This window comes from Campylobacter concisus (genome assembly GCF_002165815.1).
Lineage (GTDB): Bacteria > Campylobacterota > Campylobacteria > Campylobacterales > Campylobacteraceae > Campylobacter_A > Campylobacter_A concisus_BH.
Window position 1 is genome coordinate 456,949 of the sequence record NZ_NDYN01000001.1, and the last position, 108,687, is coordinate 565,635.

Sequence of the window (108,687 nt, forward strand, 5' to 3'; positions counted from 1 at the left end):
GTCGTCTAAAATTTTAATTTGCTCTTCAACGCTTTTGTTTGCCGTGCCGCCTTTTGAAGTGCGAGCCTCTTTTGAAGCGTGCAGATCTAGAAATTTAATGGCATTTTCATCTAAATTTTCATCGACACTTTTTAGCTGTTCTTTGTTTAGCTCGCTTAGATCAAGCCCCAAGCTTTCAGCCTTTGCTACAGCTTTTCCAGTGATAAAGTGCGCCGTTCTAAATGGGATATTTTTCTCACGCACTAGATAGTCCGCTAGATCAGTGGCACTTAGATGCCCGGTTTTTGTCGCTTTTAGCATATTTTTTTCATTAAATTTAGCCGTTTTTATCATCTCATTTAGGATAGTAGCCGAGCTTAAAATGGTCGCAACGCTATCAAAAACGCCCTCTTTATCTTCTTGCATATCTTTATTGTAAGCAAGTGGCAAGCCCTTCATCGTAGTTAGCAGCGCTACTAAATTTCCATTTACACGCCCAGTTTTACCGCGTATGAGTTCAGCGACGTCTGGATTTTTCTTTTGAGGCATGATGGAGCTGCCCGTGCTATAAGCATCACTAATGCTTACAAAGCCAAATTCTTGCGAGCTCCAAAGTATGAGCTCCTCGCAGAGCCTAGAAGCGTGCGTCATAAAAACGCTAATGTTAAATAAAATCTCCAGCGCATAGTCGCGGTCACTCACGCTATCCATCGCATTTTGCGTGCAGCCTGCAAAGCCAAGCTCGCTTGCAACGATAGTTCTATCTATCTTGTGTGGCGTGCCTGCAAGGGCTGCTGAGCCAAGTGGACTTAGGTTGTTTCGCTCATATGAGCTAACAAATCGCTCAAAATCCCTTTTAAACATAAAAGCGTAGGCTAGCAAATGGTAGCTAAGGCTTACTGGCTGGGCATGCTGAAGGTGCGTGTAGCCTGGCATTAGCGTATCTTTGTGGTTTTTGGCTAAATTTGTAAGCGTGGCGATGAGCACTTTGATGAGAGATGAAATTTCTAAATTTTTCTTCAAAACGTAAAATTTAAAATCAAGCGCAACTTGATCGTTTCTACTTCTAGCTGTGTGAAGTCTGCCACCAAGCTCAGCTCCGATGATCTCGCTAAGACGCTTTTCAACCGCCATGTGGATATCCTCATCTTCTATCTTAAAAGCAAATTTACCAGCTCTTATCTCAGCCAAAACCTCATCAAGCCCTTTTATGATCGCCTCTGACTCATCTTTTTTTAAAATTCCGCAAATCCCAAGCATCTTTGCGTGCGCCTTACTGCCAGCGATGTCCTCTTCAAAAAGATTTTTATCAAAATTTATAGAAGCGTTAAATTCCTCGAGCAACTTCGAGCTAGCCTCGCTAAATCTACCCTCCCACATCTTTTTATGTGCGTTTTCATCTTTTTTCATAGCTTTGCCTTTGATTAGTTTTGCGTGATTTTAACAAAATGGTGCTTAACTAGGCTTTTACGAGCATTTTAAAAATAATTTTTTGGCCAAAAAAGTGAAATGTAATATAAAAATTATGCTAGAGTAGTAAAAAAGTTATATATATAATTTACATTTAAGGTTATTAAAATATAATTCGCCCAGCAACTTTTTAAAAACTATTTCAAGTTTTTTGATTTATTGCCGATATAGTTATAAATGAAGAAATAAACTAAAAAGGAAGGACGATATGCAAATAGATGCAAATATGAACTCAAATGTTTTCTATCATAATGGCTACACATCTATATCATCAAGTAGCGCTAAAACCAGCATATTAGTATCTTCTGGCTATGGTACAAAAGATATCGTTAGAAGTAATGATGTGCATGTCGAACAAAGAGAAGAAGTTAGACAAAAACCTACAATTATTAGAAAAGAAGATGTCACAGAGTTACAAAAAAATTTAGAAAAATTACAAGATCAAAGAAGCGATATAGCTGATCAAATTTCAAGCATCCAGCACCTGAAAGATCGTGATTCTATGCAGATGCTTCATCATCTAAATTTAGAACAATCAAGCATTCAAAATAACATTTTAAGTATTAAAACTCAAATGACTGAAATGGTACAGGCTTAAGACTAAGCCTTACCGATAATAGTTTTTAAAACCAAACAAAAATCCTCTAAAAAATATCCCATCGACTTATAAAAACTGCTAGCTGCGTTTTGCTCGAGCTCTTTTGCAAGTTGCTCGGCATATGGCAAGAAAAAAGAGAGGCTAAAAGCAGCAAGAAGTTGCATAGACTCTTTAGTCGCCTCTTTTTTTAAGATATTTGCTATCAAAATGAGCTGATTTGAGATACTATCCACCTCGCCCATTTTTGGCTCAAAATTTATAGCTTTATAAAATTGCGCCAAATCATCTTTTGCACTTGAAAAATAGTAGTTTGCTTCAAATTTTGCCTTTAAAATGACAAAATCATCACACAGAGCCGCACTACTCTCATCTTTGATAAATTTAGCGTAAAGCTCATTTCCTTTTACGTTCGCATCGCTCTTTGTCTGCGTTATCCACGCACTTGTCTTTTTGATACGCATAAAAGATGAGACGCCCAAGATGCCATTAAAATTTGTAGCAAGTGCAGCTGCTACAACGCTGTAAAGCTCTCCAAGTCTCAAATTTAATCCTTAAGCTTCAAATATCTAAGTCTAAGCGCATTTAGCACGACAGTGACCGAGCTTAAGCACATCGCCATAGAGCCATAAACTGGGCTTAGAAGCAGTCCAAATACCGGATATAGCACGCCAGCAGCCACTGGTATGCAAATGGCGTTATACATAAATGCCCAAAACAAATTCTCTTTTATGTTAGCAATAGTCGCATTTGCAAGCTTTACAAGCCCGCTCACGCCACGCAGATCGTTTTTTACAAGCACGATATCGCCAGCGCCTTTAGCGATGTCTGAGCCTGAGTTCATAGCGATGCCAACACTAGCTTCTTTAAGCGATGGTGAGTCGTTTATGCCGTCCCCTACAAAGATCACGCCACCTCGGCTCATGAGCTCTTTTACCTTGTTAAATTTGTCCTCAGGCAGCATATTTGCATAATATTCGCTCACATTTAGCTTGCTAGCGATATTTGCCACTACTTTTTTATCATCACCTGAGAGGATCACGCTTTGTAAATTTAGCCTTGCAAGCTCGTTTATAACGCTATTTGCTTCATTTTTTAGCTCATCACTTAGTGTTAAAAAGCCACTAAATTTTTGATTTAGCGCGCAAAGTATGACGCCGCTTCCGTCACTTGTAGCCTCTTTTATCGCTTCACTATCTGCTTCATTTAGCAAGATATCGTTTGCTGCGAGCAGCTTTTCGTTACCTATTATTATCTTGTTGCTCTCATCTTCATAGACGATGCCTTGACCAACTACGTTTTGAAATTTGCCATTTAGCTTTTGTAAATTTATGTAATTTTGTTTTGCGTATCTTACGATCGCTTTTGAGATCGGATGCTCGCTTAAATTTTCAGCAGATGCCACTAGCTCTAGCTCTTTTTCGCTCAAATTTGAACTTTTGACGCTAATTAGCCCCTTACTTAGCGTGCCAGTTTTGTCAAATGCTACAAATTTAGCATCTTTTATAAGCTCCAAAACCTCTGGGTTTTTAACTAAAATTCCAGCTTTTGCGCCACGCGCGAGGGAGCTTACTATTGCTATTGGCGTAGCAAGTCCAAGCGCGCATGGGCATGAGATGATAAGCACGCAGATAGCGCTAGAGATCGCATAGGCGAAATTTCCACTAAAAATTATCCATATTAAAAATGTAAGAACTGATATCGCCACTACGCTTGGCACAAAGATGTTTGCTATCTTGTCAGCCAGCCGTCCGATAGGCATCTTTTTAGAGCTAGCGTCGCTTAGTAGGCTTAAAATTTGAGATAGCAAGCTTTCAAAAGAGCTCTTCGTCACTTTTACGCTTATGTAGCCATTTGTGTTTAGAGTGCCGGCAAATACGCTATCTCCCACCTCTTTATAAACTGGCAAGCTCTCTCCTGTAAGCATAGAAGCATCTATCTCAGCGCCACCTTGAACTATCACGCCATCACTTGGGATGTTGTAGCCATTTTTTACGATGACGACGTCGCCTACTTTTAGCTCATTTACATTTACCTCTTTGCTCTGTCCGTCTGGCATGACCAAAAAGGCGGTCTTTGGCGAAATTTTAAGTAGCGTCTTTAGGTAGTCACCTGCCTTTGCCTTTGAGCGCTCTTCAAGATACTTGCCAAGCAGCACAAAGGATATTATCATCGCTGCGCCCGAGATATAGACGTTTTTTAGATCATCTGGGATGAAATTTGAAAAGATCACAACAAAGAGCGAGTATAAAAATGCACTGCCGCTTCCAAGAGCTACAAGCACGTTCATATCGTAGTTTTTGTTTTTAACAGCCTCTATGGCGTGAGTAAAGAAGTCTTTGCCACTAAAAGCTAGCACCAAAAATGCTAAAACTAGCATGAGTAAATTTACTAGCAAGTTATGAGGCGCGAACATCTCAAGTGCCATTATCACGATGCTTGTGATAAATGCAAATATAAATTTATTTCTTATCGAGATTATATGCTCGTCTCTTTTGGCTTCAAATTCATCAATATTTGTCGCCACAAAGTAGCCAAGCTTTTTTATCTTTTGCTCTAAAACTTCACGCACGCTGGCGTCTTTTAGGACAAACTCACCGCTTGCATTTGCAAAATTTACATTTGCTTCAAGCACCCCATCTATCTTTTTAGAAACTTTCTCGATAGCGTTTGAGCAATTTACGCAGCTCATTCCCGCTATATTTAGCTTGACTTTTAAAGGCATATCAAAGCTCCTTTATAACGTCAAATCCCAGATCAGCCATTTCTGATTTAAATTTCTCTACATCGCCATCTTTTATATCAAGGCTTACTTGCCTTGGCTCTTTGCTAAGATCGACTTTTATCTCACCAAAGTCATCTTCAAGTGCGTTTTTTATAGTATTTGCACAGTTTTGGCAATGCACGTTATTTACCTCAAATGTTTTCATATTATCTCCTTTATCATGTGGTTGTATTCGTGTAAATTTATGATCTTTTTGGTGTTAAATTTAAAGCCAAGGCTCTCGTAAAATTTACGAACTTTTGGCTTATTTACATCAACTATCAGCGAGACCTTTTTATGTCCTAGCTCTTTTGCTTTGGCAAATGAGTGCAAGATAAGCTCTTTTGCAAGCCCTTGGCCTCTAAATTTCTCATCCACAGCGATGCTATCTATATAAAACTCATCGTCAAAGCACTCTTTTTCTACCTTAGCATCTTTGCCAAGCGCCTTTAGATGCTGAGAAATTTCTCTATCAAACTGCCACGCGTCGCCACCAAAATAAGCGCACATCGCAGCGATGATCACGTCGTCACGCCTATAGACATAAACATTTTTATAGCTAAGTCTGTTTGTCTCGCTTTGAAAAAATTTCTCTAAAATTTCGTCGCTTTTTGCAGGATCGTCGTAGCCACTTAGCTTGTAGGCGATATCCTCCATCGCTAAATTTAGTAGTTTTATGCAGATTTTTGCATCTTGTTTTTGAGCATTTTTTATCATGAGTGTGATTATATGCCTTTAACTTAAATTTTTACCAAATATTATTTTCAAATTTACAAAATAAGCGCTTTAGCAGGCAAACTAAAAATGTTTTAAAAAAGTATAAAATTTTTTTAGTTATAATCCGTAAAAAATTTATTTAAGGATATTTATGGGACGAGCATTTGAGTACCGAAGAGCAGCAAAAGAAGCTAGATGGGATAAGATGAGCAAGGTATTTCCAAAACTTGCAAAGGCTATAACAGTAGCGGCAAAAGATGGCGGATGTGATCCAGATATGAACCCAAAACTTCGTGCAGCTATCGCAGCAGCAAAAGCTGAAAATATGCCAAAAGATAACATCGATGCGGCTATAAAAAGAGCAAATGGCAAAGATAGCGCTGATATCAAGACTATCTTTTATGACGGTAAAGCAGCTCACGGCGTGCAAATCATCGTTGAGTGCGCTACTGATAACCCAACAAGAACAGTTGCAAATGTAAAAGCGATATTTAGCAAAAATGGCGGAGAAATTTTGCCAAGTGGTAGCCTTAGCTTTATGTTTACAAGAAAGAGCGTTTTTGAGCTTGAAAAACCAGGTGCTGACATCGAAGAGATCGAGCTTGAGCTGATTGATTATGGTCTAAGTGACATCGAAGAAGACGAAAACGCACTATTTGTTTATGGTGATTACGCAAATTTTGGCACACTTCATGAAGGCATAGAGAAGCTAAATTTAGTAGTTAAAAAAGCTTCACTTCAGTACTTACCAAATCAAACCGTGAGCCTAAATGAAGAGCAAATGCTTGAGGTTGAGAGGCTTCTTGACAAGCTAGAAGACGACGATGACGTCCAAGCAGTTTATACAAATATCGAGTAAAAAGGAGCAACATGCGTTTTGATGAGTTAAAAGTTTATGATATAAATTTAGACGAGCTAAAAAAAGATAAATTTGCAGTTTTAAAGACAGAAAAAGGCGATATCAAACTTGAGCTTTTTGCCGAGGATGCACCACAAGCTGTTGCAAATTTTGTCCATTTGATAAAAACAGGCTTTTATAATGGCCTAAATTTTCACAGAGTTATACCAAATTTCGTCATCCAAGGCGGCTGCCCAAATGGCACAGGCACAGGCGGTCCTGGCTGGAGGATAAAATGCGAATGCGACAACCAAAAGGTAAAACACGAGCGTGGTAGCCTTAGCATGGCTCACGCAGGCCGTGACACTGGCGGATCGCAGTTTTTCATCTGCCACAGCAAGCAACCTCATCTTGACGGCGTGCATACAGTCTTTGGAAAGTGCGTTGATGACGAGAGTTTAAAGGTACTTGATGCTATCAGACAAGGCGATAAGATCCTCTCAGCAGAGATCAAAGAGAGCCTATAAAAGGGGAATTTATGGAGAGTGCAAAAACGCAAAAAAGTCTCTTTGTGAGACTATTTACCAATCTCGCCATTTGGGTTGTGATAGGTATAGTTGGCGGTGTTATAGTCGGCATGGTCGCACCTGAGCTTGGCATAGCGAGTAAGCCAGGCATTGATTATTTTATAAAAGCCCTTAAAATTTTAATCGGCCCTATCATCTTTTTAACGATCGTCTCAGGCATCGTCGGACTCGAGAGCTTAAAAGATCTTGGCACCATCGGACTTAAGGCATTTATCTACTTTGAGATAGTTAGCACGCTTGCTCTTGCTGTTGGTATCATCTTTGGCGAGACGCTTCGTCCAGGACATGGCATGAACCTTGACTACACTCAGCTTGACGCCTCAAGCGTGGCTAAATTTACATCTCAAGCTGGCAACATGGACGCAAATAGCGGCTTTTTAGCGCACACACTTCATCTTTTAAGAGGCGCTGTGCCAGTAGATGACATCTTCCCTTACGTGCATATACTTGATCCATTTATAAAGTCAAACACACTTCAAGTGCTTTTCATGGCAATAGTCGTTGCTATCGTGCTTTCACTACTTGCACATGATAAAAAGCAAGCTTGTCTAAAACCGCTTGAATTTATCCAGCACTATGTCTTAAAGCTACTTACTTGGCTTATGCTATTTAGCCCAGTGGCTGCCTTTTCGGCGATGGCTTATTTGATCGGTAAATTTGGCATCGGAACGCTTCTTGGTATGATGGAGCTTCTTGTCGTTATGGCGCTTGCAAGCTGCTTTTTCATCTTTGTCGTGCTTGGCGTCATTTGCTACTTTGCCAAGGTCAATGTCTTTAAATTTATGCGCTTTATCTCAAAAGAGGTCTTGGTCGTTTTTGCGACAAGCTCGAGCGAGACAGCCCTTGCACCACTTATGCAAAAGCTAGAAGCAGCTGGTATAAATAGAGGTGCGGTTGGCCTTATCATCCCAACTGGCTACTCATTTAACCTTGACTGCACCAACATCTATCTAAGCTTAAGCGTCATCTTCTTAGCGCAAGCCTTTAATATCCCGCTAAGCTTTGAGCACCTAATAAGCATTTTAATCGTGCTAATGATCACAAGTAAAGGCGCAGTTGGCGTTACAGGATCTGGCTTTGTCGTCCTTGCTGGCACACTAAGCGCACTCCCAAGCACTGGCATACCAGTTGTCACCGTGGCTGTGCTACTTGGCGTTGATAAATTTATGTCAGAGATGCGTGCTGTTGGTAACCTTTGCGGTAATGCCGTTGGCTGCATGATCGTATCTATCTGGGATAAAAAGGTCGATATGGAGAAATTTAGATACGCACTAGATCATCCAGACGAATTTCACTTCCACTCATAATAGAATTTTTTAAGGGGCAAATCGCCCCTTTTTATCTTAAAATTTACTTCAAAACTTAAAGTGATTACTCCCTATTTTTACAATACCCAATGAAAATTTAGAAATTTTATTTTTAAATATAGAAACTAATATTATAATTATTGAAAATTTTAATTTGGAGGAGCTATGAAGACATTAGGCATCATAGGCGGCATGGGACCACTTGCCACAGCTGATTTATACAAAAAGATCATCGATATAACCCCAGCAACTTGCGATCAAGAGCACCTACACATCGTTATCGACTCATACGCGCAGATAGAAGATAGGACAAAATTTATCATGGGCGAGGGAGAAAGTCCGCTTCCAAAGCTGATTCAAAGTGCTAAACTTTTAAAAAATGCAGGATGCGATGCGATGCTAATGGCTTGTAACACAGCTCACTACTTTGCTCCAAGTATCGAGGAAGAGGCTGGAGTGAAAATTTTGCACATTGCAAAAGTTACCATAGATGCCTTGCAAAAAAAATATCCACACGCTAAAAATATCGCTGTCATCGCAACAAGTGGCACAAAAAAGGCAGGTGTTTATGATCAAATTTTAAAAGAGCGTGGGCTAAAGAGCGTGGATTTTAGCAAAGAGACGCAAGATGTCATCATGGAGTGCATCTACAAAGGCGTCAAAGCTGGCAAGCTAGAAGAGTATGTGCCGGTATTTTATGAAGTGCTTTCAAACATTGAAGCTGACGTTTATATCGCAGGCTGCACCGAGATACCGATGTTTTTACCATTTATCAGCAGCGAGTATAAATTTATAGATGCGACATTTGAGCTAGCAAAAGCTGGCGTAGAATTTGGCTTAGAAAAGAGAGTGTTTTGATTAAATTTAGCCAGATATCTGGCTAAATTTTTGTTTTAACTACAAAAACCCTACAACTTATACTGAACACAACAGCGACTTTTATAGTAGAAATTTGAGATCAAATTTAGCTGGAGTGTTCTGGCTAAATTTTAAATTTTTAACTCCAAAGACCACACTACTTACAATAAATTTAACAATAATTTTTTATATTAGAAATTTTGAAATTTAAAGAGATTACAAAATATTTTAAATTTAACTGGGGCATTCGGGCTGAAATTTGATTTTTAACTAAAAGGATCGCTTATATTAAGATTTCTGATATTAGACAATTAAATTTTTCGAGCATTTTACCAAGGAAATTTTATAGTGAAATTTAGAAAGTATCTTTAAATTCTGATTGAGGTATTTTGTAAAAATTTTCAAATTTCATATTAGAAATTTAAAAGTGAGCTATGTTTTTACTATTTGATAGTTTAAATTTAAAAAGCCTTGTAGGCAAAATACCCACAAGGCTATAAATTTATGCTGTTGGACCAGCTTTGGCGTACTCAACGCCCTCTTTTACATCTTCGTAGCGTTTGAAATTTTCAACAAACATTTTAGCGAGCTTGTCGCGTGAAATATTGTACTCAGCTGGGTGTGTCCATGTATTTATTGGATTTAGCAGTTTTGTCTCGACACCATCAAGCTCTTTTGGGATAGCGAAGTTAAATTTATCAAAATTTTCAAATTCGCATTTTGTGATGCTGCCATCAAGGATCGCATTTATGCAAGCACGAGTTGCTTTTATGCTCATACGCTTGCCAACACCGTAAGCACCGCCGCTCCAGCCTGTATTTACAAGATAGACATTAACGCCGTGCTTATCGATCTTCTCACCAAGCAATTTTGCATATACAGTTGGGTGAAGTGGCATAAATGGCTCGCCAAAGCAAGCGCTAAAAGTAGCGACTGGCTCGGTGATACCGCGCTCTGTGCCAGCAACTTTTGCTGTGTAGCCGCTTAAGAAATAATACATCGCCTGCTCTTTTGTCAGCTTTGCAACTGGAGGAAGCACGCCAAAAGCGTCAGCGCTTAAAAAGATGATATTTTTTGGATGGCCAGCACTTGAGCTTGGCTCGTAGTTGTCGATGTGATAGATCGGATAGCTCACGCGTGTGTTTTCAGTCTTTGAGCCATCTTTGTAATCAACCACTCCGTTTTCATCAGCCACGACGTTTTCAAGTAGCGCGTCACGCCTGATCGCTGCATAAATTTCTGGCTCGCTGCTTGGATCAAGGTTGATACATTTTGCGTAGCAGCCACCCTCAAAGTTAAATACCCCATCATCGTCCCAGCCGTGCTCGTCATCGCCTATTAATTTGCGTTTTGGGTCGGTTGAAAGTGTCGTTTTACCAGTGCCAGATAGTCCAAAAAATAACGCCGTATCACCCTTCTCGCCTACGTTTGCAGAGCAGTGCATACTTAGCTTGCCCTCAAGTGGCAACCAGTAGTTCATCATAGAAAAAATGCCCTTTTTCATCTCGCCACCATACCATGTGCCACCGATCACCGCGACATTTTCCTCGACGTTAAAGATGACAAAGACTTCTGAGTGCAGACCATCAGCCTTGTAATCCTCATTTTTTGTCTTGCAAGCGTTATATACTACAAAATCAGGCTCAAATTTAGCCAGTTCTGCTTCACTTGGACGGATAAACATATTTTTTACAAAGTGCGCTTGCCACGCTACTTCGGTGACAAAACGGACTGATTTTTGGCTCTTTTTACTAGCTCCACAAAATGCGTCTTGGATAAAAATTTCTTTACCACTTAGCTGATCTTTTGCTTTTTTAAGAAGCTTATCAAAAAGCTCTTTTGTGATAGGCTGATTTATCTTGCCCCAAGCGATGTATTTTTGGCTTGGATCTTGCTTGACGAAATACTTATCTTTTGGGCTTCTGCCAGTAAAAATTCCAGTATCAACCATAAATGTGCCGTTACTAGAGACTCTGCCCTCGTTGTTCGCCTTTTCAAGCTCAAAAAGCTCGTCGTAGCTTAGATTATGATTTATCTTTTTGATCTCTTTTAGACCTAGCTCGTCTAGCTTATTTATCATGTTGTTTCCTTTTAAATTTTCGTTTCTTTATAAATTCTGACCTAAAAGTCATCAAAATGTTAATCAAATTTCGCTTAACACTATCTTTTTAAAATGGGCAAATTTATTTAAATTTAGCCACCACTTGATTGTTTGCGACACTTTGACCTTTGCTAACCTCGATAGAGCCTATGATGCCATCTTTTGGAGCTTTGACCTCTATCTCCATCTTCATCGCTTCAAGCACGACTATGGCCTGACCTTTTTTGACATGATCTCCTGCGCTTACTAAAATTTTATGCACAGCGCCTGGCAAGCTTGCAACGATGTCATTTTCTGTTGCACCTGCTGCTGCACTTTTAGCATTTTTTACGCTCTTGCCTTCAACTTCGGTGATCGATTTTACTTGGATGCTGTCGTTAAAGCCTTCGCTTACTTCGACATTGTAGCGACTACCATTTACGACGACGCTATATCTGCCGCTTTGAGTTTGTCTGCCCTCGTTTGCTTTAGCATTTGGATCGATTTTTCTTACATTTACTTTGGCTTCGCCTTTTAAGAACACGATGCCCTTTTCTTTACAAGCTGCTGCTATAAAGACGTTTTCTTCGGTAACTTTGATCTTGTTTTGTTTTAAAATTTCTTTTACATGCGCAAGCGACTTGCTCTCATCTTTATCAGCTATATCAACTGCGTGTTTTGTGGTTGGCTTTAGCCCTAGCTGCTCGCTAGCAAGCTTAATGATCTCTTTATCAGGTGTAACTGGGGTCTTGCCAAAGTAGCCAAGCACCATTTTGCCGTATCCCTCAGCGATCTTTTTCCACTTGCCAAACATCACGTTGTTAAATGCTTGTTGGAAGTAAAACTGGCTAACAGGGGTTACTGAAGTGCCGTATCCGCCCTTTTGCACCACTTCGCGCATAGCAAGGATGACCTCTGGGAATTTATCTAAGATGTTGTTATCTCTCATCATCTGGGTATTTGCAGTGAGCGCGCCACCAGGCATCGGTGAAAATGGTATGAGTGGGCTTACTTGCACAGCTTCAGGCGGTAAGAAATACTCTTTTAAACAATCATTCAAAACACTTTCATATTTTAAAATTTTCTCCACGTCAAGGCCGCCAAGATCGTAGTTTTTGCCTTTTACTGCATGAAGCATGGTTAGGATATCTGGCTGACTTGTACCGCCACTTACTGGGCTTGCGGCTAGATCTATGCCATCAACGCCAGCTTCAAGCGCTGCAAGGTAGCAAGCGACACTCACACCTGCTGTTTCATGTGTGTGAAGTCTGATGTGAGTTTTTTCTGGCAACAATTTTCTAGCCATTTTTATGGTTTCATAGACCTTTTGTGGGCTACTTGTGCCGCTTGCGTCTTTAAAGCAAACGCTGTGATAAGGGATATTTGCATCTAAAATTTCTCTTAAAATTTTCTCATAAAATTTAACATCATGAGCTCCCACACAGCCACTTGGCAAGTCCATCATAGTAACAACAACTTCGTGTTTTAGCCCGTGATGAGCGATCCTCTCGCCTGAATATTTTAAATTTTCAACATCATTTAATGCGTCAAAATTTCTAATAGTAGTAGTTCCATGTTTTTTGAAAAGTTTTGCGTGAAGGTCGATTAGCTCGCGGCTACCGGTGTCAAGTGTGACGGTATTTACGCCCCTGCTTAGGGTTTGAAGGTTTGCTTTTGGTCCTACGATGCTTCTAAATTTATCCATCATCGCAAAAGCGTCTTCATTTAGGTAAAAATAAAGGCTTTGAAATCTCGCTCCGCCGCCAAATTCAAAATGCTCTATGCCAGCCTCTTTGGCTGCTTCAAGCGCGGGCAAAAAGTCGTTCATAAGCACTCTAGCACCATAAACTGACTGAAAGCCATCTCTAAAGGTCGTATCCATAACATCGATAAATTTCTTTGCCATATTTCACCTCATTAAATTTATAAATTTACTAAAAAGCGGTCATAAAAAATGGCTAAATTTGACAGAAACTCAAATTAGCCATTTCGCTTGCTTTTGGTATTTTACAACCAAAAACTTTTATATCATTTAAAAAGTGAGAGTAAGAAGTTAAATAATCCACCGTGGCTCGCATCAAGTATCGGCTTTATCTCCATCAAAAAGACGCAGAAAAAGACCAAAACTGCTACTTGGATGATGATGTAAGGCACCACGCCTTTATAAATAGCAGCTGTTTTTATCTCAGCAGGTGCGACTGATCTTAAGAAAAATAGACTAAAACCAAATGGCGGCGTCAAGAATGAAGTTTGTAAATTCATGGCAACCAAGATCGCTAGATAGACTGGATTTATGCCTAGTTTTGCAGCGATTGGCACCAAGATAGGAAGCACGATATATGAAATTTCAACAAAATCGATAAAAAAACCAAGCACAAAGATAACAGCCATACTAAAGATGATAAAGCCCCACTTCTCGCCTGGCAAATTTGTCATGAAATTTTCAACTATCTCATCGCCTCCAGTGTAGCTAAAGACCATAGAAAAGGCAGTCGCACCAACAAGTATGGCAAAGACTAGAGCTGTAGTTTTTACGCTCTCAGCCAAAGCCTCTTTTATCATAGAAAATGAAAATGTCCTATAAAACATAGCGAGAATGATAGCACCCACGCAGCCAAATGCCGAACTTTCAGTCGGAGTAGCGATACCTGCAAAGATAGAACCAAGCACACAAATAACTAGCAAAAGCGGCGGGAAGATCGCAATTAGCGCTCTAACAATCTGCTTAAATTTACTAACGCCACTCTCATCTTTTACGATAGGAGCGACCTCTGGTTTAAGATAAGCAACTATCAAAATATAAACTATATAAACTCCAACTAGCGTAAGTCCTGGCACAATAGCTTGGTGAAAAAGCTCGCCAACTGGCACTGAAAAGATATCGCCCAAGATGATAAGCACGATAGAAGGCGGGATGATCTGACCAAGTGTGCCAGCAGCGCATATCGTGCCACAACCAAGGGATTGGTCGTATTTATACTTTAGCATTACAGGCAAGCTTATAACACCCATAGCAACGACGCTAGCGCCCACGACGCCAGTTGATGCTGCAAGAAGCGCGCCAACCAAGATAGTGCTAATAGCGATACCGCCTCTGATTTCTCCAAAGAGCATACCCATACTCTCAAGTAGTCTCTCAGCTAGCTTTGACTTTTGAAGCACGACGCCCATAAAGACAAAGAGTGGAACTGCTATAAAAATTCTACTCTCCATGATAGAGAAAATCCTATAAGGCATGAAGTTAAACATATCTTTAAACACTTCTATACTGCCAAGCAGTCCATCGCCATCGCTAAGGCTCTCTACAACGCTTCCAACCATGCCAAATATCATCGCAACCGCACCAAAGGTAAATGCCACTGGAAAGCCAATGCCAAGCATCAATAGTGCGGCTATAAACATTATTAATCCCGCCATATTTTCTCCTTACTAGCTTTCTTATAGCGATTTAAATTTCTTATAAAAAAGCCGATCGCAAAAAATACAAGTATGTAAAATGAAACAGGGATCATCGCTTTTATGATCCATCTGTGAGTAAGACCGCCTGGATCCGCGCTGGCTTCTGCTGAGCTATAAGCATCACCTACAAATCCAAATGATAAATTTGAAACCAAAAGTGCAAATGGTATGACAAAAAAGACAGTGCCAAGCATATTTACAAGGGCTTTTTGTCTTTCTGAAAATTTAGCATAAAAGATATCAACCCTAACATGCGCGTCCTCTTTTAGAGCATAGCTCATGCCAAGTAGAAATATCACAGCAAAAAAGTGCCACTCAAGCTCCTGAAAAGCAACGTTGCCGTAAGAGAAAAAGTATCTTGCCACAACGTTAAAAAATACGTCTATTATCATCAAAGCCATGATAAACATACAAATATAGCCGACTATATCGCCAGCTTTGTCAAAAAATCTCTCAATCTTATCCATTAAAAACCTTTAATAGTTCATTTATCATGATAATGAGCACACAAACTGGTGCTACATATCTTAGTAAAAAATACCATGCATTAAATACAAAATCGCTCATATATGGGCTAAATAGCACATATAAAGCATTTTTTTTCATAAAATATCCTACAAATATCGCCCCGCCGATGCCGCTGATTGGTAGCAAGATATTTGAAGCGGTAAAATCAAGAAAATCAAAGAAATTTTTACCAAAGAGCATAAATTTATCGCCAACATTTTCTATATTTGATAAAAGGCATAAAAATCCCACTATGAAAATCCCAGCTCCAACTATGCTAAGAGCCTTTCTTCTACTCATGCCATACTCTCTGATCAAGAAAAATGCAAATGGCTCAACGATAGAGATCGCTGATGTGATACCAGCAAAGATAAGTGCAGCAAAAAATGCCACAGCCAAAATTTGACCTATCACGCCAAGCTTAGCAAAAAGCGTTGGCAGTGAGATAAAGACAAGTCCTGGTCCTTGAGACGGAGTAGCGCCAAATTCAAATATAAAGGTAAAAATAACAAGACCTATCATAATAGCAAGCGCGATGTTTATAAAGACGATGCTTAGCGTTGAAGTGGCTAAATTTGTATCGTCACTTAAGCTGGCTGAATAGGTAATGATCGCTGCCATGCCAAGAGATAGCGTCCAAAATGCAAGTCCAAGAGCTAGCAGGAGTGAGTTAAATGAAATTTTACTAAAGTCAGGGATGAGCAAAAACTCGGCTGATTTAGAAAAGCCATCCATCGTCATAGAAAATATAAGCATAATTAAAACCATGATAAATAGGCTTGGCATCATCCAAACATTTAACTTTTCTATGCCGCTTTTTACGCCTTTTGAAAGGATGTAAAAGCAAGCTGCAAATGCTATAACAAAATATAGCGTCTGCTCTCCAAGACCATGCGTTAAAAGATCGTTAAATATCACTTTTGAGCTATCTATATCACTTGGCAAGCCAGAAAAAGATAGGACAAAATACTTAAAGACCCAGCCGATTATCACGATGTAGTATGATGAGATGATAGCTGCTGTGACCATGGCTAAAATTCCAACCAGCTGCCATAAATTTTTATTTTTAGCGGCTAGCTTTCTAAAAGCATTTACACTGTCGCTCTCGCTAAGCTTACCGATACTAAGCTCTGCCATAAAGATAGGCACGCCGACTAGAAAAGTTATCAAAAGATATAGGATAATAAACGCCGAACCGCCGTTTTCACCAACCATGTATGGAAATTTCCATGCATTGCCAAGTCCGACAGCCGATCCTGCGACTGCTAGGACATAGCCTATTTTAGAAAATTGTTCTTTTGCCATATTATGAGATCTCCCTTATTAACACCACCAGAACTAAAAGTGGAGCCACAAATCTAATTAAAAAATACCAAATTTTAAATACAACCTTGCCCATATAAGGCACAAATAACTCTTTTAAAAGCTCAAATTTCATAAAGTAGCCAACAAAGATAGCAAGCAAGATGCCACCAAGTGGGAGCATAATATTTGAGCTGAGATAATCAAGCAGGTCAAAAAAGCTCTTACCAAAAAATGTAAGCGCATCTTTAAATTCGCTTGTGCCACTTAATGCACATAAAATTCCTAAGATATAAACCACGCAAGCAACGATTAGGATCGATTTGTTTCTACTAAATTTTAGGCTTTTGCTTAAGAAAAATATAAATGGCTCAACCATCGAGATAACCGAGGTGATGCCAGCAAAAAATAGTGATATAAAAAATGTAAATGCCAAGAAATTTCCAAGCAAGCCAAGCTTAGCAAATAGCGTTGGTAGCGAGATGAAAGCAAGCCCTGCGCCTTTTGATGGCTCTGAGCTAAACTCAAATGTAAATGTAAAGACGATAAGGCCGATGATGACGCTTATTATGATGTTTGCAAAAACGACGTAGAGCGAAGAGGTAAATAAATTTGTATCATCACTTAGACTTGATGAGTAAGTAAGTATGCAGCCGATACCAACACACATCGTAAAAAAGGCAAGTCCAAGAGCGTTTAAAACAGCTGCTTGATCTATCTTTGAAAAATCAGGCACTAGTAGAAATTTAGCCGCTTCATCAAAGCCATTCATACCAAAAGAGTAGCCAAGCATCAAAAGTAGCAGCACAAAAAGCGCTGGTATGAGATAGACATTTATGCGCTCTATGCCGCTTTTTACGCCTTTTGTAAGGATGAAAAAATAGGCAAAAAATGCGATACTAAAGTATAAAATTTGCTCACCTATGCCATTTGAGGTGAAATTTACAAAAAGCGTCTCTGAACTTGCGATATCTTTAGGTAGCTCGCTAAGACTTAAAATGACGTATTTTAAAACCCAGCCAATGATGAGCGTATAAAAAGATGCGATAAATAGCCCAGTCACCATGATAATACCGGCAAATTTCCAAGAGCTTGCTCCTTTTGTAGCTAGGCTTTTAAACGCTCCAACCGTATCTAGGCGTGAAATTTTACCCATCGCCATCTCAGCAAAAAATATGCTAAGACCAACAGCAAAGGCAAAAAATAGATATATAAGGATAAATGCCGAACCGCCGTTACTGCCGACCATATATGGAAATTTCCAAGCATTACCAAGGCCGATAGCCGCTCCGATTATTGAGAGGATAAAGCCAATTTTACTAAATCTCTCCGCCATTATTTACCTGCCATCTGGTAGATCATTATCGCACAAATGGCAACTGGCACGACATATCTTAAGAAAAAGTACCAAATTTCAAAAAATGCTCTTCCCATAAAATCGCCAAAAAGCAAATACAAACTCTCTTTTTTAAGCTTATAGCCAACAAAAAAGCTAAATATGATAGCGCCTATTGGCATCATGATATTTGAAGTTAGGAAGTCAAGCGCGTCAAATACAGGCTTGCCAAATACACTAAACGTGCTAGCCGTATCAGAATAGTATGAAAATATACAAAAAATTCCCAAAACATAGACAAAAGCGCCGATATAAAGAAGTGCGGCCTTGCGCGAAATGTCAAATTTCCTAACCAAATAATAAGCAAAAGGCTCGATCATCGAAACCGCGCTCGTAATACCAGCAAACAATAGCGATACAAAAAATGCGACCGCCATGACATTGCCAACGATGCCAAGCTTTGCAAAAAGTGTGACAAGCGAGATAAAGATAAGGCCCGGACCACTTGCTGTGCTATCAGCTCCATAAGCAAATATAAAGGTAAATACAACAAGTCCCATCATAATGCCTATTAAGATGTTTATAAAGATGATAGAAAGCGTTGATTTTATTAAATTTGTGCGCTCTGGTAAATTTGCAGCGTATGTCGGTATTACGCCAACGCCCATAGATAGCGAGAAAAACGCAAGGCCTAGAGCCTGTAAGACAACATCTGGCGTGATCGCACTAAAATTTGGTACAAATAAAAATTTAGCCGCCTTCACAAAGCCATCACCCATGCTAAGCGCGTAAAAAAGCATGCAAACTAGCAAGACAAAAAGGCTTGGCATCATCCATATATTTAGCTTTTCTATACCGCTTTTTACGCCTTTTGAAACGGCAAAAAATACCATCAAAAAAACTAGGCTAAAGCAAAGCACGGCACTGCTTAGATCATTTGATAAAAGCGTGTTAAACTGCTCGCCTGCCGCTTTTGTATCAGATAAAAGTGGCGAAAAACTAAGATAGATATACTTTAAAATCCAGCCAATAACAACCATATAAAATGAAGCTATAAGTATCGCTCCGATCATGAAAAAGCCAGAGAGCGACCAAGCTTTTTTATTTTTTGGAGCGAGTTTGTAAAGTGAGCTTACGATGTCGCTTTCGCCAAGTTTGCCGATGCTAAGCTCCGCTAAAAACGCCACAAACGCGATAGCAAATGTAAGAAGCAAATATAAAATTATAAATGCTGAACCACCGTTATTTCCCACCATCGTAGGAAATTTCCAGGCATTGCCAAGACCCACAGCAGAACCAGCCATCGCAAGGACAAAGCCTATCTTTGAAAATTTCTCGTTTATCATTGAAAACCTAAGATTAAGAATAAATTAAATTCTTTCAAAGATAGCATAAAAAAACTTTCATTTTTCTAAGCCAAGAATTTTTTATAGGCAATTTAAATTTTTAGTGTTTTTATTTGAAACAAAGTTTTGTTTTTGTAATATTACGGCTCATAAAGTTTAAGTAGGGGACAGATCCGAAAGAGCTTTAAAATTTTAAAGGAGCAACGATGAAAAAGATCGTGTTTTTAATTCTTGGTCTTGCTGCATTCGCATTTGGCGCTGACGGCGAGATGATCAGATCATATTCAGTTATCGCTGGCGGTATCGGCCTTGGCCTTGCAGCTCTTGGCGGTGCTATTGGTATGGGTAACACAGCTGCTGCAACTATCAGTGGAACAGCTAGAAACCCAGGTGTAGGTAGCAAACTTATGACTACAATGTTTATCGCTCTTGCGATGATCGAAGCACAAGTTATCTACGCACTTGTTATTACACTTATTGTTCTTTACGCAAACCCAATGCTTGGCTAAGCGTAAAGCTTAAATTTAGCCCCTCTTTTGGGGCTTTTGTTCTTTTTGCGATCATGGTGGAATTGGTAGACACGCTATCTTGAGGGGGTAGTGCCGCTAGGTGTGCGAGTTCGAGTCTCGCTGATCGCACCATCTTATCTCTCTTTCTAAATCAAAATCTTAAATTTCTAAGCTATAAAAAAGGAAAATTTTATGTTAGACAAAAAACTTGCTTTAAAACAATTACAAAATGAAGCAGACGATGTTGCTATATACTCACTTCTTGAAGCTAGCGAAAAAGTCGAAGAAAATAAAAAAATACTTCGCAAATTAATCACCGAAGAGAGACGCCACTATGCTTTTTGCCAAAAGATAACTGGCGAGAGCAGAAGTGCAAATTTATTCAAAGTCATCTTCTATACGATACTTGTTAAAATTTTTGGCACATCTTTTACTCTAAAATTTATGGAGTCACGCGAAGAAAATGCAGAGAAATTTTATCTTGACATAGTAGATGAATATCCTGAAGCTCGTGATATTTACGAAGAGGAGATGAACCACGAAAATAGTCTAATCTCTATGCTAAAAGATACAAAGCTTGTAAATGCTGGCGGTATCGTGCTTGGCATGAATGATGCGTTAGTTGAGCTAACAGGCACACTTAGCGGTATCGCGCTTGCGTTTTCAAATACAAAATCAGTTGGCGCAACAGGCCTTATCATGGGCGTGGCTGCTGCACTCTCTATGGCTGGCTCAGCGTATCTCGAGTCAAAAGAAAATCCAAGCGACGAGATCAAACCGCTTACCTACTCGCTATACACAGGCGGTTCATACATTATAACAACGGCATTTTTGATACTTCCATTTTTCATCTTTACAAGCGGTCTTTACGCCGTCTTGTCGATGTTTTTCTTTGCGCTGGTTGCCATCATCACTTACAACTTTTATATAAGCGTGGCAAAGGAGCTTAAATTTTTACCAAGAGTGATTGAGATGTGCGTGATAACTTTTGGTGTCGCGATAATATCTTTTGGCATCGGCTTTTTAGTCAAACACTATTTTGGACTAGATATTTAATCCAAAATTTCATACCAAGTGTAACTATCGTCCCCAAAATTCCCACTAAAAAGTGGTTTTAAATTTAGATCAAGGCTCAAATTTTCACCCATTTTGAAATTTGAGCTTTGATAGACAAGTAGCCACTTTACATTTGCTAGCTTGCCCTCTTTTGCGAGCTTTAAAAACTCGCCTGCTCCTTCAAACATGCAAAGACCTTTTAGATCAAGCTCTTTTTGAATGCTGACTTTGCGATCTGGCACGCTAAAAAGTGGCAATGTTTCATCAAATTTATCGCCTCTTGAGTAGATTATGACGTCTGGGTTTTTGCCATTTTTTATAAGTCTAGTATCGAGCCTTGGTCGGTCTGTCCGCACTGTGTTGCCACCGATTACCAATGTGTCTATGACGCTTCTAAGTTTATGCACATGCGTGCGGCTAAGCTCATTTGTGATGATGCCACCACTTGCCACGCCGTTTTTACTAAGAGCTATTTTTAAAAAGCTAAATCCACCATTTTGGTATGCCAAAAATGGCTCAAGCAGCTTATCGCAGCGCTCTTTTAAAATACCAAATTTAACTCTCACGCCAGCGATTTGAAGTAAATTTCCACCGCCACTTGCTATTTTGTTTTCATCATGGCTACCAATTATCACCTCGCTAAAGCCAAGCTCTTTTAACAAATTTGCACAAGGTGGCGTTTTGCCATGATGCGAGCAAGGTTCAAGAGTAACGTAAGCTTTTGCATTTTTTAATAAATTTGAGTGGTTATTTAGTATAAATTCGTAGCTGAATTTTGGCTCTAAAAGGCCAAATTCACCCTCTTTTATATCGGAGCTAAATTTATCGTTATAGGCTTTTATAAAATCATCTTTAAATTTTTCACTTTTTTTGCAAAGCGCAAAGAGTATCGCTGTCGGTTCAGCGTGTAAATATCCAGCCTTTTCATGAGCCTTGCAAGATAAAATTTGCCCATTTTCATCAAGGATAAGGCATCCAACGGCTGGATTTGGGTAGGTCAGGATCTGAAATTTCCAAGCCTCACTTAAAGCAAGATCCATGTAAAATTCGTCGTTCATCTTAGCAGACTATATTTATTTTCCTATATCTTTTATCTCATCAACAAGTGTTTTTGAGATCAAGTCAATATCGGTCGGCTCATCCTGTGCATCCCACCTAAATGCAGCAATCTCCGCCAAAACAGCCATCTCTTTAAAATAGCTATATTTTGTCGTAGAGACTGGTATAGCATAAGAGACCAATAGCCTATCTGCGTTATAATAAATTTTCACGCTGTAGCTAAAGTGAGGCTTGTTTAACACCTTGCCACCCCAGTTAAACCATCTTTCATAATCCATTTGTATTTTTATTTTAAAGCTATTTTCATCTCCTAAAATGCCCTGCTCTTTTAGATGTTTGTTTATAAATTCAACAAATTCATCACGAAGTTCACTTTCATTTTTATAGTTAGGGTTGTACTCGTATCTAGTTGGTTGATTTGTCAATGTTAGGTTAAAATCACTAACAATGTATTTAGCCACGCCTTTTTGTATCGGCGTTGGCTCAACATTATATTTATATCTTCCCGCGCATCCAACAAAGAAAGCACCTAAAACTATTAAAAATAGTATTTTTACAAATTTCATATTTTCTAAATTTACGACAAGCCGTCGATCTTGCCGTCTGCGTCTATCTTCATATTGACCGCAGCTGGCACTTTTGGAAGTCCTGGCATCAGCATGATCTTACCGCAAACCGCGACGATAAAGCCAGCTCCCGTTCTAATGTCAAGGTCTTTTACGCTAAATGTAAAGCCCTTTGCTCTGCCTAAAAGCTTCGCATCGTCGCTAAATGAGTACTGAGTTTTTGCGATACAAACTGGCAAATGGCTCAAATTTAGCTCTTTTATCATCTCGAGCTTTTTAAGAGCGTCCTCTTCAAAGACCACCTCGCCAGCTCCGTAAATTTCCTTAGCGACCTTTTCTATTTTGGTTTTCGTATCATCGCTCATCTCGTAGGTGAAATTTATCTTGCTTGGCTTGTCGCACGCTTTTAAAACTAGCTGGGCAAGCTCAAGCGCACCTTTGCCACCTTTTACAAAATTCTCACAAACAGCCACTTCTACGCCAAGCTCACGGCAGTATTCTTTTACGAAATTTATCTCTTCATCAGTGTCAAAGCCAAATTTATTAAGCGCCACAACTACGTTTTGACCAAATTTGACTTTTAAATTTTCGATGTGTCCGCCAAGGTTTTCGATACCTTTTTTAAGGGCGTTCATATCTGGTTTTGTGATCTCGTCTTTATTTGCTTCGCCGTTATATTTTAGCGATCTGATCGTGCTTACAAGCACCACAGCGCTTGGTTTGATGTCAGCGATCCTGCACTTTATATCTAAAAATTTCTCCGCGCCAAGCTCCGAGCCAAAGCCAGCTTCAGTGATGACGTAGTCAGCTAAATTTAGAGCCGTTTTTGTTGCGATGACGGAGTTGCAGCCGTGTGCGATGTTTGCAAATGGGCCGCCATGCACGAGCGTAGGTGTGTGCTCTAGTGTTTGAAATAAATTTGGTTTGATCGCATCTTTTAAGAGTATGCAAACAGCGTCCTCGCAGCCTAGATCACGCACGTAGATAGGCTTTTTATCGCTATCATAGGCGACCATGATGTTTGCTACACGCTCTTTTAGATCAGAAAGGCTTGTGGCTAGACAAAGCACAGCCATGATCTCGCTTGCGGCGGTTATATTAAAGCCATCTTCTCTTGGCACGCCGTCCGTTCTGCCGCCCTGACCCACAGTGATAAATCTAAGCGCGCGGTCGTTCATATCCATACAGCGCTTCCATAAAATTTTCTCTATTTTTAGTGGGTTTTCTTGATAGAGGCTATTATCTATCATGGCAGAAATGAGGTTATTTGCCGATGTTATCGCGTGAAAATCGCCGGTGAAGTGTAAATTTAGATCCTCCATCGGCGCAAGCTGCGAGTAGCCGCCACCTGCTGCTCCACCCTTTATGCCAAAAACCGGTCCAAGAGATGGCTCACGAAGCGCTAGGCAAACCTTTTTATTAAGTGAATTTAGTGCGTCAGCTAGGCCGATCGACATAGTCGTTTTGCCTTCGCCGTATGGGGTTGGGTTAGTCGCGGTGACTAAGATGAGCTTTGAGTTTGATGGCTCAAGTCTAGGGGAAATTTTGGCCTTAAATTTACCGTAAAGCTCAAGCTCGTCTTCGTTTAAGCCTAGTTTTGCGGCAACTTTACTGATGTGTTCAAGTTTTGTTTGGTGAGTTATCTCGATGTCGCTTAGCATTTTACCACTCCAAATATGTTTTTGCTTTTTTTATCTCACTGATGTTGATCTCAAAAATTCCCTCTTCGTTTTCTACTGCGATGCTCCCTTCGTCCGCTTTTACGAGCCTTCCTGCGAATTTCTCAGCCTCGGTTTGAACTTTAACTAGCTCACCAACACTCGCCTTAAAATGCGAAGGCTTGCTAAGCTTTCTCTCAAGGCCAGGCGAGCTAACCTCAAGGTTGTAATCCCCGCTAACTGGCGGTGTTACGTCAAAGATAGGCGAGAGCAGACGGCTTACTTTTTCGCAATCATCAAGGCTCACTCCGCCATCTTTTGTGATATAAACTCTAAAAATAGCCCTGCCATTTTCATTTGCGATCTCGCTGTCGTAAAGCTCAACACCGCATTCGCGTACTAGTTTGTCTAAATTATCCATTTTTGTTTAAATCCTTTGAAATTTTATCAAACAACTTATCCATATGGTTTTGATACTCTAATCTATCGTCAAATTTAAAGTGAAAATTTGGACATCTATACCAGCCCTCAGCCGCCATGCAGTGGTTTTGCAAATGCCTACAAACGCGCTTTAAATGCCCCAAAATATACTCTTGCTCGCGCTCATCAAACATCATCTTATCAAGATAGACAAAGGCGTCGTATCTGCCCTTTTTGCACTCGACGTCAGTGACGCAAAGACCTTTTAAAATGCTATCTTCAAGAGTGGCTAGAGCCTCTGGTATGAGCTCTTTTAGCACACTCTCTGTTCTCATACGCTTTATTTCGTTAGCGTTCATAGAGTAGCTTTCTCCTTGACTTCTTTGAAGCTTTCGATGTAGTCATTTTCTCTGATGTCGTTGAAATTTTCGATACCAACGCCACACTCGTAGCCTTTAGCGACCTCTTTGACGTCATCTTTGAAGCGTTTTAGTGAGCTTACCAAGCCTTCGTAAACGACCACACCTTCTCTAATAAGGCGAATTTTTGCTCCTCTGTTTATCGTACCCTCAGTGACGATACATCCAGCGATAGTGCCGACTTTTGGCACATGGATCACTTGGCGAACCTGAGCTTGACCAAGCTGCTCTTCTCTGATGATAGGTGACATTAGTCCGCCCAAAATCGCCTTCACATCGTCGATTAGATTATAAATAACATTGTAAGTTTTTATCTCGACACCGCTCTCTTTTGCCTTCTCTTTTATCTCGCCAGTTGGTCTGATGTTAAAGCCAAGGATGATACAGTCGTTACTTGCGCTTGCAAGTGCAACGTCACTTTGCGTGATACCACCAACACCTGAGTGGATCACATTTACTCTGATCTCATCATTTGCTAGTTTTTCTAAGCTTGCTTTTAACGCCTCAAGTGAGCCGCCAACGTCAGCTTTGATGATGACTGGAAGTGTTTTTAGCTCGCCTTCAGCGATCTTAGCGCTAAGCTCATCGATACTAACCTTTGTGCTCTTGCTAAGCTCTTTTTGGCGGATATATTCAGCCTTTTTCTGTGCGTATTCGCGAGCCTCTTTGTCAGTTTTTACGCCTATTAGCGTCTCACCAGCCTCTGCTATCTCACTAAGACCCACTATAACGCCACATTCGCCTGGTTTTATATCTTTTAATGGCCTACCCTGATCATCAAGCAAGCTTCTTATCTTACCGTATGCAACGCCAGCTACGACTGTATCTCCAACATGAAGTGTGCCGTTTTCAACGATGATGGTAGCTACTGGACCACGGCCTTTTTGAAGTGAGCTCTCGATGACAGTAGCTTTTGCATTTGCCTTTGGATTTGCCTTTAGCTCCAAAAGATCAGCTTGCAAAAGCACGATCTCAAGTAGATCATCTATGCCCATGCCTGTTTTTGCAGAGATCGGCACAAATTCATACTTGCCACCCCACTCTGTTGGCATGATATCAAGCTCAGCAAGACCGGTTTTTACTAGATCAGGATTTGCTGACTCTTTATCCATTTTGTTTATCGCAATGATTATTGGCACACCAGCGGCTTTTGCGTGGCTAACTGCCTCTTTTGTCTGTGGTTTTACGCCGTCATCTGCTGCAACAACTATGATAACTATATCAGTTACACCAGCGCCCCTTGCACGCATAGCTGTAAATGCCTCGTGACCTGGAGTGTCGATAAATGTGATGTTTCTGCCATTTTTATTTACCATATAGGCACCCACGTGCTGCGTGATACCGCCGGCCTCACCAGCTGCTACGCGAGACTTTCTTATGTAGTCAAGTAGCGAGGTTTTACCGTGGTCGACGTGACCCATGATGGTTATAACTGGCGCTCTTGGCTGGAGATTTTCATCATCTTTTATCTCCTCTTCATAGGCTGCTACGTAGTCAAATTCTTTTTGATCATCGATGATATTTACCTCTACGTTAAACTCATCAGCCAAAATTTCTATCGCATCTTCATCCAAAAAGTCGTTTTTAGTTGTCATCATACCAAGCATAAATAGCTTGCCTATGACCTCACTCGGCTGCTTATTTAGCTTCTCAGCAAATTCATAAACACGAATTTCTTTTGGGATATTTATCGAAGTTACAGCTTCGCTATTTTGTTTATTTTCAGGCTTTTTGTGTTTTTTTCTAGCTCTTCTTTGTATGCCACCCTCGCCAAACGAATTTATCGTGTTATTGACGGTTGTCTTCATCGCACTTGGCTGTTTTGTCCTTTGCATCGGAGCTGGAGCTGGGGTTTTAAAGCTAAAATCAGGTAGCACTACTACATCCTCATCTTCAAGCACGATGTCACCAAAGTCGCTTCCACCGAGCAAATCCATCTTCTCAGTGCTATCTTTTTTGCTTACAACTGTTACTTTTTTCTCTTTTTTCTTTTTTCTGGCCAAATTTTCATCGCTAGCAGAGAACATACTCTTAAAATCACTAATGTTAGTAACAGCCGCCTCGGCCTTTTTCTCCTCTTTTACAGGAGCTGGCGCCTCGTAATCTTTTTTCTTTTTAACTATCACAAGGCCACGTCTTTTTTGGGTCACATCAGCCAAGCTCTCTTTTGGCTTTGGCGCTTCAGCTGGCTTTTGCTCGACCTTTACAGGCTCTTCTTTTTTAGGCTCAGCTTTAGGCTTTTCCTCTGAAATTTGCACCTCTTTTTTAGGCTCAGCTTTTGCTTTTTCAGGCTTTGGCTCAGCCTTAGTAGCTGCCTTTTTAGGCTCAGTTTTAGGTTTTTCTTCTTTTTTTGATGGCTCTTTCTCTGCCTCTTTTTTAGGCTCTTTTTTTGCCTTTGGCTCACTCTTTTTCTTTTTAAATTTATCTGGTATTACGCCAGTTTGAACGTATTCATATATTGCTTCAGCCTCTTCAAGGCTCACAGCATTTGAGTGAGTTTTGACCTTTAGGCCTAGTTCTTGAGCTTTTTCTACTATCTCTTTACTTGGGTAGCCAAGCTCATTTGCGATCTCTGAAATCCTAACATTGCTCATTTAAGAGTATCTCCTTTAACTTCGGTGCGTCAAGTCCGAGGGCACCTTTAGTTTGTTTATCAATTATTTTTTTTAAAATTTTGTCGTCTTTTTGCAAACAGTCATCACATAGATAGAAACTGCGGCCATCTCCTTTGCCGCACTCTAAATTCTTGCCTACCAAGCGGTATCTTTTTAGCAAGTTTTGAGAAAATTTAACTTTGCAAGCGACGCATGTCCTTACTGGATTATTTTTATTCATTATACCTTTTTAAACTTGTTTTTAGCTTTGCGTAATTTCGTATCCATCGTTATCAAATGAAAAAATTTCCACTCTAAAATCACTAAATTTACTCTTTAAAACATCTTGTAAATTTTTAGCATCATCTTTGTAAGCGATGTTTAAAAAGCTTGAGCCTGAACCTGAAAGTGTGCTCATTAGCGCTCCATTTTCATAAGCTACCTTTCGTACCTCAAAAAGCTCTTTTAAAGCGCTCATTCTGCGCTCTTCATGCATCATATCTTCGCTTGCTACCCTTAAAAGATCATATCTTTTTTCATAAAAACAAGAGGTCAAAAATGCAGCATGAGAGAGGTTATTTACGCACTCTTTCATAGTGTAGTTTTTTGGCAAAATTTGTCTTGATGATGCGGTGCTCATCGGCTTATTTGGGATAACGACGACTGCTTTTATATCATCGCTTAAATTTATTTTATTCGCATAAACATTGCCGTTTTTTACGACCGCGCTGATAAATCCGCCATGAACTGCTGGCGAGATATTATCTGGATGGGTTTCATAGATGATAGCTTTATTTAAAACGACGCTTTTGCTAGCCTTAAATCCAGCCATCTCGTAAGCTGAAGCTATGGCTCCAACGATCACTGCAGAGCTGCTACCAAGCCCTCTTGAAAACGGGATGTTGTTTTCAAAGACGACTCTAAAATTTTCATTTTTTCCAGTTAGCTCTAAAAAAATTTCATTAAAAATGCTCAGAAAAATGTTGTTTCTTTTTAAATTTGTGCTATCACTTCCCTCGCCATTTATCGAGACTGAGCTAAATTTAGATGGTTCGATCTTTACGCTATTAAAAAGCTTTAAACTAAGTCCTAAAGCGTCAAAACCAGGTCCTAAATTTGCACTTGTGGCAGGGATTAAGATATTCAAATTTTCTCCTAAACAGCTTGGATGATATAATTTGGAAGTGTATCTGAATTTAGTTTTAATTCATCTAAATTTAAAGGCAACACAAATCTCACAGGCTCAACTTTTTCAAGCGAAATTTCGCCATTTTTCAAGACAAAGCTTAAATTTTTATTTGCCCTGATCGCTTGGCCGCCATTTAGACTAAAGCCACTAACTGCGTAAAACTCACAGCCCTTTGCCAAAGAAAAAGTCTTTAAGATGACGTAGGCCACCTTTAGCCCCATAAAGCTACCTGGTGTATTTGCGTAGATAATCTTTGTGATGTTAAATTTAGAGGATAAATTTTCTAGGATTTTTATCAAGGCTTCGCTGACGTGCTCGTCAGTTGTGATCTCATCAAATTTTACGCCATCTTTATAGAATCCAACTAAAAGCGGAGTCGATAAAGAGACTACTAAAATTTCAATATTTTTTATGCAAATACCTTTTGATACTCTTTTAAAAGCTCGCCACTAAGCGTTGCGATCTCATAATTTTTCTCATCTGCCATTAAAGCAAGTGTTAGTTTGTGGTTTAGATCGTGGCTGCCCGCAAATGCTGTGTAGTCACCTAGTAAAGGTGCTCCAAGCAAGCTCAAATCGCCAACTGCGTCTAAAATTTTATGTCTTACAAACTCATTTTCAAATCTCAAACCCTCTGGGTTTAAAATATGCGTATCATCGATAGCCACGGCATTATCAAGCGATGCACCAAGGGCTAAATTTTGAGCTTGCAAGCGTTGCAAGTCTTTTAAAAAGCCAAAAGTTCTAGCACGAGCGATATTTTTTACAAATGAGCTCTTGCTAAATTCAAAAAGATATCTTTGCTCGCCGATAACTGGGTGGTCAAATTTGATCGTATAGTCAAATTTTGGATTTCTTGAAGGCGAAGTTCGCACAAATTTTGACCCCTCGATCACCTCGACTTCGCGGCGAACAAGGATGACTTTTTTACCAGCGTCAAGATGTCTTATACCAGCTTCATCAAGCAACATACAAAAGCTTATCGCACTGCCGTCCATGACAGGAATTTCATTTGCATCAACTGAAATTCTAATATTATCAATGCCGTATCCATTTACAGCTGCCATTAGGTGCTCTATCGTGCTGATAAAGCCCTTTTCGTTGCCAACGACGGTTGCCATTTGCGTATTTATAACGTTTTTAGGCTCAGCTTTAAAACTAATACCAAGATCTTCGCGGTGCAAAATAATACCTGAATTTGCATCAAGAGGTTCTAGTATAAGTCTTATCGGCTCACCCTTATGAAGCCCTATACCAACGGTCTCAACGCGTCTTGCGATAGTAGTTTGTTTCAAAAATTTTCCTTATATTTTTTTGTTCGCTTATGATAGCACTAAAAAATCAAATTTGCAAATTTAATTCTTATCTATCATCGCCTTTGCGGCATCTAAGACACTTGTCACATTGTCTTTTATCCACTTTTTATCCATCCATTGTTGAGGTCTTACCTCTTCACCTTGGACCAAAATTCCAAAGTGAAGGTGATCTCCAAGAGCAAGACCGCTCGTTCCAGTTGTACCTATTTGATCGCCAGCAGCAACCATGTCGCCCTCTTTTACCTTCGCACTTGAGCAGTGTCCATAGAGCGAATAAAGTCCAAATCCATGATCGATCACAATGTTTAAACCATAAATTCCATTCTCAGATGCTAGCACAACGCGACCTGCATTGCTAGCTATTATCGGAGCTGATGCCACGCTTGCAAAATCTATACCCATGTGCCATGACTCACTTACTTGTTCGTTATTATATGTATAGAAGCGGTGGTCGGCAAAGTCAGCTACTTTCTTGCCATTTCTAAGCGGGTAAAATGGGATGATATTAAAGCCGTTTGTGATGTCAGTATCGACATTTGAAGTAAGTGCTGTTATCTTCTCTTCATTTGAATTTCTTAGTGTTTCATTGACAAATTTCATCTTCTCAAGCCTTGAAAGAGCGTTTGGATCTTTAGCGTATTGATCTGTTAGATCAACGATCTTTCCGTCTAAAAATCTATCATTTAAAGCAATGGTCGAAGTTTTGTATTTTACATTTTCATAAAAATATCTCACGTGAGATTTGCTCTCATTGCCTGCAAAGTCTCTTGCGATGACCTCAGCGCTAAAGTTTTCAACCTGCACTGGCCAAGCAACAAGTGCTGCGTAAAAGCCCTCTTTGTAAAATGGCACGGCCTTAAATTTCTTACCAAAATTTGTCTGGACATAGACCTCTTTTAGCTGATTATCAGTTGCTCTAAAGACAACAACCGCGCTACCACCTTTTGAGATAGAGTAAGACTGAGAAAACACGTAAAGATCAGGCTTAGAGGTGTCGAGCACAACCTCAACTTTTTTGCTTGCTTTATTGCCTGTAAAAAAGCCCCATTTGCTAGTATCGACCGCTTCTATACTCATCTCATAAGTATCTTTTTGAGCGAAAAAGCCAGTTTTTGGGAAGGTTAAATTTACATCAAGCTCAGTGCTTGGATTTTGTATGATTTGATTTAGTAAATTTAGGTCATTTTTGCCGTCATTTATGCTGATACGTACAAATTTTATGCCGCTGTCATCTTTAAATTTGATATTCATAGGCGAGCGAAGGTTCCAATAAACCTTATCAGCAACGCCGATAATTGGCTCGTTTCGCTCAAAGTCTTTCGACATCAAAGCATATACAAAGCCACCAGCTAATATCAAAACAAGCAAAACTACAACAATACCAAAACCGCCTATTCCACGTCTATACATATATTATTACCTTAAATTTTATTTGCGAAATTTTACATTTAATCAATAAATTTTTAGTTAATTACAAAATTTCTCTTACAGCTCTAGCTTCGCTCATCCAATCAAAAAGCTCGTCCCAGCGCTCATCTTTTATGAGATCTTTGCATAAATTTAGCTCTTTTTCAAACATATTTATCGCGGCAACAACGTTGTTCTTATTTTGCTTAAAGATATCACTCCACATAAATGGCGAACTCTTTGCGACACGTATCATGCCCTTAAATGTCGGTCCGCCAAGTGCAACGATATGCCTTTTATCCTCTTCTTTTAAGATCCCGCTAGCAAGCGAAAATGCAATAGCGTGAGGCAGATGCGAGATGAGACCCACGTGATGATCATGCTCTTTTGCACTCATGAAAATGATCTTCATACCAAGGCAAGAAAATAGTTCAACGCTTCTTTTCACATGTTTTTCTGCGCTCTCAGCAAAGTCACAAACTATGACAGTTGCCCCTGTGTAAAGTGACTTAAAGGCAGCCTCAGGTCCAGAGTACTCGGTACCTGCCATCGGGTGAGCTGGGATGAAATTTTTACGAATTTTTTCTGGCACGGCTTCTATTATCTTTTGCTTTGTCGAGCCAAAATCAATGATCGTCGTATCTTCGCTAATGTCAGTTAAATTTTGCACGATGCTTACGATAGCTTCGACTGGCACAGCCAAAAAGATGATGTCACACTTCTTTTTCATCTCATCGATGCTTAAAATTTCATGCACCAAGCCAAGTTCGAGTGCTTTTTTGCTGTGATTTTCATCTTTATCATATCCGCTGACACATGAGATCAATTTTTCATCTTTTAACGCAAGACCAAGCGAGCCACCCATAAGACCAAGTCCGATGATACCTATTTCCATAAAAAACCTTTAAAATTATAAAATTTAAATTTTTTAAAAATAAAATATGATATTATACGCACTTATACTAAAACTCTAGGTTAAATTTAATGAAAAAGAAATTATTTTTACTAGCACTAGCTTTAAGCGGTCTAAATGCGCAAACGATTCAGTCAATAAATTTTAAAGGTCTAATCCACCTTTCACCTGATGTAGCCACTCAGATAATGGGGCTAAAAGTCGGTCAAGAGCTAACTCCAAAGCTTAGCGATAAGGCTATCACAAATTTATACAAGCAAAATTATTTTGATGATATCTACATAGAAGATACAGGTAATGGCAATCTTTTAGTAAAAGTAAAAGAGAAGCCAAGCGTAGCTAGAGTCGATCTAAAGGGCGTTGTGACAAACGACAAAACTGCGATCGAATCGCTAATCAACATAAAACCTGGCAATATGTATGATGAGCTAACTATCGAAAAAACAAAAGAGAGAATTCGCCAGTACTACGAGTCAAAGGGCTACTTTGACACGGTTGTCGACGTAGAAAAACAGCCAGTTGCAGACAACGACAGCTCACTTTTCATCACTCTAAACATAAACCGCGGCGAAAATATGATAATCAAAAAGGTAAATTTAGTCGGCGCAAAAGAATTTGACTACGATGATATCGAGCCTGTTGTTGCAAACAAAAGTAGAGAATTTATGGGCTGGCTTTGGGGTAGAAACGATGGTAAAGTTAAACTTTTCGAGCTTGAAAATGACCCAGCAAGGATTCAAGATAAGTATTTTCAAAAAGGTTATCTAGACGCGACAGTTTCGTCACCTTATCTAAATGCGTCATTTGATAACTACACAGCTGATCTTACATACTACATCCACGAGGGCGAGCCTTATAAGGTTTCAAATGTAAGCATCACAGCACCTGAAGAGCTAGGACTTGATACTAAAAAGATCATAGATGACTTTAGACTTGAAGCTGGAGATACGATGAACTCAGCAAGACTTCGCCAAGATATGAAAAAGCTTGACGATATGGTAGCTGATAAGGGTTATGCATTTGTCAAAGTCTATCCAAAGACTGATAAATTTGATGAAAATAAAACAGTTGATATCGACTACGAAGTTGATCCTGGCGAAAAAGTATATATAAGAAATGTTCAAATTTCAGGAAACGATAGAACAGTTGATCGTGTCGTAAGACGTGAGCTATATCTAACTGAGGGAAATTTATATAGTAGAACCGACCTTCAAGACTCAAAAGACGCATTAAAAAGAACAAGCTACTTTGACGATGTCGAGATAGAAGAGGATCCAGTTGATAAAAATACAGTCGATCTAAAAGTAAAAGTAAAAGAGGCTTCAACTGGCTCGATAAGCGGTGGTATCGGATACGGAAGTAGTGATGGCTTGCTACTTAACGCTGCACTTTCTGACACAAACATCTTTGGCTCTGGTCTTCAAGGACAAGTAAGCGTAGATAAGAGCGATAGAGAGCTTTCAGGTCAGATAAGTCTTACAAATCCAAGAATTTTTGACTCAGAGTATAGCCTTGGCGGAACACTCTATGCAAACGACTATGACTGGAGAACATATAAAGAGAGAAGCTATGGCTTTAGCACAACACTTGGTAGAAAATTAACTAGAAATTTAAGTGCATCACTTACTTATAATATCGAGCAAAGTAAAGTTACTCTAAAAGATGATGAGCTAAGAGATATTAATAGATACACAGGCAAAGAAATTTATAGAGAAGGCAAAGCTATAAAAAGCGCTATAACTCCGGCTTTAACATATAATAGCACCGATGATTACTACTTGCCAAGACGCGGTATCATAGCTAGCACATCATTTGAGATAGCAGGACTTGGCGGCGATATGGATTTTGTTAAAAACCGTACAAATTTCAACTACTATCTAGGTCTTAGAGAGTACATCGACTACGATCTTATCCTAAGATATAAAGCAAGCTTTGGCAAAATTTGGGAGAGAGGCTATACTCCTATTAACGAAAGACTTTACCTTGGTGGCATAAGAAGCTTGCGTGGTTACGAGAGCAGAACCGTATCTCCAAAAGTAAAATATAATGGTGACTACTATGAATACGGCGGCGAAACATCATTTAACAACTCAGTTGAGATGAGCTTTCCTATAATAGAGCGTGTTAAAATGCGCGGCGTTGTATTTTATGATTATGGCATGATCGGTGAAAATAGCCTAAATGAGATAAAAAGATCATCAGTTGGCACAGGTATCGAGTGGATAACACCGATCGGACCACTTCAACTAATCTTCGCAAAAGCTCTTAAACCTAAAGAGGGCGATGATACAAATACATTTGAATTTACTATCGGAAGACGCTTCTAATAAGATACTTTTAAGGGGCTAGTTTGCCCCTTAAATCCCCCGCAAACAAACAAACTTTAAATCATATAAGAAAAAGCAAGGCTAACATTAGATATAATCCCACAATTTTTAATATAAGTGGGTAAAAAGATGAATTTCTCAGACATTTTTTCAAAGATAAGAAAAGCTCAACCTCGTCCAGAAGAAGCACCTACACACTGGGTAAAATGCGACAACTGCCACTCACTGATGTATTACAAAGAAGTTGAAGCTTGTTTTAATGTATGCCCAAAATGTGGCTACCACATGAGATTAAAAGCTGATGATCGCATAAATTTGATTTGCGATGAAGGTAGCTTTGTAGAATTTGATGCAAATTTAAAACCAGTAGATCCTTTAAATTTTGTCGATAAAAAATCATACAAAAAAAGAATCACAGAAAATAAAGAAAAGACAGGACGCACAAGCTCAGTGATATGCGGCGAAGGCAAATGCAATGGACAAGAGATCCAGCTAGTTGTTTTTGACTTTGGCTTCATGGGTGGCTCATTAGCTTCAGTCGAGGGCGAAAAGATCGTAAGAGCGATAAAACGCGCGATCGAAAAACGCCAAGCCTTAATCATCGTAAGCGCATCTGGTGGCGCTAGAATGCAAGAGAGCACATTTTCTTTGATGCAGATGTCAAAGACTTCAGCAGCCCTAAAACTTCTTGATGGAGCAAGACTACCATATATTTCTATACTTACAGATCCTACTATGGGCGGCGTTAGCGCATCATTTGCATGGCTTGGAGATCTAATAATCGCTGAACCTGGCGCGCTAATAGGCTTTGCAGGACAAAGAGTTATCAAGCAAACCATAGGCGCTGATCTTCCAGAGGGCTTTCAAAGGGCTGAATTTTTGCTTGAGCATGGTCTCATAGATGATATCGTGCCAAGAAGCGAGCACAAAAAATATCTAAGCGATATGGTTAAATTTCTTACAAACAACAAAGCTATGATCTCTAAAAGCGAAGTGACAACTCCTAGCGAAGCTAGCTTTGAGCTAAAGCTAAAAACCAAAGGGTAAGTTTGGAAATTTCGGTTTTTAGCATTCAAAAATCATCGCGTGACAACTTTGAAAACGAGATACAAGAATATATAAAAATGAGTGCAAAATTTGCCAAGATAAACGACAAAATAATATTTAATGAAAAGATAGCAAAGGCTCAAAGTAGTGGCAGAAGCGATGCGCTAAGAGCTTATGATGAAATTTACGAGCCAAATTTAAAAGGCTTTTGTGTGATGCTTGATGAAAATGGCTCACAGCTTGACAGCCAAGAATTTGCTCAAATTTTAAACTCAAATTCACAGATCAATTTTTTCATAGGTGGAGCTTATGGGCTTAGCCAAAATTTAAAAAACAAGGCACAAAAAGTCGTAAGCTTAAGCAAGATGACTATGGCGCACAAAGTCGCCAAGCTCGTACTTTTTGAGCAAATTTTTAGAGGGCTTTGTATCAATGCAAATCACCCATATCACAAATAAAGGAATATAAAATGACTCAAAACGAGCTAAATTTTTTCAAAAAACTACTTGAAGATAGAAAGCTACAAATCAAAAAAAATATTTATGACTCATCAGTTGAAGTAAGTGGCCTAAGAGATAGTGGCGTAAGCGATGAATTTGACATCGCTTCAGTAAATACCGACCAGCTTATAGAGCAGTCTATCTCAACCCAACAACGAGCCGAGCTTCACGAGATCGACGAGGCACTTGAAAAGATAGCAAACAAGACTTATGGAATTTGTGACATGTGCGAAGAGGAGATCGGCGTCCCTCGCCTAAAAGTAAAACCGCATGCAAAATACTGCATAGCTTGTCGTGAGATAATAGAAAAAACAGCAAAAAACTAAGGAGAAAATATGAAAACCAGAAAATTTCTCGTCTACTGCATCATCTACACAGCAGTTGTTGCAGGACTTACCTATTCTCTTAATAGTTCAGACTTCACCTTTGAGCTCTTAGGTCAAGCCATAACCTTGCCAGTAGCTGTCTGGGTGGCACTTCCAGTAGCTCTTTTGGCGCTCCTTGCCCTACTTCACATCGCATATCACGGATACGCCTTTTATAGATATAAAAAATGGATAAAAAAAGATAGCCAGCTCTACAAAGACCTTGCAAAAGAGACGCTTCTTGGCTTTGAGAGCAACAAAGACTTCAAAACTGACACTTACAAGATCGCCTCACAGCTCACTCGCTCTATCTCACCAGTAGGCGAGCTTAAAGATGTTGGCGTTGATGACGGCGAGATAAACAACATCTTACAAACCATAAAAAGCATAAAAAACAAAGAGATCGTCGATCTAAAGAAATTTAGGCTAGCAAAAGATAGCAAGCTAAACATCCTAAACGAGCTAAACAAGATCGAGCAGCTGCCTACTTACTATCTTGACGTGCTTAAAAACCAAGAGCAAAACGAGAGCCTTAAAAAGGCAGCCTTCGATAAGCTCATAAAAACAGCTTCATTTAGTGAGATCAAAAAAATTGATCCAGAGCTAGCAAGCGAAGATATAATGACCATTATCACGCGTTTTGTAAATGATGAGATCGACCTAAGTAGCGATGAAATTTTTGGTCTTCTAAACAACGCAAAAGTAACAAAAGCACAATACGACAAAGCAGCCATAATGCTTAAAAACAAGCTAAAACCAGATGCGTTTATCGGCATCTTTGAGAAGCTAAAAAGCATCCATGCTGACGCTGATGAGGCTTACGTATATGCGCTATTTGAGCTTCAGATGCTTGATAAAGTAAGAGAGGCTATCGAGGGTAGCGACCCTGATGAGTTTAAAGAGATAAAGGTTTTACTATTTTTACGAGATAACGGCAAAATGGTGCCTAGCTCGCTATTTTTTAAATGATAGACTTTAGTAAAAAGCCACTTTTCTTAGCGCCACTTGCTGGCTTTTCTGACCTGCCGTTACGAAGCGTCGTCAAGAAATTTGGCTGCGATGTCACTGTTAGCGAGATGATCAGCGCAAATGCCCTGGTCTATGAGAGCAGTGATAAAACTCTTGAAATGCTTAAAAAATCCCCAAACGAAGATCCATACGTCGTCCAGATAGCTGGCAGTGAGATAGAAAATTTAAAAAAAGCCGTGCAGATAATCAATAAATTTGATGGAATTTACGGGCTCGATCTAAACTGCGGCTGCCCCGTACCAAAGGTCGTTAGACAAGGAGCTGGATCGGCTTTGCTAAATGATCTTGACAAACTTCAAAGCATCATCTCAGCTATAAAAAGCGTCTCAAACAAAGAGAGCCTAAGCGTTAAATTTAGACTTGGCTTTAACGACAAAAACGAAGAGAAAATCGCAAAAGCCTGCGAAGAAGCCGGCGCAGACTACATCGCAGTGCATGGGCGCACCAGAGCTGGTGGATACAGCGCAAAGGTTGATTACGAAGCGATCGCTAGAGTAAAGGCAAGCGTGAAAATCCCAGTCGTTGCAAATGGCGATATAAACGCGCAAAATGCAGATGAAATTTTAAATCTCACAAAATGTGACGCCCTTATGATCGGCAGGGCAAGCATAGGCAACCCTTGGATATTTCACGAGATAAAGACCAAAAGTAGCGTGGATAAGGCACTAAAACAAGAGATCATCCTAGCTCACTTCGACGCTATGATCGAGCACTACGGCGAGCATGGACTTTGTATATTTAGAAAGCACCTCCACCAATACAGCAAGGGCATAGATGGCGCTACGAGCTTTAGAAACGATGTAAATTTCATCAAAGACGTGACAGCGATGAGAGAGCGCATAAGGGAGTTTTTTGCCTAGATGCAAGGCTACATCCTGCGCGTGCAAAAGGTCAGAGACGAGGACCTTCTAGTCTTTGTGCTAACGCCAAATTTGCTCGTAAAATCATATAGATTTTTTGGCGCTCGCCACTCAAACATCATGACTGGCTACAAGATCGACTTTGAGCTAGAGCAAGAGGCGAAATTTCTACCAAAGCTTAGAAGCATACTTCACCTTGGCTTTAAGTGGCTGCTAGAGCGCGACAAACTCATCATTTGGCAGCAGTTTATGCGCCTACTTTATGATCATCTAAAAGAGGTCGAGCAGCTCGATGAAATTTACTTTAACGAGCTTGATCGCTGCGCCAAACAGATGCAGCTGCAAAATCCAAAACGCCTTATCATCGAAAGCTACGTCAAAATTTTAGAGTATGAAGGCAGGCTTCACAGCGAGCTTGAGTGCTTTATCTGTGACGAAGAGATCAAGAGCGAGCTTTGCCTCACTCGTGGCCTTTTGCCATCTCACAAGCACTGCCTTGATAGGAGCGAATTTGACGCTGGCAAGATCAAAAATTTGTTTGACACAAAAAGCACGATCGAGCTAAATGACGATGAGATAAACCGCCTTTATAAAATTTTACTTGACGGACTTTAGGCTTTTACCTTCGTCCTCTCATCAAATTCTTTTAAAACGTCCATTATCTTACTTGCTAGTCCCTCAAGCGTGTGATCTTTTTTAAGCTCTAAATTTCTAAGCTTTAAAATCCTAGCTAGTATATCTTTTAGATCTTTCTTGCCAGATAGTATCTCATCATAATAAGCCTTTGGTATGCCTATCTCACTTCTATCTTGTTTTGTAATTATCTGATAGTTTTTATATACACTAAGAGCCTCGTCAGTTATCCTTGTTGTGCCACCTTGCAATACAAGACCTTGCTCGTTTTTTAAAAATGCAACAAAGATTTGCTCCTTTGTATAGCCTTGTTCGTTATCATATACGGACATATCAGGCTTAAAGTCATATCCAGCACTACTAACCCACATATAAGGGATAGTATGCTCAGTTGTCATCACTTCTGGAGAGAAGTCAAGGAAATTTCCATTGACTTCTACATTTATATCACTTAGATCATTTATTAGCTTGCGTGCATTCTCTACGTCTTGAGTTGTTCTAAAGATATGAGTTATCTTTTCATTGCTTCTATCGGTTAGTCCATCTAGCTCATCGCTAGTCATCCTACCCATTAGGTATTCGTAATGCTCTATTTTTTTATCTTTTGAAAAGTAGCCCTTTGGCATCTTTGCTAGATCTTCATTTGAATAAAACTCTTTACCCTTGCTAATAACTCCAGCTGAAATTTGATCAAAAATTTTATAGTATTGCTTGATAGTATTTGCTAGATCGATATTTGCAAAGCTATCCTCTCCAAACAGAGCATTATCCTTTCTTGTATCCATTGAAATATTTGTATAGTTTGGGTGCTTTTGATTGTGTAGCACTATCGCATCAAGCGTGCTTTTGTGAATTTTAAAGTCCTGTGGCAAGCCTGCAGCCTTGTTAAAGTCAGCCCCCATAAATCCTTTAGCATCTACACTATATCCATAACCCTCTTGTGAAGTAAATTTAGCCTGATAAAGAGAGTCGATACTACTAGATGAAACAAAGTCATTCTTAGGAATAGTGGTTTGGCTGATCGAATTTATATTTGGAGTGTTAGGTAAGAAGTTTGCAAAGCCTTCGCTTTTTGTATGTTTTTGGTAGTGCTGTTTTGTTAAGATGGAGTTATAAGAGACTTTCATAGCTTACTCCTTGAAATTTAGCTTCAAAGAGTAAGCAAAAGTTGTGCCGTAAATTTTTATCAACAGGGGGCATTTTGTGTAGAGATAAGCCATATATAAACTAAATTATTTAAAAGACGATTTACCAACTAAGAAAATTTCACTCAAACAAATTTTGAAAAATCGTTGAGTAGTTTAAAATTTACTAAGGATAGTAAAATGCAAATTTCTAGCTCGCCATATCCTTATCTATCTAGAGAGCACATAGCTAGTGAGATGGAGTTTAAATTTAACGATATAAACGAGATACTTGATAACAATATGGGATATGGTATGAGCTTTCCTAAATACGCAAGGCTAGATAAAAAAGCTCAAGCTGCGGCTTACGATAGACATATATATCCACTATCTGGCTTTACAAAAGGTGATGAAGCAAAAGTCACTATCATAGGAAAGCTTAGAGGCTATGATCCTGACTTTACAAGCGAGCAGCTATCAGATCTTAAAAATTTCATAAATGAAAGCAAGGGTTTATTTGTAGAGTATATACAAGGTCAGCAAGCAAAACCAGACAATGATAAGCCAAAAATTTTAAGAGATACCCCATATACTGTAAATGAATTTTTAAATGAATATCGTGGCAATCGCCAGCTGCTATTTATGCAAAACTCAAGGACTGTTGATCTGCTTGATAGCGATATGAGCGTTGATGAGTTTAAAGAGGAGTGGGCTAAATATGCACTAAAAGAGCGGTTTAATATAACTTTATCTGGCGAAGATACTAAAAATGCTGTCAATATACTAAAAGAGATGAATGAAAAAGGTCTTCAGGATATAGAGAGCGCTGAAGAAGAAAAAGACGATACCAAAGAGAAAAAATTTACTCCTATCCAAGCTGAAAGCAAAAACACTGAAACTTATGACATTACTAAGGATGAGAAATTTTCATATTTGCTCAAGCTTCAAGAACTTGAGAGAGAACGAGGTATTGATGTGCTTCGTATCATGCAAAAACTTGAAGAAAATGGTAAAAAGGTTGTCGATAAAAAGGTTTAAATTCATCTTTATATCTATACAAGCCGCTACTAAGTTACCCCTATGACAAGGTCGTTCTGCTTTACCTATCAAGCCATCTTATTTAAAATTTGCTTCTTATCTATCTTTTGCATAAGCTCTAAGACATCTATGCCTCTTTTTTCTTTGAAATTTAAAAGCTCTCTTGTAAAGAGAAATTTCTGATCCTTGTTTATATCATAGGTCTCATACTTCTTTTTAACCTGCATAGGTTTAAATTTTTTCTCAGACTGCTCTTTAGCAAAATTTGCATTGTATTCTTGCTCTTCTTTGATTATCTGCTTTCTTTGCTCCTCAACATCCTTTGTAGCTTTCTCTCTTGCTTTGGCAAATAATGTTTTAAATTCATCTATACTTAGGTCGGTTCTATCTAAAAGACTAAGCGACTCCTTGTTGTTGTTTGGATAAAGGGAGGACATAGTTTCCATAAAAGCATCTAGTTCATCTTCTTCTTCTTTTGTGCCGATACCAACCATTTTTCCAGATATTGTTGGCTTGCCATCAACAGAGTTGGTAAGCAACCAGTCCATGTGAGATTGTAATACATTGATTTCAAATTCCTCTAAGTTTTCTGGATATTTTGATAATAAAGCTCGCCTTTCATCAATGGTATAGCTATACTTTTCAGAGAGCATGCTGTCTATCTTCTCTATGGTTTCTGTTATCCAGTTTTCACTACTTCTATCTTCTTTGATATACATTTCAACATTATCAATTATTAAATTTTGCATATATGAATCAATTAGAGCCTTTTCTTGCTCCTTTGACATTTTTGCCTTTTCTTTTTGGATAGTGTTGTCTTGCATTGTTGTATTACTAATTCCGTTTATGCTAGCGATCATTTCAGTTCCTTTGAAAATGGTAGCCTACGAATTTTATGTAGGCTACTTAAATTTTTTACCAACCGCCTAGGTCAGATTCCATTCTTCTTTTAAAAGCGTCTCGTAATTGTCTAACAACAGTAAAGAACATCTCATACTAATTAATTTTTAATAGCCTTTTTTGTTTAGCTTTTTGTAATCATCACATCCTAACTGAAGTCCTAAGTCACAAGCCTTGCCAAAATATTGTTTTGCAGTGGAAAAATTTTGTTTTACACCTTGACCGTTTTGGTATGAAACCCCTAAGTTAGAGCAACCCACAGCCTGTCCACTATCACAAGCTTTTTGATAAAGCTGGGCAGCTTTTTGGTAGTCACCTTTATCGTAAGCTTCTTTTCCCGATTCAGTAAGATCTTTGGAAAATCCAATAGAGAATAAAACTACAAGTAAAACTAAAATTCTTTTCATTTTTTTACCTCCTTAATGTAAACTATATAGACGATATTTTGTCTTTCTTAAACTTAAATTATTATTAATTATCTATTTATTTTTATGATAAAATATCATATATAAACTTACCTATCATTTCCTATACTTTTTCTAGAAAACAAACTCTGGTTTTAGTTCATATTTGTTGGGTTTATTTAGGAGAAGTGTGTCAAATTTTGTGCAATGTCTTTTGTTTTTTCATTATTTGCAAGAGCGTTTTGAAATTTGACACTTTCAGACTGCTCTTTTTGAAGTTTCCTTGCTTTTGCCTCAGTAGTTACTGAGCTATACTTTTGCGTGCTAACACTAAAAATGCTCATTTTTCATCCTTGCTTATCAAATTTATATTTAGTAAGCAAGGAGCGTTCCTGCTTCAAAATGAGTTGTGACTTTTGGGTGGTTGTAAGAAATTTGGTTTTAAATTTAGCTTTAAGGGCAAAAATGAAGAGTTAAATTTACTCTTCACTGCCTTCGTTGATACCAAAAAATGTATCTGTGTGGATGTTTTCAAATGCTGCTTTAAGCGATGTAAAGAGCTTTGGATTTTCTTTCTCTAAATTTGCTAGAAGCTGCTTAGTCTCATATCTAGCGTGTGGCATCTTCACGTCAAATCTCATCGCAGGACACGCCTCATCGCCAACAACTCTCAGCTCATTTTTGATCGCATTTTCGCGAAGCTGTCTCTCACGCACAAAGATAAATGGCCTGATCACGACGATGCCATTTTTTGCTTTGTATTTTGGAGCAAGCGTTCTAAGCGCGCCATTATAGGTGAAATTCATAAAAAAGCTCTCTGCTGCATCGTCTAAGTGGTGAGCGATCGCAAGCTTGTTAAAGCCATGCTTTAGCGCATAGGTGTAAAGATAACCTCTTCTCATGCGCGAGAAAAAGCTGCAAAAACTAGAATTTTTGCGGATCTTCTCTTTTGAAATTTCAAAAATTGAGCTATCGATCACCTCGTGCTCTATGCCATGCTCGTTGCAGTGCTTGGTAAGATATGCGTAGTCTTCGCCCATGCCGTAGCTTAGCGTCACCGCCTTAAACTCAAATTTCTCAGGCGTGACGTTTTGGATGTGCTTTAGCACGTGAGCGAGTGCGAGGCTATCTTTGCCACCGCTAAGGCCAAGCAATATCTTATCTCCGCCCTCTATCATCTTATATTTAGCGTTTGTCTGACCAACTTGCCTAAGCAGTCTCTTGCTAAGCTCTATCATAAGCTCTCCACCATTTCTAGGATAAATTTAGCGCTGACATTTGCTGAGTCTTGTAAGAATTTATCAAAGTCAAATTCAGCCTCATTGCCAGCTCCGTCGCTGATGGCTCTAAGGATGAAAAATGGCACGCCAAGCGTCTCGCAAACTAGCGCAACGCTCGCACCCTCCATCTCGGTAGCACTCGCGTTAAATATCTTTTTGATCCACTCTTTTTTCTCGTTGTCACAGATGAACTGATCACCAGTTGCGATGATACCTGAATTTAGGCTCATACCCTTTTTGCTAGCGACATTTTTAGCTAGCTCATTTAGGCTCTCATCGCTTTTTACAAAGATGCTTGTCCCTGGCACAAAGCCGTATGGATGTCCAAAAGCCGTGATGTCAAGGTCGTGCTGCACAAGGCTAGTAGCATATAGCATATCGCCTATCTTTAAGCTCTCATCAAGTGAGCCAGCAACACCAGTAAAAAGCAGCTTTGAAGCCTTAAATTTCTCTATCATCAAGGTCGCAGTGATCGCCGCATTTACCTTGCCGATCTTCGAGTAGGCGATGACTAGGTCTTTGCCTTTGTAGTTTGCCTCATAAAATTTATTATTTGCATATTCGGTAATTTTATACTCGCCAACCATCTCAAGGATCGGCGTTATCTCCTCTTGCATCGCTCCAAGTATCGCTATCATCTCTCCTCCAATATCTTCACAACCTCTTCAAGGCTCGCCATGTCAGTGACGCTATATGTCGGTTTTTCTGTGATCTTTTTGTTTATGCCTTTTAGTGTCGCGGCACCTAGCTCAATAAAGCAATCAACCTCGTTTTCGTAGTTTTTAATGCTTTGCTTGTAGCGAACTGGATGCGTTAGCTGCTCTTTTAAAAGAACTAATGCTTCATTTTTATCAGTATAAATTTTTGCATTTACGTTTGAAACGACTGGGGCAAAACTCGCAGCCAAAACGCCCTCAAGCTCGTTTGCTAGTTTAACACTAGCAGGCTCAAGTATCGGGCAGTGGCTAGCTACTGACATATTTAAAAGCATTGCTCTTTTTGCACCTGCTTCTTTAAATTTTGCCTCGTATTTTGCAAGGTCAGCCCTCACGCCAGCTACAACTATCTGACCATCGCAGTTGTAGTTCGCAGCGTAAATTTGCAAGCCCTCATTCTGTGCGTTTTTGCAAATCCCCTCAACAACTTCATCGCTAAGTCCAAGCACCACCATCATGCCAGCGTCTTTGCCAACGCACGCCTCTTGCATAAATTTACCACGTAAATTTACAAGTCTAATCGCTTCAACAAAGCTAAATGCGCCACTAACCGCAAGAGCTGTAAATTCACCAAGTGAGTGGCCTAGGCTAAACTCTGGTTTAGTTTTTATGCGCTCGCTAAAAGCTAAATAGCTCATAAGCGAATTTAAAACAATGGTAGGCTGAGTAAATTCTGTCTTGTCTAGCTTGTCGTTTTGCGTAAATAAAAGCTCTTCAAAATCAATGCCTGTGTCATTGCAAGCGTCATTTAAAAGAAGTTTTGCCGAAGAGAAATTTTCATAAAAGTCTTTCCCCATGCCAACACTTTGCGAGCCTTGACCCGCAAAAATAAAAGCAAATTTTTTCATTTTGGCTTCTTAGTGGTGATGATGTCCGTGACCGCCACAACCGCAACCGCCTTCACCATGTCCGTGACCGCCGCAGCACTCATGCTCGTGATCATGATCATGTCCGCCACAACCGCAAGTGTGTGCACCTGCTACCATGCCAGTTGTTTTTTCATCTTCAGTCGCGTCTCTAACTTCTAAAATTTCAACATTAAATAGCAAGTCTTTGCCAGCGTATGGGTGGTTAAAATCAACTGTTACTTCATCATCTTTGATCTCTTTAACGATGACGCGAACACTTGAGCCGTCTTCATTTTGACCAAAAAGCTCCATGCCTTCATGTAGGTCTATACCGGCAAATTGCTCTTTTGGAAGTGATTGGATGGCGTCTTTATTGTATTCGCCACAACCCTCAGCTGCTTTGATATTTATAGTAGCTTTGTCGCCTGATTTTAGTTTGCTTACTTCTTCTTCAAGCTTTTCTATAATGTGGCCATGTCCTGTAATAAAAGAAATTTGACCACCTTCTTGCATATTTGACTCTAAAATTTCGCCAGTATTAGCGTCTTTTAGCTCATAAAACATAGTTATAACTTGATCTTTACTCACAATAATCTCCTTGGAATTTAGTTTTGATTAATGCGAGATTATATCTAAAAAAGAGTAAATTTTAGTTTCTGTTGGGAGCAGCTTTGGCTTCTTTGCTATCTGGATAGCCTACTTTTAAAGCCTTATAAAATCTATTTGCATTTTGAGTATCACCAATCTTATCAAAGCTTATAGCTGTGTGATACAAAAGTTTTGGAGTGTAGTCAGCCTTATCTTCACTTTGTATACTTTTTTTATAGTATTGTATGGCTGTGCTGTATGATTTTTGACTATAAGCAACTTCGCCTAAATAATAATTTGAAGCACCAGTTTTATAGCCTTTTTTGTTTAAGTATTCAAAATATTCAGCTGCTTCTGTGCTATTACCAGAATTTAAAAGCTTAATGCCATCAGCTAAAATATCTTTGTCGCTTTTGCCACTAAAATTTGAAGTTGGCTTATTTTGTTGTTTTGGATTTGCATTTTGCTTTGGTTGAGCAGCGTTTTTATCCATTATCGCGCCTAACTTATTTAAGGCAGCAGTAATGTTTTTATAGTTTTTATCTTGTATATCTCTAGTCTCATCAACGTAAGCTTTTAGCGATGTTAAACTTACACCAGAATCGCTTATACCACCATTGACTTTGGTTTCAATATCGTTCATTCTTTGCTCAAGCTTGTTCATCCTAGCACTCATGCTCTCAATTAAGCTTTGCAAACCTTGAAGTTGTTCTGAAACATTATCCATGTTTTCTTCGATATTTTGAACACTTCTTTTGTTGCTTAGAGTTGCCTTTTCATCATCTGTTAGTCCGTATGGATTTGCGCTATCCATATTGCCTGCGTCAAATGCTGAAACTTCTTGAGCTGAACCTATAGAGAAAGCGGCTCCAAGAAGAGCCGCAATGATTATTTTTTTATTCATTATTACTTACAGATTAAGGAAGTACTTTGAAATCTGCACGTCTGTTTTGAGCGTCGCAAGCTTTTGTTTTGTCTGTACAAACTGGGTTGCTTTCGCCAAAGCTTACTACAGCGATTCTATCAGCGCTAACGCCATTTCTTACAAGAGCATCTTTAGCACTTTTAGCACGTTTTAGACCAAGAGCATAGTTATACTCATCTGTACCCCACTCGTCGCAGTTACCTTCTACTTTTATAGAAAGAGCTTGAGCGTCAGCTTGGTTAAATACTGATGCATTTGAGCTAACAACACCTTGTTGGTCAGCTTTGATATTGAATTTATCAAAGTCAAAGTATACACTTTTAACTTGGCTCTCGATGTTAGCGATAAGAGCTGCTAATCTATCAGCATCACTCATGCTACCTGAGTTATCTGCAGATTGATTTGAATTTGCATTCATATCAACTTCAGGGTTTTTAGAGCTACAACCGCTCAACAATAAAGTTGCAACTGCAACACTTGCTAGAACTACTTTTTTCATTCCATATCCTTTTTGAAAAATTTGGTCGAATTATAACATATTTTTTTTAAATATTACCAGAATATTACCAATCAATAGATTGAATTTTACCTACTTTTAGTGGAAATTGGAAACTTCTGTTCTCATTTAATCTAACAACGCCAAGCGAGCTTTGACCGCCAAGTTCTTTGATAAAAACAACACTTTGACCATCACTTGAAAATCTTGGATAGTTATTTTTACCATTTGCTGTAAGCTGACGGATAAAATCTGTTTGAGTTGAGATTAGATAGATATTAAAGCCGCCACTAGCCTCTCTACTTGAATAAACTACATAGTTTTCAAAAGTGCTTACTGAGTTGTTATTTTTGCCGTGAAACACCATTTGCTCAACACTTCCGCCTGAAGTTGCAGGTGTTGCAAAGATATTTGGATATCCAAGTCTATCTGAAACAAAAACTATTCTACTGTCGTTATCTACGAAATTTCCATTTACGTCAATGCCTGGATAGTTTGTGATCTGAGTTAATTTTTTGCTACCTGTATTATAGATGAAAATATCTGGTTGATCTTTTGGAGCCATAGTTAATAGAATTTTACTTCCATCTTTGCTAACATCAGATGCTATAAGCATACCCATACTATCTATTATCTTTGTTTTAGTGCCTGAATTTAAATCATATCTAAACAAAGTTGGTCTGTTATTTACATAAGATGTATAGTAAAATTTACTCTGATCAGCGCCTGCCCATTTAGGGAAGATATTTAGACCGCCGCTTACGATCGTCTTTTGATACGTAAGTGTGTAATCAGCCACTATAATAGAACTTTGGCGAGCTGAAGTGTATTTTGCTAGGATGATAAATTTCTCCATCCAGCCAACTGGTGGTAAATTTAGCTCATTTGTTAGCTCAACTATACTTTTGTGTGCCAAAAATGGGTACTTTGCACCATCAGGCATGTTATATACTCTCTCATACCTTGTAGTTGCAGTCTTTGCATCGATGAGTTTTACTCTTAAAGTAAGAGGTGATCCCATAGAACCTTCAAGAGCATATCTAAAGATAAGCTCAACACCTTTGTCGCTCATTGTATTTGTAGCCGCTGTTCCCTCGTAGGTTGAAGGCACGTGATCTTCGATAACTTCAAAGTCAGAGCTAACTTTCAAGTCACCCAGCATGATCTTAAAGAATTTATCTTTAAAGCCTGCATCACTAACAGCTGTAGTTGCATCTTGCAAAGCTATCTTTGGCAAAGCAACACCTTGGTTTATAACAGATATCGTCGCATCAGCAGCATAAAGCCCTAGAGCAACGCACAAAAAAAGAAAAATTTTCTTCATCTCTACTCCGTAAATTTATAAATTTTAGTTTATTTTATCTTCTAAATTTAAATTAAAAGTAGTACTTTTGTCTGGATTAAATGGAAATTTCTCTGCAGTAAGCTTTTCCAGGCACTCTTTTACCTTTGCATTAAACTCTTCATTATATGATAGCTCTAAAATTTCATAGTTAAAATTTCCGCTCTGATCTATCATAACTTTCACCTTAGCTATATTTGCAGAGTCAGCTTTATAGCTTTGCCATCTTCTTTCAATTTGCTTTGTTATTTCACCAAATAATTTATCGTAAGTACCTGTCATTTGCGATTTTGGTGCGGTTGGATTTTGATCTATTTTTAGGCTTTTGATGATGTCGCTAGCCTCTTTTGCAGCTTTTGAGCTAGAAGCCTCACTTTTTTTGCGACTTTGCACTTTATTTTCAGCCTTTTTTATACCATCATCTTTTTTAAGCTTAGTCGAATCTATGTCGCTAAAGAGATCTTTTATATTTGGCTCTTTTGGTTTTGGCTTTTCAACTGGTTTTGGCGTAGGTTTAGGCTCAGGTTTTGGCTCAGGTTTGACATCCTCTTTAGGCTCTTCGCTAGGTTTTGGGATTTCAGGCTTTGGTTCTGGTTTTTTAGGCTCAGGTTTTGGCTCTTCTTTTGGAGGAGTTGGCAAGCTTGGGGTTGGCAATGGCTCATCTGGCACAACAGGTTTATTTGTAGTCTCTTGTTTATCTTCTTCTGACTCTTTTTTAGGTTCTGGTTTTGTCTCTTTTACGACCTCTTTTGCTTGTTTTGGCGCTTTTATGGTTTGATCGACTTCTCTATCAACCATAACTACGTCCATAATAGCATCTTTGTCATCAGTATATTTTTTAGGAGGTTCGCTAAAAAAAGTAAGCTTTATAAACAAAGCAAGCACAATGATAATGTAAATGCAAAACGCTACAAAAAATGAACTAAGCGTTGGAAATTTAACTTTATTAGGCATCTTAACCGTTTGTCTCTAAAGCTACTTTATTAAAACCAGCACCTTTTAAAGTCTTTAATACAAACATAACATCATCGTATTTTAAATTTTTATCAGCCTTTATGTATATAGGCGAGGTTTTGTCATATTTTGCACTCATTAGTGCAATGTTATCTGGAAGTTCAGCAAGGCTCATTGTACTTTGATCTATCCTAACTTGTCCTTGTGCATTTATAGACACTATAAGATCTTTTTGTTTAGACGTAGATGTCTTTGCCTTTGAGCCGTCTGGCAATGTTATATCTTCTTGATATGTTATAGTTGGCATTGTAACCATTAAAATAGCTAACAAAACAAGCATGATATCAACAAGAGGCGTTATGTTTAACTCTGGTGTTTCGTCGTCAAATTTAAGAGCCATTTATAACGTCTCGTCATCTTTTTTAAGTGCTATCATAACGTCAGCTTGACGCTCGATAACGCTCATTAATTCGTAAGCTTTTCTTTTTATAAGCAAGTTAAATGTATATGCTGGGATGGCAACAAAAATTCCACAACCTGTCGCAACAAGCGCTTCTGAAATAGCTGGGGCTATAACTCCAAGAGATGAGCCTGCACCATTTCCTAGCTGTGAAAATGTCTCCAAGATAGATACGACTGTTCCAAAAAGACCGATAAAAGGAGAAGTAGAAGCTATTACGCTAAGCCATGTAAGCCCACTTGTAGCATTTTTTTCGGCAATGCTTATGCAGACATTTAGCTTTTCTTTCGAAATTCTACCACTTGCACACTTTTTTAAAGATGAGTCATTTGGTATATTTTTAGCGCCCATAAGTAGTGCTTCAAGCGCATTTTGCTCGCGTTTTTGCCAAGCTCCTATGCCAGCCATTCTTGAAAAAAGAATTGTAAAACTAACTATAAAATATATTGACAACCAAGTTAAAACTATAATTGTAATAAAACTACTTCTTTGAATGTAATTTAAAAATATATCTATTCCGCCCACTTATCTTGCTCTCACTACATTTTCCATCTTTGATATAGTTGCTGCAAAAGCATTTGTATCACTGCTCATACTCTCTATCAAATTTCTAGCAGCTTCTAATGAATTTGCAAGCTCGCTTTCGCTATTGCCAGAGACATAGACCGCACCGTCAGCTAGTATAACTACTTTGCCCTCATCGATCTTTGCATAGCCCCAGTTAATAGCAACTACATCATGCTTTTTATGCTTATCTTCTATATCTATAATACCTGCTTTTAAAAGAGATATTAATGAGGCGTGGTTTGGCAAAACACCAAACTCACCCTCGCTACCTGGAAGCACTACACTACTCACGTCATCATTAAATATCTGACCTTGAGGAGTTACGATCTCTAAATGTAATTTATCCATTACGCTTCCTTTTTAAATTTAAGCCTTAAGTTTTTCAGCTTTAGCTAAAGCCTCATCTATATTTCCAACCATATAAAATGCTGCTTCTGGTAGATGATCATATTTACCTTCTAAAATTCCCTTAAAGCCAGCGATATTTTCGTCAAGACTTACATATTTACCAGGGCTACCTGTAAATACTTCAGCAACGAAGAATGGCTGAGATAAGAATCTTTCTATCTTTCTTGCTCTATCAACTGTTAGCTTATCTTCTTCGCTAAGCTCGTCCATACCAAGGATAGCGATGATATCTTGAAGGTCTTTATATTTTTGAAGCACAGCTTGAACGCCGCGAGCTACCTTATAGTGATCTGCTCCTAAAATTTGAGGATCGAGCATTCTTGATGTTGAATCAAGTGGATCAACAGCTGGATAGATACCTTTTTCTGCGATCGATCTGTTAAGAACTGTTGTAGCATCAAGGTGAGCAAAAACAGTTGCAGGAGCTGGGTCTGTAAGGTCGTCAGCTGGAACATAAACAGCTTGAACAGAGGTGATCGAACCTTTTTTAGTTGATGTAATCCTCTCTTGGAATTTACCCATCTCACTTGCAAGAGTTGGCTGATAACCAACAGCTGACGGAATACGTCCAAGTAGAGCTGACATCTCTGCACCTGATTGAGAGAAACGGAAGATGTTATCTATAAACATCAAAACGTCAAGTCCCATCTCATCACGGAAGTACTCAGCCATTGTAAGACCAGTTAGCGCGATACGGTTTCTTGCTCCTGGTGGCTCGTTCATTTGGCCATAGCACAAGGCAACTTTATCCAAAACGTTACTTTCTTTCATTTCGTGATAAAGGTCGTTTCCTTCACGAGTTCTCTCGCCAACGCCTGCAAATACAGAGTAACCACTATGTTTAAACGCAACGTTGTGGATAAGCTCCATAATAATAACTGTTTTACCAACACCAGCACCACCAAATAGACCAACTTTACCACCCTTTGCATAAGGAGCTAGAAGATCAACTACCTTGATACCAGTTTCGAAAATTTCACTCTTTGTACTTTGCTCTTCAAATGGAGGAGGATCGCGGTGGATAGACCAGTGCTTATCAAAATTTATACTCTCGCCCTCGTCGATCAAATCGCCAACTACGTTAAAAATTCTACCCAAAACTTTTTCGCCAACTGGCACACTTATAGGTGCACCAAGCGCTTTAGCCTCTAAGCCACGAGTCAGACCCTCGCTCATATCCATAGCGATCGTTCTAACTCTATTATCACCTAGGTGAGCAGCAACTTCTAATATTAGTTTATGTTTCTTGCCCTCAACCTCAAAGAAAACTTCGATAGCTTCATTGATCTTCGGCAAGTAGTCATTAAAGTCAACATCGACCACAGGGCCCATAACTTGACTAATAACACCCTTCATTCATACTCCTTTTATTTCATTGATTCAACACCACTGATGATCTCGATAAGCTCAGTGGTAATAGACTCTTGTCTTGCTTTGTTGTAAGCAAGATTTAACTGTTTGACGCGTTGTTTAGCATTGTTTGTTGCATTATCCATAGCTTGCATTCTAGCGCTGTGCTCAGCCGCCAAAGAGTCAACTAAAGCATAATACATACTATACTCAAAATATTTATTGAGCAATTCATCCATAATCTTAGTGTAGTTATCTTCTGGCTCAAATTCCATCAAAGAATTTGTCTCAACCGCAACTATCTTAGACGGCTCAATAGGCACAATATCATTTACTCTAATCTCTTGAGAAATCATATTTTTATAGCCATTGTGTATTAGCACAACCTTATCTGTTATGCCGTTTGTAAAATCATCAATAGCATCTTTTATGATCTTTTGAGCTTTTTCATAAGTAGGAGAAGAGCTAGCTCCGACATAAGTCTCAAGTAGTTCAACGCCTTGGAAATTGAAAAATTCAATGCCTTTTTTACCAACAGCTCTTAGTCTAACTTTGATCTTTTTGGCTTTTAGCTCATCGATCATGCGCCTAACTGTCTTTATAGTCTGGACATTAAAGCCACCGCAAAGCCCTTTATCAGCGGTAACAAATATAATATCAACCTTTTCTACACTCTTTGTTGTGTTAAAAAATTTACTCTCAGTCATAACTGAAGCGTATTGATTGATCTTATAAGCTATCTCCGATAAAACCTCATTGATCTTAAGTGCGTAAACTCTAGAGTAGCGTGCAGCCTCTTCAGCTTTGCGAAGCTTTGCTGTTGAGACAAGCTTCATCGCGCGCGTCGTCTTTTGAGTGTTCTGAACGCTCTTGATCTTTCGTTTTATATCTTTTAAATTTGACATATCTTAGCCCTAGTTAGCGGCAAAAGTCGCTTTAAAATCTTTCAACGCTTTATGTAAAATTTCTTCTACTTCTTTATCAAGAACTTTTTTAGTTCTGATCTGCTCAAAAATTTCAGGGTATTTTGCCTCGATATATGGATATAACTCAGCTTCAAATTTTGTTACATTTGCAGTTGCAACATCATCTAAATAGCCCTTAGCGCCAGCAAATATAATAACTACTTGATTCTCAACTGGAAGCGGAGAATATGGAGGTTGTTTTAGTACTTCAACCATCTTTTGTCCGCGCTCTAGTTGCTTTCTTGAGCTCTCGTCAAGGTCGCTTGCAAACTGAGCAAAAGCTTGTAGTTCGCGGTACTGAGCAAGGTCTAGTCTTAGCGTACCAGAAACTTGTTTGATAGCTTTTATCTGAGCTGCACCACCGACACGAGAAACAGAAAGACCGACGTTGATCGCTGGGCGGATACCTGAGTTAAATAGGTCACTCTCAAGGAAAATTTGACCATCTGTAATAGAAATAACGTTTGTTGGAATATAAGCTGAAACGTCGCCTGCTTGTGTCTCAATAATAGGTAGAGCTGTCAAAGATCCAGCGCCTAGTGCGTCATTTAGCTTACTTGCTCTTTCAAGAAGTCTTGAGTGAAGGTAGAAAACGTCGCCTGGGTAAGCTTCACGACCTGGTGGTCTTCTTAAGATCAAAGACATCTCACGGTAAGCAACCGCATGTTTTGACAAGTCATCATAGATGATTAACGCGTGGCGAGAGTTATCTCTAAAGTATTCGCCCATTGTTACGCCAGCATATGGTGCAAGGTATTGAAGCGCAGCTGCGTCACTGGCACCAGCATTTACAACTATCGTATAGTCCATAGCGCCATATTCTTCAAGTTTTTTAACGACTTGAGCAACGGTTGATTGTTTTTGACCGATAGCTACATAGATGCAAATGACATCTTGACCTTTTTGGTTGATGATAGTATCGATAGCAACTGTTGTTTTACCAGTTTGGCGGTCTCCGATGATTAGCTCTCTTTGACCTCTACCGATTGGCACAAGTGCGTCGATAGCTTTGATACCTGTTTGAAGTGGCTCATGAACGCTTTTTCTTGCCATGATACCTTTTGCTTTTTCTTCGACGAAGCGAGATTCGGTAGCTTCGATTGGACCTTTTGCATCTATTGGCTCACCGAGTGAATTTACAACACGGCCGATCAATGCGTCGCCAACTGGCACACGTAGAAGTTTTTTAAGTCTTTTTACAGAGCTTCCTTCTGTGATACCGCTAGTTTTTCCAAGGATAACTATACCAACACTGCTCTCTTCAAGGTTAAGAGCCATACCCTTTTCGCCGCTTTCAAATTCAACCATCTCACCAGCCATAACGTTTTTCAAACCATAAACGTTAGCAACGCCATCAGCGACTGAGATGACTTTACCGGTCTCTTCTACATCAACACTTAAATCAAAATTTTCAATACGCTCTTTGATTATCGTGCTAATTTCGTCAGCTTTAATTTTTGCACTCACGCTTTCACTCCTTTTTAAATTGCTTTTAATATATATTCACTCATTTGACTTTTTAGTCTGTCGATAGAGAAATTTACCTCGACACCTAAATCATCTAACTCAACTTTTACGCCGTTGTAATCGCTCTTTGAGCCATCAAGCTTGATCTTAGAGTTAAATTTCTTAGAGAAATTCTCTTCCAAAGCTTTTAGTTGCTCAGCGCTTAGATCAAAATTTCCAACAACCTCGCCGCGATATGTATTTTCAAGTAAAGATTGCTCTATCTTCATCTCATCTAGTATCGCAGGTATAAGCTCTAGTCTTTTGTTTGCACCAAGAAGCTTTATAAAATTTGCAAATTTAATATCTTGATTTTTAACCAAAGATAGTACAAATTCAACCTTTTGTGAAGCCTTTAATGTTGGCAAACTTATAATGCTTTTAAATTTATCGCTAGCAAAAGCAGCAGCTAGCTCTGATAAATTTTCAACAAATGCATTAAGTTCATTGGATTTTACGTCGCTTAAGATCGCCTTTACGTATTTTTTAGCTACTACTTCATTCATTAGCTAACCTTTTTAAGTATGATATTTACAAGCTCTTTTTGATCGACTTTTAGGCTATCGCTTGAGAAAATGTCACTCAAAATTTCATTCACAACGCCTTTTGTCATCTTGCGCTCTTCAAATTCTTTTTGCTCTTTGTAGCCTTTTTCGATATTTGCGATATCGTTTTGAGCCTCTTTTTTAACTTTAGCAGCCAAATTTACAGCCTCTTTTTTCGCAGTTTCGATTAGAGCATTTGCATTTTGCTTAGCCTCTTCTACACGCTTTAAAACGTCATCTTTTTTAGCTTTTGACTCACGAAGCTTCTCTTGGATACTCTCAAGCTTATTTGCGATCCTATCGATCCTGCTTTGATAAAGGGCTTTTAGTGGCTTAGCAGCAAAATAGACCAAAATAGCAAAGAAAAGTAAGAAATTTAGCGTTCTCTCGACTATGTCGTAGTTTGTTCCACCATGCTCGCTAGCGTATGCTAGAAATGGAAGTGCTAGAAAAAATAAAATTTTTATCTTCATAAATTTCCTTTAAATTTTAGAGAGCTTAGCGTTTAAAGCTGCTCTAAGCTCAGGTAGTTTAGCCGATAGATCTGCCTTTAGGCTATCTTTTTGAGAGCTTAAAGCATTTAGGAATTCGTTATAATCAGCCTCTAAACTACTTTTTACTGCATTTATCTCTTTTAAAGACTCTTCTTTTGCCAAATTTAAGGCTTCTTGTCTTATTTTGTTAGCCTCATATCTTGCATTTTGTATGATCTCTTCGATCTCTTTTTCATGAACGCTTAGATCACTTGCGTTTTTGCTTGTGCTCTCTTCGTCATGTTTTATAGAGGCATTTCTATCGTCTATAAATTTGAGCATAGGCTTATATAGCAAAGGATTTAAAATGGCGATCAAGACAAAGAAAACGATAGCCGTTAAAAGCATCAATGGCACATCTATTTCTAACATCCACTCTCCTTATTTTGTTATTAAGTTTTATTTAATATTCAAATCAAAGTCTGATTTTACAATAAATTACTAAAAATAAAAATAAATTTGTAATTCTATTTTAGCTTAGCGATAAATTCTTCTACCTGTGAAATGTCGCTAAATTCTAATATTAAATTTTTAGATTTTACTTTTGTCTTTATCTTTAAATTTTTAAAAATTTCTTGTAAATTTGATAATTTTTTGCTCATTTCCTCTGAAATTTGAGGCTTTGGCTCTTTTACTTCTTCTTTATTTTTTATCTTTTTTACTAAAATTTCTGTATCTCTAACACTTAGTTTTTGCCCGATGATCGTATCTACGACCATTCTTTCTTCTTCGCTGCTAAGTCCTACGATGACTTTAGCGTGGCCTTGCGTGAGCTTGTCTTCTTGTAAAAGTCTTTGTGTGTAGTCGCTAAGCAGCAAAAGTCTCATTGTATTTGTTATCTGAGTTCTGCTCTTGTGGATGATGTTTGCTAGGCCATCTTGTGTGATCTTATACTCGTTTATAAGTTCTTTATATGACTTTGCAAGTTCGATTGGATTTAAATTTTCACGTTGTATGTTTTCGATAAGCGCAAGCTCTCTTAAATTTTGAGACTTGATATCAGCGATGATCGCCTTTATCTTGCTTGCTCCGAGCATCTTTGTAGCGCGGTATCTACGTTCACCAGCTATTAGCATATAACCGTCATCTTTTTTGATGACGATTATTGGTTGTATTAGTCCGTGCCTTTTGATGCTGGCACTTAGCTCTTTTAAAGCCTCTTCGTCAAAATGCGTTCTTGGTTGGTATGGGTTTGGTAAAATTTCATCTATATTTATCTCTTCGACTATCTCAGAGTCGTTTAAATTTGCGATCTCTTTGCTGTAGGCCTGCTCTACATCTTCAAGTATCGCACTAAGTCCGCGCCCTAATCCACCTTTTTTCGCCATTTTTTTCCTTATTTTTTAGTTTAAAATGCAATATGCCAAATTTTGATATGCGATCGAGCCTGGTGATTTTATATCATAAAGTATCACCGGCTTGCCAAAACTTGGGCTTTCAGCAAGTTTTACGTTTCTTGGAACGACCACAAATTCATCCTTGCCGTCCTTGCTCTTAAAGAGCTTATTTTCAAAATGCTGCTTTAAATTTGCAATAGTCTCTTTTGAGAGATTGTTTTGCGAGCTAAACATTGTCGGTAAAAAGCCCTTTATATTTAGCTTTGGATTTATCGTTTTTTTGATGATCTTGACTGTATTTAGTATCTGCGCCAAGCCCTCAAGTGCGTAAAATTCGCACTGGATCGGGATGATCACACTATCGCTTGCACTAAGAGCATTTATCGTGATGCTGCCAAGTGCCGGAGGACTATCGATGATGATAAAATCATAGTCGCCCACAACTTCTGAAATTTTGTTTTTAAGGATTAGTTTATAGTCCTTGCTCTGGTCGTTAAATTCTTGCTCGATGCCGACAAGTCCGATGTTTGACGGAGCTAAAAAAAGCGTTGGGATCTCAGTTTTTAGTACGATTTGTGAGAGCTTTTTTCTATCTGTTAAGACGTGATAGATGTTAAACTCGTAGTCGCTTCTGCTAAAACCAAGTCCGGTCGTCGCATTTGCCTGCGGATCGATGTCTATTAATAATACTTTTTTCTCAGCAACCGCCAGCGATGCGGCTAAATTTACGGCCGTTGTGGTCTTGCCAACGCCGCCTTTTTGGTTAGCTATTGTTATTATCTCGCTCATCTTAAAGAATATACCTTTTCCCCGTTTAATAATATCGCTCCATCCTCGCAAATTTCAGCATCTTGAAGCGAAACAGCTCTATTTGCAATATGCGTAATAAAACTTTTTGACTTGCAAAAGTCTATCCTAAATTTGCTAAAAATTGGCTTCCATAAAATCTTTTTATCAAGCATGCTAACAAAGCCCCAAACTAGCTCATCTACACTAGCTTTGATGTCCAAAATGCCCGCATTTTCGGGCGCGCTAGCTAAATTTATCCCCATGCCACAAATGTAAATTTCATCCACTTTATTTGTCAAAGTGCCACCTATTTTACGCTCGTCCACGTAAAAATCATTTGGCCATTTTAGCCAGCACTTTGAACCAAGTTCGCTCAAGACTTCACGCATCAACATAGAAAAATATATCGAGATCGAGGGCGGAGGTATGTCGTTTGGCAGCTCATCTTCGCTTATGCAAAATGACATAAACAAATTTCCGCCAAACCCCTCCCAGCTGTTGCCACGGCTGCCGACCCCTTTAGTTTGATTGTACGCTACGATCATGTGCGGTGGCTTTATCTCGCCGTTTTTTAGGGCGTCTATCAAAAATTCCTGCGTCGAAGGCAGGCTTTGGATAAACTCAACCTTCAAATCACACCTTAAATTTATAGAAGTGATTTACTGGATTTTGTCCGCCACCGATGATGACCGCGTTTTTGATAGCGTTAAAGATATAATCATGCGCGTTTTTCACGCTCTCTTTTAGACTAAGCCCATTTGCTAAATTTGAAGCGATCGCGCTTGATAGCGAGCAGCCTGAGCCATGTGTCGCAGTCGTTTTTATGCGCTCATCGCTAAAAATTTCATACTCCTTGCCATCATAAAATATATCAAGCGACTTGCCTTCTATCTCGCCACACTTTAGATAGACGCTCTTTGTGCCAAATTTCAAAAGCTCCTTGCAAGCCTCTTTTAGCTCGCCCTCGCCCTTTAGCTCACGCTTTAAAATTTCGCGCGCTTCAAAGATATTTGGCGTGATCACACTCGCAAGTGGGAAAAGCTCCTCCACGATCGCGTCTTTTGCAGCACCCTCTAGCCAGATGTCGCCATTTTTACAGCTCATAACTGGGTCAAGCACGACTGGTGGTAAATTTTTGATCTCTCTTAGCGTTTTTGCGACGCATTTTATGATATCCACGCTTGGGACAACGCCTATTTTTATCACATCAACTCTTATATCATCAAATATCGCTTTTATCTGATCCTCGATGAGTTTAGTATCAACTAACTGCATGCCAAATATACCCTTTGTATTTTGAGCAGTGACCGCTGTGATCGCTCCCATCGCATATACGCCGTGTGCTATAAAGACCTTTATATCAGCTAAAACTCCAGCTCCGCCGCTTGGATCAACCCCTGCTATACTTAACGCATTTTTCATATTTTCTCCTATTAAATTTGATTATTACTCTATCTTGTCGCCAACGCTAAGGCGCTTACCATTTATATATGCTTTTGCGTTTGTTGGCTTTTTACTTGGCTCTTGAAACTCATAAATTTTGACCGCCCCGCCCTTGCAAGCAACCACGACGTGGTCTTTTTCTATGCTTAAAATTTCTCCACTTTTGCCACTTTTTTCACTTAGATCAAGCGATAAAACTTTTAGCCCGTTTGCTAGATAAATCCCCGGCCAAGGTGTGAGAGCACGAAATTTATTATAAATTTGCCTCGCCTCTTCATCAAAGCTAAAAAGCCCGTCGCTCTTGCTTATCTTTTTACAGTGTGAGGCCTTGCTCTCATCTTGCTTTTGTGGCTTTAAATTTTCAAAATTCTTAAGCACTTTTACGATTAGCTCGCCGCCAAGCTCGCCTAGCTCACTAAAAAGCTCGCTTGACATCTTGCTCTCACAAGGTGTGTAGATGAAGTCTAGCATATCGCCAGTGTCAAGCCCAGCGTCCATTAGCATAGCAGTGACCCCAGTTTGCTTTTCGCCTGCTAGGATAGCACTTTGAATGGGGCTAGCACCTCTATATTTTGGCAAGATCGAGGCGTGCAAATTTATACAAGTCGCCACGTCAAGCACGCTCTTAGGCAAAATTTTGCCATAAGCTGCCACTACGATAAATTTAGGCTCAAATGCCTTTAGCTCGGCAACCACCGCCTCATCTTTTAGCGTATTTGGTGTAAAGAGTGGTACGCCTACTAGCTCATTTTGTGCGTAAATTTTGACCTCGCTTGGGGTTAAAATTTGCTTTCTGCCAACTGGCTTATCAGGCTGGGTAAAGACTGCTTTTATATTAAAGCCAGCCTCTTTTAGGTGCCTAAGTATCCTAACCGCATAATCAGGTGTCCCCATAAAAACAACATTCATCACTTTCCTTTAAATTTCAACGACTTTTATTTTGATCTGCGTTTTGCCTGCTTGGCGGCCAAGAGGCGCATGGATATTTTTGCCAACTAATCTTTTGAAAGACTAACCCTCTTAGCTCATCAATGCTAATTTTGCCGTTGTGACTAAGCCTCTTAAATTCCTCACTAGTGCATAGATCTGGTGCTATTTTTAGCGCTGATGGCACCTTACAAGCCGTCCACTCATCTAAATTTAGCATGCCGTCACGATCTATGTCATTAAAATCCAAAAACATATATGCTGGATCGGCCGGCTCGCAGCTATATGCACCAAGACAAAATAGCATAATGCAAAAAATTTTCTTCATTTTATATTCTTAAATTTCTATGCTCAAAGTGCCAAAAATTCGCAACTCAAAGCTCCTTTTTTAGCAGCTCAAGCAGTGCAAATTTAAGCTCATCGATGTTCTCATTTGTCGCTGAAGAGACCCGCAAAACAAAGTATGGTTTTTTGGCGTCAAAGCTGTATAGGTCTTGCTTATAGACAAATTTACCAACTTGATTTGGCTCTAAATTTATGTTTTTCATAAATTCTTTTATATTTTCATCTAAATTTTCAGCCGCATCGACTCTTGTGATAGCGATAGCGTAGTCCCTGCTGGCAAGCACGCTTGAAAATTTAGCGACCTCCTCTTTTAACACGCTAAACTGCTCGCTCATGCTTCTGTAGTTTGCACTATCTATCATGAAAAGTAAAATTTTATTTCTCTCGATGTGTTTTAGAAACTGCACGCCAAGGCCGCGTCCATCACTTGCTCCCTCGATGATACCAGGGATATCAGCCATGACAAAGCCGCTAAACTCATCTACCTCGACAAGTCCAAGCTTTGGCGTAAGCGTGGTAAATTCATAGTTTGCTATCTGTGGTTTGGCATTTGAGACGGCTGAAATTAGGGTTGATTTACCAACATTTGGAAAGCCAACAAGACCCACGTCAGCTATTAGCTTTAGCTCGAGCCTGACCTCTATGCTCTCTTCTGGCATGCCCTTTTGAGCGTACTCTGGGGCTTGGTTGATAGAGTTTTTAAAGTGGAAATTTCCAAGTCCGCCCTTGCCGCCTTTTAAAAATAGCGTCCTTTGCCCCTCTTCTACCATGTCGCAAAGCAGCTCATTGCTCTGTGCGTCATAGACCGCCGTTCCTGGTGGCACGATGAGCTCTAAGCTCTCCCCTTTTTTGCCAGTCATGCGTCTGCTCATGCCAGCCTCGCCGTCGCTCGCTCTCATCGCCCTTTTGCCCTTGTAGTTTGCCAGTGTGTGGGTGTTATTATCGCAGACAAAATAGACATCACCGCCATCACCGCCATCACCGCCGTCTGGGCCGCCTAAAATGACGTGCTTTTCGCGGCGAAAGCTTACTGCACCAGCTCCGCCATGGCCTGAACTTAGGGTTAATTTCACGCTATCTATAAACATTTTTTACCTTAAATTTATCTATTATTTAGTTTGAATTTTAGGCGAGATTATATCTTTTAAATGATTAAAATTTGTTTTGCGTTTAAAATCTCACTTTGCTTTTAGCATCTGATAAATTTATAAAATCAGCCAAATTTTTGCCTAAATTTCATAAAATGGCGCAAAAGGATAGAGAATGAAAACACTTACGATTATTGATACTTTTGGCTTCTTTTTTAGGCTTTACTACGCTATGAGCGGGCTTAAAAACAGAGAGGGCAAACCAAGTGGCATGATAAGTGGCTTTGCAAATTTCATAGCGAGCCTAAAAGATGAGTACCAAAGCGACTACCTCATCTTCGCGCTTGATAGCAAGGGCAAGACCCTGCGCCACGAAATTTTGGGCGAGTACAAGGCAAACAGGAGCGAGCCACCAGCTCAGCTAAAAGAGCAGCTGCCAGTTTGTATAGATATGATAGAAAAAATGGGACTTTACAGCCTTAGTCGCGAGGGCTACGAGGCTGATGATATCATCGCAAGTACGGTTAAAATTTGCAAAGATAAAGATATATTTGTGCGAATAGTCACGCATGATAAGGACCTTTACCAGCTCATAGAGGACGGCAAAGTGAGCATCTACAGCCCACAAAGCAAGATCGACCACGATAGCGCTAGCTGCTTTGAAAAGTACGGCGTCTATCCAGCGCAAGTAAGGGACTTTCTAGCGATCGCAGGAGATAGCTCAGATAATATCCCAGGCGTCAAAGGCATCGGTGCAGTGGGAGCTAAGAAGCTTTTGGCAGAGTATGGCAGCCTAGAGGGAATTTATGAAAATTTAGCCCTTGTTAGAAACGAGCGCACTAAAAATATGCTAGCAGCCGCAAGAGACGAGGCGTTTTTGAGCAAAAAACTAGCCACGCTCTTTGATGACGCCATCACTTCACTTGATCTTGAGCACTCTAAATTTCCAGAGCAAAATCCTTTGATAAACATCTCAGAAATTTTAAAAGAGTACGATCTAAACAGGCTTCTTAAAAGCTTGCAAAAAGAGGAAAATGCTGAATTTAAGCTTGGCTTTAGAGCAAATTTACTACTTGATGAAGCGAGTGTTGAGAAACTGCTTGCCGACATCACCCCAGAGACCATCGTCGCCTTTGACACCGAGACCACGGGCGTTGATAGCAAGAGCGCAAAGATCGTTGGCTTTAGCTTTTGCTTTAACGACGAGGACGCCTACTACGTGCCAGTAGCTCACAACTACCTAGGCGCACCAAAGCAAATCGACCTAAAATTTGCCACTTGGGCGGTAGGGCAAATTTACAAAGGCTGCGTGATCGGACAAAATTTAAAATATGACTTTGAGATCGTTAAAAACAACCTTGGGCTAAACCCGCCTGCAAATTTCAAAGACACGATGATACTTGCGTGGCTTAGCGATCCAAACTCAAGCGTTGGCATGGACGCGCTGGCAAAGAGGCTATATGACTATGACACGATCAAATTTGAAGATGTGGTCAAAAAGGGGCAGACTTTTGGCGATGTGCCGCTAGAAAATGCCGCAAAATACGCGAGTGAGGACGCTTGGATAACGCTTAAATTTTATAAAACCTTTCAAAACACGCTAGATCCAAATTTATTAGCCCTTGCCGATACGCACGAGTTTCCTTTTATCCTCACACTCTTTGACATGGAGCAAAACGGCATCAAGATAAATGAAGCCAAAATGCAAAAGCTCATCCTTGAAAACGACACCAAACTAAAGGCGCTAACAAGTGAAATTTACGAGCTAAGCGGCGAAAATTTTAATATAAACTCAGTAAAACAGCTTGGCGTCATACTTTTTGAACATCTAAAGCTTCCTACCAAAAAGAAGACAAAAACAGGATATAGCACCGATGAGAGCGTGCTAGCTGAGCTCATAGATGCTCATCCGGTGGTGGGGAAAATTTTAGCTTACCGCGAGCTATATAAACTGCAAAGTACCTACTGCGAGCCACTTTTAGCGCTTGCGAAAAAGGACGAGGCCTCTAGAATTTACACGAGCTTTTTGCAAACTGGCACGAGCACTGGCAGACTTTCAAGCAAAAATCCAAATTTACAAAACATCCCAGCTCGTGGCAACCTCGCAAAGGATGTCAGAGAGTGCTTTGAAGCGCGTGAGGGGTATAGCTTCGTGGGGCTTGACTACAGCCAGATCGAGCTTAGGCTGCTCGCTCACTTTAGCTGTGATCCTGCGCTGCTTGAGGCGTTTAAAAATGACGAGGATATCCACGCAAGGACGGCTATTAGCATATTTGGTAGCAGCGACGGGCAAAATAGAGCCGTGGCAAAGAGTATAAATTTTGGCCTAATTTACGGCATGGGCTCAAGCAAACTAGCAAATCAAGTAAATATCACAAGAGCCGAGGCAAAAGAGTATATAGAGCGCTATTTCAAGGCATTTGCGACGATCAAAGAGTTTTTAGAGAGCATAAAAATTTCAGCCAAAAACGACGGCTTTGTGCAAACACTGCTTGGTAGAAAGCGATACTTTGACTTTAAAAGTGCCACGCCTATGCAAATAGCCATGTTTGAGCGCGAGGCGGTAAATACGGTCTTTCAAGGCTCAGCAGCAGATCTAGTTAAGATGGCAATGGTAAAAGTTAGAGCAAATTTAGATGAAAACGCGAGTATGTTGCTTCAGATCCACGACGAGCTGATCTTTGAAGTAAAAGACGAGTTTGCGCAGGAATTTGGCAAGGCGACGCAAAAGACGATGGAGGAAATTTACAAGCTAAATGTGCCACTTAAAACATCGCTAAATATCGCCAAAAACTGGGGCGAGTTAAAATAGAGTAAATTTTGGCTAGAAAGAGCGACAGTAGGTTTTAATACCAAGCACACAGCAAAAACTAGAGAAATTTTAGAAGCTGCGATAAACAATGCGCTTTAAATTAGCCTAAATTTTAAAGCGCATTTATAAGCTATCAAGCCCAAATTTATCTACTTTATAAACCCAACCTGCGGTAAAATTTCAGCTAATGCTTCGTCTTTTTTCTCGTTAAATTTGACCTTATTTTGCTCAAAAAGATTATTTCCGTGCGCATCGATCGAGACTATTAACGGACCAAACTCTTTTACACGGCACTTCCAAAGGGTCTCTGGCATACCAAGCTCCGTCCAGTCGGCACTCTCGATCTCTTCAACCTGCGTTGCGGCCACCACCGCACAACCTGCTGGAAACACACAGTGAATAGCGCCAAACTCCTTGCAACCGCTCATAGTGCCCTCACCCATACCGCCTTTACCGACGATTAGACGAACGCCAGTTTTTGCGATAAATTCTCGTTCAAATTTCTCCATTCTCATGCTAGTCGTAGGCCCAACCGAGACCATCTCAAAGCTTTTTTCGCCTGTTTTTCTGATGATCGGCCCTGCGTGAAGGATCGCGCCGCCTTTGATATCTAGCGGTAGCTCCCTACCCTCCTCCACTACGCGTCTATGCGGCACGTCGCGGCAGGTGACGATGTGTCCAGTTAGATAGATCACGTCGCCGATTTTGATATTTAAAAGATCCTCGGTGCTTATTGGCGTGGTTAAAATTTTCTTACTCATAGCGCGAACTCCTTGTGCGATTTTACGTCGAAATTTAGATCTGCGTCCCAGACGATGTGCCCTTTGCGGTGCGACCAACAGCCCACATTTACGGCGACAGCTATGACGCTTGGGTGGCGAGCGCAGTTTTCTATATGCACGCCCATCACAGAGCTTGCACCACTCATGCCTTGTGGTCCAAGGCCGATTTTATTTATGCCATCTTCTAGCAGTTTTTCGGTTAGTGCAGCGCGTTCGTTTTGATTTTTAGAGCCCAAAGGCCTCATAAGTGCCTTTTTAGATAGCAAAGATGCCACGTCGATCGAAGTGCCAACGCCAACACCCACTAATAGCGGCGGACAGGCGTTTATGCCGTAGCTTGTCATTATATCCATGACAAATTTAACGACACCCTCATAGCCCATGCCAGGCATCAGCACGGTCGCTTTACCAGGCAGGCTACAGCCACCACCTGCCATATAAGTGTGTATCTCGCACTCGCTACTATTTGGCACGATCTCCCAAAACACACTCGGCGTGCCTTTTCCGACGTTTTTGCCGGTGTTATACTCGTCAAATGTCTCGACGCTGTTGTGACGAAGCGGAGCCTCGCGAGTAGCTTGCAGTACCGCCTCTCGTAGCAGCTCTTCAAGCTCGCCGATAAGCGGAAAATTTGCGCCACATCTTACGAAAAACTGGATCACTCCAGTATCCTGACAGGACGGGCGGTTTAGCTCCTTTGCAAGGCGCTGATTTTCAAACATCGTTTTATAGATCTCCTTTGCCAGCGGCTGCGTCTCGCGCTCGCTAAGCTCAAGTAGCTTCGCAGTCACATCATCAGGCAGTACCTTGCCCGTGTAGCCGACAAATTTCGCCATGACCTCAGTCATCTTTTTTATGGATTTTTCTTTATCCATCGCTTCTCCTTTTAAATTTCGTCCTCGAAAAACGGCTCGGGATTTTTAAGCAACCAAAGCACAAATAGATATCTAAACTTACCTACATCTTCAGCATGCCAGCTCTTTCTTAGATCATAAAACATCTCATCAAGCGCGTCGTCATTTAGCTCTTCGAGCCTATTGCCTAGCTTAAAATATTTTTTAATTTCGGCGGCGGCTTTATCTGTATATTCACCATCCCATAAAATCCAACTTCCATATTCCCCGTTGTAGTCCCAGTACCAGTATAAATTAGTAGCCGCATGTATCATTTTATACTGCACGCTATCTTTTTGTCTTAAGAATTTCATCCAAAAATTATAGGTAAATTCGCTGTATTCTTGCGGATCGTATCTTTCCATATCCGTTGGATACTCGGGTACATATAGGTATTCCAACCTTTTGCCAAAGTGACGCCAAATATAAATTTGCGATTTTTCAGGTAGGAGATTGTATATATAATTATACATTATTCCAAAATCGATATTAACGACTTCACCCGCCTGTTTTATATATTCCCGAGAGGCATAGTCCTGCTTGCCTACGATTACTAACTTTTGATGCGGTTTTAAATTTTTATATACATACCGCATAAAATTTCTAAGTGGCGTCTCGCCCTTTTTATTTTTAGCGTTTATGTCGCCGCCTTGCATAATAATCCATTCGATTAAATTTGCGTCCGCATACGCATAGGGCGAGTTTGGACCTTTTTTCTTGATATCTTTGTTTGCATGTAGCATATGCAGTATCGTGTTGCCGTCTTTGTCGGTCGCATTTATATCGTAAATTTCAAATACCGCCTTAATCTTCTCATTGTCGCCGCTTTGCAAAATTTCATTAAAATTTTTGGGTAATCTTTTACGCCTAAAAATTCGTATCTCGTTGTAGATCGCATGCTCACTACCGATGAAATTTTCAGATGCGTAAGCTAAAACGCAGCTTATCGCGTAGCAGATAATGTCCGTCCAATCAAATGTTCCACCAAAAATTATCCATAGTGCGTAATTTTGAACGCCAAAAATTTCAAGTACCTTAAAATATTGTGTGATTTCGATAACTAGCGAGAGAGTAAAGGCCGCAAGCGCTAAAATTTTAGGCGGTAGCCTGAACGCGGCTCGCCCAAATGCATAAAGCATCGCTGCGGCTAGCACATCGCCTAGATAGTAGCGTATGAAGCCGTCTTTGGCGTAAATTGCGATAAAAATTTCAAATGCTAAAATAGCAATACCCATCATCGCCCAGTTCATTCTAGCATCCCAACAATACTCACTTCTAGATGCATCCGTAGGCGAAAGTATTGCTTTTTTCGTATCCTCTCTCAATTTTACCCCTTACAAATTCTATTTAAAATTTAGAGATGATTTATCAGGCTTGCGTTATATGCAGCGCCGAAGCCATTGTCGATATTTACGACACTTATGCCATTTGCACAGCTATTTAGCATGGCTAGCAGTGCTGATAATCCGCCAAAATTTGCCCCATATCCCACGCTAGTAGGCACTGCGATCACTGGAGAGCTTACAAGTCCAGCTAGCACGCTAGCAAGTGCGCCCTCCATGCCAGCAACGGCTATCACAACCTTTGCACCGCGTATCTCATCAAGCTTTGCGACCAGCCTATGTAGCCCTGCCACGCCGACATCGGTAAATTTTCTCACGTCATTGCCTAAGAATTTTGCCGTCTCATAGGCCTCCTCCACGACTGTGCCGTCGGCAGTACCGGCAGATACTATCGCGATGTAGCTTTTTGTTAGTAGTTGCTCTTGAAATTTGACGCTGATCGCCCTGCCACGAGCGTTAAAATTTGCCTGCGGAAAGATCTCACGCATGCGTTTAAAAACGCTCTCATTTGTTCTTGTGATTAAGATATTTTCATTTTTTTCGCCGATCGCACTAGCGATTTGCAAAATTTCATCATCTGTTTTATTTGCCCCGTATATCACCTCACCAGTGCCATTTCGCAAAGCGCGCTGAGTGTCGATCTTGGCACATCCGATGTCGTTAAATGGGTAGTTTTTTAGATACTTTAGCGCATCTTGCTCGCTCATCTTGCCGTTTTTTATACCAGCGATAAATTCTAAAATTTCAGCCTCACTCATGCTAAAACATCCTCTCTAAGCCCCTTTAGATCAAGCGTCACCTCTGCCACGCCAAGTGCAACTAGCTCCTTAACGATAGACTTAAATTTCACGTCGCTAAAAAAGCTTTGCATGCTAGAAAATGGCATTTGCAGCTTCATTTTTCTATCATCAAGCCTTGCTCGCACATTTGCGTAGCCGCTTTTTATCAGTAAATTTTCAGCCGCTTCTACTAAATTTAGCCCATCTACGCTTATCTCTTTTTCATGTGGCAAACGAGTTAGCAAGCATGCATAGCTTGGCTTGTCTGCTGTTGCTAAATTTAGCTCGCGCGAGAGCTCGCGGATCTCAAATTTACGTAAATTTATTAGAGGCGAAAGCACGCCAAGCTCCTCTTTTGCCTTTAAGCCTGGGCGATATTCGCCAAGATCGTCTTTGTTCGTGCCATCAGCCAAATTTGTAAATCCAAGCTCGTTTGCGCGCGCGATAAGTCTTGAAAAAACTGCTTTTTTGCAAAGATAGCAGCGATTTTGCGGATTGAGCTTTATCTCATCGGCGATACCCACCTCAAATATCTCGTGCCTAATACCATAAAATTTAGCAAATTTTGCCGCCTCATCTATCTCGCGCAAAGACATATAGGGCGATTTTACCGTGAGTGCTAGCGCATTCTCACCAAGCACGTCCGCAGCGACATTTAGCAGTAGTGAGCTATCTACGCCACCACTAAATGCAACGGCTAAATTTCCTAGCTTTTTTATATCATTTTTTAGAATTTCTAATTTCGTCATACTTTTTAAAAATTTCTTTTTTTACTTGAAATATCGATGTTTTATGTGCAAGTGCAGCGCTTTTGCACTCGTCAAATTCAGGCTTTGCTTTTTCATCATCGCCTGAAATTTTTAGTCTTATATCGCCAAATTTAGTCTCAACACTTACAAATTTTCGCTTTAGCTCGGTTTTTACGACATCTATCTCACGAACACCAATGGCCGTCGTGTGCGTAAATATAAGCTCTTTTAGCTTTTTTGCATCTTCGCTTCTACACAAGACGTTTAGCTCAAAGCCGATGCGTCCTTTTTTCATATATATAGAGTGGCTAAAGACGTCTAGAGCGCCATTTTCACGTAAAATTTCACATGCAAAGGCAAAGCTTTCTGCGTCCATATCGTCTATGTTTGTAGATATCATTTTTTGCACCAAATTTTGGCTCTCATCTACCTCGCAGATCATCGCACGAAGGACATTTGCAAAATTTGGGGCATTTTTTTCGCCAGCTCCGTAAGCTACTTTTTCTATTTTGAAATTTATCTCACTCACAAACTCATCTGCGCATGCTTTTAGTATCGCAGCACCTGTTGGCGTAGTCATCTCAAAATTTGCTCGCCCAAGACTAACTGGCACATCTTTTAAAATTTCACAAACCGCTGGTGTTGGGACATTAAGATGGCCGTGATCGCACTTTACCACACCGCCACCAAGCTCGATCTTTGAGCTAACGACTTTGGTAATGCCAAAATTTTCTGATAAATACTCAAAGCAGATCGCCGCTCCAACGACATCTACTATGCTATCAATCGCTCCAACCTCGTGAAAATGCACCTTATCGATGCTAACTGCATGCACTTTTGCTTCAGCCTGCGCGATCACGTGAAATATCGCAACGGCCTTTTTCTTGCAAAATTCGCTCAAATTTGAACTAGCTAAAATTTGCTTGATATCAGCATAGCTTCTAGCGTGAGGCTGCGATTTTAGAAGCACGATGCCGATTTTAGTCGCAGCGATGCCGTTTTTTACTACATTTTTTTGCTCTAAGCGAAATTCTCCACTCAAATTTAGCTTCTCTAGCTCAGAGCAAAGATAACCAAAATCTACACCAAGCCCGACAAGAGCGGCTAAATTCATATCGCCGCTGATGCCAGAGCTCGCGTCATAGTATAAAATTTTAGCCAAACTCACACCTTAGGTACGGTCATAGAGCCAAACGGCAAGATGATTATTTTTGCGTCCTTGCCTTTTTGTGCCAGTGCCTCATCTACCGCCTTTTGTAGGTCGTGATACGGCTTTAGATGTACAGCTTTCATCTCATCGTCGCTTAGATCAGTCACAGCCCAAGTCTGCGCCCAAAGCGAAATTTCAGCCATTTTTGCAGCTTTGTGATAGCCAAGCTTAAAGCCAGAATTTATCTTTTCTAGCACTTTTTTTGGCGTATCGGCCGATGCCATAAGTTCAAAGAAAGGTTTTGGACCGATGCCTGTGCGGCATTTTGCGACCATTATTAAAATTCCATCCTTTGCAAGCGCTAGTTTGCCGTTATCTAGGGCCTTTTGCGCCTGATAAAGATCGACATCCATAGGATATGGTGCCACCGAGATCACGATGTCAGCCTTTTGTGGGATATTTACGCAAAATACCTCATCAGCCTTTTTCACGCAGTCATAAAAACTATCGTTCAGATCGCCAGCACTCGCGTAATAGACGCCATGCTCGCTATCAAGCACTGTCTGGATCGAAAAAACATCGATATTTGAAAGAACTTTCATCGCATCGATCATATCTTCATGCACAGGGTTGCCCTCTAGGCGCAGTGCCTGAGCGTCAGCACTAAGTGCTAGCTTGTGGTTTTGCGTGATGCTCTCATACGAAGCAGTGCCTGGTAAAAAAGCCTTTCTACCGCCAGTGTAGCCTGCAAAATAGTGAGGCTCTACTGAACCTATAACGATCACCTTTTTAGCTTCAGCTACGATCTTATTTAGATACATCTGTGTGCCGTTTTTGCTCTCGCCTAAAAAGACCATCTCATCGTGCTTTGAGTCGTGGTCGTGAACCTCGTTTTTAGCTCTGATCTCTGGGTAAATTTCTTTAGAAAATATCATGTTGTATTCATCTAGCGTGCCCTCTCTGTGACAGCCAGTGGCGATGATGAAAATTTTATTTTTATCGCGAAGCTTTGGGTAAATTTGCTTTAAAATTTTAGCAGTTGGCGTAGGTCTTGTGCCGTCATTTACGATGATAACGATCTTTTCATCGCCAGCGATAAACTCATCAAAGCTCTTTTGATTTATCGGATTTGCTAAAGCCTTTGCAATAAGCGCTACTTCGTCAAATTTAGCGACCTTGTTTGGGTCAAAAACACCAAGCAGATTTTTTTCGTCTATTTTTAAATTTATATGGTCATCTTTGCCATAAGCGATAGGGATTTGCATGCTTCTCTCCTTAAATTTAACTATTAGTTATTTGCTTTTAGGATTTTATCTCAATCTTTCTTTTAAATATATTTATTTTTCCACAAAAATATAGATAAGATAACAAGAATTAAATGTAATATTAAATTCTACATATCTTTTTTAATTAGTATTTAATTTTAATATTTATATACTATTTACGTAATTTTCGAAAAGGGAGAAATCATGGAATTTCTTACAAGTTTGTCTGAGAGTACGCAGTTTTTCTTACAATTAATCGTCGTGCTCGGCTGTTTGTTCTACGGAGCAAAAAAAGGTGGTATGGCACTTGGTGTCCTTGGGGGCATCGGTCTTGTTATTTTGGTATTTGCATTTGATTTAAAACCAGGTAAGCCTGCTATTGATGTTATATTAACTATTCTAGCAGTTGTTGTAGCAAGTGCTACACTTCAAGCAGCTGGTGGTCTTGATGTTATGCTTCAGATCGCTGAAAGAGCGCTTAGAAAACATCCGAAAACAGTTTGTTATCTTGCGCCTATTTGTGGCTGGACACTGACAGTGCTTTGCGGTACAGGTCACACAGTTTATACACTTTTACCGATCATCTATGACGTATCAATGAAAAGTGGTATCCGTCCAGAACGTCCAATGGCAGCTACTACGATCTCATCTCAGCTTGCCATCATCGCAAGCCCAGTTTCAGTTGCTGGTGTGTCTATGGTTGCTGTTCTTCTTGGTACTGGCACAGTTCATATTGAGGGCTTTACAAGCTATGTTGATCTATTAAAAGTTACCATTCCTTCTACATTTTTGGGCGTGCTTTGTATAGGAACTTACTCAGTATTTAGAGGTAAAGATCTTGATAAAGATCCAGAATTCCAAGCAAAAATAGCTGATCCAGAGCAAAGAAAATATATATATGGTTCTGATGAGGCACATTCATTGATCGGTGTGCATTTGCCAAAAAAACAATGGAATGTTATGTGGATATTCCTTGCTACAATCGCTGTTGTTGCGGTTTTAGGTTATTATAAACAACTTCGCCCAAGCTGGACAAGCAATGTTCCTGGTAAATCAATAGAAATAATCGTAGATAAAAAAACAGTTAAAAACATCACTGTTAAAGACGGACAAGTTGTTTCTATGGTTGGAGATAGCAAGATCGTCTCAAACGTAAAAGACAATAAAGTAAAAGATGCTACTAAATTTACAAGCGTTCAAGTGCTAGATAAAGACAACAAGGTAACACAAAGCATTGTTTCAAACGGCGCTGATGTTGTTATCACTGCAGGAGATAAAAGCGAAACTATCGCAAACGCTAACATAGTAGTAAAAGATACTATGAAAAAGACTGCGCCACTTGGCATGGTTGATACGATCCAAATTTTCATGCTTTTAGCAGCATCTATCATGATGATCTACTCAGGCATTAAAGCAGCCAAGATCGGTCAAAATGAAATTTTCCACAGCGGCATGGTTGCACTTGTTGCGATTTACGGCATTAGCTGGATGGCTGAGACAATGTTCAACTCACACATTGATATGCTTAAAGGCTCACTTGGCGAGGTTATGAAAGCATATCCTTGGATGTATATCATAGTTGGTATGCTTATATCAAAATTCCTAAACTCTCAAGCTGCTGCAGCTGCGACTTTCGTGCCACTCGCTGTTCAAATAGGCGTTCACCCAGGCGTTATTGTCGCGTTTGCTACTGCTTGCTATGGATACTTCATCCTTCCAACATATCCAAGCGACCTTGCAGCCGTGCAATTTGACCGCTCAGGCACAACACATATTGGTAAATATGTAATTAATCACAGTTTTATCATACCTGGTTTCATAGGTGTATTTAGCTCTTGTGCTGTTGGCTGGGTGCTAGCAAATATCTACGGATATCTTAACTAAAATTTTATTTCAGACAAGCTGTTTTAAAGGCAGCTTGTCTTTTTTGCTTGCAAAATTTACTACCACTTTTATAAAAATTTTGACTTAATGCTCTCAAAGTTTATCTTGAAATTTCTGCTTATTACTCATATAAACAAAGCTTAGCACTTCAGCCACAGCCCTAAAAAGGTGTGCTGGTATCGTATCATCAACCTCACAAACCCTATAAAGCTCCCTTGCAAGAGGTGGATTTTCATAAATTTGCACTCCATTTTCAACCGCTACCTTTTTTATCTGAAGCGCTAAGAAATCAACCCCTTTAGCAAGTATTATCGGTGCCTCGTCGCGGCTTTTGTCGTATCTGATCGCCACGGCGTAGTGAGTCGGGTTTGTGATGACGACGTCAGCTTGTGGGATGTTTTGCATCATACGCCGCTTGGCTGCACGCATTTGCGCTTGGCGGATCCTGCCCTTAACCTGCGGATCACCCTCCATCTGCTTGTACTCGTCCTTGATCTCTTGCTTGCTCATGCGAAGGTCTTTAAAATACTGAAAACGCACGATGAGCAGGTCAGCAAGACCGATCACAAAAAGTATAAAAAGCATGACGCTAACTAGGATGATGAGCTTCTCTTTTAGCCACGCAAGCTGGTCAAACATAGAGAAAAAGAGCGTGTGCGGAAGCTCTTTTATAAACTGCAAGAAAAAGTAAAATCCAACTCCAAAGACGATGCTTACTTTAACGACGATCTTGACGCTCTCGATCGCCTTTTTCATAGAAAATAAATTTTTTAGCCCTTTTAGTGGATTTATCTTGCCAAAATTTGGCGTTATGGGCTTTGTGGTAAATATAAAACCAAACTGCATTACATTTGCGATTATGCCGGCAACCGCGACGCAGATGCAAACTGGCAGGATCATCAAAAGCGCCCTGCCAAAGGTATTTACAACGATCATTTTTACCGTTGGCAAAGTCAGTGGCTGACCGATAAATTTAGAGTAGTAGATGTAAAGCGAGATGACCTGATCTTTCATGAAATTTAGCATCGCAAGCAGCACGCCAATAGCAATAACTAGGGTCACAAAGCCTGATAGGTCCTGACTTTTGGGGACGTTGCCGTCCTTTTTGGCGTCTTCTATCTTTTTGGGGGTCGCTTCTTCGGTTTTTTCCTGATCTTCGCCTGCCATCTTTGTCCTAAGCTCGCTTAAATTTGGGCGATTATAGCCAAAATGCGGTTAAACTATCCGCTAAATTCAAATTTTGCAATTCAAAAAAACTAAGCCATTTTAGGCGTTTTTGGCTAAAATTAGCAAAAATAAGGAGTATGCAAAATGTCATTTTTAGAAGGCTTATTTAACATTTTTAGAGCCAAAAAACCACCAAAAAGCGACGAAGAGCTACTTTTAGACGAGTATGCAAGCATTTACGCCGAGATAAAAGAGAAAAATTTAAACGAATACGACTTTTCATGTGAGCTCATACGATTACTCTCTTTTTCAAGAGCTAGACGCTACGACTTTTGCCTTGAAAAGTGCCTAGCTGATGGCGACGCCGAGGCACTAAATGATCTCATTTTTCAATACGCTAAGCTAAATTTACTCCCAGGATGCAGCGGTGGATATGACCAGTGCGAGAAGCTTATACCGGCATTTTTTGCTATCGCTTGTGGCGACACAGATAGTATGGCAAGCATCTTTCCAAAAGGTCTGCCACCTAGTAAAAACGGCTATAAATTTCTATGCGTTATGCATGATCTGCTCACGGCGATGCTTTGGCAAGATGAAAATTTACTCGCCCCTGCCCTAGAAAAAGCTCGCACTTTTGCAGAGTCCAAAAAGCCAGCAAATGAAAGAGAAGCGGTTAAATTTGTGCTTGCCTTGCATGAAAAAAATACGGCTGCTATGAGTGAGCATTTGCAGAAATTTTGCTCCACTTTTGGCAGGACAGATGCACCTAAATTTGAAAAACGCCTCTACATCTTTGCGCACGGACTTCACGCCTTGGCGCGCTACTTTTTGCCATTTGAGCTTTTTAAAGAGATAAAACTACCAAAAAATGAAAATTTCAGTAAATTTTACGCAAAGAGGCTCTTTCAAAATGAAATTCCTAAGCCAAAACTCTATTTTACTTTTCCGCCTGAGCTTGAACTAATAAATGTGATCTTAAGCGCACCAGTAGCTAAAACGCTAGTATATCAGCCACATTTACCAAGTGATAAAACATTTTTCTTAGATCACACATCTATGATAAGAAATTTAGCCGATGAGATCATAAGATCAGGGGCATTAAAGTAGAATTTATAAACTTTTGGCTAATATTCACACCTTACAACCAACAAAGCTCCATAAATCTTTTGCAAAAAAGTGCTTTTTGGTCTTACCAAATTTTAGAAAGGTAGAGTATGTCAAAATACGCTATATTTAAGCATGGCGGTAAGCAATATCGTGTTAGCGAGGGCGAGTTCCTTAAGCTAGATCACTTTAGCGCTGAAGCTAAATCAACCGTTGAGATTACAGAAGTTCTAGCTGTAAACGACGGCGAAGTAAAGGTAGGTGCGCCATTTGTTAAGGGTGCAAAAGTTGTTCTTGAGGTCGTTAATGAAGGCAAAGACAAAAAAGTAGTTATCTACAAAAAACGCAGACGTAAAGACTCAAAACTAAAACGCGGCTTTAGAAGACAATTTACACGTGTAAAAGTCGTAAGTATCGCAGCTTAAGGAGATAAGATATGGCACACAAAAAAGGTCAAGGTTCAACCCAGAATAACCGTGATAGTATCGGACGCCGATTAGGTGTTAAGAAATTTGGTGGCGAGTTCGTTCGTGCTGGAAATATAATCATCCGCCAAAGAGGAACAGCAACTCACGCTGGAAATAACGTAGGTCTTGGCAAAGATCACACAATTTTTGCATTAGTCGATGGCTTTGTAAAATTTGAAAGACTTGATAAAAACAGAAAAAAAGTATCTGTTTATCCAGCTGCATAATCCTAGGGGCATTTGCCCCTTTTTCTTTTAAATCCATTTAGAATTTAACAAATTTAACTTATCTTACATACTTATATATAGCTTGGCATTTTAGACAAACACCAAACTACTAAATTTATTTTATTTCGCTTTTAACAAAGCAAGCTCTTGCGCTAGAAATTCCCCTGTGTAGCTGCCAGTTTTTTTGTAGTTTTTAGCTACATCTTTAACGCTGCCACAAGCTATCACTTTACCGCCTTTTGCGCCGCCTTCTGGCCCCATATCTACGATATAGTCGCAGTTTTTGATAACGTCCATATTATGCTCGATCACAAAGACTGAATTTCCAAGATCGACTAGGTGATTTAGCACCTTTACTAGCCTATCTACATCGGCAAAATGAAGTCCCGTCGTTGGCTCATCAAGGATGTAAAGCGTATTTCCAGTGTCGCTTCTACTAAGCTCTTTTGCTAGCTTTACGCGCTGCGCCTCGCCGCCACTAAGTGTGACTGCGTTTTGACCAAGCGTGATATAGCCAAGCCCCACGTCTTGTAGCGTGGTGAGCTTTGAAGCGATCTTTGGCACAGCCTTAAAAAACTCAACCGCCTCATCTATGCTCATATTTAGCACCTCGGCGATGTTTTTGCCTTTATATAAAATTTCCAAGGTCTGAGCGTTATATCTAGCGCCATTACAAACGTCACAAACCACGTTTATATCAGGTAAAAAGTGCATCTCGATCGTGATCTCACCCTCGCCTTGACACTTCTCGCAGCGCCCACCTTTGACGTTGAAGCTAAAGCGCCCTATTTTATAGCCTCTAAGCTTGGCCTCTTTAGTCTGCGCAAACAAATTTCTTATCTCATCCATCACGCCAGTGTATGTCGCTGGATTTGAGCGTGGGGTGCGGCCGATCGGGCTTTGATCGAGGTATATGACCTTGTCTAAATTCTCAAGTCCGCTTAAATTTACCCCAGCTATTTTTTTCACTTTTTTGGCTCTATTTAGCTGCTCTTGCGCCTCTGGGAGCAAGGTCTGAAGCACTAGCGAGCTCTTGCCAGATCCTGAAACGCCAGTGATGCCAACAAGGTTTCTAAGTGGAAATTTAGCGGTTAAATTTGAGATGTTGTTGATATTTACATTTGAAATTTCAAGCCACTTCTCAGCTTTTCTATTTTTTTGATAGTCGATCTTTTTCTTGCCATTTATGTATTGTGCAGTCTGGGTGTTTGAGTTTAAAAGCTCTTTTGCCGTGCCTGCAAAGACCACGCTACCACCAAATTTACCAGCTCCAGGTCCGATATCTACGATATAGTCAGCCTCCTCTATTGTCTTTTTATCATGCTCGACAACGATTACAGAGTTGCCTTTGGCTTGCAAATTTCTAAGCGTCTTTATGAGTTTTAACGTATCACGCTCGTGCAGGCCGATACTTGGCTCATCAAGCACGTACATGACGCCACTTAGCCCGCTTCCTATCTGACTTGCGATCCTGATGCGCTGTGCCTCGCCGCCGCTGATCGTCCTAGCATCGCGCCCGAGTGACAAGTAGCCAAGTCCCACGTCATACAAAAAGAAAAGCCTCTCGTTGATCTCTTTTAAGATAGGCTTTGCAATCGCCTTGTCATAGTCGCTAAGATAGGCAAAATTTTTCTCATTTGAGAAAAATGCGGTGCAGTTTTCTATACTCATATCTAAAATTTCACCAAGCCCAAGGCCAGCGACCTTGACCGCTAAACTTTGAGGCTTTAGCCTATGTCCGTTACAAGCGTCACAAATTTTCTCACTCATATACTCGTCAAAGTCCTTATAATCCTTCAAAAGCCCGTGTGAAATTTTGACCACACCATCAAATTTTCTAAGTAGCTTGTTTCGCTTCCAAAAGAACTCAACATCCTTGACGTTGCCATATAAAACGAGCCTCTTTTCATCTTCACTAAGCTCGTAATAGGGCTTTTTAATGTCAATGCCGTTTTGCTCACAAAAGGCAAGTAAAAATTTATAGTAATAGCTCATATTGTAGCCGTAAAGTAGCTTGATAGCGCCATTTTCTATCGACTTTTCCTCGTCGATGATCTTGCTCATATCTAGGCTATATCTTATACCAAGTCCGTCGCAGTGCTCGCAAGCGCCCTTTGGCGAGTTAAAGCTAAAGCTTAGTGGCTCAAGCGGCGTAAATGAAATTTTGCAGTCAAAACAAGCCATGTGCTCGCTGTAATGTATAAAACTCTCCTTTAAGCCCAGCTCGTTAGCATTTGCGATCTCTATCTCGACCTCGCCAAAGCTCTCGTTTAGCGCCTTTTCAACGTCGCTTGCAAGGCGTTCGTGATTTTGCTCGTCGATGGCGATCCTATCAACGATAACCTTTATCGTGTGTTTTTTCGTTTTTGCAAGCTCGATCTCCTCATCAAGCCTCACCACCACGCCATCTATCTGTGCTCTAACAAAGCCTTTTTGGCGTAAATTTTCTATCAGATCCGCCCATGTGCCCTTTTTCTCACGAACTAGCGGCGCATAGATGATCACTTTTGCGCCAAGTGGGAACTTTGAAATTTCATTTATGATGTCGCTCGCACTCATTTTTGAGATAGGTTTGCCGCATTTATGGCAGTGCTGCACGCCAACCCTTGCGTATAAAAGCCTTAGATAATCATAAATTTCAGTGATCGTGCCAACCGTTGAGCGAGGATTTTTTGAAGTTGTCTTTTGATCGATCGCGATTGCAGGCGTTAAACCCTCGATCTTATCAACATCAGGCTTACCCACACGGTCTAAAAACTGCCTAGCGTAGCTACTAAGGCTCTCCATATACCTGCGCTGTCCCTCAGCATAGAGCGTATCAAAGGCTAGCGTGCTCTTACCACTGCCGCTAAGACCAGTAAAAACTACTAATTTATTTTTAGGAATTTCAAGGTTTAAATTTTTAAGATTGTGCTCGCGAGCGCCAGTTATTTTTATAGTATCATTCATTAAATTTATCGACCTTTTTAAAATTTTAATCTGTAAATTTAGTCTAAAAGTGATAAAAACTTTATAAAGTAGTTTATAGAAATTAAGCGTGCTATGAAAATTTAAGAGTATATTTATATCATTTTCAGTTTTTTTTGATATTCTACGCCAAAATTTTATTTAAGGAGAAAAAATGTCTGTAAAAATAACCGATATATGCATAAGCTGTGGTTCATGCATCGATGAGTGCCCAGTTTCAGCTATTGTTGATGATAGCGACAACCCAACTGGAGCAGATACATACTATGTTTATTCAAACAAATGCGTTGAGTGCGTAGGCTACAACGACGAGCCAGCCTGTGCATCTGCCTGTCCAACTGATGGTTGCATCGTTTGGGATGCCGTAGTAGCAGGACAACCTTCACGTGATCAAATCGGTGCTGACGCTCGCACTGGCAGCACTCCAGTTATCCAATAAATTTACAAAATTTAGGCTCAAATTTGAGCCTATTTTATTTTTAAGCTTTATTTGATATAATTGCCAACTTCATTTAAATAACCTAAATTTTAAGGAAAATTTATGCAAAGAACACTTTCTATTATTAAGCCTGACGCTGTTAAGAAAAATGTTGTTGGAAAGATTATAGATAGATTTGAAAGCAATGGCTTAAGAATCGCAGCTGCAAAGAAAATCAAACTTAGCAAATGCGATGCAAAAGCATTTTATGCAGTTCATAAAGACAGACCTTTCTTCAACGATCTAGTTGATTTTATGGTAAGCGGACCAGTTGTAGTTATGGTTTTAGAGGGCGAAAATGCAGTTGCTAAAAACCGCGAGCTAATGGGTGCAACTAACCCAAAAGAAGCAGCTCCTGGCACTATTAGAGCTGATTTTGCTGATAGCATTGATGCAAACGCAGTTCACGGAAGCGACAGCCTAGAAAACGCTGTAAATGAGATAAATTTCTTCTTTGCTTCAAGAGAAATTTGCTAATTTTGGACTAAAATTTGATTATTCCGTTTTCTAAAATAGCAAACAAAGAGATAAACTTTGAGCTAGTAAGAAACAATGATCTGTTTTTTAGTGGAATTTTAAAAAGAAAAGACCCTTTTTTGGTAAAATGCCAAGGCACTATAAAGGGTGAGATAAAATATATTTGTGATCGATGTGGTGATGAATTTATGTTGCCTATCGATCAAGACGTAGAGCTAAATTTAAGTGATGGTGTCTATAAAGACAGAGAAAATGAGCTTAGCGATACGGTTGAATTTTTTGATGGCAATATTGATTTAAAAGAAGTTTTTGAAAGCGAGCTAGAAGCTTTTAAGAGCGATTATTTTTATTGTGAAAAATGTAAAAATTTATAAAGGAGAGTAAAATGGCAGTACCAAAGCGAAGAGTGAGTCATTCTCGTGCAGCAAAACGTAGAACACATTACAAAGTTACACTTCCAGTGCCTGTAAAAGACAAAGATGGTTCTTGGAAAATGCCTCACCGCATAAACAAAACAACAGGTGAATACTAAAATATGATTCGCATTGCTATTGATGCTATGGGTGGTGATTTTGGTGCAGAGCCTATAATATCTGGCGTTATCGAAGCACTGAAAGAGGCGGAATTTAAAGCTGTATTAGTTGGCGATAGCAATGCCATAAAACCACTCATCCCACAACCCTATTTAAAAAATATAGAATTTATAGAAGCTACCGAAGTCATCTCTATGGCTGACGGAGCAACAGACGCACTAAAAAGAAAAGATAGCACGATCTACAAAGCTGTTGAGCTTTTAAAAGAAAAAGAAGTCGATGCTGTCGTTTCTGCTGGTCACAGCGGTGCTACTATGAGTTTAGCTACGTTAAGAGTTGGTAGATTAAAAAATGTATCTCGTCCAGCAATCGCTACACTTATGCCAAATTCAAAAGAGACAGCTACTTTGGTTTTGGATGTTGGCGCAAATGTTGATTGCAGAAGCGAACACTTGTTTCAATTTGCCATAATGGGCGAAGCCTATGCAAAAGAAATTCTAGGCAGAAAAGAACCAAAAGTGGGTCTTTTGTCAAACGGCGAAGAAGAGAGCAAAGGCAATGAAGTCAGCAAAGAGGCCTTTAAACTAGTTTCTAGACTTGATAGCTTTGTTGGAAACGCAGAGGGCAATCAAATTTTTGATGGCAGCATTGACGTAATGGTTTGTGATGGTTTTATGGGAAATATCCTATTAAAAACGAGCGAAGGTGTTGCTGATGCCATAGGTAAGATCATCAAAAAACAAGTCAAAAAATCACCCCTTGCTATGGCTGGATCGGTGCTTATGAGAAAAGTTTTCAAAACTCTAAAAAAACAGGTCAGCTACGATGAGTATGGCGGTGCTCCGCTTCTTGGCGTAAATGGCTGCGTCATCATAAGTCACGGCAAAAGCAACTCAAAAGCCATAAAAAATGCAATCTTTCAAGCAATCAAATTTGCTAACTCAAATATAAATAAAGTTATAGAAGAAGAACTTTCACACTTTGCAAGGTAAAATATGCCAAAAGCTTCATTGATCTCCATTGCGTCATATGTCCCAGAAAAAATTTTAACAAATTTTGATTTTGAAAAAATGGTCGACACGAGCGATGAGTGGATAGTGAAGCGAACTGGTATAGAGCAAAGACACATCGCAACAACCGAGATAACAAGCGATCTTGGCACAAAAGCTGCCGAGCTAGCTATAAAACGCTCAGGGCTTGAAAAATCACAAATCGATGCGGTAATCTGCGCTACAATATCTCCAGATCATCTTTGTATGCCTTCAACTGCTTGCAAAATAGCTGCAAATTTAGGTTTAAATTTTGGCATTACAGCTTTTGATATAAGTGCGGCTTGCACGGGATTTATCTATCTTTTAGAGCTTGCAAATTCCCTTGTTACAAGTGGTGCTAAGAAAAATGTCTTGATCATAGGAGCTGAAAAACTAAGCTCGATGGTTGATTACACTGACAGAAGTACTTGCATACTTTTTGGCGACGGAGCAGGTGCTGCTGTGATAAGTGCTAGCGAAGAAAACGAGATCATCGACGTCCACACTGCAAGCGATGGCAGACAGGCTGAGCTTTTGATAACTCCAGGATGTGGCAGTGCTTTTCCAGCTAGCGATGAGACGCTAAAAAATAGACTAAATTTCATCCACATGAGCGGAAATGAGGTCTTTAAGATAGCGGTTCAAACACTTAGCAAAAGCGTGATAGAAATTTTACACGCAAACAAAATGCAAAGTGAAGATATCGACTTTTTCATACCTCATCAAGCAAATATCAGGATAATAGACGCCGTAAAAAATAGACTAAATTTCACCGACGAGCAGTGCGTTTTGACGGTTGCAAAATATGGCAACACAAGCTCTGCTTCGATCCCAATGGCGATGAATGATGCTTACGAGGATGGACGCATCAAAAATGGTTCAGTTTTGCTTCTTGATGCATTTGGCGGTGGCTTTACTTGGGGTTCGGCGATACTAAAATTTGGCGGTAGAAATTTTAGCGATCTGTAATTAACCGCTTTTATACCCAAAACTCTAAATTTAATAAAATTTCTACAACACCTTCTATAAATTTTAAAAATTTCCATTCATTTTCAAATGTATATTAAAATTACACTGTTTTAAATTTCCAGATCTATTTAATTAGAATTTAAATTTTTATGGATATAATTTCGCAATCAATAAAATTTATTATTAAGGAGAAAAAATGTTAGTAACAAAAAAAGCACCTGACTTTACAGCTGCAGCAGTTTTAGGAAACAATCAAATTGTAAATGATTTCAACCTTTACAAAAATATCGGCGAAAAGGGCGCTGTTGTCTTCTTCTACCCAATGGACTTTACATTCGTTTGCCCAAGCGAGATAATCGCATTTGATAAAAGATATGACGAGTTCAAGTCACGTGGTATCGAAGTTATCGCGGTTTCTTGCGACAACCAGTTCTCACACTTTGCATGGAAAGAGACTCCAGTAAATAAAGGCGGTATCGGCAAAGTTCGCTTCCCGATCGTAGCTGACATGACAAAATCAATCGCTCGTGGCTTTGACGTACTTCTAGAAGACGCTGGCGTAGCACTTCGCGGATCATTCCTACTTGACAAAGATGGCACAGTTCGCCACGCAGTTATAAACGACCTACCACTTGGTAGAAACATTGACGAGATGATCAGAATGGTAGATACTATGCTATTTACAAACGAGCACGGCGAAGTTTGCCCAGCTGGCTGGCACAAAGGTGACGCTGGTATGAAACCAAGCACAGAAGGTGTTGCTGACTACCTTTCACACAACGAAAGCAAACTATAATTATTCAAATTTCTAGGCAGCTTTGCCTAGAAATTTCCTCTCTACACAAATTTAAATATTTTTTTAATATAACTTTATATATGATAGCGATGTTTTAATAAATAACCTTTTTTGGAGACCCCATGGAGTTTAAGGGCAGGCAAGAACTTGTCGAAAATTGCGAGGATTGCATACTTGGTTTAAGAGCTAAATTTATAGATGAGGGTATCAAATTTTGCAGACAACTAACCCTTGTAGTGCCACACGAGCAGATGAAAATTTGCCTTGAGAGTATCTTTGACGCGCTACTCATCCAAAAGCCAAATGCCACACAAATTCGCGACGACTTAAACAGCCTAATACCAAAACTAAATGCAAAAGATGAGCTAGTAAATTTCTTGCTCTTAAATTTGACACTAAATTTTAGTCATGCCTGCGACAATGCAGTATATGTGGGCTATTTTGTAAATGCCGTCTCAAGGATGAAAGAAATTTTATATAACACGCAGGATCACCAAGAAGCCACGGTAAAAACGATGATCGATACTGGCTCATTTTTCTACGAAGATCCGATCAACACATTTACCCGCATGAAAAACGCCAAGGTCCGCCCTGAGTTTTTAAATTTATACGACGGACTAAATATAAAATACGAAGCCGAAATTTTAGAGGTTAAAGAAGATAGCGTCGTTTTTCGCGTAGATATGATGCAAATTTTAGCCATGAAGCAAGATGGCAAGGGCTTTATCCTGCCAAACAGCTTCTTCTCAAAGCAACTTCGCGCCGACATCATCGACTACAATATCGCCGATAAAAGCGTTACCCTTTCAAATTTCTCGCGCACAGCAACCATGCATGCAAATAAGAGAAAATTCCAGCGCGTCTTGCCAAACCGCTTTACCAAAATTTCTCTAAAAGGAGAGCAAGGCGAGCTTGTTGGCAGCCTTTATGACATCTCAGAAGGCGGCATGAGCATATTAAGCTCACAAGCTACAAATTTTAAAGACGGCGAAGAGTTAGAGGCAAATTTTGACATCTTGCTCTCACCAGATGAAGTAAAAAACGTCTCCTTAAAGCTAAAGCTAGTGACAGAGCTAGCATACAAGGGCTACATCAGATACTGCATGCAGCTAGTTGATGATGACAAAACGATAAAAGACTTCACGCAAAAGCGCGTCAAAGAGACGCTTGACGAGCTTCGCTCGCGCATAAATTTATACGAATAAGGCAATTAGTGAAAACCATACAAGAAAATTTAAAACTTTTTTACATCGGACTAAAAGATAAAGAGCCATTTTTTTATAAAAACAAGGACCTAACCACCCATGCAGCCATTATCGGCATGACTGGCAGCGGTAAAACAGGCCTTGGTATCACGCTTTTAGAAGAGGCCTGCATAGACAACATCCCCTCTATCATCATCGATCCAAAGGGCGACATCACAAATTTAGCCCTCACCTTTCCGCAGATGAGAGCGGAGGATTTTTTACCTTATGTCGATGAAGCAGAGGCTGCAAATAAAGGTCAAAGCATAGAGGAATTTGCCGCCTCTCAGGCCGAGCAGTGGAAAAACGGCATAGAGTCGAGCTTTCAAGACCTTGAGCGAGTAAAAATTTTAAAAGATAGTGCTAGCTTTAATATCTACACTCCAAAAAGCTCATCTGGCATAGGTGTGGCGCTACTTAGCGACTTTGCTTGCCCAAATATTAGTGACGAAGAAATTTTTAGCAACTATATAAACTCACTCGCAGCATCGGTGCTATCGCTTATTGGCATGAGTTCTGAGGACATGAGCTCAAAAGAACAGCTGCTAATATCCACTATATTTGAGAGCAAATTTAAGGAGCAAAAAGACGTCAGCATCGAAGAGCTTATAAATTTCATAGCAAATCCGCCGTTTAAAAAGATAGGCGTTTTTGACGTAGATACCTTCTATCCAAGCAGTGAGCGCCTAAAGCTTGCCATGAAGATAAACGCACTCATCGCAAGCCCAAGTTTTAAGGGCTGGACGCAGGGCGTTAGACTAGAAATTTCAAAGATGCTTTTTGGCGAAAACGGCAAAGCAAAATGCAACATCTTTACGATCTCACACCTAAATGACGCTGAAAGGATGTTTTTTGTCACCCTTTTACTAAACGAGATCATAGCGTGGATGCGCGGCACAGAGGGCACTAGCTCACTTAGAGCGATCCTATATATGGATGAAATTTTTGGCTTCTTCCCGCCAAACGCAAATCCGCCGTCAAAAACGCCTATGCTCACGCTCTTAAAACAGGCTCGTGCATTTGGTCTTGGCTGCGTTTTAAGCACGCAAAACCCAGTCGATCTTGACTACAAAGGCCTTAGCAACATCGGCACTTGGTTCATCGGCCGTCTCCAAACAGCGCAGGATAAAGCCCGCGTGATCGACGGACTAAGCGGCATCGCAGGCTCAAGCTTAGACAAAGCCTCACTTGAAAAACTCATATCAAATTTAGCCAAGAGAAATTTCTTACTCAAAAATATAAACGAGGATGGCTTAAACGTCATCTCCACGCGCTGGGCACTTAGCTATCTAAAAGGTCCGCTAAGCCGTGAGCAAATTTCAAATTTGATGAAAGATAAAAAAGAAAATTTAAGCAGCCAAAGTGTAGATAAAAGCGAGATGAAATTTAGCGCAAAACCTATCATCTCAAGTGCGATCACGCAGCTTTATGCCAACTCAAAAAGCCTTACGCCAAATTTGCTAGCAAGTGCAAAGGTGAGAATTTACGATGCTAAAAAGGGCATAGACAGCGTTTGTGAGGTGAGCTATCTTTACGAGCTTAGTGAAAATGACAAAGAACCAAACTGGAGCGAGGCTAGCGAAGGAATGCGCGTTGATGCAAGCGAAAATGAACCAAGCGGCGCAAGCTTTGCTGCTGTGCCAAATTTCATAACGAGCGCTAAAAATTTTGACGCTTTAGAGAAAGATTTTAAAGAGTTTTTGTATAGAAATTTCAAATTTAACACCTTTGAAGCGATGGGAATTTACTCAAAAGAAAACGAGTCAAAAGAGGAGTTTTTTATAAGACTTCAGGATAAGTGCAATGAAATTTTAGAAGAGCAAACCGCAAAGCTCACGGCTAAATTTGAAAAAGAGCAAAAAAGTTTGCAAGATAAGCTAAACAAAGCCCTTGCAAAGCTTGATAAAGAGCAAAAAGAGATGACCACAAGCGGCCTTGATGCGGCTATAAATATAGGCGCAAGCATATTTGGAGCGATATTTGGAAACAAGCTCTTATCTCGCCAAAACGCGGGCAAGATCGCATCAAGTGCCAGAAGCGCAAACAAGGTTTTAAAAGAGCGAAGCGACGTCAAGCTTAGCGAGCAAAGCGTAAATGATATAAACTTAGCCATAAGCGAGCTTGAAGAGAAATTTGCACAAGAGTGCGATGCACTAAAGGAGGCAAATGATGTTAAAAACATCACGATAAACGAAACGCAAATTTCGCCAAAGAAAAGCGACATCTACGACGAAAAAATCGTGCTTTTGTGGAGATGATTTATAAAAAAATTAGTATTTTTTTAATATCATTTCTCTTTAAATTTAAAAGGTAAAATATGCAAAATTTAATACTTTATGCCGTTAGCTACCTGCTTGGCAGCATCCCATCAGGGCTCATACTAGCAAAAATTTTCGGACATGTTGATATAAAAAAAGAGGGCAGCAAAAGCATAGGCGCGACAAATGTTTTAAGGGTTTTAAAACAAACTAACCCAAAACTCGCCAAAAAATTAGCCATTTTAACAGTAGTTTGTGACGTGCTTAAGGGCGTTTTGCCACTCATCGTAGCCTCATCTCTTGGAGCTAGCCAAAGCGTGCTTTGGACGATGGCAGTTTTAAGCGTTGCGGGGCATTGTTTTTCTATATTTTTAGGCTTTCAAGGTGGCAAAGGCGTGGCAACCGGAGCTGGCGTGCTCGCATTTTTCTTGCCAGTTGAGATCATAATCGCTCTTGTCGTTTGGTTTTTGGTCGGTAAATTTTTAAAGATAAGCTCTCTAGCCTCGCTATGTGCGCTGATAGCTCTCATCGCATCAAGCTTTATCATTCACCCAGAGCTTGATGAAATTTACACTCACGCGCCGATACTTATCATTGCATTTTTGGTAGTTTATAAACACATACCAAATATCGTTCGCCTACTTTCAGGCAAGGAGCAAAAAGTCGTATGAAAAGTGAAATAACAACGATCATTAAAGATTATAAATTTCAAACCGTTATAGGGATGTTTGACTTTGAGCGAGTTGCAAAGCAAGAGGTAAAAGTAAGCTTAGAATTTCGCTCAACTAGCTTGATTGATTACGTTTTGGTGGCGGATTTTATAAAAGAATTTTACAATGAGATGAAATTTCAAAGCGTAGAAGAGTCACTAGAAACAACCTGCAAAGCGCTAAAAGAGAGATTTAGCTCGCTTACTAGCTTAGATATGGAGATTTTAAAAACCGAGATTTTACCAAATGCAATTGTCGGTGCAAAAATCAGCACTGTTTTTTAAAAATTTATTAAACTATCTTGAAATATTTCTTAATTTATGATACAATCGACCATAAATTTTAGTTTAAGGAAAAGAAATGCGTATTTTAATAGTAGAAGACGAAGTAACGCTAAACAAAACGATTGCTGAGGGGTTGCAAGAGTTTGGCTATCAGACAGATAGCTCTGAAAATTTCAAAGACGCTGAGTACTACATCGGCATCAGAAACTATGACTTAGTTTTGACTGACTGGATGCTTCAAGATGGTGACGGCGTTGATCTTATAAACATCATAAAACATAAATCTCCACGCACTTCAGTCGTAGTTCTTTCTGCAAAAGACGACAAAGAGAGCGAGATAAAAGCACTTAGAGCTGGCGCTGATGACTACATCAAAAAGCCATTTGATTTTGACATTTTAGTAGCAAGACTAGAGGCTAGACTACGCTTTGGCGGCACAAATATCATCAAGATAGACGAGCTTATCATCAACCCTGACGAAGAGAAGATCACATATCTTGGCCGCGATATCGAGCTAAAAGGCAAGCCATTTGAGGTACTAACTCACCTTGCAAGACACTCAGACCAAATCGTATCTAAAGAGCAACTACTTGACGCTATCTGGGAAGAGCCAGAGCTCGTAACTCCAAACGTTATCGAGGTTGCTATCAACCAAATCCGCCAAAAAATGGACAAACCGCTAAATATTTCGACAATAGAAACTGTTAGAAGACGCGGATATAGATTTTGCTTTCCCAAAAAAGCTTAAGAAATAGATTTATACTGCAATTAGCATCTGGTGCGATGATGCTAATTGCCGTTGTTTCGGTGATGCTCTATCACTACATAAGAGTCACCGTTTTTCAAAGCGTAGTTAGTGAGTTAAACCAGCAAGCCACAGCTTACAAAAACAATCCACAAAATTTCAATCCTAACAATCTAAAAACTTTCACTATAGAAATCCCAAACAAAACTCTAGCCACCGTAAAAGCGGGTGAGCTTAAAGGCGAAAAGCCCTACCTTGTGATGCAAAAGATAAAAGATAAGAGTATAACCACTCTAACAACAAGGCTAGATGACAGCAGCTACTTAGTCCTAGAAAAAGAGACAACGCTTCAAAGCCAGATAGTCGAAGAAATTTTTATAGATATTATAATCGTAAATGTCACAGCGATACTTTTGGTGCTATTTTATGCACTATTTTTATCAAGAATGCTTTTAATACCTATAAAAATTTTAAGTCACAAGCTTACAAATTTAGATGAGAAATTTCTAAAAGAGATCGATATCAAAAGCTTGCCAGACGAGTTTTTACCACTTGGTAATAGCATAAATAGGCTAATTGCTCGCATACAAACTTTTGTCTTATACCAAAAAGAGCTCTTTGTAGGCGTTGCACACGAGCTAAAAACTCCGCTTGCCGTCATGAAAACCAAAAACGAAGTTACGCTCTTAAAACCACGCGAGAGCGAAAAATACATAGAAGCGCTAAAATCAAACAATGAAGCGATCAACGGCATGAACGCTATGATAGGCTCTGTCCTTGAGATAGGTCGTCAAGAGGGCGCGCAGTTTGAAGAGCCGGTAAATACCGACGTGATCGCATTTTTGAAAAAACTAGGCAAAAACTACGAGGTGCTCGCAAAAGGTGAAGAAAAAAATCTCGCACTCGATCTAAAACCTGAAATTTTTAACCTAAATATCCAAACCAGCCTACTAACGCACATCGTGCAAAATTTCGTCCAAAATGCTATCAAATTTTCTCCAAAAAATAGCACGATTACGATTAGCTCAAAGCTTGAAAAGAGCAAATTTATCATCGAGGTTGCCGACGAGGGCGTGGGCATAGACGAGAGCAAGGACTTGTTTGCTCCATTTAAAAGATACGGCAACAAAGGTGGTGCTGGACTTGGACTATTTCTCGCAAAGGGCGCAGCACAGGCACTTGGCGCTGAGATATCTATCAAAAATAGAGAGAACGCAAACGGAGCAGTTGCAAGCCTCGTTTTAAATTTAAAAGGATAAAAAATGGCAAAGAGAACCGCAGTGATCGATCTTGGCTCAAATTCTATGCGTATGGCGATATTTGAGCGCACATCACGCTTAGCATTTTTTATACTAGCTGAATACAAAACCAAAGTGCGACTAGGCGAAGGCGGATACGGCTCAAACAACGAAATTTCAGAAGCTTCAATGCAAAAAGCGATTAAAGCTTTTGGCGAATTTGATAACATCATAAAAAGATATAAATGCTCTAAAGTCCTATGTGTAGGCACTTCAGCGCTTAGAGATGCTCCAAACTCGGGCGTTTTGATCTCTCTTTTAAGAAAAAAACTTGGCATAAATTTAAAAGTGATTGACGGCAAAGAAGAGGCTACTTTTGGAGCGATAGCGGCTAAAAATTTGCTTCACAATCTAGCCGAGTGCGTCACTATCGACATCGGCGGAGGCTCGACCGAGCTTGCTAGGATAAGTAACGGCAAGATAGTTGATGTCCTCTCGCTTGATATAGGCACAGTAAGGCTAAAAGAGCTATTTTTTGATAAGAAAAATTTAAACAAACTACCAAAATTTCTATCGCAGATCACGGCGCAGATAGATGAGCGATTTAAGTGTTCAAATTTAATAGCGATTGGCGGCTCTTTAAGAGCGATTTCATCGGCCATAATGAGTAAAAATTTATATCCGCTCTCATCACTACATGGCTTTTGCTACAAGCTTAGTGACGAGCAAGCCTACATCGAGAGCATCGCAAACGTTAGCGTGCTTGAGCTAAATAAATTTCCTATAAAAAAGGATAGATATGACACCATTAGAGAGGGCGCACATATATTTTTAGCCCTTGCCAAGGCGCTAAATGCCAAAAACGTCATCACAAGTGGCGTTGGAGTAAGAGAGGGCGTCTTTTTAAAAGACTTTTTGCGTCCAAGCTTTAAATTCCCAGAAAATTTTAACCCAAGTGTTAAGAGCCTGCAAGACCGCTTCATCCTCTCTTGCAACAAAGCCGTGGCAAGATACGCAAAGGATATTTTTGTGGCGCTTAGAAAACTTCATGGGCTAAATGAGAGCTATCTTGAGACGCTGCTAATTGCTGCAAAGCTCCACAACATCGGTCAAGAGATAGGCTTTTACGGCGATCACAAAAACTCAGCCTATATCATACTAAATGCCCTAAACTACGGCTTCTCACATGAGCAAAAGGCACTAATAGCCGCAGTCATCGGCACAAATGGCAAGAAAAATATTTATGAGTTTGAAAAGTATAAAAATTTATTACCAAAGGCTGAATGTGTAAGGTGGCTAAGTTTCATCCTTGCGCTAGCCAAGGCACTTGATATAACCTGTGAGAAGCTAAATTTAAGCTTTGAGTTTAGTGGCCACACACTAAAAATAGAGGGCGCAAAAGAATTTGCCATGGCAAAAGAAGAGATAAAAAAGATCGCAAAACCTGAAATTTTTGCCATTTCGTTTGTGTAAATCAAAAAGTTAGCGGTCAAATTTATAAATTTATTTTCTAAAAATAGGGGGGGGATAAAGGCTTCTATTTTGCTTTGTAGGCTCGCAATGCAAGTCAGATACGAAGTCCCCGTACACCTTACCCACTCTTTTATGCTTCAGCACACGTTCAAAGCATGCAATAGTGCCAAAGAGTCATGTTTTTAGTGTGTCAAATAAATTTTAAAATTTCATGAACGAGTAATTTCGGCTCTAAAATTTGAGCTAAGCGGTTAGCGAAGCCAAATTTTAGTAGTCAATTCTTGCGAGTGAATGGAATTTTAAAATTTGTAAAATAGATTTTTATAAATTTAATGTTTATTTCTTTGTTAAGGGGGGAAGAGGCTTGAATTACGTTCTACTTGCAGTTGCGAGACGAAGTCGAAGTAAAGCCCGACGACGTTAGAGGTGCATGCTCCAGTGCTTCGCACTGCATGAGTCTTACATGAGAGAATTTATAGCAAATTTTAAAATTTATGAAAATGCTCTTCTAAATTTTTAAATTTAGTAGCAAAGCGGGGCTAAAATTCTCCGCTCATTTTGTCTTTGTAGTTATTTAGGCTATTTTGACGCTCTTGCAAAAATGAGCCAAGTTTTTTCTTATTTTCTTCAAAGAAAACAGCAAAGTCTTGCTCATTTTGGATCTTATCCTCGCCAAAGCTATCAAGCATGACGTTTGAGCTGCCAACTATCACTAGATAGCGCCTATTTTCGTAGCTTAGAAGCATTAGCTTGTTTGTGCGATCAAGATATTTTTCGTATATGATATTGACGCCACTATTTTGGTTTTTAAGCAGCCAGTTCATCGACTTTGTGTCATTTTGTGGCTGATTTTGTGGTGTTTTAAATCCACTAAAATCACTACTTTTTGAAGTGATATATCTTTTAAAAACATATAAAAATATAAGAAGCGCGATGAGCACACTTAGGACGATGAAGTATCTCGAATCAATATTTACCATAGGTTCATTTTCTGTCTTTGGCGTGCTAGCAGTTTCTATCTTTGCGCTAGCTTGTGGCATATTTTGCACCTGCGTTTTTGTGTTTTTTGGTGTTACGCGGATGCGAAGTCCGAAGCTATCTGTTGTCTTTGAAGCATTTACGATGATTGCATCGTTTGAGCGTAAATTTAACACTAGAGAGTTTTGCTTTGGCTCTATCTCAAGCTCTTGAATGATCTTTGAGTTTATATCCTTGCTCGCGCTTTGATCGTAGCTTAGTGAATTTAGTATCAAAGAGGTCGTATCTTTTTCACGCTTTTGAAAGATATTGCCCTCGTAAGGCGCATCAAAGCTAAGCATGATATCGACCCTGTCAGTGCGCTCATAGATATTGTATGTTAGCAAGTTTGAAGCTAAAATTTGCGTAGCAAAAAGCACAAAAAATAGTATAAATTTCATAAAAGTTCTTTTTTGAAGTACTGAATAACTGACTTTGAGTCCAAAATTTCATTTATCCTGATGGCTAAATTTTTCTCATAAACCATTACTTCGCCTTTTCCAAAAATTCTATTATTTATATATAGCTCCACGCTCTCGCCAGCTGGTTTTTCGAGGTCTATGACCGAGCCAGCTTCAAATTTCAAAAGCTCATTTATGCTAACTGTGGTAGTTCCTAGCTCGGCTATAAAATCAACGCTTATATCCATAAGCTCGTCATAGCTCTTAAAAAGCCCTAGCTGTTCTAGTGTCTCTATCGCACCTTCGTCGTTCATTGTATCTTGTAGCCTATTTGAAATGTTCTATTTTTTATCTTATATATAAATTTCTCTTTTAGCTTTATGCCAAAATTCTCAACCTCGCCCAAAAACTCAGGCGTTCCGAGTTTATAAGCATTTGGCTCTTTTTCATTTAGCAGATTTTTAGCCTTGCCGATGATTTGATTAGCTATCTCTTTGCAAAGATCGTCCAGATCGCCACCATCAACATCTTCGTGACCAAAAAAGGCATTCATGAAAATTTTCAAAGTATCTTTTTTAAAAAATAGATAAAACTGATACTCGCTTTTACCCTTATAAACTGGTATGCTAGCCCCGTAAAATCCTTTACCAAGGCTCTTGCCAAACTCTAAATCCAGCCCCAAAGTATCCTTGCAAAGATAGCTCGTGGCTTCATCTATAACTTTTCTCATATCTCTTCCTTAAGACTTGAAATGCGCGTTAATTATACTTTGGCTTTACTAAATTAGCTATAAATTTAAAAGAGATTATCTATCTCTTTTATCAGCTCTTTTCCGCTATGCTGCGCAAAAAGCTTGACTATTTGCGTGCCTATGATCGCAGCGTCAGCATATTTTTTCACTTCACTAACATCATCTTTATTTTTGATGCCAAAGCCCACAGCCACTGGCAGATCGCTCTTTTTCTTAAGCTCTAGGACTAAATTTTTTATCCTATCTTCATCGGCTCTTTTTGAACCACTAACGCCGATAGCACCTAGCACGTAGATAAATCCTGAGCCAAATTTTAATATTTCATCCGCCCTGCTCCCAGACGTGACACTTATAAGTGGCACAAGGCATAAATTTAGCTCCTTGCATTTTAGAGCAAACTCCTCACACTCCTCACAAGGCAGATCAGGCACGATAAAGCCGCTAACTCCTGCTTCACGTGATCTTTTTAGAAATTTATCAACGCCGTAAGCAAAGATGATGTTGTAATAAACTAAAAAAACAAGTGGCTTTGTCACTTTTGCCTTGCAGCCCTCAAGCATATCAAAGACAACATCGGTATTTACGCCACTTTGAGCTGTCTCAAAGCTAGCTTGCGCGATGAGCTTGCCATCAGCCAGCGGGTCAGAGTATGGGATGCCGATCTCAAGCAGATCAAGCGTGCTTTCATCTAAATTTTCTAAAAATTCCTTAGTTTTTTCTAAGCTTGGATAACCAGCCACGATGTAGCCGATGTTTGCCTTTTTGCCGTTAAATGCGCTTTTTACCTTATCCATAAATTTTTCCTTTTTCGTAGCCGATGACTGTGTTTATGTCCTTATCGCCCCTGCCTGAGATATTTACGACGATGACGCTTTTTTTATCAAGTTTTGGGCAAAGCTTCTCCAGATACGCCACCGCGTGTGCGCTCTCGATGGCTGGGATGATGCCCTCCATCTTGCTTAGAAAATACAAGGCATTTATGCACTCATCGTCGGTCACGGCCTCGTATCTTACCCTTTTGATATCGTTTAGGTGGGCATGCTCTGGGCCGATACCTGGGTAGTCAAGACCCGCTGAGATGCTATGAACTGGCGAGATCATGCCGTACTCATCTTGCAAGACCGTCGTTTTCATGCCGTGGATGATGCCGGTTTTGCCTTTGCTAAGCGTAGCTGCGTGATAAGGGGTATCTATGCCAAGGCCGCCAGCTTCTATACCTACTAAATTTACGCTCTCATCGTCCAAAAATGCACTAAAAATGCCAATAGCATTACTACCGCCGCCAACGCAGGCTATGACGTAGTCGGCCTTTTTGCCATAATTTTCAAGCTGAGCTTTGGCCTCTGTGCCGATCACGCTTTGAAAGTCACGCACGATCTTTGGATATGGATGTGGGCCAACGGCTGAGCCAATGACATAAAACGCGCTTTCTATCTCATTTACCCACGCTTGTATGGCCGCCGTGGTCGCCTCTTTTAGCGTTTTTAAGCCATCTTCTACGCTCACCACTTTTGCGCCAAGAAGCTGCATGCGAAAGGCATTTAGCTGCTGTCTAGCCACGTCTGTAGCTCCCATATAGACATCACACTCTAAGCCCAAAAGTGCCGCTGCAGTCGCTGTTGCCACGCCGTGCTGACCAGCTCCAGTCTCAGCTAAAATTTTCTTTTTACCCATTTTTTTAGCAAGCAGTGCTTGAGCAAGAGCGTTATTTATCTTGTGCGCGCCCGTGTGGTTTAGATCCTCACGCTTGAGGTAAATTTCATGTCCGTAGTGCTCGCTTAGGCGCTTTGCAAAAAAGAGCGGACTAGGCCTGCCAACGTAGTTTTTCAAAAGATCATCAAGCTCGTCTTTAAACTCTTTTGTCTTTGCGATGCTCTCATAAGCATTTTCAAGCTCATCAAGGGCAAACATCACCGTCTCAGGCACGAACTGCCCGCCAAATTTTCCAAAATACGCCTTGCTATTCATCTTCTACCTCACCTATGATCTTTAAAATTCTCTCTATCTTTTGCGCATCTTTCATGCCGTTTTCGTCCTCGACTTTTGAGTTGATATCGACTAGATATGGCTTAAATTTCAGCGCCTCTTTTATGTTGTGCTCGCCTATGCCCCCAGCCATGCCAAATTTAAACTTAACCTCTTTTAAAATTTCCCACTCAAAGCTAGTGCCGTTTCCGCCAGCATTTTCGCCCTTGCAGTCAAAAAGCGCCATATCAAAATGCTTAAAATCAACCTCTGGCAAGCTATCTTTCACGCTAAAAACCTGCCAGATCTCAAGCCCCATATCTTTTAAATTTACACCTAAATTTTCACTCACCACTCCATGCACCTGAGCCACGTCAAGACCAGCAAACTGGCAAATTTCCATTATCTCGCAATCACTTTGCTCCGCAAAAACGCCAACTACCTTTTTGCCCTTGCTGTGAGCAAATTTCGCTATCTGTCTAGCTAAATTTAGCTCGACCTTTCTTTTGCTTTTAGCAAATATCAGCCCTATAAAATCAACATCCAAAGCGCAAACCGCACTTGCCTCATCTAGCGTTTTGATACCGCAAATTTTAACTAGCGCCATTAGCCTCAGCCTTTATAAACTCTTCATAAAATTTATACGCCTTGCCAGAATTTATCGCCTCAAGCACCATTTTTTTGGCCTCGTCTGGGCTCTTTGCGCCATCAGCCGCGTAGAGTGCAAACATCGCGTTAAAGACCACGATGTCAAATTTCGCCCCCTGCTCCTCGCCTTTTAGCGTGCGGATCAAGGTTTTGGCGTTTTCTTCAGGTGTGCCGCCTTCTATGTCGCTGTGAAGCGCTCTTTTAAAGCCAAACTGCTCTGGCGTGATGCTGTATTCAAAAATTTCGCCATTTTTTAGCTCCACAACGCTTGTTTCACTACAAAGCGTGATCTCGTCTAGTCCGTCATCGCCGCGGACGACCAAAGCGTGCTTTCTGCCAAGGATCTTAAGCGTCTGGGCGTAGAGTTTTAGAACAGGCTTATGATAGACGCCAACTAGTTGGTTTGTAAGGTTTAAATTTGGATTTAAAAGCGGTCCAAGCACGTTAAATACGGTTCTTATGCCAAGTCTTTGGCGCACTTCTCTCACCTCGCCAACTAGCGGGTGGAAAAATGGCGCGTGGAAAAAGGCTAAATTTTTACTAGCTAAATTTTCACGCTGTTTTGCCAGTGATTTTTCACTTTTTACGCCTAAAATTTCAAGCACATCAGAGCTGCCTGACTTGCTTGAAACTGCCTTGTTACCGTGTTTTGCGACCTTTATACCAAGGCTTGCAAGGATAAATGCCACAGTGGTTGAGATATTTATCGTCTTAAAGCCGTCGCCGCCAGTGCCGCAAAGGTCGATCATAGGCGTATCATCGCGGTAAGTTTGCGAGTATTTTAGGATATTTTTTGCAAGCGCAGCGAGACTTTTTGGATAGAGGCTCTTTTCGCTAATTAGCACCAAAAGGGCTGAAAGCTGCACGATCTCGTACTCTTTGCTGGCTATTATCTCGCAAATTTGCTCAAAGTCGCTATCATCAAGCGGTATGTTCTCTTGAAGCTTGATAAGATATGGCTTAAGTGAGCGAATTTTAGGCTCTTTTACCTCATCTTTAGCTTTGTAATTTACAAAATTTTCAACGATCTTTTTGCCGTATTGCGTGAAGTAGCTCTCAGGATGAAACTGGATGCCAAAGATCGGCTTATCTTTTACGCTAAGTGCCATAACTACGCCATCATCGCTCACTGCATCAGCGCTTAAGCTAGCTGGGAGCTCATCGACATAGAGCGAGTGGTAGCGCATAACCTCAAAGCGCTCAGGCAATCCTGCAAAGAGCGGCTCTTTGTTTTTCACGTCGATAAATGAGGTTTTGCCGTGAAGCGGGTCATCTAGTCTTTTTATCTTTGCACCAAAACTAAGCCCTATGGCTTGGTGTCCAAGACAAATGCCAAGCACTGGCACGCCAAGGTCTGCCTGCAAAATCTCTAAGCAAACTCCGCTATCTTTTGGGTGCTTTGGCCCTGGGCTTAGGATGATCTTACTTGGGTTTAGTTTTTTTATCTCTTCAAGCGTTATCTTGTCGTTTCTAACGCATCTAACCTCTTCGTTTGTGAGCTCCTTTACGTATTGCTCGACATTGAAGACAAAACTATCGTAGTTATCTATAAGTAAAATCAATCTCTATCCTTTAAATTTAGCGGCGGCTGCGCGGACTAAATATTATAAATTTAGGTGAGATTATAACTAAAAGAAATTTTAATTAGGCTTTTGTGCGGCTCTCGTAGGCTTTTAGGAGTGAGAGCATATCGACATTTTCTAAATTTACGCCAGTTGGCACGCCCTGAGCGATCTTACTAAATGAAATTTCACTCATGCCAAGCTTATCCTCGACGTAAAGCATGAGCGCATCTGAATTTAGCCCCGGCGTAAAGGCAAAGACGACCTCTTTTGAGCCATTTTGCTTGATAGCATTTCGCAGCCTCTCTATGGCGTCCTCGTCGATCTCGTCAAGTACGAAGTAAAGGCCGTTGTAGATGCCATTTTGCTCAAAAACCAAGATATCTTTTGGACTCTCAACCAGCAAGATGACTTCGCTGTCCCTGCTCTCGTCGCTGCAAATGTCGCAAATTTCATTTTCGCTTAGCCCGCCGCAACGCTCACAGCGCTTGATAAACCTCACCGCATCTTCGATATTTTGCGCGAGCCTTAGCCCTGCAAAACTATCTTGCATGCAGACAAAGTAGGCAAATCTTGCGGCTGATTTTTTACCGACACCTGGGAGCTTAGCAAAAGACTCAGTTAGCTCGTTAAATTTCTCTAAGCCCCTTTTCATGCGCGTTTTGCCTTTGCTCGAAGTAAAATTTTAAAGACGTGATAGCCATCTTCATAGTCATAAACTAGCTCAAATTTTTGCATCTGGCAAATTTGCTCGATGATGTAAAGTCCAAGCCCCATGCCACTTCCCGCACTCACCTTGTCGCCTCTAACAAAGGCTTGTTTGTAGTAATCAATCGGGTGATTTAGCTTTTTGCCTAAATTTTTAACCGCTATAAATTCGCTATCGCAGATCAAAATGGCTTTCTTGTCCTCTGCGTATTTTAGGGCATTGTCTATCAAATTTTTAATCGCCAAACTAAAAAGCTGAAAATCGACTCTTAATAAGACGTCATCTCTGATATCACAGCTCACTCTCTCTTCAAATTTATCAAGCATAAGCATATCTTGCACTTGCTCTAAAATGAGTGAAAAATGGCACTCTTGATAGTTTAGCGCGTAGCTTTTTGAAAGAAGCTGCTCAACCTTGCTAAATTCATTTATAAGCATCTCAAGCCGCTCAAAAACGTTTATGAGCCTCATTTTTTGAGTGTCGTTTGCCACCATCTCAGAGACGATCCTGCCCTTGCCAATAGGCGTCTTTAGCTCATGCATGATCGCACGTAAAAATAGCTGCCTTGAGCGAATGAGCTCTCTGATCTTGCAAACGGCGTTGTCAAACTCAACTGCAACCTGCCCGATCTCATCTTGTTCGTTTTCATTTAGCCTAGCAGTCATCGCCATCTCCATGTTTCCGCTGGCAAATTTTCTGATATCTTTGCTAAGTCTTCTAAGCGGCAAAAGACTTCTAAGCACCGAGACATAAAGCGAGATAAGCAGAGCCGAGATGATCAAAAATGCCACCCAAAGCGGGTCATTTACGTGTCTTGCGTCGTTACTCTCAAGTAGCAGCATGAAAGATGGATTTTTGATGAGCAGATATAAATCGCCTTTGTAATTAACCGACTGCATCATGCCAAGAGGCGTGTGCTGCGTAAAAATGGCGTTTCCATTTGTAGTAACAGAGGTGGCTAAATTTTTGTTGCCGACGTATTCTAGGTTGAAATTTTTAAAGTAATGCTCTAAATCTCTTGGAGGATTGCCACGCTCGTAAAGCGCCACAAGATAGTTCATAGCGCTTATTTGCTTATCTTTTAGCTTATCAAGCGCACTTTCTTGCTGAATGTTTGCAAATGTTACAAAGAGCAAACACATCAGCGAGAAAGCGATGGCAAAGATGATAGTTATCTTGGTGGTTATGGAGTATTTCATCCGATAAGCTTATATCCTATGCCTCTAACTGAAAATATATGTTTTGGCGCTTTTGAGCTGTCGCCGATCTTTGTTCTAAGGCGTCCGATGATGACATCTAGGCTCTTTGAGTCCTTGTCTTTTAGGCTCTTGCAGTTATAAACTAGCTGCTCTCTTGATACTGAAAAGCTGTGCTGTTTGATGAGATAGGTTAAAATTTCATACTCAGCAGGTGTTAGAGCAAGAGCTTCATTATTAAAGTAAATTTCATGGCGCTTGTCGTCTATCCTAAATGCGCTATCAACGACCTCTTCTTGAACTTCGTTTGTCTTTTTATATCTTCTAATAAGACTTGTGATACGAGCATACATCTCTTTTGGATCGTATGGTTTTGGCAAATAATCATCCGCTCCAAGCTGAAGTCCAACGACCTTGTCGCTGATGTCACTGCGAGCTGAGCTTATGATGATAGGGATGTCGTATTTTTGGCGAATTTCTTTACAAACTTCAAGACCATCAATACCAGGTAATGTAAGGTCAAGTATGAGCAGGTCATAGTTTTTTATCCCTGCGCTTAGCCCTAGATATGGGTCTTCAAAGTTAGTCACTTTTATATTAAAACTATCAAGATATTCAGATAAAATTTGTGCAAATTCTGGATCGTCTTCTATCATTAAAACGTTAATCATAAATCATCCTTTTCATTGAAAAATAGTAGAGATTATACGGCAAAAATGTAAATTTTTTTTTAAATTTAAACTTTTTTGGATAAAATCTCACATTTAAAATAAGCTTAATAAACAAGGAAAAATGTGGAGTTTGATTATTACGAGATCCTTGAAATTTCAAGAAATGCAAGTGGCGACGAGATAAAAAAAGCCTTTAGAAAGCTCGCTTTAAAATACCACCCAGATAGAAACGCTGGCGACAAAGAGGCTGAGCAGAAATTTAAACAAATCAACGAAGCCTATCAGGTCTTAAGCGATGAGCAAAAGCGCTCAATATATGACAGATACGGCAAAGAAGGGCTTGAGGGTAGATTTGGCAGTGGGGGCGGATTTAGCGCTGATTTTGACCTTTCAGACATTTTTGACTCGTTTTTTGGAGGCGGTTTTGGCGGTGGCTCTAGACAGAGAAAAAGACGAAGCGAAAAGTACTCGGCAGACCTTGAAATTCCTATAAATTTAGAGTTTAACGAAGCTGTTTTTGGCTGCGAAAAAGAGATCAAATTTGATCAAAAAGTGCCTTGCCCAACATGCAACGCAACAGGCAGTAAAGATGGCAAAAACAAAACTTGCCAGCACTGCGGCGGAAGCGGCAGGATCACACGTGGAAATGGCTTTATGAATATCGTTCAAGAGTGCCCATACTGCCACGGAAGCGGCGAAGTGATAAGCGAGCCATGTCCTGACTGCAACGCAAAAGCTTATAAAATCCAGCAACAAAGCGTCAAGATCACGATCCCAGAGGGCGTTGATAGTGGCATGAGGATGAGGGTCGCTGGCAAAGGCAACATCGGTGCAAACGGCGTTCAAGGCGATCTTTATGTGAGCATAAATGTAAAAGAGGACAAGCACTTCATCCGCCACAATGACGATGTTTATATAGAAATTCCAGTATTTTTTACCCAAGCTGTTCTTGGCGAGAGCATAAAAATCCCAACACTTCGCGGTGAAGCCGAGTTAAAACTGCCAGTTGGCGCGAAAGATAAACAGCAATTTATCTTCGAAAATGAGGGCATCAAGGGCGTAAATTCACGCAAAAAAGGCAGGCTTGTAGCTCAAATTTCTATCCAAGCACCTGATAAGCTAAGCGACGAGCAAAAAGAGCTTTTAAACAAGCTTCAAGCTAGCTTTGGCATAGTTTCAGGCAAGTCAAGCACCGATGAGAGCGTCTTTGACAAGATAAAAAGCTGGTTTAAAGGCGACGAGCCAAAAGGCAAAAAGAAAAAATAAATTTAGATTTGTGACGCTAAGATTGGCGTCACAAATTCTTTAAAATAAATTTTATATCCTAATTTTTACAAGTAAAATTCACACAAATTTTAAAATTTATAAGCGAGTAATTTTAGTAGCCAATTCTTGCGAGTGAATGGAATTTTAAAATTTGTAAAATAGTAAATTTCTATTTTTGAAATCCAGATTTTAAATTCATAAACTCTTTATCCAAAAGGGAGACAAGGGGACTTGAATTACGAAGCCGTCCCCTTATCTCCCTTTAGATCCCTCAATCCCCTCGCACGTTAGAAGTGGCATGCTTTAGTGCTTCGCACCGCATGCGTTTTATGTGAGAGAATTTATAGCAAATTTTAAAATTAGAGCTGGCATATCACACTTCTAAATTTAGTGGTAAAAATGTATAAATATAAATTAAGGCGAGTGCATAAAAGCGCATAAATTTAAAAGAAATTTTAGTGCCCAAAATATCAGGCACTAAAATCCATAAATTTACTCGGTTGCAAGATCAAGGTAATAATCAAGCTGGTCGCGTCTGATGATACGTATGAGGTTTGTGCTGCCCTCTACGCCTGTTGGGTGGCCAGCTGTGACGAGATAGGTCTTGTCATGCTCGACGTATCCAGCGTCGTAAGCCTTTTTGATGACATTTGCAAGTAGGACATTTAGCTTCGTCTTTTCAAGCACGAGCGCTGGCGTCACGCCCCAAGCAAGGGTAAGCATGTGAGCTGTCTGCTCGTCGTGCGCGATGGCGATGATGTCAATGTTTGTGCGGTTTCTAGCTAGTTTTATGGCTGATTTGCCAGAGCCTGTGATAGAGAGTATCGCATTGGCCTTGATACGCACGGCTAGCGAAGCTGCGCTATTTGCGACCATATCTGTCTCGTCAAAAAAGTCAAATTCGTCAAATTTATTGTATGGATAGATGCTTTGCGTCTGGATGATCGTTTTGCTCATCGCCTCTACGACTGCGACTGGGTTTTTGCCGATCGCGCTCTCCTCGCTTAACATAACCGCATCAGTGCCGTCTAGCACGGCATTTGCCACGTCACTGATCTCCGCTCTTGTGGCAGTTTCATGCTCTGCCATGCTTAGCATCATCTGCGTTGCTGTGATGACTGGTTTGCTGGCTGCATTTGCCTTTTTGATGATGAGCTTTTGTATCGTTGGCACCCTATAAAATGGCACCTCTATGCCAAGATCGCCACGAGCTACCATGATACCGTCACTCTTTGCGATGATGTCGTCTATATTTTCAACCGCGTCAAATTTCTCGATCTTAGACAAGATAGCCGCTTTGGAGCCAAATTCTTTTAAGATATTTCTTGCTTTTATCACATCATTTGCGTCTTGCACAAAGCTAATGGCAACAAAATTTACGCCCTGCTTTGCACCAAATTCCATATCTTCTTTATCTTTTGGCGTGATGATGTCGATGCCAAGGGTGGTATTTGGGAAATTTACCCCTTTGTTTGAGTTTAAAATTCCGTCATTTTCGATGATGGTTTTTACCACATCTTTGCCCTCGCCTGTAACCCTTGCTCTGATCGAGCCATCGTAGAGATAGACGTACTCGCCAGCCTTTAGCATAGGTAAAATTTGAGGCTGATTTAGGCTCACTCTATAAACGCCCTTTTCGATCTTTTCGCCCACGATATCCTCTGCGTAGATGCTAAGCTCGTCGCCAGCTTTTAAGTAAAATGGCTCGCTAAGTTTGCCAACTCTGATCTTTGGACCGCAGATATCTTGCAAGATGCCTATGCGTTTGTTTAGTCTTTTTTCGATGTTTCTTATCTTGTCGATGTTTGATTTGTGGTATTCGTGTGTTCCGTGGCTAAAATTTAAACGAAAAACATTAACCCCTGCTTTAACCATCGCTTCCATCGTCTCTTCGTTGTCACTTGCTGGCCCTAAAGTCGCTACAATTTTCGTCTTTTTTATCATTTTTATGCCCTGTAATTTGATTTTTGCGATTATAACACATTTTAATAATGTAAATTTTTTGTATAATATGCAAAATTTTTAAAGGAGAGAGTATGAATAAATTTTTATTAACATCTCTTGGCCTAGCAGCTCTTGCTTGTGCTGCTATGGGAGATGACAAAGTCTATAAGCTCAAGCTTGCAAGCTCATGGGAGAGCACTATGCCAGTGCTTGGTGAAGTGCCAAAAGAGCTAAAAGAGAAGGTCGAAAAGATGAGTAACGGCCGCATCGAGATCAGGATCGACTACCCGTCAAAACACAAGTCGCCTTTTGCGATGCTTGACTTTGCAAAGAGCGGTCAGTACGACATCGGCTACACAGCTAGCTACTACTACAAAGGCAAAGACCCTAAGACAATGTTTTTTACAGCGACACCATTTATGATGAATACCGACGAGCAAACAGCTTGGTATGAATTTGGTGGTGGCAAAGAGCTAGAGGCGAAAGTTTTTGACCCATATAACATCAAAATTTTTAGAGCTGGCAACACTGGCATGCAAATGGGCGGCTGGTTTAAAAAAGAGATCAAGTCAGTTGATGATATCAAAGGCTTAAAGATCAGAATTCCAGGCTTTGGTGGTGAAATTTACGCTAAACTTGGCGCAAATATCAATACTATCCCAACTGGCGAGCTTTACATGGCGCTTGAGATGGGCACGATCGACTCAGTCGAGTGGGTAAGCCCAGCTTATGACATGGCACTTGGCTTTCACAAAGTGGCAAAATACTACTACACAGGCTGGCAAGAGCCAAACGGCGAAACTCAGTTTTTCTTCAACAAAAATGCGTATGAAAAACTTCCAGATGATCTAAAAGCTATATTTGAAGCGGCTGCTGCTGAAGTGGCAAGAGATGTAAATACTAAGGTATTTTACGCAAACGTAGAGTACTGGGACAAGATGAAGGCTGAGTACCCAGACATCCAAGTAAAATCTTTCCCACCAGAGGTCATCGCAGCTCTTAAAAAGGCTACAAACGAGCTACTTGATGAAGAGAGCGCAAAAGATCCACTATTTAAAGAGATCGTAGAGTCTCAAAGAGCTTTCCTCAAAAAAGCAAGAGAGTGGACTAAAATTTCTGACTACGCTTACATCAAAACAAACGAAGAGAAATAACCACAGCAGGGAGCTCTCCCTGCTTTTTAAAATTTAAAACTCCACAAAAACTAATCGCAATAAGACTTTAAAGCAAAAGATAAGACAATAGTGAAAATTTAAAAGGATTTATGATGAAAAAAGTCAAATTTATAGTTTTTATCTGCTTGTTTATACTTCTACCACTTGCTTATTTTAATGGCTTTATAAGAATTTCTGATCTAACTAGCGAGCAAGAGAGCATTGCTAAGAAATATGGTGGTGTTTATGTATTTGATGAGAAGCTGGAGAAAGAGATAGATAAGAGAGAAGGTGAGAGGGATAAATACCTTGATGATTTCTTTAAAAACAATAATAGAGATTTTGACTTAAATGATCAAGCTATTATGAATGAAAAATTACCTAGAGTTTTGTCTAATGGTAAAAAATACTACTCAAGAAAAGATAATATAAAAATAGATAACTACAAAATTTTAAACAACTACGAAGAAAAACTAAAAGAATTTATGGGCAAAGATTACGATCAATATGAAAACTATCTAAGCATAAATTTAGGATATTTCTATATAGACAATGACACTATTATGCCTATAAGTATAGGAGTTTCTACACTTTATACAGAAGTTATATTTGGACTATATGGAGATGAAGCAAGTGGAATAAAATTTACCAAAGAAAGCACTCAAAGACTAATTGGAGATAATAAATTTTATCTAGCAAACAACAAATTTCAAAAGATAAATAGGACAAATAAATGAATACTCTTAAAAATTTAACAAATAAAGAAATGGTAAATAATATAAAAGACTATGCTGATATAGCTGACGTTAGTTATGCCTTTTTTGAGTATATAGACGAGAATGAAATTTGGAGTTTTTCGGATAAATTTTGTAATTAATAAACCTTAACTAGGCATAATAAATTAATAATATTATAAATATAATCACAATAAAATTAAAAGAAATTTTATATCTTGTATAGTTTAAATTTAAAAGGATTTATGATGAAAAAAGTCAAATTTATAGTTTTTATCTGCTTGTTTATACTTCTACCACTTGCTTATTTTAATGGCTTTATAAGAATTTCTGATCTAACTAGCGAGCAAGAGAGCATAGCTAAGAAATATGGTGGTGTTTATGTATTTGATGAGAAGCTAGAGAAGGAGATAGATAAGAGGGAAGAAGAGAGGGATAAAGTTAATAAAGAAATACTAAAAGAAGTCTCAAATATACAAGACAAAGAAGAACAAAATAAACAATTAAGGTTACTACTGCAAGAGAAATTTTATGATAATCCTAAACTTGAAAGAGTTTTGTCTAATGGTAAAAAATATTATGTTACTACAAGAGACTACGGAAATGAATTTAAGAAAAAAGCAGAAGTGCCAGAAATTTATTTAAATAAAATAATAGATTTTATAGGGGAAGATAAATTTTACAAATGGCAACCTTTTATTAGTATGAGCTATTTTTATCTTGATGATAATAAAAATATTATCCCTATAAAAACAGGTGTAAATTATTACAAAGGATATAAAATTTTTGGCCTATATGGAGATGAAGCAAGTGGAATACGTTTATACAAAGAAACTAGCATAAATATAAGTGGCGACAATTATTTTTATTTTATAGACAACAAATTTCAAAAAATCAGCAATAAAGACAAGGACAAATAAATGAATACTCTAAAGAATTTAACAAATAAGGAAATGGTAGATAAACTAAGAGTTTATGCTGATATAGCTGATGTTGCTTATGCGTTTTTTGAGTATATAGATGAGAATGAAATTTGGAGTTTTTCGGATAAATTTTACAATGAGAAAATTTTAAAGACGCCAAAGCCTAGATGGGATTATGCTGATGGGATAAACTGGAAAAGTGAGATTACAAAAGAAAATGAGACTATTTTATCGAAAGACAACAAAAGAGAAATAGGACAACCTACCGCTTACGCTCTTTGTGTTGAAGCAAGATTTATGCAGGATTTAACAATAGAAAAACCTGAAAAGAACGACGATGGCACTATAAAGAAAGTTAAAATTTCAAATGAGATAAGAAATTTCATAACAACCCCAAAAGGAGAACCACAAAGACTTTTCATAAACGAAGAAGGCTACCACCAAATCTCCAAACGTACCAAAAATTTCACATCAAGATTTAGACTTTTAAAACATCAAAAAAATGATGATGAAGGTTTTAGTGCCACACTTTTTGAAGATACCAAAGACAATAATAAAAGAATACTAGCTTTTAGAGGCACTGAAATAACTCCGGAGGACTTAAACGCAGACGTTCAGCTAACAACTAACGATATACCAGATCAAGCAACATCTTTAATATATTTTTTTATGGATAATGTTATACCTATCTTAAAAGAAGGTGAAAAGATAAATATCTGCGGTCATAGCCTTGGCGGATACTTAACTCAGGTGTGTGCTTTTACTTTTGCTGAATATATAGATGAAATTTATACATTTAACTCGCCTGGGCTATTAAGTGATCTTATGTTAAAAGTCAAGATGACATCAAGGATAAAAAATATAAATAATGTTCTAACGTCTTCTTATGATGAGATGGCAAGATCTTATAAGATCATACATAAAACCAAATATCTTAACATGGCTAGAGCTCGCTCAGACTATAAGGTAAATCTTAGTTACCAAAAAATACTCAACACAAATATATTCTTAGCAAACCAAGACCACACCTACCTACCAACACCTTTAAATGTTAATAACATATATCACATGAAAACAGACAATGATAGCCTAGCCTTTAACAATAAACTCTACGAAAACGCTATACAAGACCTTGGGGTTGATATAAATGGCAATGAGGTGCTTATAAATATAGGCAACGTGGATGCGATACTAAATACAAATGTGAGTGTAAGCTCGCACTTTCTTACCTATACGGCTGCTACACTATACTTTTTCTCATATCTTTTAAATGAAAAAGATAATGACGAAAAGACAAAAAATGTTAGCCTAAAAGGCACGCTTTTATATCTAAATGAATTTATGGAGCAAAACTATAAGCTTATATTTGATCTTGACACAAATTTATCTTTAGCATATAAAAGTGAGACATCCTATATAGATAACAAAGCTACACTTCCACCTCTTTTATATAATAAAAACAAAAACTGGATGTTGCTTATACTAATAAATAACATAAAACACGACTTTAAAATATTTAATCACAATTTAGAAGACGAGCAAGAAGCTTTAATAATAGAAGATATATTTAAGCTTAGCGATGAGAAGCGATATACAAAGATAATAAGCAAAGAGGAAGTAGAGAAATTTAAAGAAGGTGGTTGTGAAAATATAGAAGATCAAAGAGCTATGCACAAGTGTAGGACATACAAGGTGGTAGATGAGAGCTCTAGTGATATCACTAGCACCAAGGCTGAAGCTAGCAAGCTCTATACCTATGCGTCAAATTTCACAAGGTCACTTTCATCACAAGACAACAAAGCATACTTTATGAAAAAATCAGAACAGACCTACTCACTTTTATTTGACAAAGGCACAGGCAGTGGCTCTATAAATTTATACGACGTAAAAGATAGAGGCGAGATAAAATTTGGCTTTTTATCAGCTAGCTCTAGCGTCTATGTGGATAAAGATAAAGAGAGCATTGCTATATTTACAAAAGATAAAGACATAGTGGATATTGAAAGGATATATGACAAGATAAGAGATAAAT

Annotated in this window: 112 protein-coding genes and 1 tRNA gene (1 of these 113 only partly in view); 41 read left to right on the top strand and 72 right to left on the bottom strand. The window is 39.6% G+C overall.

The annotated features are described in order from the left end of the window. Window positions 1-1,389 carry the 5' portion of an argininosuccinate lyase gene (gene argH / locus B9N65_RS02435; RefSeq protein ID WP_087582659.1) on the bottom strand. The gene continues 12 nt to the left of window position 1, outside the view, so the window shows 1,389 of its 1,401 coding nt (coding positions 1-1,389); the start codon lies at window positions 1,387-1,389; its stop codon lies beyond the left edge, outside the window. 268 nt (window positions 1,390-1,657) lie between these two features. Here argH and B9N65_RS02440 point away from each other — a divergent pair, with 268 nt between their 5' ends. Continuing rightward, the gene (locus B9N65_RS02440; protein WP_012001374.1) at window positions 1,658-2,047 is read left to right on the top strand and encodes a hypothetical protein; all 390 of its coding nucleotides are present in this window, start codon (window positions 1,658-1,660) and stop codon (window positions 2,045-2,047) included. Between the two features lie 2 nt (window positions 2,048-2,049). On the opposite strand, the gene B9N65_RS02445 is transcribed toward B9N65_RS02440, so the two are convergent. The 4 genes from B9N65_RS02445 to B9N65_RS02460 are packed head-to-tail and all read right to left on the bottom strand — an operon-like array spanning window position 2,050 to window position 5,525. Beyond that, complete coding sequence (locus B9N65_RS02445) at window positions 2,050-2,589, bottom strand: oxidoreductase (protein WP_087582660.1); 540 nt, start codon at window positions 2,587-2,589, stop codon at window positions 2,050-2,052. 2 nt (window positions 2,590-2,591) lie between these two features. Beyond that, entirely contained in the window at window positions 2,592-4,769 is a 2,178-nt protein-coding gene (locus B9N65_RS02450; RefSeq protein WP_087582661.1) for a heavy metal translocating P-type ATPase, read from the bottom strand. Between the two features lies 1 nt (window position 4,770). Continuing rightward, entirely contained in the window at window positions 4,771-4,974 is a 204-nt protein-coding gene (locus tag B9N65_RS02455) for a heavy-metal-associated domain-containing protein (RefSeq protein WP_004317198.1), read from the bottom strand. Further along, a complete protein-coding gene (locus tag B9N65_RS02460) occupies window positions 4,971-5,525 on the bottom strand; it encodes a GNAT family N-acetyltransferase (protein ID WP_087582662.1) in 555 nt (184 codons plus the stop codon). The genes B9N65_RS02455 and B9N65_RS02460 overlap by 4 nt, the downstream gene beginning before the upstream one ends. A gap of 151 nt (window positions 5,526-5,676) precedes the next feature. Between B9N65_RS02460 and B9N65_RS02465 the strand changes: the two genes are divergently transcribed. From B9N65_RS02465 to B9N65_RS02480, 4 genes are all read left to right on the top strand, one after another. Then, window positions 5,677-6,384: a YebC/PmpR family DNA-binding transcriptional regulator gene (locus B9N65_RS02465; RefSeq protein ID WP_087582663.1), complete on the top strand. Its 708-nt coding sequence runs from the start codon at window positions 5,677-5,679 to the stop codon at window positions 6,382-6,384. Window positions 6,385-6,395: 11 nt separating this feature from the next. Beyond that, window positions 6,396-6,890: a peptidylprolyl isomerase gene (locus B9N65_RS02470; protein WP_021085768.1), complete on the top strand. Its 495-nt coding sequence runs from the start codon at window positions 6,396-6,398 to the stop codon at window positions 6,888-6,890. 11 nt (window positions 6,891-6,901) lie between these two features. Then, complete coding sequence (locus tag B9N65_RS02475) at window positions 6,902-8,257, top strand: cation:dicarboxylate symporter family transporter (protein WP_021084182.1); 1,356 nt, start codon at window positions 6,902-6,904, stop codon at window positions 8,255-8,257. A 165-nt stretch (window positions 8,258-8,422) separates the two neighbouring features. Continuing rightward, on the top strand, window positions 8,423-9,115 hold the full coding sequence (locus B9N65_RS02480; RefSeq protein WP_087582664.1) for an aspartate/glutamate racemase family protein: 693 nt from the start codon (window positions 8,423-8,425) through the stop codon (window positions 9,113-9,115). A gap of 502 nt (window positions 9,116-9,617) precedes the next feature. On the opposite strand, the gene pckA is transcribed toward B9N65_RS02480, so the two are convergent. From pckA to B9N65_RS02515, 7 genes are all read right to left on the bottom strand, one after another. Next, on the bottom strand, window positions 9,618-11,192 hold the full coding sequence (gene pckA, locus B9N65_RS02485; protein WP_180385117.1) for a phosphoenolpyruvate carboxykinase (ATP): 1,575 nt from the start codon (window positions 11,190-11,192) through the stop codon (window positions 9,618-9,620). Between the two features lie 106 nt (window positions 11,193-11,298). Further along, complete coding sequence (locus tag B9N65_RS02490; protein ID WP_087582666.1) at window positions 11,299-13,101, bottom strand: biotin/lipoyl-containing protein; 1,803 nt, start codon at window positions 13,099-13,101, stop codon at window positions 11,299-11,301. Window positions 13,102-13,223: 122 nt separating this feature from the next. Further along, the gene (locus B9N65_RS02495; RefSeq protein ID WP_087582667.1) at window positions 13,224-14,612 is read right to left on the bottom strand and encodes a TRAP transporter large permease; all 1,389 of its coding nucleotides are present in this window, start codon (window positions 14,610-14,612) and stop codon (window positions 13,224-13,226) included. Next, a complete protein-coding gene (locus B9N65_RS02500) occupies window positions 14,600-15,121 on the bottom strand; it encodes a TRAP transporter small permease subunit (RefSeq protein WP_004317237.1) in 522 nt (173 codons plus the stop codon). The genes B9N65_RS02495 and B9N65_RS02500 overlap by 13 nt, the downstream gene beginning before the upstream one ends. After that, window positions 15,114-16,466 carry a sodium-dependent transporter gene (locus B9N65_RS02505; RefSeq protein ID WP_087582668.1) on the bottom strand — a complete coding sequence of 451 codons (1,353 nt, stop codon included), beginning with the start codon at window positions 16,464-16,466 and terminating at the stop codon, window positions 15,114-15,116. The genes B9N65_RS02500 and B9N65_RS02505 overlap by 8 nt, the downstream gene beginning before the upstream one ends. A gap of 1 nt (window position 16,467) precedes the next feature. Continuing rightward, window positions 16,468-17,799, bottom strand: a complete 1,332-nt coding sequence (locus B9N65_RS02510) for a sodium-dependent transporter (RefSeq protein ID WP_087582669.1) — start codon at window positions 17,797-17,799, stop codon at window positions 16,468-16,470. After that, window positions 17,799-19,145: a sodium-dependent transporter gene (locus tag B9N65_RS02515; protein WP_087582670.1), complete on the bottom strand. Its 1,347-nt coding sequence runs from the start codon at window positions 19,143-19,145 to the stop codon at window positions 17,799-17,801. The genes B9N65_RS02510 and B9N65_RS02515 overlap by 1 nt, the downstream gene beginning before the upstream one ends. A gap of 206 nt (window positions 19,146-19,351) precedes the next feature. Between B9N65_RS02515 and B9N65_RS02520 the strand changes: the two genes are divergently transcribed. From B9N65_RS02520 to B9N65_RS02530, 3 genes are all read left to right on the top strand, one after another. Next, a complete protein-coding gene (locus B9N65_RS02520) occupies window positions 19,352-19,654 on the top strand; it encodes a F0F1 ATP synthase subunit C (RefSeq protein WP_004317263.1) in 303 nt (100 codons plus the stop codon). A gap of 47 nt (window positions 19,655-19,701) precedes the next feature. After that, window positions 19,702-19,786, top strand: a tRNA-Leu gene (locus B9N65_RS02525). A 60-nt stretch (window positions 19,787-19,846) separates the two neighbouring features. Then, complete coding sequence (locus B9N65_RS02530; RefSeq protein WP_087582671.1) at window positions 19,847-20,710, top strand: VIT1/CCC1 transporter family protein; 864 nt, start codon at window positions 19,847-19,849, stop codon at window positions 20,708-20,710. On the opposite strand, the gene ribD is transcribed toward B9N65_RS02530, so the two are convergent. From ribD to B9N65_RS02590, 12 genes are all read right to left on the bottom strand, one after another. Next, complete coding sequence (gene ribD, locus B9N65_RS02535; RefSeq protein ID WP_087582672.1) at window positions 20,707-21,768, bottom strand: bifunctional diaminohydroxyphosphoribosylaminopyrimidine deaminase/5-amino-6-(5-phosphoribosylamino)uracil reductase RibD; 1,062 nt, start codon at window positions 21,766-21,768, stop codon at window positions 20,707-20,709. The two genes, B9N65_RS02530 and ribD, sit on opposite strands and share 4 nt — an antisense overlap. A 15-nt stretch (window positions 21,769-21,783) precedes the next feature. Continuing rightward, window positions 21,784-22,335 (bottom strand): hypothetical protein, encoded by a 552-nt coding sequence (locus B9N65_RS02540; RefSeq protein WP_087582673.1) that lies wholly within the window; start codon window positions 22,333-22,335, stop codon window positions 21,784-21,786. 11 nt (window positions 22,336-22,346) lie between these two features. Continuing rightward, a complete protein-coding gene (locus tag B9N65_RS02545; protein WP_087582674.1) occupies window positions 22,347-23,996 on the bottom strand; it encodes a formate--tetrahydrofolate ligase in 1,650 nt (549 codons plus the stop codon). A 1-nt stretch (window position 23,997) separates the two neighbouring features. Next, window positions 23,998-24,414, bottom strand: coding sequence for a ribosome maturation factor RimP (gene rimP, locus B9N65_RS02550; RefSeq protein ID WP_087582675.1), 417 nt, complete (start codon window positions 24,412-24,414; stop codon window positions 23,998-24,000). Beyond that, window positions 24,407-24,772, bottom strand: a complete 366-nt coding sequence (gene rbfA / locus B9N65_RS02555; protein ID WP_004317240.1) for a 30S ribosome-binding factor RbfA — start codon at window positions 24,770-24,772, stop codon at window positions 24,407-24,409. Before rbfA ends, rimP begins: the two co-directional genes overlap by 8 nt. After that, on the bottom strand, window positions 24,769-27,426 hold the full coding sequence (gene infB / locus B9N65_RS02560) for a translation initiation factor IF-2 (protein ID WP_087582676.1): 2,658 nt from the start codon (window positions 27,424-27,426) through the stop codon (window positions 24,769-24,771). Before infB ends, rbfA begins: the two co-directional genes overlap by 4 nt. Then, entirely contained in the window at window positions 27,413-27,667 is a 255-nt protein-coding gene (locus B9N65_RS02565; protein ID WP_087582677.1) for a hypothetical protein, read from the bottom strand. The genes infB and B9N65_RS02565 overlap by 14 nt, the downstream gene beginning before the upstream one ends. 21 nt (window positions 27,668-27,688) lie before the next feature. After that, window positions 27,689-28,573, bottom strand: a complete 885-nt coding sequence (gene thrB / locus B9N65_RS02570) for a homoserine kinase (protein ID WP_087582678.1) — start codon at window positions 28,571-28,573, stop codon at window positions 27,689-27,691. A gap of 8 nt (window positions 28,574-28,581) precedes the next feature. Continuing rightward, entirely contained in the window at window positions 28,582-28,944 is a 363-nt protein-coding gene (locus B9N65_RS02575; protein WP_087582679.1) for a glycoprotease, read from the bottom strand. A gap of 80 nt (window positions 28,945-29,024) precedes the next feature. After that, window positions 29,025-29,909 carry a UDP-3-O-acyl-N-acetylglucosamine deacetylase gene (lpxC, locus tag B9N65_RS02580; protein WP_012001353.1) on the bottom strand — a complete coding sequence of 295 codons (885 nt, stop codon included), beginning with the start codon at window positions 29,907-29,909 and terminating at the stop codon, window positions 29,025-29,027. A 60-nt stretch (window positions 29,910-29,969) separates the two neighbouring features. Continuing rightward, entirely contained in the window at window positions 29,970-31,340 is a 1,371-nt protein-coding gene (locus B9N65_RS02585; RefSeq protein WP_087582680.1) for a M23 family metallopeptidase, read from the bottom strand. Between the two features lie 61 nt (window positions 31,341-31,401). Next, complete coding sequence (locus B9N65_RS02590) at window positions 31,402-32,232, bottom strand: prephenate dehydrogenase (RefSeq protein WP_087582681.1); 831 nt, start codon at window positions 32,230-32,232, stop codon at window positions 31,402-31,404. An 89-nt stretch (window positions 32,233-32,321) separates the two neighbouring features. Here B9N65_RS02590 and bamA point away from each other — a divergent pair, with 89 nt between their 5' ends. The 7 genes from bamA (at window position 32,322) to recO (ending at window position 38,993) form a co-directional block, all read left to right on the top strand. Beyond that, window positions 32,322-34,577, top strand: coding sequence for an outer membrane protein assembly factor BamA (gene bamA / locus B9N65_RS02595; protein ID WP_012001352.1), 2,256 nt, complete (start codon window positions 32,322-32,324; stop codon window positions 34,575-34,577). Window positions 34,578-34,706: 129 nt separating this feature from the next. Further along, a complete protein-coding gene (accD, locus tag B9N65_RS02600) occupies window positions 34,707-35,624 on the top strand; it encodes an acetyl-CoA carboxylase, carboxyltransferase subunit beta (RefSeq protein WP_087582738.1) in 918 nt (305 codons plus the stop codon). Between the two features lie 2 nt (window positions 35,625-35,626). Next, window positions 35,627-36,082, top strand: coding sequence for a 23S rRNA (pseudouridine(1915)-N(3))-methyltransferase RlmH (locus B9N65_RS02605; RefSeq protein ID WP_009294328.1), 456 nt, complete (start codon window positions 35,627-35,629; stop codon window positions 36,080-36,082). 11 nt (window positions 36,083-36,093) lie between these two features. Then, window positions 36,094-36,450: an RNA polymerase-binding protein DksA gene (gene dksA, locus B9N65_RS02610; protein ID WP_021085778.1), complete on the top strand. Its 357-nt coding sequence runs from the start codon at window positions 36,094-36,096 to the stop codon at window positions 36,448-36,450. Between the two features lie 9 nt (window positions 36,451-36,459). Further along, complete coding sequence (locus B9N65_RS02615; protein ID WP_009294330.1) at window positions 36,460-37,458, top strand: hypothetical protein; 999 nt, start codon at window positions 36,460-36,462, stop codon at window positions 37,456-37,458. Next, window positions 37,455-38,378 carry a tRNA dihydrouridine synthase gene (locus tag B9N65_RS02620; RefSeq protein WP_087582682.1) on the top strand — a complete coding sequence of 308 codons (924 nt, stop codon included), beginning with the start codon at window positions 37,455-37,457 and terminating at the stop codon, window positions 38,376-38,378. Before B9N65_RS02615 ends, B9N65_RS02620 begins: the two co-directional genes overlap by 4 nt. Beyond that, on the top strand, window positions 38,379-38,993 hold the full coding sequence (gene recO, locus B9N65_RS02625; RefSeq protein ID WP_087582683.1) for a recombination protein RecO: 615 nt from the start codon (window positions 38,379-38,381) through the stop codon (window positions 38,991-38,993). On the opposite strand, the gene B9N65_RS02630 is transcribed toward recO, so the two are convergent. After that, entirely contained in the window at window positions 38,990-40,138 is a 1,149-nt protein-coding gene (locus B9N65_RS02630; RefSeq protein WP_087582684.1) for a Cj0814 family flagellar-dependent secreted protein, read from the bottom strand. The genes recO and B9N65_RS02630 overlap by 4 nt on opposite strands. A 198-nt stretch (window positions 40,139-40,336) precedes the next feature. On the opposite strand from B9N65_RS02630, the gene B9N65_RS02635 reads away from it, so the two are divergent. Beyond that, window positions 40,337-41,173: a polyribonucleotide nucleotidyltransferase gene (locus B9N65_RS02635; protein ID WP_087582685.1), complete on the top strand. Its 837-nt coding sequence runs from the start codon at window positions 40,337-40,339 to the stop codon at window positions 41,171-41,173. Between the two features lie 68 nt (window positions 41,174-41,241). Here the strand turns inward: B9N65_RS02635 and B9N65_RS02640 are convergent, their stop codons facing one another. The 27 genes from B9N65_RS02640 to obgE all read right to left on the bottom strand — a co-directional run bounded on the left by B9N65_RS02640 (window position 41,242) and on the right by obgE (window position 61,889). Next, entirely contained in the window at window positions 41,242-42,033 is a 792-nt protein-coding gene (locus tag B9N65_RS02640; protein ID WP_087582686.1) for a cell surface protein, read from the bottom strand. A gap of 147 nt (window positions 42,034-42,180) precedes the next feature. After that, a complete protein-coding gene (locus tag B9N65_RS02645) occupies window positions 42,181-42,480 on the bottom strand; it encodes a tetratricopeptide repeat protein (protein WP_087582687.1) in 300 nt (99 codons plus the stop codon). 176 nt (window positions 42,481-42,656) lie between these two features. Further along, window positions 42,657-42,821 (bottom strand): hypothetical protein, encoded by a 165-nt coding sequence (locus B9N65_RS10870; protein WP_180385114.1) that lies wholly within the window; start codon window positions 42,819-42,821, stop codon window positions 42,657-42,659. Window positions 42,822-42,956: 135 nt separating this feature from the next. Continuing rightward, window positions 42,957-43,715: a tRNA 2-thiocytidine biosynthesis TtcA family protein gene (locus B9N65_RS02650; protein WP_087582688.1), complete on the bottom strand. Its 759-nt coding sequence runs from the start codon at window positions 43,713-43,715 to the stop codon at window positions 42,957-42,959. After that, complete coding sequence (locus B9N65_RS02655; protein ID WP_087582689.1) at window positions 43,712-44,395, bottom strand: 5'-methylthioadenosine/adenosylhomocysteine nucleosidase; 684 nt, start codon at window positions 44,393-44,395, stop codon at window positions 43,712-43,714. The genes B9N65_RS02650 and B9N65_RS02655 overlap by 4 nt, the downstream gene beginning before the upstream one ends. Then, entirely contained in the window at window positions 44,392-45,321 is a 930-nt protein-coding gene (fabD, locus tag B9N65_RS02660; protein ID WP_087582690.1) for an ACP S-malonyltransferase, read from the bottom strand. Before fabD ends, B9N65_RS02655 begins: the two co-directional genes overlap by 4 nt. Before the next feature lie 9 nt (window positions 45,322-45,330). After that, window positions 45,331-45,915, bottom strand: a complete 585-nt coding sequence (locus B9N65_RS02665; RefSeq protein WP_257640015.1) for an FKBP-type peptidyl-prolyl cis-trans isomerase — start codon at window positions 45,913-45,915, stop codon at window positions 45,331-45,333. Between the two features lie 55 nt (window positions 45,916-45,970). Then, complete coding sequence (locus B9N65_RS02670) at window positions 45,971-46,813, bottom strand: tetratricopeptide repeat protein (protein WP_087582692.1); 843 nt, start codon at window positions 46,811-46,813, stop codon at window positions 45,971-45,973. A 13-nt stretch (window positions 46,814-46,826) separates the two neighbouring features. After that, window positions 46,827-47,333, bottom strand: coding sequence for an OmpA family protein (locus B9N65_RS02675; protein WP_002939415.1), 507 nt, complete (start codon window positions 47,331-47,333; stop codon window positions 46,827-46,829). Window positions 47,334-47,397: 64 nt separating this feature from the next. Then, window positions 47,398-48,654: a Tol-Pal system protein TolB gene (gene tolB / locus B9N65_RS02680; protein WP_009294339.1), complete on the bottom strand. Its 1,257-nt coding sequence runs from the start codon at window positions 48,652-48,654 to the stop codon at window positions 47,398-47,400. A 24-nt stretch (window positions 48,655-48,678) separates the two neighbouring features. Then, the gene (locus tag B9N65_RS02685; RefSeq protein WP_087582693.1) at window positions 48,679-49,626 is read right to left on the bottom strand and encodes a TonB C-terminal domain-containing protein; all 948 of its coding nucleotides are present in this window, start codon (window positions 49,624-49,626) and stop codon (window positions 48,679-48,681) included. 1 nt (window position 49,627) lies between these two features. Further along, entirely contained in the window at window positions 49,628-50,026 is a 399-nt protein-coding gene (locus B9N65_RS02690) for a biopolymer transporter ExbD (protein WP_002939405.1), read from the bottom strand. Further along, complete coding sequence (locus B9N65_RS02695; protein WP_009294341.1) at window positions 50,027-50,611, bottom strand: MotA/TolQ/ExbB proton channel family protein; 585 nt, start codon at window positions 50,609-50,611, stop codon at window positions 50,027-50,029. After that, the gene (atpC, locus tag B9N65_RS02700; protein WP_002939398.1) at window positions 50,612-51,001 is read right to left on the bottom strand and encodes an ATP synthase F1 subunit epsilon; all 390 of its coding nucleotides are present in this window, start codon (window positions 50,999-51,001) and stop codon (window positions 50,612-50,614) included. It abuts the gene before it with no gap. Window positions 51,002-51,019: 18 nt separating this feature from the next. Further along, window positions 51,020-52,417, bottom strand: a complete 1,398-nt coding sequence (gene atpD / locus B9N65_RS02705; RefSeq protein ID WP_087579664.1) for a F0F1 ATP synthase subunit beta — start codon at window positions 52,415-52,417, stop codon at window positions 51,020-51,022. Window positions 52,418-52,428: 11 nt separating this feature from the next. After that, window positions 52,429-53,316, bottom strand: a complete 888-nt coding sequence (gene atpG / locus B9N65_RS02710) for an ATP synthase F1 subunit gamma (protein ID WP_002939426.1) — start codon at window positions 53,314-53,316, stop codon at window positions 52,429-52,431. 9 nt (window positions 53,317-53,325) lie between these two features. Beyond that, window positions 53,326-54,843 carry a F0F1 ATP synthase subunit alpha gene (gene atpA, locus B9N65_RS02715; protein ID WP_009294343.1) on the bottom strand — a complete coding sequence of 506 codons (1,518 nt, stop codon included), beginning with the start codon at window positions 54,841-54,843 and terminating at the stop codon, window positions 53,326-53,328. A gap of 14 nt (window positions 54,844-54,857) precedes the next feature. Continuing rightward, complete coding sequence (locus B9N65_RS02720) at window positions 54,858-55,388, bottom strand: F0F1 ATP synthase subunit delta (RefSeq protein ID WP_087582694.1); 531 nt, start codon at window positions 55,386-55,388, stop codon at window positions 54,858-54,860. Continuing rightward, window positions 55,388-55,900 (bottom strand): F0F1 ATP synthase subunit B, encoded by a 513-nt coding sequence (locus tag B9N65_RS02725; protein ID WP_012001332.1) that lies wholly within the window; start codon window positions 55,898-55,900, stop codon window positions 55,388-55,390. The genes B9N65_RS02720 and B9N65_RS02725 overlap by 1 nt, the downstream gene beginning before the upstream one ends. A gap of 9 nt (window positions 55,901-55,909) precedes the next feature. After that, entirely contained in the window at window positions 55,910-56,332 is a 423-nt protein-coding gene (locus B9N65_RS02730) for a FoF1 ATP synthase subunit B' (RefSeq protein ID WP_087582695.1), read from the bottom strand. A gap of 95 nt (window positions 56,333-56,427) precedes the next feature. Then, the gene (locus B9N65_RS02735; RefSeq protein ID WP_009294347.1) at window positions 56,428-57,288 is read right to left on the bottom strand and encodes a ParB/RepB/Spo0J family partition protein; all 861 of its coding nucleotides are present in this window, start codon (window positions 57,286-57,288) and stop codon (window positions 56,428-56,430) included. 15 nt (window positions 57,289-57,303) lie between these two features. Next, a complete protein-coding gene (locus B9N65_RS02740; RefSeq protein WP_087582696.1) occupies window positions 57,304-58,086 on the bottom strand; it encodes a ParA family protein in 783 nt (260 codons plus the stop codon). Next, on the bottom strand, window positions 58,083-58,718 hold the full coding sequence (locus B9N65_RS02745; RefSeq protein ID WP_087582697.1) for a biotin--[acetyl-CoA-carboxylase] ligase: 636 nt from the start codon (window positions 58,716-58,718) through the stop codon (window positions 58,083-58,085). The genes B9N65_RS02740 and B9N65_RS02745 overlap by 4 nt, the downstream gene beginning before the upstream one ends. 1 nt (window position 58,719) lies before the next feature. After that, entirely contained in the window at window positions 58,720-59,508 is a 789-nt protein-coding gene (thiD, locus tag B9N65_RS02750) for a bifunctional hydroxymethylpyrimidine kinase/phosphomethylpyrimidine kinase (protein ID WP_087582698.1), read from the bottom strand. Window positions 59,509-59,532: 24 nt separating this feature from the next. Next, window positions 59,533-60,438: a methionyl-tRNA formyltransferase gene (gene fmt, locus B9N65_RS02755; protein WP_087582699.1), complete on the bottom strand. Its 906-nt coding sequence runs from the start codon at window positions 60,436-60,438 to the stop codon at window positions 59,533-59,535. 16 nt (window positions 60,439-60,454) lie between these two features. Then, window positions 60,455-60,784: a GDP-mannose dehydrogenase gene (locus tag B9N65_RS02760; RefSeq protein ID WP_087582700.1), complete on the bottom strand. Its 330-nt coding sequence runs from the start codon at window positions 60,782-60,784 to the stop codon at window positions 60,455-60,457. Window positions 60,785-60,830: 46 nt separating this feature from the next. Next, on the bottom strand, window positions 60,831-61,889 hold the full coding sequence (gene obgE / locus B9N65_RS02765; protein ID WP_087582701.1) for a GTPase ObgE: 1,059 nt from the start codon (window positions 61,887-61,889) through the stop codon (window positions 60,831-60,833). A 175-nt stretch (window positions 61,890-62,064) separates the two neighbouring features. Between obgE and polA the strand changes: the two genes are divergently transcribed. Continuing rightward, window positions 62,065-64,701, top strand: a complete 2,637-nt coding sequence (gene polA / locus B9N65_RS02770; protein ID WP_087582702.1) for a DNA polymerase I — start codon at window positions 62,065-62,067, stop codon at window positions 64,699-64,701. A 149-nt stretch (window positions 64,702-64,850) separates the two neighbouring features. On the opposite strand, the gene ttdB is transcribed toward polA, so the two are convergent. Genes ttdB through larA form a run of 7 tightly spaced genes read right to left on the bottom strand, consistent with a single transcriptional unit; the run spans window position 64,851 to window position 71,662 of the window. Then, window positions 64,851-65,462 carry a L(+)-tartrate dehydratase subunit beta gene (gene ttdB, locus B9N65_RS02775; RefSeq protein ID WP_087582703.1) on the bottom strand — a complete coding sequence of 204 codons (612 nt, stop codon included), beginning with the start codon at window positions 65,460-65,462 and terminating at the stop codon, window positions 64,851-64,853. Beyond that, window positions 65,459-66,358: a L(+)-tartrate dehydratase subunit alpha gene (gene ttdA, locus B9N65_RS02780; RefSeq protein ID WP_002942537.1), complete on the bottom strand. Its 900-nt coding sequence runs from the start codon at window positions 66,356-66,358 to the stop codon at window positions 65,459-65,461. The genes ttdB and ttdA overlap by 4 nt, the downstream gene beginning before the upstream one ends. An 11-nt stretch (window positions 66,359-66,369) precedes the next feature. Then, window positions 66,370-67,701 carry a DUF2809 domain-containing protein gene (locus B9N65_RS02785; protein ID WP_257640009.1) on the bottom strand — a complete coding sequence of 444 codons (1,332 nt, stop codon included), beginning with the start codon at window positions 67,699-67,701 and terminating at the stop codon, window positions 66,370-66,372. Between the two features lie 29 nt (window positions 67,702-67,730). Continuing rightward, window positions 67,731-68,477, bottom strand: coding sequence for a nickel pincer cofactor biosynthesis protein LarB (gene larB, locus B9N65_RS02790; protein WP_087582704.1), 747 nt, complete (start codon window positions 68,475-68,477; stop codon window positions 67,731-67,733). Then, complete coding sequence (gene larE, locus B9N65_RS02795) at window positions 68,474-69,247, bottom strand: ATP-dependent sacrificial sulfur transferase LarE (protein WP_087582705.1); 774 nt, start codon at window positions 69,245-69,247, stop codon at window positions 68,474-68,476. The genes larB and larE overlap by 4 nt, the downstream gene beginning before the upstream one ends. Beyond that, window positions 69,219-70,409, bottom strand: coding sequence for a nickel pincer cofactor biosynthesis protein LarC (gene larC, locus B9N65_RS02800; protein WP_087582706.1), 1,191 nt, complete (start codon window positions 70,407-70,409; stop codon window positions 69,219-69,221). Before larC ends, larE begins: the two co-directional genes overlap by 29 nt. Window positions 70,410-70,411: 2 nt before the next feature. Further along, on the bottom strand, window positions 70,412-71,662 hold the full coding sequence (gene larA, locus B9N65_RS02805) for a nickel-dependent lactate racemase (RefSeq protein WP_087582707.1): 1,251 nt from the start codon (window positions 71,660-71,662) through the stop codon (window positions 70,412-70,414). Window positions 71,663-71,866: 204 nt separating this feature from the next. Here larA and B9N65_RS02810 point away from each other — a divergent pair, with 204 nt between their 5' ends. Next, window positions 71,867-73,546, top strand: a complete 1,680-nt coding sequence (locus B9N65_RS02810) for an anaerobic C4-dicarboxylate transporter (RefSeq protein WP_002942580.1) — start codon at window positions 71,867-71,869, stop codon at window positions 73,544-73,546. 93 nt (window positions 73,547-73,639) lie between these two features. On the opposite strand, the gene flhB is transcribed toward B9N65_RS02810, so the two are convergent. Then, window positions 73,640-74,713 carry a flagellar biosynthesis protein FlhB gene (flhB, locus tag B9N65_RS02815; protein ID WP_002942594.1) on the bottom strand — a complete coding sequence of 358 codons (1,074 nt, stop codon included), beginning with the start codon at window positions 74,711-74,713 and terminating at the stop codon, window positions 73,640-73,642. Window positions 74,714-74,857: 144 nt separating this feature from the next. Between flhB and B9N65_RS02820 the strand changes: the two genes are divergently transcribed. The 3 genes from B9N65_RS02820 (at window position 74,858) to rpmA (ending at window position 76,511) form a co-directional block, all read left to right on the top strand. After that, window positions 74,858-75,820 carry a hypothetical protein gene (locus tag B9N65_RS02820; RefSeq protein ID WP_087582708.1) on the top strand — a complete coding sequence of 321 codons (963 nt, stop codon included), beginning with the start codon at window positions 74,858-74,860 and terminating at the stop codon, window positions 75,818-75,820. Between the two features lie 107 nt (window positions 75,821-75,927). Next, entirely contained in the window at window positions 75,928-76,242 is a 315-nt protein-coding gene (gene rplU / locus B9N65_RS02825; RefSeq protein WP_002942523.1) for a 50S ribosomal protein L21, read from the top strand. Window positions 76,243-76,253: 11 nt separating this feature from the next. Continuing rightward, entirely contained in the window at window positions 76,254-76,511 is a 258-nt protein-coding gene (gene rpmA / locus B9N65_RS02830) for a 50S ribosomal protein L27 (RefSeq protein ID WP_002942569.1), read from the top strand. A 120-nt stretch (window positions 76,512-76,631) separates the two neighbouring features. On the opposite strand, the gene uvrA is transcribed toward rpmA, so the two are convergent. Then, window positions 76,632-79,460 carry an excinuclease ABC subunit UvrA gene (gene uvrA, locus B9N65_RS02835; RefSeq protein WP_087582709.1) on the bottom strand — a complete coding sequence of 943 codons (2,829 nt, stop codon included), beginning with the start codon at window positions 79,458-79,460 and terminating at the stop codon, window positions 76,632-76,634. 172 nt (window positions 79,461-79,632) lie between these two features. Between uvrA and B9N65_RS02840 the strand changes: the two genes are divergently transcribed. The 14 genes from B9N65_RS02840 to B9N65_RS02905 all read left to right on the top strand — a co-directional run bounded on the left by B9N65_RS02840 (window position 79,633) and on the right by B9N65_RS02905 (window position 91,714). Then, window positions 79,633-79,917, top strand: a complete 285-nt coding sequence (locus tag B9N65_RS02840; protein WP_002942606.1) for an NADH-quinone oxidoreductase subunit I — start codon at window positions 79,633-79,635, stop codon at window positions 79,915-79,917. 102 nt (window positions 79,918-80,019) lie between these two features. Beyond that, complete coding sequence (gene ndk / locus B9N65_RS02845; protein WP_002942517.1) at window positions 80,020-80,433, top strand: nucleoside-diphosphate kinase; 414 nt, start codon at window positions 80,020-80,022, stop codon at window positions 80,431-80,433. A gap of 14 nt (window positions 80,434-80,447) precedes the next feature. Then, window positions 80,448-80,807, top strand: a complete 360-nt coding sequence (locus tag B9N65_RS02850; protein ID WP_087582710.1) for a hypothetical protein — start codon at window positions 80,448-80,450, stop codon at window positions 80,805-80,807. An 11-nt stretch (window positions 80,808-80,818) separates the two neighbouring features. Next, window positions 80,819-80,965 carry a 50S ribosomal protein L32 gene (rpmF, locus tag B9N65_RS02855; protein WP_002942540.1) on the top strand — a complete coding sequence of 49 codons (147 nt, stop codon included), beginning with the start codon at window positions 80,819-80,821 and terminating at the stop codon, window positions 80,963-80,965. Between the two features lie 3 nt (window positions 80,966-80,968). After that, entirely contained in the window at window positions 80,969-81,958 is a 990-nt protein-coding gene (gene plsX / locus B9N65_RS02860; protein WP_087582711.1) for a phosphate acyltransferase PlsX, read from the top strand. Between the two features lie 3 nt (window positions 81,959-81,961). Next, the gene (locus B9N65_RS02865; protein WP_087582712.1) at window positions 81,962-82,966 is read left to right on the top strand and encodes a beta-ketoacyl-ACP synthase III; all 1,005 of its coding nucleotides are present in this window, start codon (window positions 81,962-81,964) and stop codon (window positions 82,964-82,966) included. 196 nt (window positions 82,967-83,162) lie between these two features. After that, a complete protein-coding gene (locus tag B9N65_RS02870) occupies window positions 83,163-83,762 on the top strand; it encodes a peroxiredoxin (RefSeq protein WP_002942572.1) in 600 nt (199 codons plus the stop codon). 122 nt (window positions 83,763-83,884) lie between these two features. Beyond that, window positions 83,885-84,967, top strand: a complete 1,083-nt coding sequence (locus B9N65_RS02875; RefSeq protein ID WP_087582713.1) for a PilZ domain-containing protein — start codon at window positions 83,885-83,887, stop codon at window positions 84,965-84,967. Window positions 84,968-84,975: 8 nt separating this feature from the next. Continuing rightward, window positions 84,976-87,264 (top strand): ATP-binding protein, encoded by a 2,289-nt coding sequence (locus tag B9N65_RS02880; protein ID WP_087582714.1) that lies wholly within the window; start codon window positions 84,976-84,978, stop codon window positions 87,262-87,264. Between the two features lie 59 nt (window positions 87,265-87,323). Continuing rightward, window positions 87,324-87,935: a glycerol-3-phosphate 1-O-acyltransferase PlsY gene (gene plsY / locus B9N65_RS02885; RefSeq protein WP_087582715.1), complete on the top strand. Its 612-nt coding sequence runs from the start codon at window positions 87,324-87,326 to the stop codon at window positions 87,933-87,935. After that, on the top strand, window positions 87,932-88,258 hold the full coding sequence (locus tag B9N65_RS02890; RefSeq protein WP_087582716.1) for a dihydroneopterin aldolase: 327 nt from the start codon (window positions 87,932-87,934) through the stop codon (window positions 88,256-88,258). Before plsY ends, B9N65_RS02890 begins: the two co-directional genes overlap by 4 nt. 76 nt (window positions 88,259-88,334) lie before the next feature. Next, the gene (gene hsrA, locus B9N65_RS02895) at window positions 88,335-89,006 is read left to right on the top strand and encodes a homeostatic response regulator transcription factor HsrA (RefSeq protein ID WP_002942555.1); all 672 of its coding nucleotides are present in this window, start codon (window positions 88,335-88,337) and stop codon (window positions 89,004-89,006) included. A 38-nt stretch (window positions 89,007-89,044) separates the two neighbouring features. After that, the gene (locus tag B9N65_RS02900; protein WP_180385119.1) at window positions 89,045-90,262 is read left to right on the top strand and encodes a sensor histidine kinase; all 1,218 of its coding nucleotides are present in this window, start codon (window positions 89,045-89,047) and stop codon (window positions 90,260-90,262) included. Window positions 90,263-90,265: 3 nt separating this feature from the next. Further along, entirely contained in the window at window positions 90,266-91,714 is a 1,449-nt protein-coding gene (locus B9N65_RS02905) for a Ppx/GppA phosphatase family protein (protein WP_087582717.1), read from the top strand. Between the two features lie 539 nt (window positions 91,715-92,253). Here B9N65_RS02905 and B9N65_RS02910 read toward each other — a convergent pair. The 10 genes from B9N65_RS02910 to B9N65_RS02955 all read right to left on the bottom strand — a co-directional run bounded on the left by B9N65_RS02910 (window position 92,254) and on the right by B9N65_RS02955 (window position 100,634). Next, window positions 92,254-93,132: an excinuclease ABC subunit A gene (locus tag B9N65_RS02910; RefSeq protein ID WP_087582718.1), complete on the bottom strand. Its 879-nt coding sequence runs from the start codon at window positions 93,130-93,132 to the stop codon at window positions 92,254-92,256. Then, window positions 93,129-93,446 (bottom strand): flagellar motor switch protein FliN, encoded by a 318-nt coding sequence (fliN, locus tag B9N65_RS02915; RefSeq protein ID WP_002942551.1) that lies wholly within the window; start codon window positions 93,444-93,446, stop codon window positions 93,129-93,131. Before fliN ends, B9N65_RS02910 begins: the two co-directional genes overlap by 4 nt. Continuing rightward, window positions 93,443-93,862, bottom strand: coding sequence for a chemotaxis protein CheX (locus B9N65_RS02920; protein WP_002942548.1), 420 nt, complete (start codon window positions 93,860-93,862; stop codon window positions 93,443-93,445). Before B9N65_RS02920 ends, fliN begins: the two co-directional genes overlap by 4 nt. Window positions 93,863-93,927: 65 nt before the next feature. Next, window positions 93,928-94,677: a tryptophan synthase subunit alpha gene (gene trpA, locus B9N65_RS02925; protein ID WP_087582719.1), complete on the bottom strand. Its 750-nt coding sequence runs from the start codon at window positions 94,675-94,677 to the stop codon at window positions 93,928-93,930. Further along, entirely contained in the window at window positions 94,670-95,851 is a 1,182-nt protein-coding gene (gene trpB, locus B9N65_RS02930) for a tryptophan synthase subunit beta (protein ID WP_087582720.1), read from the bottom strand. The genes trpA and trpB overlap by 8 nt, the downstream gene beginning before the upstream one ends. Then, entirely contained in the window at window positions 95,844-96,455 is a 612-nt protein-coding gene (locus B9N65_RS02935; RefSeq protein WP_087582721.1) for a phosphoribosylanthranilate isomerase, read from the bottom strand. The genes trpB and B9N65_RS02935 overlap by 8 nt, the downstream gene beginning before the upstream one ends. After that, window positions 96,442-98,058, bottom strand: a complete 1,617-nt coding sequence (gene trpD, locus B9N65_RS02940; RefSeq protein WP_087582722.1) for an anthranilate phosphoribosyltransferase — start codon at window positions 98,056-98,058, stop codon at window positions 96,442-96,444. Before trpD ends, B9N65_RS02935 begins: the two co-directional genes overlap by 14 nt. Window positions 98,059-98,140: 82 nt before the next feature. Then, window positions 98,141-98,713 carry a recombination mediator RecR gene (gene recR / locus B9N65_RS02945; protein ID WP_021091796.1) on the bottom strand — a complete coding sequence of 191 codons (573 nt, stop codon included), beginning with the start codon at window positions 98,711-98,713 and terminating at the stop codon, window positions 98,141-98,143. After that, complete coding sequence (locus tag B9N65_RS02950) at window positions 98,710-99,966, bottom strand: ArsS family sensor histidine kinase (protein WP_087582723.1); 1,257 nt, start codon at window positions 99,964-99,966, stop codon at window positions 98,710-98,712. The genes recR and B9N65_RS02950 overlap by 4 nt, the downstream gene beginning before the upstream one ends. Further along, a complete protein-coding gene (locus B9N65_RS02955) occupies window positions 99,963-100,634 on the bottom strand; it encodes a response regulator transcription factor (protein ID WP_009294394.1) in 672 nt (223 codons plus the stop codon). The genes B9N65_RS02950 and B9N65_RS02955 overlap by 4 nt, the downstream gene beginning before the upstream one ends. Window positions 100,635-100,757: 123 nt before the next feature. On the opposite strand from B9N65_RS02955, the gene dnaJ reads away from it, so the two are divergent. Beyond that, window positions 100,758-101,900 (top strand): molecular chaperone DnaJ, encoded by a 1,143-nt coding sequence (gene dnaJ / locus B9N65_RS02960; RefSeq protein WP_087582724.1) that lies wholly within the window; start codon window positions 100,758-100,760, stop codon window positions 101,898-101,900. Window positions 101,901-102,392: 492 nt separating this feature from the next. On the opposite strand, the gene pyk is transcribed toward dnaJ, so the two are convergent. Then, window positions 102,393-103,844 carry a pyruvate kinase gene (gene pyk, locus B9N65_RS02965; RefSeq protein WP_087582725.1) on the bottom strand — a complete coding sequence of 484 codons (1,452 nt, stop codon included), beginning with the start codon at window positions 103,842-103,844 and terminating at the stop codon, window positions 102,393-102,395. 92 nt (window positions 103,845-103,936) lie between these two features. Between pyk and B9N65_RS02970 the strand changes: the two genes are divergently transcribed. The 5 genes from B9N65_RS02970 to B9N65_RS02985 all read left to right on the top strand — a co-directional run. Further along, window positions 103,937-104,998, top strand: coding sequence for a TRAP transporter substrate-binding protein (locus B9N65_RS02970; protein ID WP_087582726.1), 1,062 nt, complete (start codon window positions 103,937-103,939; stop codon window positions 104,996-104,998). Window positions 104,999-105,111: 113 nt separating this feature from the next. Next, window positions 105,112-105,735 carry a hypothetical protein gene (locus tag B9N65_RS02975; RefSeq protein ID WP_087582727.1) on the top strand — a complete coding sequence of 208 codons (624 nt, stop codon included), beginning with the start codon at window positions 105,112-105,114 and terminating at the stop codon, window positions 105,733-105,735. Beyond that, complete coding sequence (locus tag B9N65_RS10875) at window positions 105,732-105,875, top strand: diadenosine tetraphosphate hydrolase (protein ID WP_141083830.1); 144 nt, start codon at window positions 105,732-105,734, stop codon at window positions 105,873-105,875. Before B9N65_RS02975 ends, B9N65_RS10875 begins: the two co-directional genes overlap by 4 nt. 105 nt (window positions 105,876-105,980) lie before the next feature. After that, a complete protein-coding gene (locus B9N65_RS02980; protein ID WP_087582728.1) occupies window positions 105,981-106,652 on the top strand; it encodes a hypothetical protein in 672 nt (223 codons plus the stop codon). Continuing rightward, window positions 106,653-108,687: Mbeg1-like protein (locus B9N65_RS02985; RefSeq protein WP_087582729.1), on the top strand; the 2,035-nt coding region annotated here is incomplete at its 3' end.

What these genes read in the sequence shown, in the direction of transcription:
- B9N65_RS02810 (WP_002942580.1), top strand. Translation starts at nt 71,867, where the DNA reads ATGGAATTTCTTACAAGTTTGTCTGAGAGTACGCAGTTTTTCTTACAA.
- B9N65_RS02540 (WP_087582673.1), bottom strand. Translation starts at nt 22,335, where the DNA reads ATGAAATTTGTAAAAATACTATTTTTAATAGTTTTAGGTGCTTTCTTT.
- B9N65_RS02975 (WP_087582727.1), top strand. Translation starts at nt 105,112, where the DNA reads ATGAAAAAAGTCAAATTTATAGTTTTTATCTGCTTGTTTATACTTCTA.
- B9N65_RS02950 (WP_087582723.1), bottom strand. Translation starts at nt 99,966, where the DNA reads ATGAAATACTCCATAACCACCAAGATAACTATCATCTTTGCCATCGCT.
- B9N65_RS02890 (WP_087582716.1), top strand. Translation starts at nt 87,932, where the DNA reads ATGAAAAGTGAAATAACAACGATCATTAAAGATTATAAATTTCAAACC.
- rpmA (WP_002942569.1), top strand. Translation starts at nt 76,254, where the DNA reads ATGGCACACAAAAAAGGTCAAGGTTCAACCCAGAATAACCGTGATAGT.
- B9N65_RS02505 (WP_087582668.1), bottom strand. Translation starts at nt 16,466, where the DNA reads ATGGCAAAAGAACAATTTTCTAAAATAGGCTATGTCCTAGCAGTCGCA.
- B9N65_RS02670 (WP_087582692.1), bottom strand. Translation starts at nt 46,813, where the DNA reads ATGAATAAAAAAATAATCATTGCGGCTCTTCTTGGAGCCGCTTTCTCT.
- atpG (WP_002939426.1), bottom strand. Translation starts at nt 53,316, where the DNA reads ATGTCAAATTTAAAAGATATAAAACGAAAGATCAAGAGCGTTCAGAAC.
- plsY (WP_087582715.1), top strand. Translation starts at nt 87,324, where the DNA reads ATGCAAAATTTAATACTTTATGCCGTTAGCTACCTGCTTGGCAGCATC.
- fabD (WP_087582690.1), bottom strand. Translation starts at nt 45,321, where the DNA reads ATGAAAAAATTTGCTTTTATTTTTGCGGGTCAAGGCTCGCAAAGTGTT.
- B9N65_RS02620 (WP_087582682.1), top strand. Translation starts at nt 37,455, where the DNA reads ATGATAGACTTTAGTAAAAAGCCACTTTTCTTAGCGCCACTTGCTGGC.
- thiD (WP_087582698.1), bottom strand. Translation starts at nt 59,508, where the DNA reads ATGAAAAATGCGTTAAGTATAGCAGGGGTTGATCCAAGCGGCGGAGCT.
- B9N65_RS02590 (WP_087582681.1), bottom strand. Translation starts at nt 32,232, where the DNA reads ATGGAAATAGGTATCATCGGACTTGGTCTTATGGGTGGCTCGCTTGGT.
- trpB (WP_087582720.1), bottom strand. Translation starts at nt 95,851, where the DNA reads ATGAATAGCAAGGCGTATTTTGGAAAATTTGGCGGGCAGTTCGTGCCT.
- trpA (WP_087582719.1), bottom strand. Translation starts at nt 94,677, where the DNA reads ATGGATAAGGTAAAAAGCGCATTTAACGGCAAAAAGGCAAACATCGGC.
- fmt (WP_087582699.1), bottom strand. Translation starts at nt 60,438, where the DNA reads ATGAATGTTGTTTTTATGGGGACACCTGATTATGCGGTTAGGATACTT.
- B9N65_RS02740 (WP_087582696.1), bottom strand. Translation starts at nt 58,086, where the DNA reads ATGAGCGAGATAATAACAATAGCTAACCAAAAAGGCGGCGTTGGCAAG.
- B9N65_RS02840 (WP_002942606.1), top strand. Translation starts at nt 79,633, where the DNA reads ATGTCTGTAAAAATAACCGATATATGCATAAGCTGTGGTTCATGCATC.
- B9N65_RS02500 (WP_004317237.1), bottom strand. Translation starts at nt 15,121, where the DNA reads ATGGATAAGATTGAGAGATTTTTTGACAAAGCTGGCGATATAGTCGGC.
- B9N65_RS02920 (WP_002942548.1), bottom strand. Translation starts at nt 93,862, where the DNA reads ATGAGAAAAGTTATAGATGAAGCCACGAGCTATCTTTGCAAGGATACT.
- fliN (WP_002942551.1), bottom strand. Translation starts at nt 93,446, where the DNA reads ATGAACGACGAAGGTGCGATAGAGACACTAGAACAGCTAGGGCTTTTT.
- B9N65_RS02655 (WP_087582689.1), bottom strand. Translation starts at nt 44,395, where the DNA reads ATGATAGCGATACTTGGAGCGATGCAAGAGGAGATAACGCCGATCCTT.
- B9N65_RS02730 (WP_087582695.1), bottom strand. Translation starts at nt 56,332, where the DNA reads ATGTTAGAAATAGATGTGCCATTGATGCTTTTAACGGCTATCGTTTTC.
- plsX (WP_087582711.1), top strand. Translation starts at nt 80,969, where the DNA reads ATGATTCGCATTGCTATTGATGCTATGGGTGGTGATTTTGGTGCAGAG.
- B9N65_RS02820 (WP_087582708.1), top strand. Translation starts at nt 74,858, where the DNA reads ATGTCATTTTTAGAAGGCTTATTTAACATTTTTAGAGCCAAAAAACCA.
- ttdA (WP_002942537.1), bottom strand. Translation starts at nt 66,358, where the DNA reads ATGGATAAAGAAAAATCCATAAAAAAGATGACTGAGGTCATGGCGAAA.
- B9N65_RS02900 (WP_180385119.1), top strand. Translation starts at nt 89,045, where the DNA reads ATGCTAATTGCCGTTGTTTCGGTGATGCTCTATCACTACATAAGAGTC.
- flhB (WP_002942594.1), bottom strand. Translation starts at nt 74,713, where the DNA reads ATGGCAGGCGAAGATCAGGAAAAAACCGAAGAAGCGACCCCCAAAAAG.
- B9N65_RS10870 (WP_180385114.1), bottom strand. Translation starts at nt 42,821, where the DNA reads ATGAGCATTTTTAGTGTTAGCACGCAAAAGTATAGCTCAGTAACTACT.
- rimP (WP_087582675.1), bottom strand. Translation starts at nt 24,414, where the DNA reads ATGGATAATTTAGACAAACTAGTACGCGAATGCGGTGTTGAGCTTTAC.
- B9N65_RS02440 (WP_012001374.1), top strand. Translation starts at nt 1,658, where the DNA reads ATGCAAATAGATGCAAATATGAACTCAAATGTTTTCTATCATAATGGC.
- B9N65_RS02475 (WP_021084182.1), top strand. Translation starts at nt 6,902, where the DNA reads ATGGAGAGTGCAAAAACGCAAAAAAGTCTCTTTGTGAGACTATTTACC.
- B9N65_RS02490 (WP_087582666.1), bottom strand. Translation starts at nt 13,101, where the DNA reads ATGGCAAAGAAATTTATCGATGTTATGGATACGACCTTTAGAGATGGC.
- B9N65_RS02875 (WP_087582713.1), top strand. Translation starts at nt 83,885, where the DNA reads ATGGAGTTTAAGGGCAGGCAAGAACTTGTCGAAAATTGCGAGGATTGC.
- B9N65_RS02545 (WP_087582674.1), bottom strand. Translation starts at nt 23,996, where the DNA reads ATGCTAAGCGACATCGAGATAACTCACCAAACAAAACTTGAACACATC.
- B9N65_RS02585 (WP_087582680.1), bottom strand. Translation starts at nt 31,340, where the DNA reads ATGTATAGACGTGGAATAGGCGGTTTTGGTATTGTTGTAGTTTTGCTT.
- B9N65_RS02970 (WP_087582726.1), top strand. Translation starts at nt 103,937, where the DNA reads ATGAATAAATTTTTATTAACATCTCTTGGCCTAGCAGCTCTTGCTTGT.
- B9N65_RS02480 (WP_087582664.1), top strand. Translation starts at nt 8,423, where the DNA reads ATGAAGACATTAGGCATCATAGGCGGCATGGGACCACTTGCCACAGCT.
- B9N65_RS02460 (WP_087582662.1), bottom strand. Translation starts at nt 5,525, where the DNA reads ATGATAAAAAATGCTCAAAAACAAGATGCAAAAATCTGCATAAAACTA.
- atpD (WP_087579664.1), bottom strand. Translation starts at nt 52,417, where the DNA reads ATGAAGGGTGTTATTAGTCAAGTTATGGGCCCTGTGGTCGATGTTGAC.
- B9N65_RS02675 (WP_002939415.1), bottom strand. Translation starts at nt 47,333, where the DNA reads ATGAAAAAAGTAGTTCTAGCAAGTGTTGCAGTTGCAACTTTATTGTTG.
- B9N65_RS02735 (WP_009294347.1), bottom strand. Translation starts at nt 57,288, where the DNA reads ATGGCGAAAAAAGGTGGATTAGGGCGCGGACTTAGTGCGATACTTGAA.
- pyk (WP_087582725.1), bottom strand. Translation starts at nt 103,844, where the DNA reads ATGATAAAAAAGACGAAAATTGTAGCGACTTTAGGGCCAGCAAGTGAC.
- recR (WP_021091796.1), bottom strand. Translation starts at nt 98,713, where the DNA reads ATGAAAAGGGGCTTAGAGAAATTTAACGAGCTAACTGAGTCTTTTGCT.
- hsrA (WP_002942555.1), top strand. Translation starts at nt 88,335, where the DNA reads ATGCGTATTTTAATAGTAGAAGACGAAGTAACGCTAAACAAAACGATT.
- B9N65_RS02870 (WP_002942572.1), top strand. Translation starts at nt 83,163, where the DNA reads ATGTTAGTAACAAAAAAAGCACCTGACTTTACAGCTGCAGCAGTTTTA.
- B9N65_RS10875 (WP_141083830.1), top strand. Translation starts at nt 105,732, where the DNA reads ATGAATACTCTTAAAAATTTAACAAATAAAGAAATGGTAAATAATATA.
- B9N65_RS02685 (WP_087582693.1), bottom strand. Translation starts at nt 49,626, where the DNA reads ATGCCTAATAAAGTTAAATTTCCAACGCTTAGTTCATTTTTTGTAGCG.
- infB (WP_087582676.1), bottom strand. Translation starts at nt 27,426, where the DNA reads ATGAGCAATGTTAGGATTTCAGAGATCGCAAATGAGCTTGGCTACCCA.
- B9N65_RS02865 (WP_087582712.1), top strand. Translation starts at nt 81,962, where the DNA reads ATGCCAAAAGCTTCATTGATCTCCATTGCGTCATATGTCCCAGAAAAA.
- B9N65_RS02565 (WP_087582677.1), bottom strand. Translation starts at nt 27,667, where the DNA reads ATGAATAAAAATAATCCAGTAAGGACATGCGTCGCTTGCAAAGTTAAA.
- B9N65_RS02935 (WP_087582721.1), bottom strand. Translation starts at nt 96,455, where the DNA reads ATGGCGCTAGTTAAAATTTGCGGTATCAAAACGCTAGATGAGGCAAGT.
- larB (WP_087582704.1), bottom strand. Translation starts at nt 68,477, where the DNA reads ATGAGTGAGGCTGAAATTTTAGAATTTATCGCTGGTATAAAAAACGGC.
- B9N65_RS02760 (WP_087582700.1), bottom strand. Translation starts at nt 60,784, where the DNA reads ATGAAGAAAATTTTTTGCATTATGCTATTTTGTCTTGGTGCATATAGC.
- B9N65_RS02640 (WP_087582686.1), bottom strand. Translation starts at nt 42,033, where the DNA reads ATGATCGCTAGCATAAACGGAATTAGTAATACAACAATGCAAGACAAC.
- accD (WP_087582738.1), top strand. Translation starts at nt 34,707, where the DNA reads ATGAATTTCTCAGACATTTTTTCAAAGATAAGAAAAGCTCAACCTCGT.
- B9N65_RS02465 (WP_087582663.1), top strand. Translation starts at nt 5,677, where the DNA reads ATGGGACGAGCATTTGAGTACCGAAGAGCAGCAAAAGAAGCTAGATGG.
- uvrA (WP_087582709.1), bottom strand. Translation starts at nt 79,460, where the DNA reads ATGAATGATACTATAAAAATAACTGGCGCTCGCGAGCACAATCTTAAA.
- bamA (WP_012001352.1), top strand. Translation starts at nt 32,322, where the DNA reads ATGAAAAAGAAATTATTTTTACTAGCACTAGCTTTAAGCGGTCTAAAT.
- B9N65_RS02520 (WP_004317263.1), top strand. Translation starts at nt 19,352, where the DNA reads ATGAAAAAGATCGTGTTTTTAATTCTTGGTCTTGCTGCATTCGCATTT.
- B9N65_RS02470 (WP_021085768.1), top strand. Translation starts at nt 6,396, where the DNA reads ATGCGTTTTGATGAGTTAAAAGTTTATGATATAAATTTAGACGAGCTA.
- B9N65_RS02910 (WP_087582718.1), bottom strand. Translation starts at nt 93,132, where the DNA reads ATGAAATTTATACTATTTTTTGTGCTTTTTGCTACGCAAATTTTAGCT.
- larA (WP_087582707.1), bottom strand. Translation starts at nt 71,662, where the DNA reads ATGCAAATCCCTATCGCTTATGGCAAAGATGACCATATAAATTTAAAA.
- rplU (WP_002942523.1), top strand. Translation starts at nt 75,928, where the DNA reads ATGTCAAAATACGCTATATTTAAGCATGGCGGTAAGCAATATCGTGTT.
- B9N65_RS02510 (WP_087582669.1), bottom strand. Translation starts at nt 17,799, where the DNA reads ATGGCGGAGAGATTTAGTAAAATTGGCTTTATCCTCTCAATAATCGGA.
- B9N65_RS02690 (WP_002939405.1), bottom strand. Translation starts at nt 50,026, where the DNA reads ATGGCTCTTAAATTTGACGACGAAACACCAGAGTTAAACATAACGCCT.
- ttdB (WP_087582703.1), bottom strand. Translation starts at nt 65,462, where the DNA reads ATGAGTAAGAAAATTTTAACCACGCCAATAAGCACCGAGGATCTTTTA.
- B9N65_RS02905 (WP_087582717.1), top strand. Translation starts at nt 90,266, where the DNA reads ATGGCAAAGAGAACCGCAGTGATCGATCTTGGCTCAAATTCTATGCGT.
- B9N65_RS02635 (WP_087582685.1), top strand. Translation starts at nt 40,337, where the DNA reads ATGCAAATTTCTAGCTCGCCATATCCTTATCTATCTAGAGAGCACATA.
- B9N65_RS02530 (WP_087582671.1), top strand. Translation starts at nt 19,847, where the DNA reads ATGTTAGACAAAAAACTTGCTTTAAAACAATTACAAAATGAAGCAGAC.
- B9N65_RS02515 (WP_087582670.1), bottom strand. Translation starts at nt 19,145, where the DNA reads ATGATAAACGAGAAATTTTCAAAGATAGGCTTTGTCCTTGCGATGGCT.
- dksA (WP_021085778.1), top strand. Translation starts at nt 36,094, where the DNA reads ATGACTCAAAACGAGCTAAATTTTTTCAAAAAACTACTTGAAGATAGA.
- rbfA (WP_004317240.1), bottom strand. Translation starts at nt 24,772, where the DNA reads ATGAACGCTAACGAAATAAAGCGTATGAGAACAGAGAGTGTGCTAAAA.
- B9N65_RS02495 (WP_087582667.1), bottom strand. Translation starts at nt 14,612, where the DNA reads ATGGCGGGATTAATAATGTTTATAGCCGCACTATTGATGCTTGGCATT.
- larE (WP_087582705.1), bottom strand. Translation starts at nt 69,247, where the DNA reads ATGACGAAATTAGAAATTCTAAAAAATGATATAAAAAAGCTAGGAAAT.
- recO (WP_087582683.1), top strand. Translation starts at nt 38,379, where the DNA reads ATGCAAGGCTACATCCTGCGCGTGCAAAAGGTCAGAGACGAGGACCTT.
- ribD (WP_087582672.1), bottom strand. Translation starts at nt 21,768, where the DNA reads ATGAACGACGAATTTTACATGGATCTTGCTTTAAGTGAGGCTTGGAAA.
- ndk (WP_002942517.1), top strand. Translation starts at nt 80,020, where the DNA reads ATGCAAAGAACACTTTCTATTATTAAGCCTGACGCTGTTAAGAAAAAT.
- B9N65_RS02720 (WP_087582694.1), bottom strand. Translation starts at nt 55,388, where the DNA reads ATGAATGAAGTAGTAGCTAAAAAATACGTAAAGGCGATCTTAAGCGAC.
- tolB (WP_009294339.1), bottom strand. Translation starts at nt 48,654, where the DNA reads ATGAAGAAAATTTTTCTTTTTTTGTGCGTTGCTCTAGGGCTTTATGCT.
- B9N65_RS02645 (WP_087582687.1), bottom strand. Translation starts at nt 42,480, where the DNA reads ATGAAAAGAATTTTAGTTTTACTTGTAGTTTTATTCTCTATTGGATTT.
- B9N65_RS02615 (WP_009294330.1), top strand. Translation starts at nt 36,460, where the DNA reads ATGAAAACCAGAAAATTTCTCGTCTACTGCATCATCTACACAGCAGTT.
- polA (WP_087582702.1), top strand. Translation starts at nt 62,065, where the DNA reads ATGAAAACACTTACGATTATTGATACTTTTGGCTTCTTTTTTAGGCTT.
- B9N65_RS02980 (WP_087582728.1), top strand. Translation starts at nt 105,981, where the DNA reads ATGAAAAAAGTCAAATTTATAGTTTTTATCTGCTTGTTTATACTTCTA.
- B9N65_RS02450 (WP_087582661.1), bottom strand. Translation starts at nt 4,769, where the DNA reads ATGCCTTTAAAAGTCAAGCTAAATATAGCGGGAATGAGCTGCGTAAAT.
- B9N65_RS02650 (WP_087582688.1), bottom strand. Translation starts at nt 43,715, where the DNA reads ATGATAGAGCTTAGCAAGAGACTGCTTAGGCAAGTTGGTCAGACAAAC.
- B9N65_RS02725 (WP_012001332.1), bottom strand. Translation starts at nt 55,900, where the DNA reads ATGAAGATAAAAATTTTATTTTTTCTAGCACTTCCATTTCTAGCATAC.
- B9N65_RS02455 (WP_004317198.1), bottom strand. Translation starts at nt 4,974, where the DNA reads ATGAAAACATTTGAGGTAAATAACGTGCATTGCCAAAACTGTGCAAAT.
- obgE (WP_087582701.1), bottom strand. Translation starts at nt 61,889, where the DNA reads ATGTTTATAGATAGCGTGAAATTAACCCTAAGTTCAGGCCATGGCGGA.
- B9N65_RS02630 (WP_087582684.1), bottom strand. Translation starts at nt 40,138, where the DNA reads ATGAAAGTCTCTTATAACTCCATCTTAACAAAACAGCACTACCAAAAA.
- B9N65_RS02955 (WP_009294394.1), bottom strand. Translation starts at nt 100,634, where the DNA reads ATGATTAACGTTTTAATGATAGAAGACGATCCAGAATTTGCACAAATT.
- rpmF (WP_002942540.1), top strand. Translation starts at nt 80,819, where the DNA reads ATGGCAGTACCAAAGCGAAGAGTGAGTCATTCTCGTGCAGCAAAACGT.
- atpC (WP_002939398.1), bottom strand. Translation starts at nt 51,001, where the DNA reads ATGGATAAATTACATTTAGAGATCGTAACTCCTCAAGGTCAGATATTT.